This window comes from Gryllotalpicola reticulitermitis (genome assembly GCF_042651345.1).
Lineage (GTDB): Bacteria > Actinomycetota > Actinomycetes > Actinomycetales > Microbacteriaceae > Gryllotalpicola > Gryllotalpicola reticulitermitis.
In genome coordinates, this window is record NZ_JBHSCN010000004.1 from 114,545 (window position 1) to 222,320 (window position 107,776).

107 protein-coding genes (1 of these 107 only partly in view) are annotated in these 107,776 nt (G+C 69.0%); 80 read left to right on the forward strand and 27 right to left on the reverse strand.

The genetic code is table 11. The annotated features are described in order from the left end of the window. Nucleotides 1-481, forward strand: partial view of an FKBP-type peptidyl-prolyl cis-trans isomerase gene (locus ACFOYW_RS06640; protein ID WP_390228018.1) — the final stretch only. The gene continues 590 nt to the left of window position 1, outside the view; the window shows 481 of its 1,071 coding nt (coding positions 591-1,071); its start codon lies off the left edge, out of view; the stop codon is at nt 479-481. Nucleotides 482-513: 32 nt separating this feature from the next. Continuing rightward, on the forward strand, nt 514-1,602 hold the full coding sequence (locus ACFOYW_RS06645) for a 1-deoxy-D-xylulose-5-phosphate reductoisomerase (protein ID WP_390228019.1): 1,089 nt from the start codon (nt 514-516) through the stop codon (nt 1,600-1,602). A 6-nt stretch (nt 1,603-1,608) separates the two neighbouring features. On the opposite strand, the gene ACFOYW_RS06650 is transcribed toward ACFOYW_RS06645, so the two are convergent. Both ACFOYW_RS06650 and ACFOYW_RS06655 read right to left on the reverse strand, forming a co-directional pair. Further along, nucleotides 1,609-2,541: an NAD-dependent epimerase/dehydratase family protein gene (locus ACFOYW_RS06650; protein WP_390228020.1), complete on the reverse strand. Its 933-nt coding sequence runs from the start codon at nt 2,539-2,541 to the stop codon at nt 1,609-1,611. Between the two features lie 83 nt (nt 2,542-2,624). Beyond that, entirely contained in the window at nt 2,625-3,554 is a 930-nt protein-coding gene (locus tag ACFOYW_RS06655) for a DsbA family protein (protein WP_390228022.1), read from the reverse strand. 102 nt (nt 3,555-3,656) lie between these two features. Here ACFOYW_RS06655 and ACFOYW_RS06660 point away from each other — a divergent pair, with 102 nt between their 5' ends. From ACFOYW_RS06660 to ACFOYW_RS06670, 3 genes are all read left to right on the forward strand, one after another. Further along, a complete protein-coding gene (locus ACFOYW_RS06660) occupies nt 3,657-4,958 on the forward strand; it encodes a M50 family metallopeptidase (protein ID WP_390228023.1) in 1,302 nt (433 codons plus the stop codon). A 155-nt stretch (nt 4,959-5,113) separates the two neighbouring features. Continuing rightward, nucleotides 5,114-6,250 (forward strand): flavodoxin-dependent (E)-4-hydroxy-3-methylbut-2-enyl-diphosphate synthase, encoded by a 1,137-nt coding sequence (gene ispG / locus ACFOYW_RS06665; RefSeq protein ID WP_390228143.1) that lies wholly within the window; start codon nt 5,114-5,116, stop codon nt 6,248-6,250. Nucleotides 6,251-6,360: 110 nt separating this feature from the next. After that, entirely contained in the window at nt 6,361-9,270 is a 2,910-nt protein-coding gene (locus tag ACFOYW_RS06670) for a DUF3616 domain-containing protein (protein ID WP_390228024.1), read from the forward strand. Between the two features lie 21 nt (nt 9,271-9,291). Here the strand turns inward: ACFOYW_RS06670 and ACFOYW_RS06675 are convergent, their stop codons facing one another. Further along, nucleotides 9,292-9,582, reverse strand: coding sequence for a type II toxin-antitoxin system death-on-curing family toxin (locus ACFOYW_RS06675; RefSeq protein WP_390228025.1), 291 nt, complete (start codon nt 9,580-9,582; stop codon nt 9,292-9,294). On the opposite strand from ACFOYW_RS06675, the gene ACFOYW_RS06680 reads away from it, so the two are divergent. Further along, the gene (locus tag ACFOYW_RS06680) at nt 9,538-9,687 is read left to right on the forward strand and encodes a hypothetical protein (protein WP_390228147.1); all 150 of its coding nucleotides are present in this window, start codon (nt 9,538-9,540) and stop codon (nt 9,685-9,687) included. The two genes, ACFOYW_RS06675 and ACFOYW_RS06680, sit on opposite strands and share 45 nt — an antisense overlap. 190 nt (nt 9,688-9,877) lie before the next feature. On the opposite strand, the gene rhuM is transcribed toward ACFOYW_RS06680, so the two are convergent. Further along, complete coding sequence (gene rhuM / locus ACFOYW_RS06685) at nt 9,878-10,234, reverse strand: RhuM family protein (RefSeq protein WP_390228026.1); 357 nt, start codon at nt 10,232-10,234, stop codon at nt 9,878-9,880. 69 nt (nt 10,235-10,303) lie between these two features. Between rhuM and ACFOYW_RS06690 the strand changes: the two genes are divergently transcribed. The 6 genes from ACFOYW_RS06690 to rbfA all read left to right on the forward strand — a co-directional run bounded on the left by ACFOYW_RS06690 (nt 10,304) and on the right by rbfA (nt 18,048). Beyond that, on the forward strand, nt 10,304-12,079 hold the full coding sequence (locus ACFOYW_RS06690; protein WP_390228027.1) for a proline--tRNA ligase: 1,776 nt from the start codon (nt 10,304-10,306) through the stop codon (nt 12,077-12,079). 48 nt (nt 12,080-12,127) lie between these two features. Continuing rightward, nucleotides 12,128-13,150 (forward strand): LLM class flavin-dependent oxidoreductase, encoded by a 1,023-nt coding sequence (locus ACFOYW_RS06695; RefSeq protein ID WP_390228028.1) that lies wholly within the window; start codon nt 12,128-12,130, stop codon nt 13,148-13,150. 95 nt (nt 13,151-13,245) lie between these two features. Further along, nucleotides 13,246-14,313 (forward strand): transcription termination factor NusA, encoded by a 1,068-nt coding sequence (gene nusA / locus ACFOYW_RS06700; RefSeq protein WP_390228029.1) that lies wholly within the window; start codon nt 13,246-13,248, stop codon nt 14,311-14,313. Between the two features lie 55 nt (nt 14,314-14,368). Continuing rightward, complete coding sequence (locus ACFOYW_RS06705; protein WP_390228030.1) at nt 14,369-14,626, forward strand: YlxR family protein; 258 nt, start codon at nt 14,369-14,371, stop codon at nt 14,624-14,626. Between the two features lie 105 nt (nt 14,627-14,731). Beyond that, nucleotides 14,732-17,500, forward strand: a complete 2,769-nt coding sequence (infB, locus tag ACFOYW_RS06710) for a translation initiation factor IF-2 (RefSeq protein WP_390228031.1) — start codon at nt 14,732-14,734, stop codon at nt 17,498-17,500. Nucleotides 17,501-17,595: 95 nt separating this feature from the next. Beyond that, nucleotides 17,596-18,048: a 30S ribosome-binding factor RbfA gene (gene rbfA, locus ACFOYW_RS06715; RefSeq protein WP_390228032.1), complete on the forward strand. Its 453-nt coding sequence runs from the start codon at nt 17,596-17,598 to the stop codon at nt 18,046-18,048. A gap of 180 nt (nt 18,049-18,228) precedes the next feature. Here the strand turns inward: rbfA and ACFOYW_RS06720 are convergent, their stop codons facing one another. The 3 genes from ACFOYW_RS06720 to ACFOYW_RS06730 all read right to left on the reverse strand — a co-directional run bounded on the left by ACFOYW_RS06720 (nt 18,229) and on the right by ACFOYW_RS06730 (nt 20,855). After that, complete coding sequence (locus tag ACFOYW_RS06720) at nt 18,229-19,179, reverse strand: DnaJ domain-containing protein (RefSeq protein ID WP_390228034.1); 951 nt, start codon at nt 19,177-19,179, stop codon at nt 18,229-18,231. A gap of 65 nt (nt 19,180-19,244) precedes the next feature. Next, nucleotides 19,245-19,832: a GNAT family N-acetyltransferase gene (locus ACFOYW_RS06725; protein ID WP_390228035.1), complete on the reverse strand. Its 588-nt coding sequence runs from the start codon at nt 19,830-19,832 to the stop codon at nt 19,245-19,247. 135 nt (nt 19,833-19,967) lie between these two features. Next, a complete protein-coding gene (locus tag ACFOYW_RS06730) occupies nt 19,968-20,855 on the reverse strand; it encodes an A/G-specific adenine glycosylase (protein WP_390228036.1) in 888 nt (295 codons plus the stop codon). Nucleotides 20,856-20,924: 69 nt separating this feature from the next. Here ACFOYW_RS06730 and ACFOYW_RS06735 point away from each other — a divergent pair, with 69 nt between their 5' ends. After that, entirely contained in the window at nt 20,925-21,494 is a 570-nt protein-coding gene (locus ACFOYW_RS06735) for a hypothetical protein (RefSeq protein ID WP_390228037.1), read from the forward strand. A gap of 49 nt (nt 21,495-21,543) precedes the next feature. On the opposite strand, the gene ACFOYW_RS06740 is transcribed toward ACFOYW_RS06735, so the two are convergent. Both ACFOYW_RS06740 and ACFOYW_RS06745 read right to left on the reverse strand, forming a co-directional pair. Next, nucleotides 21,544-22,539 carry a ketopantoate reductase family protein gene (locus tag ACFOYW_RS06740; RefSeq protein ID WP_390228038.1) on the reverse strand — a complete coding sequence of 332 codons (996 nt, stop codon included), beginning with the start codon at nt 22,537-22,539 and terminating at the stop codon, nt 21,544-21,546. 113 nt (nt 22,540-22,652) lie between these two features. Next, complete coding sequence (locus ACFOYW_RS06745) at nt 22,653-24,050, reverse strand: DHA2 family efflux MFS transporter permease subunit (RefSeq protein ID WP_390228039.1); 1,398 nt, start codon at nt 24,048-24,050, stop codon at nt 22,653-22,655. Between the two features lie 115 nt (nt 24,051-24,165). Between ACFOYW_RS06745 and ACFOYW_RS06750 the strand changes: the two genes are divergently transcribed. The 5 genes from ACFOYW_RS06750 to ACFOYW_RS06770 are packed head-to-tail and all read left to right on the forward strand — an operon-like array spanning nt 24,166 to nt 27,499. Continuing rightward, the gene (locus ACFOYW_RS06750) at nt 24,166-24,777 is read left to right on the forward strand and encodes a TetR/AcrR family transcriptional regulator (RefSeq protein ID WP_390228040.1); all 612 of its coding nucleotides are present in this window, start codon (nt 24,166-24,168) and stop codon (nt 24,775-24,777) included. Next, on the forward strand, nt 24,774-25,706 hold the full coding sequence (gene truB / locus ACFOYW_RS06755) for a tRNA pseudouridine(55) synthase TruB (RefSeq protein ID WP_390228041.1): 933 nt from the start codon (nt 24,774-24,776) through the stop codon (nt 25,704-25,706). Before ACFOYW_RS06750 ends, truB begins: the two co-directional genes overlap by 4 nt. Next, nucleotides 25,703-26,071, forward strand: coding sequence for a hypothetical protein (locus ACFOYW_RS06760; RefSeq protein ID WP_390228042.1), 369 nt, complete (start codon nt 25,703-25,705; stop codon nt 26,069-26,071). The genes truB and ACFOYW_RS06760 overlap by 4 nt, the downstream gene beginning before the upstream one ends. A 13-nt stretch (nt 26,072-26,084) precedes the next feature. Then, a complete protein-coding gene (locus ACFOYW_RS06765) occupies nt 26,085-26,567 on the forward strand; it encodes a hypothetical protein (protein WP_390228043.1) in 483 nt (160 codons plus the stop codon). Beyond that, complete coding sequence (locus ACFOYW_RS06770) at nt 26,564-27,499, forward strand: bifunctional riboflavin kinase/FAD synthetase (RefSeq protein WP_390228044.1); 936 nt, start codon at nt 26,564-26,566, stop codon at nt 27,497-27,499. Before ACFOYW_RS06765 ends, ACFOYW_RS06770 begins: the two co-directional genes overlap by 4 nt. Before the next feature lie 94 nt (nt 27,500-27,593). Here the strand turns inward: ACFOYW_RS06770 and ACFOYW_RS06775 are convergent, their stop codons facing one another. Then, complete coding sequence (locus tag ACFOYW_RS06775) at nt 27,594-28,856, reverse strand: MFS transporter (protein WP_390228045.1); 1,263 nt, start codon at nt 28,854-28,856, stop codon at nt 27,594-27,596. A 138-nt stretch (nt 28,857-28,994) separates the two neighbouring features. Between ACFOYW_RS06775 and ACFOYW_RS06780 the strand changes: the two genes are divergently transcribed. From ACFOYW_RS06780 to ACFOYW_RS06800, 5 genes are all read left to right on the forward strand, one after another. Continuing rightward, complete coding sequence (locus ACFOYW_RS06780) at nt 28,995-29,843, forward strand: LysR family transcriptional regulator (protein ID WP_390228046.1); 849 nt, start codon at nt 28,995-28,997, stop codon at nt 29,841-29,843. Nucleotides 29,844-29,889: 46 nt separating this feature from the next. Next, nucleotides 29,890-30,414, forward strand: coding sequence for a GDSL-type esterase/lipase family protein (locus ACFOYW_RS06785; protein ID WP_390228047.1), 525 nt, complete (start codon nt 29,890-29,892; stop codon nt 30,412-30,414). A gap of 90 nt (nt 30,415-30,504) precedes the next feature. Beyond that, a complete protein-coding gene (locus ACFOYW_RS06790) occupies nt 30,505-30,969 on the forward strand; it encodes a hypothetical protein (protein ID WP_390228048.1) in 465 nt (154 codons plus the stop codon). A gap of 66 nt (nt 30,970-31,035) precedes the next feature. Next, nucleotides 31,036-31,374, forward strand: coding sequence for a hypothetical protein (locus tag ACFOYW_RS06795; RefSeq protein WP_390228049.1), 339 nt, complete (start codon nt 31,036-31,038; stop codon nt 31,372-31,374). A 180-nt stretch (nt 31,375-31,554) separates the two neighbouring features. Then, nucleotides 31,555-33,717 carry a DEAD/DEAH box helicase gene (locus ACFOYW_RS06800; protein ID WP_390228050.1) on the forward strand — a complete coding sequence of 721 codons (2,163 nt, stop codon included), beginning with the start codon at nt 31,555-31,557 and terminating at the stop codon, nt 33,715-33,717. Between the two features lie 7 nt (nt 33,718-33,724). On the opposite strand, the gene ACFOYW_RS06805 is transcribed toward ACFOYW_RS06800, so the two are convergent. Beyond that, nucleotides 33,725-33,970 (reverse strand): hypothetical protein, encoded by a 246-nt coding sequence (locus ACFOYW_RS06805; protein WP_390228051.1) that lies wholly within the window; start codon nt 33,968-33,970, stop codon nt 33,725-33,727. A gap of 79 nt (nt 33,971-34,049) precedes the next feature. Between ACFOYW_RS06805 and ACFOYW_RS06810 the strand changes: the two genes are divergently transcribed. Both ACFOYW_RS06810 and ACFOYW_RS06815 read left to right on the forward strand, forming a co-directional pair. Next, entirely contained in the window at nt 34,050-34,685 is a 636-nt protein-coding gene (locus ACFOYW_RS06810; RefSeq protein ID WP_390228052.1) for a CYTH domain-containing protein, read from the forward strand. Nucleotides 34,686-34,725: 40 nt separating this feature from the next. Then, complete coding sequence (locus ACFOYW_RS06815) at nt 34,726-35,751, forward strand: 6-phosphofructokinase (protein ID WP_390228053.1); 1,026 nt, start codon at nt 34,726-34,728, stop codon at nt 35,749-35,751. Between the two features lie 53 nt (nt 35,752-35,804). Here ACFOYW_RS06815 and ACFOYW_RS06820 read toward each other — a convergent pair whose 3' ends face one another. After that, nucleotides 35,805-37,919 (reverse strand): S9 family peptidase, encoded by a 2,115-nt coding sequence (locus ACFOYW_RS06820; protein WP_390228054.1) that lies wholly within the window; start codon nt 37,917-37,919, stop codon nt 35,805-35,807. A gap of 24 nt (nt 37,920-37,943) precedes the next feature. Between ACFOYW_RS06820 and ACFOYW_RS06825 the strand changes: the two genes are divergently transcribed. From ACFOYW_RS06825 to ACFOYW_RS06840, 4 genes are all read left to right on the forward strand, one after another. Next, nucleotides 37,944-38,906, forward strand: a complete 963-nt coding sequence (locus ACFOYW_RS06825) for an NADP-dependent oxidoreductase (RefSeq protein ID WP_390228055.1) — start codon at nt 37,944-37,946, stop codon at nt 38,904-38,906. A 389-nt stretch (nt 38,907-39,295) separates the two neighbouring features. Next, nucleotides 39,296-40,327, forward strand: coding sequence for a Fic family protein (locus ACFOYW_RS06830; RefSeq protein ID WP_390228056.1), 1,032 nt, complete (start codon nt 39,296-39,298; stop codon nt 40,325-40,327). A gap of 148 nt (nt 40,328-40,475) precedes the next feature. After that, nucleotides 40,476-40,892: a hypothetical protein gene (locus ACFOYW_RS06835; protein WP_390228057.1), complete on the forward strand. Its 417-nt coding sequence runs from the start codon at nt 40,476-40,478 to the stop codon at nt 40,890-40,892. A 79-nt stretch (nt 40,893-40,971) separates the two neighbouring features. Then, nucleotides 40,972-41,871 (forward strand): alpha/beta hydrolase, encoded by a 900-nt coding sequence (locus tag ACFOYW_RS06840; protein WP_390228058.1) that lies wholly within the window; start codon nt 40,972-40,974, stop codon nt 41,869-41,871. Here the strand turns inward: ACFOYW_RS06840 and ACFOYW_RS06845 are convergent. Beyond that, nucleotides 41,840-43,753 (reverse strand): amino acid permease, encoded by a 1,914-nt coding sequence (locus ACFOYW_RS06845; RefSeq protein WP_390228144.1) that lies wholly within the window; start codon nt 43,751-43,753, stop codon nt 41,840-41,842. The genes ACFOYW_RS06840 and ACFOYW_RS06845 overlap by 32 nt on opposite strands. A 122-nt stretch (nt 43,754-43,875) precedes the next feature. On the opposite strand from ACFOYW_RS06845, the gene ACFOYW_RS06850 reads away from it, so the two are divergent. The 3 genes from ACFOYW_RS06850 to ACFOYW_RS06860 are packed head-to-tail and all read left to right on the forward strand — an operon-like array spanning nt 43,876 to nt 48,147. After that, nucleotides 43,876-45,291, forward strand: a complete 1,416-nt coding sequence (locus tag ACFOYW_RS06850) for a serine hydrolase domain-containing protein (protein WP_390228059.1) — start codon at nt 43,876-43,878, stop codon at nt 45,289-45,291. Nucleotides 45,292-45,308: 17 nt separating this feature from the next. Further along, the gene (locus ACFOYW_RS06855; RefSeq protein WP_390228060.1) at nt 45,309-46,730 is read left to right on the forward strand and encodes an aldehyde dehydrogenase family protein; all 1,422 of its coding nucleotides are present in this window, start codon (nt 45,309-45,311) and stop codon (nt 46,728-46,730) included. A 22-nt stretch (nt 46,731-46,752) separates the two neighbouring features. Further along, complete coding sequence (locus ACFOYW_RS06860) at nt 46,753-48,147, forward strand: aspartate ammonia-lyase (RefSeq protein WP_390228062.1); 1,395 nt, start codon at nt 46,753-46,755, stop codon at nt 48,145-48,147. 68 nt (nt 48,148-48,215) lie between these two features. Here ACFOYW_RS06860 and ACFOYW_RS06865 read toward each other — a convergent pair whose 3' ends face one another. Further along, complete coding sequence (locus ACFOYW_RS06865; protein ID WP_390228064.1) at nt 48,216-48,563, reverse strand: hypothetical protein; 348 nt, start codon at nt 48,561-48,563, stop codon at nt 48,216-48,218. A 693-nt stretch (nt 48,564-49,256) separates the two neighbouring features. Here ACFOYW_RS06865 and ACFOYW_RS06870 point away from each other — a divergent pair. Together ACFOYW_RS06870 and ACFOYW_RS06875 are read left to right on the forward strand one after the other, a co-directional pair. Continuing rightward, entirely contained in the window at nt 49,257-50,153 is an 897-nt protein-coding gene (locus ACFOYW_RS06870; RefSeq protein ID WP_390228065.1) for an alpha/beta fold hydrolase, read from the forward strand. Next, a complete protein-coding gene (locus tag ACFOYW_RS06875) occupies nt 50,150-51,037 on the forward strand; it encodes an alpha/beta fold hydrolase (RefSeq protein ID WP_390228066.1) in 888 nt (295 codons plus the stop codon). The genes ACFOYW_RS06870 and ACFOYW_RS06875 overlap by 4 nt, the downstream gene beginning before the upstream one ends. Here the strand turns inward: ACFOYW_RS06875 and ACFOYW_RS06880 are convergent. Further along, nucleotides 51,017-51,778: a glycosyltransferase family 2 protein gene (locus tag ACFOYW_RS06880; RefSeq protein WP_390228067.1), complete on the reverse strand. Its 762-nt coding sequence runs from the start codon at nt 51,776-51,778 to the stop codon at nt 51,017-51,019. The genes ACFOYW_RS06875 and ACFOYW_RS06880 overlap by 21 nt on opposite strands. Nucleotides 51,779-51,866: 88 nt before the next feature. Between ACFOYW_RS06880 and ACFOYW_RS06885 the strand changes: the two genes are divergently transcribed. Both ACFOYW_RS06885 and ACFOYW_RS06890 read left to right on the forward strand, forming a co-directional pair. Further along, complete coding sequence (locus ACFOYW_RS06885) at nt 51,867-53,069, forward strand: PrsW family intramembrane metalloprotease (protein WP_390228069.1); 1,203 nt, start codon at nt 51,867-51,869, stop codon at nt 53,067-53,069. 202 nt (nt 53,070-53,271) lie between these two features. Beyond that, on the forward strand, nt 53,272-53,646 hold the full coding sequence (locus ACFOYW_RS06890; RefSeq protein ID WP_390228070.1) for an FKBP-type peptidyl-prolyl cis-trans isomerase: 375 nt from the start codon (nt 53,272-53,274) through the stop codon (nt 53,644-53,646). Between the two features lie 48 nt (nt 53,647-53,694). On the opposite strand, the gene ACFOYW_RS06895 is transcribed toward ACFOYW_RS06890, so the two are convergent. Together ACFOYW_RS06895 and ACFOYW_RS06900 are read right to left on the reverse strand one after the other, a co-directional pair. Next, complete coding sequence (locus tag ACFOYW_RS06895) at nt 53,695-55,044, reverse strand: MFS transporter (protein WP_390228071.1); 1,350 nt, start codon at nt 55,042-55,044, stop codon at nt 53,695-53,697. Between the two features lie 9 nt (nt 55,045-55,053). Next, on the reverse strand, nt 55,054-57,042 hold the full coding sequence (locus ACFOYW_RS06900; protein ID WP_390228072.1) for an acyltransferase family protein: 1,989 nt from the start codon (nt 57,040-57,042) through the stop codon (nt 55,054-55,056). A 182-nt stretch (nt 57,043-57,224) separates the two neighbouring features. On the opposite strand from ACFOYW_RS06900, the gene rpsO reads away from it, so the two are divergent. The 8 genes from rpsO (at nt 57,225) to ACFOYW_RS06940 (ending at nt 65,407) form a co-directional block, all read left to right on the forward strand. Continuing rightward, nucleotides 57,225-57,494, forward strand: coding sequence for a 30S ribosomal protein S15 (gene rpsO, locus ACFOYW_RS06905; RefSeq protein ID WP_390228073.1), 270 nt, complete (start codon nt 57,225-57,227; stop codon nt 57,492-57,494). A gap of 166 nt (nt 57,495-57,660) precedes the next feature. After that, entirely contained in the window at nt 57,661-58,248 is a 588-nt protein-coding gene (locus tag ACFOYW_RS06910) for a hypothetical protein (RefSeq protein WP_390228075.1), read from the forward strand. Continuing rightward, complete coding sequence (locus ACFOYW_RS06915; protein WP_390228076.1) at nt 58,248-58,763, forward strand: VanZ family protein; 516 nt, start codon at nt 58,248-58,250, stop codon at nt 58,761-58,763. The genes ACFOYW_RS06910 and ACFOYW_RS06915 overlap by 1 nt, the downstream gene beginning before the upstream one ends. Beyond that, a complete protein-coding gene (locus ACFOYW_RS06920) occupies nt 58,756-59,535 on the forward strand; it encodes a fructosamine kinase family protein (protein WP_390228078.1) in 780 nt (259 codons plus the stop codon). The genes ACFOYW_RS06915 and ACFOYW_RS06920 overlap by 8 nt, the downstream gene beginning before the upstream one ends. A gap of 225 nt (nt 59,536-59,760) precedes the next feature. Continuing rightward, nucleotides 59,761-62,013 carry a polyribonucleotide nucleotidyltransferase gene (locus ACFOYW_RS06925; RefSeq protein ID WP_390228079.1) on the forward strand — a complete coding sequence of 751 codons (2,253 nt, stop codon included), beginning with the start codon at nt 59,761-59,763 and terminating at the stop codon, nt 62,011-62,013. Nucleotides 62,014-62,263: 250 nt separating this feature from the next. Continuing rightward, nucleotides 62,264-63,376, forward strand: a complete 1,113-nt coding sequence (locus ACFOYW_RS06930) for an aldo/keto reductase (protein ID WP_390228080.1) — start codon at nt 62,264-62,266, stop codon at nt 63,374-63,376. A 73-nt stretch (nt 63,377-63,449) separates the two neighbouring features. Further along, the gene (locus ACFOYW_RS06935; protein WP_390228081.1) at nt 63,450-64,808 is read left to right on the forward strand and encodes a M16 family metallopeptidase; all 1,359 of its coding nucleotides are present in this window, start codon (nt 63,450-63,452) and stop codon (nt 64,806-64,808) included. Further along, entirely contained in the window at nt 64,805-65,407 is a 603-nt protein-coding gene (locus ACFOYW_RS06940; RefSeq protein WP_390228082.1) for a histidine phosphatase family protein, read from the forward strand. Before ACFOYW_RS06935 ends, ACFOYW_RS06940 begins: the two co-directional genes overlap by 4 nt. Before the next feature lie 18 nt (nt 65,408-65,425). Here the strand turns inward: ACFOYW_RS06940 and ACFOYW_RS06945 are convergent, their stop codons facing one another. Continuing rightward, a complete protein-coding gene (locus ACFOYW_RS06945) occupies nt 65,426-65,914 on the reverse strand; it encodes a GNAT family N-acetyltransferase (RefSeq protein ID WP_390228083.1) in 489 nt (162 codons plus the stop codon). Nucleotides 65,915-65,974: 60 nt separating this feature from the next. Between ACFOYW_RS06945 and dapB the strand changes: the two genes are divergently transcribed. Genes dapB through ACFOYW_RS06960 form a run of 3 tightly spaced genes read left to right on the forward strand, consistent with a single transcriptional unit; the run spans nt 65,975 to nt 67,733 of the window. Beyond that, nucleotides 65,975-66,733, forward strand: a complete 759-nt coding sequence (dapB, locus tag ACFOYW_RS06950; protein ID WP_390228084.1) for a 4-hydroxy-tetrahydrodipicolinate reductase — start codon at nt 65,975-65,977, stop codon at nt 66,731-66,733. A gap of 13 nt (nt 66,734-66,746) precedes the next feature. After that, nucleotides 66,747-67,187 carry a tetratricopeptide repeat protein gene (locus ACFOYW_RS06955; RefSeq protein ID WP_390228085.1) on the forward strand — a complete coding sequence of 147 codons (441 nt, stop codon included), beginning with the start codon at nt 66,747-66,749 and terminating at the stop codon, nt 67,185-67,187. A 9-nt stretch (nt 67,188-67,196) separates the two neighbouring features. After that, entirely contained in the window at nt 67,197-67,733 is a 537-nt protein-coding gene (locus ACFOYW_RS06960) for an adenine phosphoribosyltransferase (RefSeq protein WP_390228086.1), read from the forward strand. Nucleotides 67,734-67,736: 3 nt separating this feature from the next. On the opposite strand, the gene ACFOYW_RS06965 is transcribed toward ACFOYW_RS06960, so the two are convergent. The 3 genes from ACFOYW_RS06965 to ACFOYW_RS06975 form a co-directional block, all read right to left on the reverse strand. Then, nucleotides 67,737-68,165, reverse strand: a complete 429-nt coding sequence (locus tag ACFOYW_RS06965; RefSeq protein ID WP_390228087.1) for an OsmC family peroxiredoxin — start codon at nt 68,163-68,165, stop codon at nt 67,737-67,739. A 70-nt stretch (nt 68,166-68,235) separates the two neighbouring features. Then, nucleotides 68,236-68,739 (reverse strand): DUF4395 domain-containing protein, encoded by a 504-nt coding sequence (locus ACFOYW_RS06970; RefSeq protein WP_390228088.1) that lies wholly within the window; start codon nt 68,737-68,739, stop codon nt 68,236-68,238. After that, the gene (locus tag ACFOYW_RS06975) at nt 68,726-69,178 is read right to left on the reverse strand and encodes a TlpA family protein disulfide reductase (protein WP_390228089.1); all 453 of its coding nucleotides are present in this window, start codon (nt 69,176-69,178) and stop codon (nt 68,726-68,728) included. The genes ACFOYW_RS06970 and ACFOYW_RS06975 overlap by 14 nt, the downstream gene beginning before the upstream one ends. A 98-nt stretch (nt 69,179-69,276) precedes the next feature. Between ACFOYW_RS06975 and dapA the strand changes: the two genes are divergently transcribed. The 12 genes from dapA to dapF all read left to right on the forward strand — a co-directional run bounded on the left by dapA (nt 69,277) and on the right by dapF (nt 82,298). Next, nucleotides 69,277-70,251 carry a 4-hydroxy-tetrahydrodipicolinate synthase gene (dapA, locus tag ACFOYW_RS06980; protein ID WP_390228145.1) on the forward strand — a complete coding sequence of 325 codons (975 nt, stop codon included), beginning with the start codon at nt 69,277-69,279 and terminating at the stop codon, nt 70,249-70,251. A gap of 58 nt (nt 70,252-70,309) precedes the next feature. Then, the gene (locus ACFOYW_RS06985) at nt 70,310-71,986 is read left to right on the forward strand and encodes a ribonuclease J (protein ID WP_390228090.1); all 1,677 of its coding nucleotides are present in this window, start codon (nt 70,310-70,312) and stop codon (nt 71,984-71,986) included. 64 nt (nt 71,987-72,050) lie between these two features. Further along, nucleotides 72,051-74,912 (forward strand): FtsK/SpoIIIE family DNA translocase, encoded by a 2,862-nt coding sequence (locus ACFOYW_RS06990; protein WP_390228091.1) that lies wholly within the window; start codon nt 72,051-72,053, stop codon nt 74,910-74,912. A gap of 34 nt (nt 74,913-74,946) precedes the next feature. Next, complete coding sequence (pgsA, locus tag ACFOYW_RS06995) at nt 74,947-75,543, forward strand: CDP-diacylglycerol--glycerol-3-phosphate 3-phosphatidyltransferase (protein ID WP_390228092.1); 597 nt, start codon at nt 74,947-74,949, stop codon at nt 75,541-75,543. After that, nucleotides 75,536-76,048 (forward strand): CinA family protein, encoded by a 513-nt coding sequence (locus ACFOYW_RS07000; RefSeq protein WP_390228093.1) that lies wholly within the window; start codon nt 75,536-75,538, stop codon nt 76,046-76,048. Before pgsA ends, ACFOYW_RS07000 begins: the two co-directional genes overlap by 8 nt. 134 nt (nt 76,049-76,182) lie before the next feature. Beyond that, nucleotides 76,183-76,497 carry a helix-turn-helix domain-containing protein gene (locus ACFOYW_RS07005; protein ID WP_390228094.1) on the forward strand — a complete coding sequence of 105 codons (315 nt, stop codon included), beginning with the start codon at nt 76,183-76,185 and terminating at the stop codon, nt 76,495-76,497. Between the two features lie 98 nt (nt 76,498-76,595). Next, nucleotides 76,596-76,823: a DUF3046 domain-containing protein gene (locus tag ACFOYW_RS07010; RefSeq protein WP_390228096.1), complete on the forward strand. Its 228-nt coding sequence runs from the start codon at nt 76,596-76,598 to the stop codon at nt 76,821-76,823. A gap of 201 nt (nt 76,824-77,024) precedes the next feature. Further along, nucleotides 77,025-78,092: a recombinase RecA gene (gene recA, locus ACFOYW_RS07015; protein ID WP_390228097.1), complete on the forward strand. Its 1,068-nt coding sequence runs from the start codon at nt 77,025-77,027 to the stop codon at nt 78,090-78,092. Between the two features lie 12 nt (nt 78,093-78,104). Continuing rightward, nucleotides 78,105-78,830, forward strand: a complete 726-nt coding sequence (locus tag ACFOYW_RS07020; protein WP_390228098.1) for a regulatory protein RecX — start codon at nt 78,105-78,107, stop codon at nt 78,828-78,830. Between the two features lie 32 nt (nt 78,831-78,862). Then, nucleotides 78,863-80,485, forward strand: a complete 1,623-nt coding sequence (gene miaB / locus ACFOYW_RS07025) for a tRNA (N6-isopentenyl adenosine(37)-C2)-methylthiotransferase MiaB (protein ID WP_390228099.1) — start codon at nt 78,863-78,865, stop codon at nt 80,483-80,485. A gap of 2 nt (nt 80,486-80,487) precedes the next feature. Then, on the forward strand, nt 80,488-81,474 hold the full coding sequence (miaA, locus tag ACFOYW_RS07030; protein ID WP_390228100.1) for a tRNA (adenosine(37)-N6)-dimethylallyltransferase MiaA: 987 nt from the start codon (nt 80,488-80,490) through the stop codon (nt 81,472-81,474). After that, a complete protein-coding gene (gene dapF, locus ACFOYW_RS07035; RefSeq protein ID WP_390228101.1) occupies nt 81,417-82,298 on the forward strand; it encodes a diaminopimelate epimerase in 882 nt (293 codons plus the stop codon). The genes miaA and dapF overlap by 58 nt, the downstream gene beginning before the upstream one ends. On the opposite strand, the gene ACFOYW_RS07040 is transcribed toward dapF, so the two are convergent. Further along, complete coding sequence (locus ACFOYW_RS07040; protein ID WP_390228102.1) at nt 82,299-82,931, reverse strand: class I SAM-dependent methyltransferase; 633 nt, start codon at nt 82,929-82,931, stop codon at nt 82,299-82,301. It abuts the gene before it with no gap. 93 nt (nt 82,932-83,024) lie between these two features. On the opposite strand from ACFOYW_RS07040, the gene hflX reads away from it, so the two are divergent. Continuing rightward, nucleotides 83,025-84,581 (forward strand): GTPase HflX, encoded by a 1,557-nt coding sequence (gene hflX / locus ACFOYW_RS07045; protein WP_390228103.1) that lies wholly within the window; start codon nt 83,025-83,027, stop codon nt 84,579-84,581. A gap of 16 nt (nt 84,582-84,597) precedes the next feature. Here the strand turns inward: hflX and lexA are convergent, their stop codons facing one another. Further along, entirely contained in the window at nt 84,598-85,278 is a 681-nt protein-coding gene (gene lexA, locus ACFOYW_RS07050; RefSeq protein ID WP_390228104.1) for a transcriptional repressor LexA, read from the reverse strand. A 226-nt stretch (nt 85,279-85,504) separates the two neighbouring features. On the opposite strand from lexA, the gene ACFOYW_RS07055 reads away from it, so the two are divergent. Genes ACFOYW_RS07055 through ACFOYW_RS07080 form a run of 6 tightly spaced genes read left to right on the forward strand, consistent with a single transcriptional unit; the run spans nt 85,505 to nt 89,851 of the window. Beyond that, nucleotides 85,505-85,861, forward strand: a complete 357-nt coding sequence (locus tag ACFOYW_RS07055; protein ID WP_390228105.1) for a LysM peptidoglycan-binding domain-containing protein — start codon at nt 85,505-85,507, stop codon at nt 85,859-85,861. Nucleotides 85,862-85,904: 43 nt separating this feature from the next. Further along, nucleotides 85,905-87,029 (forward strand): histidinol-phosphate transaminase, encoded by a 1,125-nt coding sequence (locus tag ACFOYW_RS07060; protein WP_390228107.1) that lies wholly within the window; start codon nt 85,905-85,907, stop codon nt 87,027-87,029. Between the two features lie 5 nt (nt 87,030-87,034). Continuing rightward, nucleotides 87,035-87,643: an imidazoleglycerol-phosphate dehydratase HisB gene (gene hisB, locus ACFOYW_RS07065; RefSeq protein WP_390228108.1), complete on the forward strand. Its 609-nt coding sequence runs from the start codon at nt 87,035-87,037 to the stop codon at nt 87,641-87,643. Further along, nucleotides 87,640-88,290 (forward strand): imidazole glycerol phosphate synthase subunit HisH, encoded by a 651-nt coding sequence (gene hisH / locus ACFOYW_RS07070; protein WP_390228110.1) that lies wholly within the window; start codon nt 87,640-87,642, stop codon nt 88,288-88,290. Before hisB ends, hisH begins: the two co-directional genes overlap by 4 nt. Before the next feature lie 48 nt (nt 88,291-88,338). Further along, nucleotides 88,339-89,085: a bifunctional 1-(5-phosphoribosyl)-5-((5-phosphoribosylamino)methylideneamino)imidazole-4-carboxamide isomerase/phosphoribosylanthranilate isomerase PriA gene (priA, locus tag ACFOYW_RS07075; RefSeq protein ID WP_390228111.1), complete on the forward strand. Its 747-nt coding sequence runs from the start codon at nt 88,339-88,341 to the stop codon at nt 89,083-89,085. Beyond that, nucleotides 89,069-89,851 carry an SseB family protein gene (locus tag ACFOYW_RS07080; RefSeq protein WP_390228112.1) on the forward strand — a complete coding sequence of 261 codons (783 nt, stop codon included), beginning with the start codon at nt 89,069-89,071 and terminating at the stop codon, nt 89,849-89,851. The genes priA and ACFOYW_RS07080 overlap by 17 nt, the downstream gene beginning before the upstream one ends. 6 nt (nt 89,852-89,857) lie before the next feature. On the opposite strand, the gene ACFOYW_RS07085 is transcribed toward ACFOYW_RS07080, so the two are convergent. Continuing rightward, entirely contained in the window at nt 89,858-90,580 is a 723-nt protein-coding gene (locus ACFOYW_RS07085; RefSeq protein ID WP_390228113.1) for a hypothetical protein, read from the reverse strand. Nucleotides 90,581-90,648: 68 nt separating this feature from the next. Next, nucleotides 90,649-90,981 (reverse strand): DUF1844 domain-containing protein, encoded by a 333-nt coding sequence (locus ACFOYW_RS07090; RefSeq protein ID WP_390228115.1) that lies wholly within the window; start codon nt 90,979-90,981, stop codon nt 90,649-90,651. 302 nt (nt 90,982-91,283) lie between these two features. Between ACFOYW_RS07090 and infC the strand changes: the two genes are divergently transcribed. The 13 genes from infC (at nt 91,284) to ACFOYW_RS07155 (ending at nt 104,871) form a co-directional block, all read left to right on the forward strand. Next, on the forward strand, nt 91,284-91,949 hold the full coding sequence (infC, locus tag ACFOYW_RS07095; protein ID WP_390228116.1) for a translation initiation factor IF-3: 666 nt from the start codon (nt 91,284-91,286) through the stop codon (nt 91,947-91,949). A 4-nt stretch (nt 91,950-91,953) separates the two neighbouring features. Further along, nucleotides 91,954-92,148, forward strand: coding sequence for a 50S ribosomal protein L35 (rpmI, locus tag ACFOYW_RS07100; RefSeq protein ID WP_390228117.1), 195 nt, complete (start codon nt 91,954-91,956; stop codon nt 92,146-92,148). Between the two features lie 30 nt (nt 92,149-92,178). Then, complete coding sequence (gene rplT / locus ACFOYW_RS07105) at nt 92,179-92,562, forward strand: 50S ribosomal protein L20 (protein WP_390228118.1); 384 nt, start codon at nt 92,179-92,181, stop codon at nt 92,560-92,562. Nucleotides 92,563-92,683: 121 nt separating this feature from the next. Continuing rightward, nucleotides 92,684-93,484 (forward strand): TrmH family RNA methyltransferase, encoded by an 801-nt coding sequence (locus ACFOYW_RS07110; protein ID WP_390228119.1) that lies wholly within the window; start codon nt 92,684-92,686, stop codon nt 93,482-93,484. A gap of 109 nt (nt 93,485-93,593) precedes the next feature. Continuing rightward, nucleotides 93,594-94,634: a phenylalanine--tRNA ligase subunit alpha gene (gene pheS / locus ACFOYW_RS07115; RefSeq protein ID WP_390228121.1), complete on the forward strand. Its 1,041-nt coding sequence runs from the start codon at nt 93,594-93,596 to the stop codon at nt 94,632-94,634. Beyond that, nucleotides 94,634-97,147 (forward strand): phenylalanine--tRNA ligase subunit beta, encoded by a 2,514-nt coding sequence (pheT, locus tag ACFOYW_RS07120; protein WP_390228122.1) that lies wholly within the window; start codon nt 94,634-94,636, stop codon nt 97,145-97,147. Before pheS ends, pheT begins: the two co-directional genes overlap by 1 nt. A gap of 207 nt (nt 97,148-97,354) precedes the next feature. Beyond that, a complete protein-coding gene (gene argC / locus ACFOYW_RS07125; protein WP_390228123.1) occupies nt 97,355-98,395 on the forward strand; it encodes an N-acetyl-gamma-glutamyl-phosphate reductase in 1,041 nt (346 codons plus the stop codon). Next, nucleotides 98,392-99,552 carry a bifunctional glutamate N-acetyltransferase/amino-acid acetyltransferase ArgJ gene (argJ, locus tag ACFOYW_RS07130; RefSeq protein WP_390228125.1) on the forward strand — a complete coding sequence of 387 codons (1,161 nt, stop codon included), beginning with the start codon at nt 98,392-98,394 and terminating at the stop codon, nt 99,550-99,552. Before argC ends, argJ begins: the two co-directional genes overlap by 4 nt. 3 nt (nt 99,553-99,555) lie before the next feature. Then, nucleotides 99,556-100,485, forward strand: a complete 930-nt coding sequence (gene argB, locus ACFOYW_RS07135; RefSeq protein WP_390228127.1) for an acetylglutamate kinase — start codon at nt 99,556-99,558, stop codon at nt 100,483-100,485. Continuing rightward, on the forward strand, nt 100,482-101,732 hold the full coding sequence (locus ACFOYW_RS07140) for an acetylornithine transaminase (RefSeq protein ID WP_390228128.1): 1,251 nt from the start codon (nt 100,482-100,484) through the stop codon (nt 101,730-101,732). Before argB ends, ACFOYW_RS07140 begins: the two co-directional genes overlap by 4 nt. Continuing rightward, the gene (argF, locus tag ACFOYW_RS07145; RefSeq protein WP_390228130.1) at nt 101,729-102,682 is read left to right on the forward strand and encodes an ornithine carbamoyltransferase; all 954 of its coding nucleotides are present in this window, start codon (nt 101,729-101,731) and stop codon (nt 102,680-102,682) included. The genes ACFOYW_RS07140 and argF overlap by 4 nt, the downstream gene beginning before the upstream one ends. After that, on the forward strand, nt 102,675-104,120 hold the full coding sequence (gene argH / locus ACFOYW_RS07150) for an argininosuccinate lyase (protein ID WP_390228131.1): 1,446 nt from the start codon (nt 102,675-102,677) through the stop codon (nt 104,118-104,120). Before argF ends, argH begins: the two co-directional genes overlap by 8 nt. Nucleotides 104,121-104,214: 94 nt before the next feature. Then, nucleotides 104,215-104,871: a DNA-3-methyladenine glycosylase gene (locus ACFOYW_RS07155; protein WP_390228132.1), complete on the forward strand. Its 657-nt coding sequence runs from the start codon at nt 104,215-104,217 to the stop codon at nt 104,869-104,871. Here the strand turns inward: ACFOYW_RS07155 and ACFOYW_RS07160 are convergent. Together ACFOYW_RS07160 and ACFOYW_RS07165 are read right to left on the reverse strand one after the other, a co-directional pair. Beyond that, nucleotides 104,819-105,388: a hypothetical protein gene (locus tag ACFOYW_RS07160; protein WP_390228134.1), complete on the reverse strand. Its 570-nt coding sequence runs from the start codon at nt 105,386-105,388 to the stop codon at nt 104,819-104,821. The two genes, ACFOYW_RS07155 and ACFOYW_RS07160, sit on opposite strands and share 53 nt — an antisense overlap. Nucleotides 105,389-105,391: 3 nt before the next feature. Further along, on the reverse strand, nt 105,392-106,015 hold the full coding sequence (locus tag ACFOYW_RS07165; protein WP_390228135.1) for a DNA-binding protein: 624 nt from the start codon (nt 106,013-106,015) through the stop codon (nt 105,392-105,394). 119 nt (nt 106,016-106,134) lie between these two features. Between ACFOYW_RS07165 and tyrS the strand changes: the two genes are divergently transcribed. Further along, complete coding sequence (tyrS, locus tag ACFOYW_RS07170; RefSeq protein ID WP_390228136.1) at nt 106,135-107,439, forward strand: tyrosine--tRNA ligase; 1,305 nt, start codon at nt 106,135-106,137, stop codon at nt 107,437-107,439. Nucleotides 107,440-107,776: the final 337 nt, after the last annotated feature.

Consider the following 107,776-nt stretch of genomic DNA (forward strand, 5'->3'; position numbering starts at 1 on the left):
CGTCGTGCCGCAGAAGGCCGACGGAGCTGCGCAGCCCGCGCAGTCCGGCTTCCCCGCCGTGAAGCTCGCGAAGAACGGTCAGCCGACGGTCACGATCGACAAGTCCGCGACGCCGCCGACCTCCACGAAGATCGAGGTGCTGAAGAAGGGCACCGGCGCGACCGTCAAGTCGGGCGACACGGTCACGGTGCAGTACCAGGGCACCGAGTGGAAGAGCGGGAAGATCTTCGACCAGTCGTGGGGTTCGTCCCACGGGGGCACATTCCCCTCGACGCCGAGTTCGTTCGCGACGACCAGCGTTGTGAAGGGCTTCGGTGACGCGCTGGTCGGCCAGAAGGTCGGCTCGCAGGTCGAGGTCGTCATTCCGCCGGCCGACGGCTACGGCAGCAACCCGCCGACCGGCCAGACCACGATCACGAAGACCTCCACCCTCGTCTTCGTCATCGACATCCTCTACACGGCAGCCACGCCCGCAAGCTGAACGGATCGCGGTTGAGCGATACCGTGGGGACCGTGCGGCGCGTTGTCATTCTGGGGTCCACCGGGTCGATCGGCACGCAGGCGCTCGACGTCGTGCGGGCGAACCGTGAGCGATTCGAGGTGGTGGGGCTCGCCGCGGGCACCGATGCTGTGGGGCTCGCCGCGCAGGCGGCCGAGTTCTCCGTCAGCCACACCGCTCTGGGCGCAGACGAAGCCGAGGCACTCGTGCGCGAGGTCGAGGCCGACGTCGTGCTCAACGGCATCACCGGCTCCGTCGGGCTCGGCCCGACCCTCGCCGCACTCGAAGCCGGCCGCACGCTCGCGCTCGCGAACAAGGAGAGCCTGATCGTCGGCGGCGAGCTCGTCACGGGGCGTGCGCGCGCCGGGCAGCTGGTGCCCGTCGACTCGGAGCATTCCGCGCTCGCTCAGGCGCTCCGCAGTGGCACGCACCAGGAGGTCAGGCGTCTCGTCGTCACGGCCTCGGGCGGTCCGTTCCGAGGGCGCAGCCGTGCCTCGCTCGCGAATGTCGCGCCGGCCGAGGCGCTCGCGCACCCCACGTGGGACATGGGCCTCATGGTCACGACCAACTCGGCGACGCTCGTCAACAAGGGGCTCGAGGTCATCGAGGCGCATCTGCTCTTCGACATCCCGTTCGAGGCGATCGAGGTGACGGTGCACCCCCAGTCCGTCGTCCACTCGATGGTCGAGTTCGTCGACGGCTCGACGATCGCGCAGGCGAGCCCGCCCGACATGCGGCTTCCGATCTCGCTCGGCCTCGACTGGCCGCGTCGCGTCGCGGGTGTCGGCGCGCCGATCGACTGGACGCGGTCTCACGCGTGGACGTTCGAGCCGCTCGACGACGCCGCCTTCCCCGCCGTCGGGCTCGCGAAGCGCGTCGGTGAGGCCGGAGGCACCTATCCGGCGGTGTTCAACGCGGCGAACGAGCAGGCGGTGTACGCGTTCCACGACCGGCTGATCGGATTCCTCGACATCGTCGACGTCGTGCAGCGGGTCGTCGACGCACACGAGCCCGACGGTGCGCTCACTCGCGAGTCCCTCGCGGAGGCCGAGCGCTGGGCGCGCGCCACCGCGGACCAGCTCATCGCCGCAGCTCCGCGCTGACGGGCATCAGCGCAGGTAGCTCTCGGCGGTCGTGCGCAGAGCGTCGCCCCAGTCGGTGGCGTGCACGCCCAGCATCCGCTCCGTCTCGCTCGCGTCGACGATGAACGGATGCCTGAACTGCCAGCTCTCCTCCGCGATGCCCCGGAACTGCGGCCGTACGAGTCCGGCGGCCTGGAGCGCCCATTGCGGCATGGTGCGGGTGCGCCCGTGCGAGCCGAACCACTCGTTGAGCGTCGCGGCGATCTCGTCCCGCGAGTGCGGTCGGCCGGAAGGCACGTGCCACACGTGGCCCCATGGTCCCTGCCAGTCGGCTGCTGCGATGAGGGTGGCCGCGATGTCGTCCACATAGCTCCAGCTGTGGGGGACGGCCGGATCGCCGACGATGTACGCCGTGCGCGACTTGAGCACGGGCACGAAGAATCGCTCGCCGAGGTGTGACTCGATGGCGACACCCGGTCCGAAGAAGTCGGAGGCCCTCACCTCGGCGGCCCGCAGCTCGCCGGCATCCGTCGCCGCCTTGAGCGCCGCCCAGCCTTCGTGCCGCACCCGGCCCTTCCCGGTCGCCGGGTGCTCAGGCGACTCCTCCGTCATCGGCCCGCCCAGGGGCCCGTACGGGTACAGATTGCCGGTGACCACGAGCCGGGCACGCGTGTCGCGCGCGGCCGCGATCGCGGCGCGGAACACGGGTGGCCACGCTCGCTCCCACTCCTCGGTCGTGTACGAACGCGGCCCTGTGCAGATGAAGATCGTCTGCGCGCCGTCGACGGCCGCGGTGAGTTCCGCCGCGTCGGCCGCGTCGGCGGTGACAGGGTGTGCACCCGGCAGTTCGGCGCCGCTGCGGGTGGCGAGTCGCACGTGGTCGCCGCGCTCGACAAGGCGTTCGGCGACGCGGCGCCCCACCGCGCCCGCGCCGACCACGAGTTGTGTCTCGCCGGCCACCCGAAGAGGCTAGTCCGACGCGCCCGCGCCGGGCCAGGCCTTGCGGCCCGCCCGGCGCGGTGCCATGCGAAAGCGGCGGACGATCAGCCCGCGGGTGTCGCGGTCGGGCTCGGCGTGCTGCTCGAGCTGCCCGGCGTCCAGCCCTTCACCGTCGACTGCACGAACGACAGGAATGCCGACGGGTCGGTGAGGCTCTGGCTGCCGTCTGCGTTGTACTGCTGGCCGTTGACGATGATCGTGGGCGTTCCGGTCACCTTGGCGATGCTCGAGTTCGGAACCGGCGTCTTGCCGCTCATCGCCCGGCTGGTCGACTGCTGCACCCAGCCCTTGAACCGCTCCTGTTTGACGCACGAGCTGATCGTCGAGCTGCTCACTCCGCCCTGCTTGATGGTGCTGATGATCTGCGCATCGGTCTTGCCGTTGGTGTTCTCCGCCGGCTGGTTCTTGTAGAAGGCCTGGTTCACGGCCCAGAAGTCCTGGGGGCTGTACTCGGCGACGCAGGCGATGGCGCTCGCGGCACGACTCGAGTACCGGTTGCCGAGCGAGGACGAGTCGAGGAACGAGATCGGGTGGATCTCGACCGTCGCCGTGCCCGCGTTCAGCCACTGTGCGATCTGCGCGTCGTTGGCCGTCTCGAACTCATTGCAGATCGGGCACTGCAGATCTTCGTAGAGCGTGATGTGCGCCTTGCCGTCGTCGGACTGCTTCGTGGGCGTCGGCTTGCCGCCGTTCGGCACGCCGCCGGTCGCCACGTACTGCGTCGTGCTGGTCAGCAGGATGCCGTCACTGAGCATGTTCTTCGGCCCCGCCGTTGAGGTCGGGCGCGCCACTTGCACGATCACGATCGCGACGACGGCGAGGATGACGACGATGCCGAGGCCGATTCCGCCCTGCGTGAACATACGGCGGCGGCGGGCCTTCTTCTTGGCCTCTTCCCGCATGACGCGGGCTTTTTCGCGAGCGGCGTTCTGCCGCTCCTTCTTACTCGGGCGATCGGCGGCGGTGTTCGTCACGCAGGCAAGCCTAAGTGAGCGACGGATGCGTATGCCGCTGTCCGGGTACCAGACATAGCCGTCTTGCGGCATCTTCAAAGGCTCCCCATCTACGTTGCTCTGGTGGAGTCCGTGCTGCTGTTCTTGTTCGGCATCGCCGTGATCCTTGTGGGAATCGGCGTCTCGATCGGCTTGCACGAGCTCGGCCACCTCACCGCGGCCAAGGCCTTCGGCGTCAAGGTGACGCAGTACATGATCGGCTTCGGCAACACGCTGTGGAGCCGCAAGAAGGGCGAGACCGAGTACGGCATCAAGTCGCTGCCCATCGGCGGCTACATCGCGATGACCGGCATGTTCCCCCCGCGAGCCGACGGCAAGCCGGCGCGGCGCGGCCGGCTCGCCGAGCTGATCGACAGCGCGCGTCAGTCGAGCGCCGAGACGGTTCAGCCGGGGGAGGAGCATCGGGCGTTCTACGCCGCAGCACCCTGGAAGCGCATGATCATCATGTTCGCCGGGCCGTTCGCGAACCTCGTGATCGCGATCGTCGTGATCGGCATCATCACGGTCGGCGTGGGTGTGCCCTCGAGCATCCCCGTCGTGGACGCGGTCTCGCAGTGCCTCAAGCCCGCGACCAGCACCTCGACCAGCTGCAGCTCCGCCGACCCGGTGGCGCCCGCAGCCCTCGCCGGCCTCCGGGCAGGTGACCACATCATCAGCATCGACGGCCACCGCGTCGGCGACGACTTCCAGAAGGCATCCGATCTCATCGGCGCCGCCGCCGGTCGCAAGATCTCGGTCGTCGTCGAGCGCGACGGCCACGATGTGACGCTGGCGATGACGCCCGTGAAGTCGAGCAAGGTCGTCTACGACGCCGCAGGGCACCAGAAGGTCGTCGAGGCCGGCGTCGTCGGCTTCTCGTTCGCAGACGGCTACGTGCGTCAGCCGATCGGGTCGGTGCCGGGCGCCGTCGGCACGCAGCTCGCGGCGACCACCGGCGTGTTCCTCAACCTCCCCAACCGCATGGTGCAGGTGTGGAACGCGGCGTTCGGATCGCAGCAGCGCGACGCCAACGGGCCCGTCGGCCTGATCGGCGTCGGGCGCCTCGCGGGCGACGTCGCGAGCAACACGTCGACGCCGTTCGTCGCGCGTCTCGAGTGGCTGCTCTCCATCATCGCGGCGCTCAACATCTCGCTGTTCGTCTTCAACATGGTGCCGCTGCTGCCGCTCGACGGCGGCCACATCCTCGGCGCACTCTGGGAACAGGGCAAGCGCTGGTGGTTCGCCGTGTTCCGACGCGGCCGCAGCCCCAAGCACGTCGACATGGCGCGGCTCATGCCGCTCACCTTCGGCGTCGTCTCCGTGCTCATCGCCATGGAGCTGCTGCTCGCCTACGCCGACCTCGTGAAGCCCATTTCCGCGGGCTGAACGCGGCCGCGCTACAGGTACGGGCCTCCGTGCCACCTGTGCCTGTGGCGCCGTCCCGCTGGTGTAGCGCACGCGCCCGTTCGAGCCGAGCGCATACCCAGCGTTCGTGCACCGCGCTACTTAGACTTGCACCCGTGGCAGCAATCAATCTGGGCATGCCCGCGGCGCCCGAAGTCCTCGCCCCTCGTCGCAAGTCCCGTCAGATCAAAGTCGGCAAGGTGCTCGTGGGCGGTGACGCACCCGTCAGCGTGCAGTCGATGACCACGACGCCCACGACCAACATCAACGCGACGCTCCAGCAGATTGCCGAGCTCACGGCGTCCGGGTGCGACATCGTGCGCGTCGCGGTGCCGAGCCGCGATGACGCAGAGGCGCTGCCGATCATCGCGAAGAAGAGTCAGATCCCGGTGATCGCCGACATCCACTTCCAGCCGAACTACGTCTTCGCCGCCATCGACGCGGGCTGCGCCGCCGTGCGCGTGAACCCTGGCAACATCCGCAAATTCGACGACCAGGTCAGTGAGATTGCGCGTCGCGCGGCCGCCGCGGGCGTCTCACTGCGCATCGGCGTGAACGCCGGCTCGCTCGAGCCGAGCATTCTGCAGAAGTACGGCAAGGCGACGCCTGAAGCGCTCGTCGAGTCGGCGGTGTGGGAAGCATCGCTCTTCGAAGAGCACGACTTCCACGACTTCAAGATCTCGGTCAAGCACAACGACCCGGTCGTGATGGTGAAGGCTTACCGCCTGCTCGCCGAGCGCGGCGACTGGCCGCTGCACCTCGGCGTGACGGAGGCCGGCCCCGCGTTCCAGGGCACGATCAAGTCGGCGACCGCCTTCGGCATCCTCCTGTCCGAGGGCATCGGCGACACGATCCGCGTCTCGCTCTCCGCGCCGCCGGTCGAAGAGGTGAAGGTGGGCCTGCAGATCCTGCGCTCGCTGAACCTGCGCGAGCGCAAGCTCGAGATCGTCTCGTGCCCGTCGTGCGGCCGCGCCCAGGTCGACGTCTACTCGCTCGCGGACAACGTGACCGAGGGTCTCAAGAACGTGACCGTGCCCCTGCGCGTCGCCGTCATGGGCTGCGTCGTGAACGGCCCGGGCGAGGCCCGCGAGGCCGATCTGGGCGTCGCGTCCGGCAACGGCAAGGGTCAGATCTTCGTCAAGGGCGAGGTCGTCAAGACGGTGCCCGAGTCCGAGATCGTCGAGACTCTCATCGCCGAGGCCAACCGCATCGCCGCTGAGATGGGCTCGGACGCCCCGCTCGGCGAGGCATCGGTCACCGTCGGCGGCCACTGAGCGCGCGCCGGTTCACCGGCGCGTAGGCATTCGTTCACCTTCGCGGACGCTTGGCCCAATAGCGTCTCGTTCGGCCGTGCCCGACGGCCTGTTGAGCGAAGGATCTGGCGATGGCTGCCGACAGCGTGACGACCCCCGATACTCCTGCGCACGGTGTGCGGCGTCACCGACGCGGCCTGCGGCGCACCGGCGTCGTCGGCCTGGCGCTCGGTGCGCTCGCCGCGGCCGCGCTGACGGCAACGGCGGCGGCGCCGGCGCACGCGGCGACCGCGTTCACCCCCGGTGACGTGGTCGTCTACCGGGTCGGCGACGGGTCGACTTCCCTCAGCGGCACGACGTCGCCCGTCTACCTCGATGAGTACTCGCCGACCGGCACGCTCGTGCAGTCGATTCCGATGCCGACGACGGATGCCGGGACCGAGCATGCCCTGACCGCGAGCGGCTCGGCGACCTCGGAGGGACTGCTGACGCTCTCCGGCGACGGCCAGCACCTCGTCGTGCCCGGCTACGACGCACCGGTCGGCACGAAGAAGATCTCAGGCACCGCGGCCGCGACGACGCCGCGCACCGTGGGCATCGTCGGCGCAGACGGCCAGGCGGACACCACGACGGCGCTCACGGACTGGGCCGACGGCAACAACCCCCGCTCGGCGACGAGCGAGGACGGCCAGGAGGTCTGGGTCGGCGGTGCTGCCGGCGGCGTGCGCTACGCACCGCTCGGCGCGAGCACGTCGACGCAGCTGAGCTCGTCGACCTATAAGAACGTGCGCTCGGTCTCGGTCGTCGACGGGCAGTTGTACACCTCGGCCGACCCGACGAAGGCGAGCCTCACGATCGCCACGGTCGGCTCGGGGCTGCCCACGTCTGGAACGCAGGACGTCGAGAACCTCCCCTTCAACTCGGGCACCCCGGTGCCCGGCGACCCGTACGGCTACGCGTTGCTGACCCTCGGCACCGGAACGACCCCCGATACCCTGTACGAGGCGGACCCGACGGCGGGCGCCATCGTCAAATACATCAAGGGCGCAGACGGCACCTGGACCCAGAAGGGCGAAGTGCTCGTGCCCGACTTCGTCGAAGGTCTCACCGCGAACGATGACAACGGCGTCGTGACCCTGTTCGTGTCGGCCTCGGGTGCCGATGGCAACGGCACGCAGGGCGCGCTCTACACGATCACCGATGACTCGGGCTTCAACCAGATGGACGGAACGGCGAAGCAGATCGCCGCCGTGCCCGCAAGCGCGAACGAGGCCTTCCGCGGTGTCGCCTTCGCGCCGGGCACTGTGATCGGAAGCGGCGGCGGCGCGGCCCCTGGCGTCGCGCCCGCGATCTCGGCGACCCAGTCGGCACTGCCCGCTGCGCTCGGCCAGACCGACAACGCGACGTTCCCGTTCTCGGTCGGTGACCCCGACTTCCAGGCATCCGATCTCACCGTCACTGCGACGAGCGGGGACCAGGCGATCGCCGCAGACGCCGGCATCGCGATCTCCGGGACCGGCGCGAGCCGCACGCTCAGTGTCACGCCCGCCGGCACGGTCGGCCGCACGGTGATCACGATCACGGCGACGGACCCCAACGGCGGCAAGACGAGCTTCGGGCTCGAGTACGGCGTCTCGGCGAACCTGACCGGCCAGCTCGGGCCCGACGCGTCTCAGCTGCACTACTACAGCGGCGCCGCGAACGCCTCGGGTGCGATCGACGTGGGCGACGGCTACGCGGTCGTCGCCGATGACGAGAGCAACGTGCTTCGGCTGTACAACCTGAACAGCGACGGCCCCGCGGTGAAGTCATTCGACTTCACGAGCCAGCTGCCGTTCGGCACGAGCGAGGTCGACCTCGAGTCGGCGGCGCGCGAGGGCGACGTCATCTACTGGGAAGGGTCGATGAGCAACAAGGACGACGGAACGCTCGCGCCTGAGCGGAGCACCGTCTTCGCCACGCGCGTCACGGGCACCGGCGCCTCGACGCAGCTGACCTATCTCGGTGCGTACACCGGGCTGCAGGCCGACCTCGTCGCATGGGATCAGGCGAACGGCTCGGGACTCGGCAAGGGTGCGCTCGGCTTCGCCGCGGGCACCGCCTCGGGGGAGAGCGGGCATGACTCGTCGGCGCTCAACGTCGAGGGCGTCGAGTTCGCCGGCCCGAACAGTGCCACCGCCTACCTCGCGTTCCGTGCGCCGCTCGAGCCCTCGGCCGAGCCGGGCAAGGCCATGCTCGTCCCGGTGACGAACTACGCTCAGCTCGCGCTCGGGAAGGCGACCAAGGCGACCTTCGGCAAGCCGATCTTCTTCGACCTGGGCGGTCTCGGCATCCGTGACATCCGTTCGAACGGCAACGGCACGTTCCTGATCGCCGCCGGTACGGCCGACGGGTCGAACACCGAGTTCGCGCTGTACACGTGGGACGGGGTGGCCGGCCACGCCCCCGTCAAGTCTCCGACCGTGCTGCCGACACTGCCGGCCGACGGTACCGGTGCCTGGGAGACGATCGTGTCCGTGCCCGCCTCGCTGAGCGACGGCTCGTCGATCCGGATGCTTCAGGACGACGGCGACGCCGACTTCTACGCCGACGGCCTCACCTCGAAGACGAACGAGTTGACCGACCTGCAGAAGAGCCTCGGCGTGGCGATCACTTACCACGCTCCCGTCGCTACCTCCACGAGCGTCGTGACGACGTCGACCCGCTCGGGGCTCGAACAGCTCCTGTCGCTGCCGCAGGCGGTCGTCGCGACGATCGCGCCGAAGCAGTCGCTCGCGGGCCACGCGCCGGGCGGCGCAGCGACCATCGCGGTGAAGAACAGCGCAGGTGCGACGGTCTACTCGACGACGGCTCCCCTCATCGACCTGCTGGGCCGCGGTGACACCGCCTTCGCGGTTCCGGCGCGCGATCTCGCCACGGCCGGCACCTACACGATCACCGTGAGCTATGCAGGCGATGCGTGGTTCGCCCCGAGTTCCGCCTCGGCGACGTTGAAGGTCATGTCGCCTGCTCTCTCGCCGAAGCAGCCGGTGCACCTCTGACGCATGTAGCGCGCGCCCTGGTCAGCGTTGAGTGGCATCTCGGACGTTGATCAGGTTCCGGATCAGGTGGATGACGGTCTCCTTCTCACTCGGCTGGCTGTTCGCGACCATGAGAGTCAGTGCGGTGAGCATGTTCGTCGCTACAAGAGGACTTCCGTCGGTATTCGTGAGAGCCCCATTGCGATCGAGGTAGTACGTGAACAAAGCCGCTGCGCTTCGTTTGTTGCCGTCCGAGAAGGGATGATCCTTCGTCACGAAGTAGAGCAGATGAACTGCCTTTTCCTGTACACCGGGATAGAGGTCTTGCCCCATGTATGTCTGTTCGATCGACTCGAAGACCCCACGGAAGACGTCGCCTCGCTCTCGGCCGAGGAGTTCGTCTCGCGGGAACGCCAGGGCCAGTTGGTCTACGACTGAACGGGCATGCATCAACTGGTTCGGGCAGTTCGTCTCGGTCGTACTCGTCTAGGAGTCTCAACCCGGGTGCATAGTGGTGCAGGAGCCGGGCGACCCCCGACACGATCTCGTCGGCGGATCTCTCGAGTATGCCGGCGGCCATGCTGAGGTCGCGGAGCCGGGATTCGTTAGAGGCAACGCCGTCGATCAGCTAGCGCTTCAACACGTCACTTGCCCATCGGCGGAATCGCACCCCTTCTGCCGACTTCACTCGGTAACCGACCGAAATCACGGTGTCGAGATTGAAATGCTCGATCTCTCGCTCCACGCGGCGGCCGCCTTCTCCCTGAACTCGTGCAAATTTTGCACGAGTTGGAAGACCATCAAGCTCCTCGCGCTCTGCGTTGGCGACGTGCCTGGAGATGACGGAGCGTTCTCGGCCGAACAGGGTCGACATCTGCTCCTGGGTCAGCCACGCCGTCTCAGCGTCGGTTGTGACCTCAAGACTTACCGAGCCGTCGGCGGACTCATACAGTGCGATCTCGGGTGACCGCTCGGCGGATTCCATGCCTGCGACCGTAACGGTCGCGGGCTTTGGCGTGTCAAGCTTCAATCTGGATTGTGGAAAACTTGCCTCGTGCCCACACGCCTCTCGAACTACTTCCTGCGCACGCTGCGTGAAGATCCCTCCGACGCCGAGGTGACGAGCCACCGGCTGCTCGTGCGCGCCGGCTACATCCGCAGGCAGGCGCCGGGAATCTTCGCGTGGCTGCCGCTGGGTTTGCGCGTGAAGGGCAAGATCGAGCAGATCATCCGTGAAGAGATGGCCGCGGCGGGCGCGCACGAGGTGCACTTCCCGGCGCTGCTGCCGCGCGAGCCGTACGAGGCGAGCGGCCGGTGGGAGAAGTACGGCGAGAACATCTTCCGGCTGAAGGACCGCAAGGACGCGGATTACCTTCTGGCGCCGACGCACGAGGAGATGTTCACGCTGCTCGTCAAAGACCTGTACTCGTCGTACAAGGACCTGCCGCTCGCGATCTACCAGATCCAGGACAAGTACCGCGACGAGGCGCGACCGCGCGCCGGGCTGCTGCGCGGTCGCGAGTTCACGATGAAGGACGCGTACACCTTCGACTACACGGATGCTGGGCTCGACGCTTCCTACGACAGGCAGCGGGCCGCCTACGAGCGCATCTTCGAACGCCTCGGCCTCTCGTACGTCATCGTCCAGGCCGACAACGGCCTGATGGGCGGTGCCCGCAGCGAGGAGTTCCTGCACCCGACCCCGGTCGGCGAGGACACCTTCGTACAGTCGCCGGGCGGCTACGCGGCCAACGTCGAGGCGTTCACGACCCTGGCACCGCCCACGCGGTCGTACGAGAACCTGACGCCGCAGGCCATCGTCGACACTCCGAACACCCCGACCATCGACACGCTCGTCGCGATCGCGAACGAGAAGCATCCCCGCCCCGACGGCCGCGCGTGGACGGCGGCCGACACGCTCAAGAACGTGGTGCTAGCACTGCTCCACCCCGAGGGCGGTCGCGAGATCGTCGTCGTCGGGCTGCCCGGCGACCGCGAGGTCGACCTCAAGCGCGCCGAGGTCGCCTTCGCGCCGGCCGAGGTCGAGGCGGCGACCGATGAGGACTTCAAGCGCAACCCGGGCCTTGTGAAGGGCTATATCGGGCCGTGGTCGCCCGAGGGTGCTGTGCTCGGCGAGGACTCCGCCACAGGCATCCGCTATCTCGTCGACCCTCGGGTCGCCGATGGCTCGGGCTGGGTGACCGGTGCGAACGTCGAGGGCAAGCACGTACTGGGCCTCGTGGCGGGCCGCGACTTCACGCCCGACGGCACGGTCGAGGCGGCCGAGGTCCGTGCCGGTGACGATGCACCCGACGGCTCGGGCCCCGTCACGCTCGAGCGCGGCATGGAGATCGGCCATGTCTTCCAGCTCGGCAAGTTCTTCGCCGAGACGCTCGGCCTGAAGGTGCTCGACGAGAACGGGAAGCTCGTCACCGTCACGATGGGCTCGTACGGCATCGGCGTCACGCGCATCCTCGCCATCATCGCCGAGGAGAACAACGACGAGAAGGGCCTGGTCTGGCCGGAATCCGTCGCGCCGTTCGACGTGCACATGGTGGCGACCGGTCGCGACGACACCGCGTTCAACCTCGCTGAGAGCATCATCGTGGCGCTCGAGAGCACCGGTCTCGACGTGCTCTACGACGACCGGCCGAAGGTGAGCCCCGGTGTGAAGTTCGGCGACGCCGAGCTCATCGGCGTGCCGCACGTGCTCGTCGTGGGCCGCGGCGCTGCCGATGACGAGGTCGAGCTGTGGGACCGGCGCACGGGGGAGCGCGAGACCCTGTCCCGCACCGACGCGATCGCACGTCTCGTCATGGGGCGCGCGTAGGAACAGCGCGGGTGCGGCGCGGGTTGGATGAGGCGTGAGGGCAGCGATATGAAGAACATCGGATTCCTGAGCTTCGGCCACTGGACCCCGTCGCCGCACTCGCGCGTGCAGACGGCATCCGACGCCCTGCTGCAGTCGGTCGAGCTCGCGGTCGCCGCCGAAGAGATCGGTGCCGACGGCGCCTACTTCCGCGTGCACCATTTCGCGCGCCAGCTCGCGTCGCCGTTCCCGCTGCTGGCGGCCGCGGGCGCGCGCACCTCGAAGATCGAGCTCGGCACGGCCGTGATCGACATGCGCTACGAGAACCCGCTCTACATGGCGGAGGACGCGGGTGCCGCCGACCTGATCGCGGGCGGCCGGCTTCAGCTCGGCATCTCGCGCGGCTCGCCCGAGCAGGTGGTCGACGGATTCCGCTACTTCGGCTACGAGCCGCCGGAGGGATCGACGGATGCCGACATGGCGCGGCACCACGCCGAGGTGTTCCTCAAGGTGCTCGAGGGCGGCGGATTCGCCGAGCCGAACCCGAACCCGATGTTCTCGAACCCGCCCGGGCTGCTCGCGCTCGAGCCGTATTCGGAAGGGTTGCGCGAGCGGATCTGGTGGGGCGCCGGGTCCAACGCGACCGCGAAATGGGCCGCCGGTCTCGGCGTCAACCTGCAGAGCTCGACCCTCAAGGACGACGAAGACGGCCGGCCCTTCCACGTGCAGCAGGCCGATCAGATCAGGCTGTATCGCGAAGAGTGGGCGCAGCACGACTGGGGACGCGAGCCGCGCGTCTCGGTCAGCCGCAGCATCTTCGCTCTCGTCTCAGACGAAGACCGTGCCTATTTCGGCACCGGGCGCGACGAAGAGGACCAGATCGGCTACATCGATCAGAACACCCGTGCCATCTTCGGCCGGAGCTACGCCGGGGAGCCCGACAAGCTCATCGAGCAGCTCGCGGAGGACGAGGCGATCGCGGCGGCCGACACGTTGCTGCTGACGGTCCCGAACCAGCTGGGGGTCGACTACAACGCCCACGTGATCGACTCGATCCTGCGCCATGTCGCGCCTGCCCTCGGCTGGCGCTGAAGGCCTGAGGCTCGGCTAAGATGATCGTTTAGCCCGCAGCGCGGCGGGTCGAAGGAACTGAATACCGGAAAGTCAATATAGAGGAGGCCGGAGACGTGGACATCGACCTCAGCGTCCTGCGTTTGATGGAGCGCGAGAAGGAAATTCCCTTCGACGAGCTCGTGCACATCATCGAGCAGGCGATTCTGACCGCGTACCTGAAGCACACGGGGCAGCCTGACCACCGTCACGGCGCCCCGGCGACGAGCGGCGTGCCGGCAGCGGCGGGTGCGCCCGGCGCTCCCGCGGCGACGCACCCCGCACCCGAGACCAAGGCGCCCGCGGCGCGCGTCCATCTCGATCGTAAGACCGGCCATGTCACCGTCTACGTGCCGGAACTCGATGACGAGGGCAACGTCGTCGGCGAGGCCGAGGACAGCCCGAGCGATTTCGGCCGCATCGCGGCGTTCGCGGCGAAGCAGGTCATCAACCAGCGCCTGCGCGACCTCGCCGACGAGTCGGTGCTCGGCGAGTTCAAGGGCCGCGAGGGCGACATCGTCGCCGGTGTCATCCAGCAGGGCCCGAACCCTCGCATGGTGCACGTCGACCTCGGCTCGATCGAGGCGATTCTTCCCCCGGAAGAGCAGGTGCCGGGCGAGGAGTACACCCACGGTTCGCGCATCCGCGTCTACGTCACGTCGGTGGCGAAGGGGCTGAAGGGCCCGCAGATCACCGTGAGCCGCACGCATCCGGCGCTCGTGCGCAAGCTGTTCGCGCTCGAGGTGCCCGAGATCGCCAGCGGCCTCGTCGAGATCGTGTCGCTCGCCCGCGAAGCCGGCCATCGCACGAAGATCGCGGTCCGCGCGACCGAGCCCGGCATCAACGCGAAGGGCGCGTGCATCGGCGAGATGGGTTCGCGCGTGCGCTCCGTCACCGCCGAGCTGAACAGCGAGAAGATCGACATCGTCGACTATTCGCCCGACCTCGCGGCTTTCGTGGCGTCCGCGCTCAGCCCGGCCAAGGTGACCAAGGCCTACGTCGTCGACGAGAACCTGAAGGCGGTGCGCGCACTCGTGCCCGACTACCAGCTCTCGCTCGCGATCGGCAAAGAGGGCCAGAACGCGCGTCTCGCGGCGAAGCTGACCGGCGCGAAGATCGACATTCAGCCCGATTCGGCCGAGTAGGGACGTGCCCCGGGAATACCCCCGGGCACAGAACCGCTTAAGACAGGGGTCTAGAATGGAACCCGTCAGGACGTGCATCGGGTGCCGTTCTCGCGCTCCGAGATCCTCACTTTTGAGGGTCGTCGCCCATGATTCCGCAGTCGTGGCGGACGAGTCCGCCACTATGCCGGGTCGGGGTGCGTGGCTTCACCCGAGCATCGAATGCATGAACAAGGCGCTGCAGCGCAAAGCCTTCGGGCGCGCGTTGCGCGTATCAGGCGCTCTCGACACCGTCGAGTTCGCGCGCCGACTAGAGAACAGGCTGAACGGCTAATGGACAACTAATGAGCGGCTCGAAATGAGACCCGTCCACCACTAACGCCTGCCCTGAACCGAGGGCGGGCCTCGGAACAGGAGAACTGTGGCTGCCAAACCACGCGTGAGTGAGATCGCCAAGAAGCTCGGCATCGAGAGCAAAGCAGCGGTCGAAATCCTCAACGACGAGTTGAAAGAGTTCGTCAAGACTCCCTCGTCGACCATCGAACCCCCCGCCGTGCGCAAGCTGACGGCGTACGTGGGCGATCACCCCGAACTTGTGACCAAGGCGGATGCTGCAAGGCCCGTCGCGCAGGCATCCTCGTCAGCCGCGAAGCCCGGCCCGGCGAAGCCCGCCGCGCCGCGTCCGGCACCTGCTGCTTCGACGCCCGCTGCCGCTGCCCCGGCCCCGCGCGCCGAGAAGTCGGCTGCGGCTCCCGCACCGGTGTCGCAGCCTGCTGCCCAGCAACCCGCACAGGAGCAGGCGGCCGCCAAGTCGCAGCCGCCGCGCCCCGGCGGCTCCGCTCCGGCCCCCGGCCCGCGCCCCGAGGCACCCCGCCCGCAGGGCGGCCCGCGCCCGGGCAACAACCCCTTCGCGTCGCAGCAGGGCATGGGCCAGCGCCCGGCCGGCACGCCGCGCCCGGGCAACAACCCCTTCGCGTCGCAGCAGGGCATGGGCCAGCGCCCGACGCCGGGTAACATCCCGCGTCCGCAGGCTCCCCGTCCTGGTGCTCCGCGCCCGGGTGCTCCGCGACCCGGCGCACCCCGTCCCGGCGGCGCTCGCCCGGGCCAGGGCTTCCAGCGCCCGGGTGCCGGCGGCGGCCAGAGCCGTCCCGGTGCGGGTGGCTTCCAGCGCCCCGGCGGCACGGGCGGCGGCTTCCAGCGTCCCGGTGGTGGCGGCGGCTTCGGCGGCCCGCGCCCGGGTGGTGGCGGCGGTCGCGGTCGTGGCCCCGGCGGCGGTACCGCGGGTGCCTTCGGTCGCGGTGGCGGCAAGAGCCGCGCCCGCAAGTCGAAGCGGACGAAGCGGCAAGAATTCGAGATGCGGGAAGCGCCGTCGCTCGGCGGCGTCAGCGTTCCCCGCGGTGACGGTTCGACGATCGTCCGGCTGCGCCGTGGTGCATCGATCTCCGACTTCGCCGACAAGATCGACGCGAGCCCGGGCAACCTGGTGACGGTGCTGTTCCACCTCGGTGAGATGGCGACGGCGACCGAGTCGCTCGACGAGGCCACCTTCCAGGTGCTCGGCGAAGAGCTGGGTTACAAGATCCAGATCGTGTCCCCGGAAGACGAGGACAAGGAGCTGCTCGAAGGCTTCGACATCGACCTTGAGCAGGAGCTCGAGGACGAGAGCGACGAGGACCTGCAGGTCCGCCCGCCGGTGGTCACCGTCATGGGCCACGTCGACCACGGTAAGACGCGACTGCTCGACGCCATCCGTAACGCGAACGTCGTTGCGGGTGAGGCCGGCGGCATCACGCAGCACATCGGTGCGTACCAGGTCTGGACCGAGCACGAGGGCAACGAGCGCGCCATCACCTTCATCGACACCCCGGGTCACGAGGCGTTCACCGCAATGCGTGCCCGTGGTGCGCAGGTGACCGACATCGCGATCCTCGTGGTCGCCGCCGACGACGGCATCATGCCGCAGACGATTGAGGCGTTGAACCACGCCCAGGCGGCGAACGTGCCGATCGTGGTCGCGGTCAACAAGATCGACAAGCCCGATGCCAACCCGGCCAAGGTGCGCCAGCAGCTGACCGAGTTCGGTCTCGTTGCCGAGGAGTACGGCGGCGACACGATGTTCGTCGACGTCTCCGCGCGCGAGAACATCGGCATCGACACGCTGCTCGACGCGGTGCTGCTCACCGCCGATGCGGGCCTCGACCTGCGCGCCAACCCCGATAAGGACGCGCGCGGCGTCGCGATCGAAGCCAAGCTCGACAAGGGCCGCGGTGCGGTTGCGACCGTGCTCATCCAGTCGGGCACGCTGAACGTCGGCGATTCGATCGTGGCAGGCACGGCGTACGGCCGCGTCCGCGCGATGCTCGATGAGAACGGCGACGCGGTCGCGGAGGCGCTGCCGAGCCGGCCGGTCCAGGTGCAGGGTCTGTCGTCCGTGCCTCGCGCCGGTGACACCTTCATCGTGACCGAGGACGACCGCACCGCACGCCAGATCGCCGAGAAGCGCGAGGCCGCTGAGCGCAACGCCCAGCTCGCCCGTGCCCGCAAGCGCATCAGCCTCGAGGACTTCACCCGCGCTCTCGAAGAGGGCAAGGTCGAGTCGCTCAACCTCATCATCAAGGGTGACGTCTCCGGTGCCGTCGAGGCCCTGGAGGAGTCGCTGCTCAAGATCGAGGTCGACGACAGCGTCCAGCTGCGCATCCTTCACCGCGGTGTCGGTGCGATCACGGAATCCGATGTCGATCTCGCGACGATCGACAACGCGATCATCGTGGGCTTCAATGTCCGGCCCGACGTCAAGGCGCGCGAGCGTGCTGCACGCGAGGGTGTCGACATCCGCTTCTACTCGGTCATCTACAACGCGATCGACGACATCGAGCAGTCCCTCAAGGGCATGCTCAAGCCGGAGTTCGAAGAGGTGCAGTCGGGTCTCGCCGAGATCCGCGAGGTGTTCCGCTCGTCCAAGTGGGGCAACATCGCGGGTGTCTACGTCCGAAGCGGCACGATCACGCGCAACGCCAAGGCGCGCGTCATCCGCGACGGCGTCGTGCTCGCCGATGGCCTTGCCATCGAGTCGCTGCGCCGCTTCAAGGACGACGTCACTGAGGTGCGCACCGACTTCGAAGCCGGTATCGGCCTCGGCCGCTTCAACGACATCCAGATCGGCGACGAGATCGAGACGATCGAGATGCGCGAGAAGCCGCGCGCGTAGCGCACCGAGAGCGGGGGCCAGTTCTGGCCCCCGCGTTTCTCGCGCCGAGCCCGTCTCGGGCCCGGCGTCGGAACTCAGGAATAGAGGAATCCGTTATGGCCGATCCAGAACGCGCCAGGAAGCTGGCCGACCGCATCAAGGTGGTTGTCGCGAAGCGCCTCGAGAAGGGGCTGCGCGACCCGCGCCTTGGTTTTGTGACGATTACGGATGTCCGGGTCACCGGTGATCTGCAGCACGCGAGCGTCTTCTACACGGTGTACGGCACCGAGGAAGAACGCGCGGGCTCGGCGGCCGCCCTCAAAGCGGCGACCGGCATGCTGCGCACTGAGGTGGGTCGCAACATCTCTGTGCGACTGACGCCGACGCTCGAGTTCATCGCGGACGCGATCCCCGAGAACGCGAAGCACATCGACGAACTGCTGCGCGCGGCGGCCGAGCGCGACGCCGACGTGGCCGCGCTCGCGCAGAGCGCGCAGTACGCCGGCGAGGCGGACCCGTACGTCAAGCCACGCGAAGACGAAGACGGGGACCTCGAAGACGTCGACTGACCCGATCGGATGCCTTACCTGAAGCGCCCCGGAAGCTACGGCTCCCGGGGCGCTTCAGCGTTCAGCATCCGATCAGGGACAACTCGCCTCACTGCGTCGCGCTACAGCTACGGCTTCGCGCGCCTGCGACAGCTGTTGCGCGAACCCGGAGGTGTAGCGCGGCCTGAGCAGCGAAGACGGTCAAATGAAGGTGACGCCCTGCTGCAGGCGAGTGCGGACCTCGAAGAGGTCGACGCCCGCGGCGCGCGGCACCCCCGGAACGCCGTCGCGCAGCAGGTGCGCGAGTACCGAGCGACGAACAGCCAGCAGGGCGATGCCGCGGTGTTTGCCGATCTCTTCGACGGGGTCCTCGAGCGCGTCGTCGGGCAGCACGATGAGTGCGCCGGCGAACCGCACGCCGAGCGCTCGCCCGAGCTTGCGGGCGCGATCCGCGAGGTCATGAGCGGGGCGCCCGTCGAGCTGAATGCCCGGTGCTGCGGGCAAGAGCTCGCCCCGCTTGACCGCCACGGGGCCGCCATAGTCTTCCGACTGCAGCGCGAACAGCCCGGTCGGCCCGAGCACGAGGTGATCGATCTTGCCGCCGTCATAGGCGAAGACGTCGTGCCAGACGGTGTAGCCGATACCGAGTTCGGCCGTCGCACGGGCCGTCGCCTCTTCGGCGAGGGCATCGGCGAGCGCGTGTCTGATCTCGTAGGGCGCGCTGTGCACGAGTTGCGGGTCGTACGGGTCGTCGAGCGGCGCGCCGAGCCCGACCCATTCGCGCATCATCGCGAGGTAGCGTTCACGCCGCCAGCCGCCCGGGTGGCCATAGGCGCGGGACTTCGGCCGGGTGTCCCGGGGCGTGCTGCTGCCGGAGCGGTCTGCGGTGAATCCGCTTGCAGTGCCGCTCGGCTCGTAGCCGGCGCCAGACGAAGCGGAGCCGCGGCGGCGGTCGAACACCGCGCGCGCCTCGGGCGTGCCGACGCGCTCCCACGCTTCCTGCACGGCGCGGAACTCGTCGGCCGAGCCGCCGGTGTCGGGGTGCGTCTCGCGCAGCCGGCGGCGGTAGGCGCGCTTCAGCTCCTCGACGTCTGCCGTCGCATCGACACCGAGCACGTCGTACGGCGACGCGGACAGCGGGGACTCAGGCACGTTGCCAGGTTACCGGCGCCACCAATGCGCGGGCTTCGCGCTGACTGACCGGAAGCTGCGTGGCTTCAGCCGCCGAACGTCTTCCGCATCACCAGCCGCGGCCGGCCTGCGCTCGTCGCGCCGGTCGTGCCGACGAGTTCGAAGCCCTCGGCCGCGAACGTCGACGCGATGCCCACGAACAACATGGTGCCGCTGAGCCGGTCGCCGGCCGGATCGACGGGGTAGCCCTCGATGGCCGGTGCCCCATGCTCGCACGCATACGTGCTCGCACCGCGCAGCAGCTCGCGTGTCAGGCCCTTCCGTCGGAAGCCGGGGCGCACGACGAAGCAGAGCACGCTCCACACTGGGACGTCGTCGACGGCGAGGATCGTTCGCGAGCGTTGCAGCCGCCCGATCGACTCACGCGGCCCGAAGTTCACCCACCCGGCCACCTCGCCGTCGACGTAGGCGAGCATGCCGGGCGCAATGGGCTCCTGGGTGAGTCGCTGCATGCGCTCGCGACGCTGCGGCTCAGCGCTGAGCAGGTGCGCCTCATGCGAATCGAGCCGGCATGACAGGCACCAGCAGCTCGGCGTGCCGGGTCGTGACGGGGCGAGCATGCGGGCGACATCGTCGAACCGCTCGGCCGTCGCCGGCAGCACCTCGATGTTCATGCGCTCAAGCTACGCGCGACCACCCACCTTGCGCTGCCCGGATCCTCAGTGCGCGCCCCGGGACCGGATGGCGAGCGGCGGATCCGGGCAGCGCACGCCGGCGCACGCCGACGCCAGCCGACGGGTGCATCGCCGTCAGGGGAGCGTGTAGCCCCCATCGGCGGCGACCGCGAGACCGTCGGCGAGGAGGCCGTCCAGCGCTCGGGTGAGCTGTGCCGCATCGGGCCAGAGGCCGGCGAGCTCGGCATCCGTCACTGGGATGTGAGCCGCACGCAGCTCGCGCATGATGAGTCCGCGCACCTGCCGGTCGCTGCCCTCGTACTTCTTCTGCGCCGCGCGACGCGGGCCGTCGTAGGCCGGATAGCCGGCCGCACGCCACGCGCAGACCGCGGCGATGGGGCACTCGTCGCAGCGCGGAGCACGCGCCGTGCAGACGACCGCGCCCAGTTCCATCGCGGCGGCGTTGAAGACGCGGGCCTCGGTCGCGTCAGCGGGCAGCTGGGCCGACATGGCCGCGAGGTCCCGCGCCGCCGCTGGCGGAGCGGGCTCGGCGCGGCCGTCGATGGCCCGCGCCAGCACCCGCCGCACATTGGTGTCGACGACAGGAACCCGAATGCCGTAGGCGAACGCTGCCACGGCGCGGGCGGTGTACGGCCCGATGCCGGGCAGCGCCAGCAGCTCATCGACGTCGGCGGGCACGACACCGCCGTGCTGCTCGGCGATGGTGACGGCACACGCGTGCAGCCACAGCGCCCGTCGCGGGTAGCCGAGCCGGTTCCATGCGCGCACCGCCTCGCCCGATGGCACCGCCGCGAGGGACGCGGGCGTCGGCCAGCGCTCGAGCCACGCCTGCCACTGGGGCAGCACTCGCGCGACCGGCGTCTGCTGCAGCATGAATTCCGAGACCACGATGCCCCAGGGGGAGCACCCTGGCTCGCGCCACGGCAACGGGCGCGCCGACTTCCGGAACCACGCATTCACGGCACCGGCGACCGGCGCGGGTGCAGTGGCGATCTCGGGCACCGTTCGAGCCTAGAAGATCGAGCGCGCGCGGTCGCTCGAGGGAAGGCGGAGGCGGCGTAGGCTCAGGACATGCAGCTGGTCACCACGCCCCGCATCGAGCTGTTGCGCGAACTGCGCGCCGAGTTCCTCTCGAACTACCCGCGCGGCAGGCGCGTCATCGGTGTCGACGGATTCGTCGGCGCCGGCACTGCCGCCGTGGCCGACGACCTGGCCGCCGTGTTCGATGAGACCGAAATTCCGGCCTTCCGCGCGTCGATGCGCGACTTCCTGAAGCCGGCCGCCGCGCGCGGCACGGGTGGTGAGGCTTACGACGAGACGACGTTCCGTCGGGTACTGCTCGACCCGTGGCGGCTCGCCGGGAGCGCCGGCTTCCAGACATCCGCTTTCGACGCCGATCGCGACCGGCCCGCGCTCTCCGAATGGAAGACCGCGCCAGCCGATGCCGTGCTGATCGTCGACGGCGCGTACCTCCTCGGCGGCCTGAAGGGCATCTGGCACTATCTGCTCTACGTCGACGCGCAGCAGGCCGAGCCCGACGACGAGTACCTGACTCGCGCGACGCCGTTCTTCTCGGCGACGGCCGTCATCGACACGACCGTCCCCGAAGCTCCGAAGCGGGTTCTCAGCGACTCCTGCTGACCCCAACCACAACGGACTCGTCGCGCCCGGACGCCCCGCCGCGCAGCAGTCAGTCCGTTCTCGATGCGCCGGCGCTCGAAGCCACCACGCGCGCGAGGGTCTCGGGCGAGAAGAACCGGCCGGTGCATTCGACCTCGTGGACGGCATCCGTGATCGCTGCGTTGAACGGCGCCGTCAGACCGACGTGCGCTGACTCGGCGACGACCGCGCCGCTCAGGTAGTCGATCTCGGTCGGCTGGCCGCGCGTGATGCTCTGCAGAGTCGACCCGAGGTTGGGCACCGCGCCCATGCGTCGCGCCATCAACCGCGGCAGGAAGGCGCCGAGTGCGAGCGGCGCGCGGGCGACGAAGCGCACCAGTGCATGGTTCAGCCCCTGGATCGAGTCGAAGCGGATGCCCTGCGCGAGCCCGGCCCGCGCTGCCTCGCGGATGAGCCCGGTCACGATCCGCCGCAGCTGCGGATCGGCCACCGTCTGCTGCACGGAGAGCCCCGTCGCGGCAGGCGTGCCGTTGACCATGTTGATGACGAGCTTCGTCCACTGCGCACCGCGGAAGTTCTCGGTCGCGCGCGCCGGCATCACCGAGGCGAGCAACGCCGTCGCTTCGTGTGAGCGGTCGACGACGGTCGTACCGGTCGCGGTGATGGTGACGCGGCCGGGCTCGACGTTCTGCGCCGCGTAGAGGGCGAGCGCCCCGAATGCGGGCGAGTCGGGCAGGACGCGACGCACGGTCTCGAGGCCCTCGAGGCCGTTCTGCACGACGACGGGCGGCACGTTCGCGAGGTGGCCGGCGTTCGCCGCGAGTGCGGATGCCGCGTCCTGCGCCTTCGTGGCGAGGAACGCGAGGTCGGGGGAGCGGGTCAGGCGATCGGATGTCTGAACCGCAGCCGTGTGCTCACCCCACCTGCCGTCGAGCCGCAGCCCGCGCTCGCGGATCGCCGCCAGCGTCGCACCCCGCGCCGTGACCTCGACGTCGTGTCCGGCACGGTTGAGCAGCGCCGCGATCGTGCCGCCGATTGCTCCGGCTCCGATCACCCCGATGCGCATACGCGCCAGGGTACCTGCCGCGTTGCTCACGCCCCCCCCGCGCTACAGCTGCGGCACGGCGCGCCAGCCGTAGCTGTAGCGCCGTGCCGCAGGTGCAGCGCAGCAGGACCGGGCTAGACACGCCCGGCGAGCTCGCGGCGCCGCCCAGGCAGCCCGAGAGCGACGAAGGTCGCGACGGCGAGCACCGCAGCACCGACGAAGACCGCCTTCTGAGCGGCGTCGACGTAGCCCGTCGGCGTGAGCTGGCCGCCGGCACCCGTGAACACCGCGGTGAGCACCGCGATGCCGAGCGCTGTGCCGATCTCGCGCAGCGTGGCGTTCGCGCCGGATGCCTTGGCGTGGTCGGGGTCGGGCATGTCCATGAGCACGGCCGTTGCCACTGGCGCGAAGATCAGCCCCATGCCGATGCCGGCGAGGACGAACGGCGGCACGAGGTGCGAGTACGGCACCGTGGGCGACATGACCCAGGCGAGCCACCCGATGGCGATCGCCGAGAGTCCGAGCCCGACCGAGACGGGCATCCGCGGCCCGAAGCGCGGGGTGAGCAGGAACCCGGTCAGGGGCGACACGATCAGCGGCAGCAGTGTCCACGGCATCGTCATCTCGCCCGCGACCAGGGGGTTCTTGCCCTGCACGACCTGCAGGAACTGGATCAGGATGAAGATCGAGCCGAAGATGCCGAAGCTGAAGATCACGCTGACCGCGTTCGCGATGGTGAAGCTCGGGAAGCGGAAGAGGCGCAGCGGCAGCATGGGTGCCGCGGTGCGCGATTCCCAGACGACGAACGCCACGAGGAGCACGCCGCCGCCGATCAGCGAGGTGAGCACCTCGGCGCTCGACCAGCCTGCGTCGTTCCCGCGCACGATTCCGTAGACGATGCCGAATACGCCGATGCCCGCGAGCACGAGGCCCATGAGGTCGCCGCGCACTCGCGCGCCGAAGCTGTTCGGCAGCGCCCAGAGCACGAGCGGCACGGCGATGATGCCGACGGGCACATTGATCCAGAAGATGCCCTGCCACGCCCAGCCCTGGGTCACGGCGCCGCCGATGAGCGGGCCGAGCGCGACGCCGAGTCCGGAGACGCCACCCCAGATGCCGATCGCTGCGGGGCGTGCCTTCGCGCTCACGGATCCGGCGAGCATCGTGAGCGAGAGCGGCATCAACGCGGCGGCGCCGATCCCTTGGAAGACGCGTGCGGTGATCAGCTGCCAGGGCTCGCTGCTCAGGGCGGAGAAGGCGGACGCGACCGTGAACAGCGCGATGCCGATCACGAAGAAGGTGCGCCGGCCGAAGCGGTCGCCGAGCGCCGCCGCGGTCAGGATGAAGCTCGCGAACGCGAGGGCGTAGGCGTTGATGACCCATTCGAGCTCGTCGATGTTCGCGGAGAGGTCGCGGGCGATCACCGGCAGGGCGTTGGTCACGACGAGGTTGTCGAGGGTGCCCATGAACATGGGCAGGGACGCCGCGGCGATGACGAGCCACAGCGGACGGCTGCGCGGACGTGATGCCACAGAACCAGTCTGAGCGGCATCCGTCGCAACGGGAACAGACACGGTGTCCTCCAGTTGTGGTAATTGGATGATTACAAGACGCAACGGTAAGTTATCGACTGATAACATGTCAAGCGTGAGTGAGACGAAAGCCGAGCGGATTCCGGCAGCAGAGCGCCGCGAGCAGATCCTCGACGCCGCGGCGCGGGTGTTCGGGGAGCGCGGCTACGCCGGCGCGACGACCGATCAGGTCGCGCAGGTCGCCGGCATCAGCCAGCCCTACGTCGTGCGCATGTTCGGCAGCAAGGAGAAGCTGTTCAACGAGGTGCTCGACAGGGCCGGCCAGCGGCTCGAGACCCAGTTCCGCGCGGCGGTCGCCGAAGCGGAGCAGCAGGGCCTCAGCGGCAAAGCGCGCAACGAGTTCCTCGGCCTGGCCTATCTCGACCTCGTGGAAGAGGGCGGCATCGTGCTGCCGCTGATGCAGGCGTTCCTGCTCGGCCATGACCCGGCGATCGGGTCGAACGCGCGCGACGGCTTCATTCGCATGTACCGCGTGCTGCGCGACGATGCGGGGCTCGGCGCCGAGGGCGCGAACGACTTCCTGGCCCGTGGCATGCTCATCAACACGCTGCTGACCATGCGCATGGCCGACCTCTACGACGCGAACACCGACGCCCGCGAGCTCATCGACGATGCGTGTGGCAGCAAGGCGACCATCATGCTCGACGCGACCAAGGCCGGCCTGTGACGGGTGCCGCCGAACGGACCGGTCCGAACGGCATCCTCCTCGTCGACAAGCCGCAGGGCCTCACGAGCCACGACGTCGTCGCGCGTGTCCGCCGTGCCGCGAACACGCGGAAGGTCGGGCACGCCGGCACCCTCGACCCCATGGCGACGGGCCTGCTGATCGTCGGTCTCGGCGCGGCGACGCGGCTGCTCACCCATGTGGTCGGCACCGACAAGGTCTACGAGGCGACGATCCGCCTCGGCGAGGCGACCGTGACCGACGACGCGGAGGGCGAGATCACCGAGACCGCCACGCCCGGCGCGGTCGATGCGATCACCGACGAGGCGGTGGCGACGGGCATCCGCTCGCTCACGGGCCCCATCGAGCAGGTGCCGAGCACGGTCAGCGCGATCAAGGTCGACGGCAAGCGCGCGTACGCGCGGGCGCGGGCGGGCGAGGCGGTCGAGCTCGCGGCACGGCCGGTCACGATCCACTCGTTCGACATCGACGCGACAAGACGGATGCCGGGTCGCATCGACCTCGACGTGCGCGTCTCCTGCTCCTCGGGCACGTACATTCGCGCGCTCGCCCGCGATCTGGGTGCGGCGCTCGGCGTCGGCGGGCACCTCACGGCGCTGCGGCGCACCTCCGTGGGCCCTTTCGCGGTGTCGCACGCGACCTCTCTCGACAGGCTGGTCGACGGTGAGATCCCTGTGGCGGACGTACTGGTCGCCCCGGCGGACGCCGCGGGCCGGCTGGTGCCGCGCATCGAGCTCGACGGGCAGCAGGCGATCGACCTCGGGCACGGCAAGAAGCTTCAGGTCGAGGCGCCGGCGGCGCAGGGCATCCGCGCCGCCATCGCCCCAGACGGGCGCCTCGTCGCCCTTGTCACGATTTCCGCGACCGGCGTCGTGCGCGTCGAGACCGGCTTCCCGCAGGAGACCCGATGATCGAGTGGCTCACGTTCACCCAGGTCGCGATCGCGCTGGCCGCGGGCGTGCTCTGCCTCGTGCTCGGCCTCGCGCGCCGTACGCCAGGGGACCTCACCATGGGCGCGACGGCGCTCGTCGCACTCCTCCTCATCGCGCAGCTCGTCGTGTCGGCGGTTGCGCCGTCGGCGGGCAATCACCCGCGGGGGAGCCTGCTCGAGTACTGGATGTACCAGATCGCCATCGTGCTGGTGCCCCTCATCGCGATGGCCTGGGCGCTGATCGACCGCACGCGGTGGAGCGTCGTGGTGCTGGGAGTCGCAGGCCTGGCGGTCTCGGTGATGCTCGTCAGGATGTGGACCATCTGGACCAACCACGCAATCTAGACTTGTGACCGCGATGTCCGAGTCGAAGTCCGTCACCGAGAGGCTCTCGGCCGCGATGCCGCGACTCGTCGGCACCGGCACGCTGACCGTGCTCATCGCCGTCTACCTCGTCCTGGTCATGGCGGCAGCGGGTCGTAGCGCGTTCCAGATCATCGACCACTTCTCCAAGGCGCCCGTCGCGATCTCGATCTCGGGGGCCTCCGCCCTCGTCTACATGCTCGCCACGGCGGCCCTCATCATCCATCGCGGCGTCTGGTACCGCATCGCGTGGGGCACGGTCACGATCGAGTTCGCGGGTGTCATCGTGGTCGGCGTGATCACGACATTCTTCCCCAACGCCCTCGGCCCCGATTCGGGCAACGCGTTCGGCGACACCGCAACGGTGTGGACCGTCTTCGGTCAGGGGTACTGGTTCGTGCCGCTCGTGCTGCCGCTGGCCGGCATGTGGTGGCTGCGAACGCATCCGGCGGGCATCCGCGGAAAGGCGCAGAAGTGAGGGTGTTCCACTCCGAGGCGGAGGTCGACGCCGGCTTCGGACCGAGCGCGGTGACGATCGGGAAATTCGACGGCGTGCACTCCGGGCACCGCGCGGTGATCGCACGACTCGTGACGGACGCGCAGGCCGCAGGGCTCGTCTCGACGGTCGTCACGTTCGATCGCAATCCGCTCGCCGTGATCGCGCCCGAGCACTGCCCGGACCCGCTGGTGAGCCTCGATCAGAAGCTGCGCCTGCTGGCTGAGACGGGTGTCGACGCGACGCTCGTGGTGCACTTCGACGAGGCGTTCGCCGCCATTCCGGCTGAGCGCTTCGTCACCGAGTACCTCGTCAAGGCGCTCCACGCTCAGCGTGTCTATGTGGGCAGCGACTTCCGCTTCGGCTCGGGCAACTCGGGTGACGTCGCGCTCCTCGCGCGGCTCGGCCACGAGCACGGATTCACGGTCGAGCTGATCGACGACGTCGTGGGGGTAGCGGGGGAGAGGGTGTCGTCGACGCGGATTCGTCAGCTCCTCGCGGAGGGCGACATCGCCGACGCGACTCGTCTGCTCGCGCATGAGCCCGCGGTGCGCGGACTCGTCGTGCACGGGGCCAAGCGCGGCCGCGAACTCGGGTTTCCGACGGCAAATCTCTCGCCGGAGTCCGAGGGGTTGATTCCTGCCGACGGCATCTATGCCGGCTGGCTCGAGGACCATGGCACGAGGCATCCGGCCGCGATCTCCGTCGGCAACAACCCGACCTTCGAGGGCGTCCCGCAGAAGCAGGTCGAAGCGCATGTGATCGATGAGACGATCGATCTCTACGATCACGAGGTCGAGCTGACGTTCGTGGCGCGGATCCGCGGCATGGTCGCGTTCGACGGCATCGAGGCCCTCACCCGGCAGATCGCCGATGACGTGCGCGTCGCGCGAGAGCTGCTGCTCGCCGAGTAGGCCGACTGCGTCGGATGGAGACGGATGCGTCGCGCGGATGTCCGTTCGGCGCAGCTGCGTCCGTTCAGCGGTTCGGCACGGCGCCGCGGTGCGATCAGACGCGGCGGGGGTGCAGCGCGCCGCGGACCACTGACGACACGGTCTGGCCGCGGCGCTTGATGAGCACGAGGCCGGCGACGAGCGCCGTCGCGAGCGGCACTGCGCCCGAGATCGTCATGCCGACGTGCGGCCCGTATGCGTCGACGATGCTTCCCATCACGGGACCGCCGATCGACTGACCGCCGAGCTGGATCAGCACGAACACGCCCATGACCCGCCCGCGGATCGCGATGTTCGTCGACATCTGCACGAGCGAGTTGGAGGCGATGAAGTACAGCAGCTGCGCGAGCCCGGCGCCGACGAGCAGAACCCCGAAGACGGCGAGCTGCGGCGCGAGTCCGGCGAGGGCCTGGACGATGCCCAGAGCTATCGCGCCGCCGATGACCGTGCGCAGGCTGATGGAGACGCGCCGGGTGGAGAGCAGTGCGCCGCTCAACGCGCCGAGCGCCACCAGCGCGTTGAAGATGCCGTAGCCGGTCGAGCCGACGCGGTAGACGTGGTCCGCGAACGCCGTGAGCAGCACGGGCATCGTGTAGATGAACAGCGCGACCGAGGTGAGCACGATGAGCGTGAAGAGGATCTCGTCCTTCCGCGCCGCGTAGGCGAGGCCTTCGCGCAGCTGGCCCTTGTGTCGCGGAGCGGGCGGCGCGGGCAGAAGCTTCGAGCCGTCCATGCGGCTGAGTGCGAAGACCGTGCCGAGACAGGCGATGGCGTTGACGCCGAACGACCAGCCCCCGCCGATCGCCGACAACAGCACACCGCCGAGCGCAGGTCCGATGAGCGCACCCAGCTGGAAGGTCGACGAGTTCAGGCTGAGCGCATTCCGCAGCAGGGTGGGCCCGACCACCTCGGAGACGAACGACTGCCTTGCCGGGTTGTCGACGAGGGTCGCGAAGCCGCCGACGAGCGCGATGCACCAGATCATCCAGACGTGGATCGCGCCGGTGATGATGAGCACCGCCATGGTCGCTGCGAGCAGCGCCATCACGGACTGTGTGAGTTGCAGGATGCGCCGTTTCGGGTACCTGTCGGCGATGACTCCGCCGTACAGGCCGAAGACCAGCATCGGCGCGAACTGCAGTGCGACCGTGATGCCCACGTCGGCGACATTCCCCGACAGCTGCAGCACGATCCAGTCCTGCGCGATGCGCTGCATGCCCTGCGCCGTGGTCGAGACGATCTGGCCGGTCGCGTAGAGCCGGTAGTTCGGAACCTTGAGGGAGGCGAACATGTCGCGCCAGCGCGGGCGCGCACTCATGACCAGCAGTGGTTCAGTGGGAGGATTAGCGGCGCTCACAACACAGTCAACGGTAGTCGCAACGATTCGATAGTTGTTTAGAATGGTCGCAATAACTCGCATTGCGTTCCGCAATGCTGCGAGAAGAAGGCCGGCACCATGTTCGATCCGTCGCTGCTGCGCAGCTTCCTTGCCGTTGCGGAGACCGGAAGCTTCACGCGGGCAGCGCAGCGGCTGCAGCTCGCGCAGCCGACGATCAGCCAGCACGTGCGGCGGCTCGAGGGTCAGGCCGGCCGGGTCCTGGTCGACCGCGACACGCGTCAGGTGCGCCTGACCGACAACGGCGAGGCCATGGCCGGCTTCGCACGCAGCATCCTCGCCGCCCACGCGGCGGCCGACAGCTACTTCAGCGGAACAGCCATGCGCGGCCGATTGCGGTTCGGGGTGGCCGACGACTTCACCATGACGCAGCTGCCGCGCATCCTGCGCGACTTCCGTGCGCTCCACCCGCAGCTGAACCTCGAGCTCACAGTGGGGCAGTCCGGCGCCCTGCATCGCCGGCTGACCGGCGGTCAACTCGACCTCATCTTCATCAAGCAGGCGCCCGGCGGGGCGGAGGGCACGAAAGTCAGCACCGATCAGATGGTGTGGATGGGCCTCGACGGCATCCAGCTGGGGCCCGGTGAGCCCGTGCCGCTGGTCTCGTACCAAGACCCGTCGATGAGTAGGCGCATGGCCATCGATGCCCTCGAGAGCGTCGGGCGCACGTGGCGCATCACCTGCAACACGCGCGAGGTGAACGGCGTTCTCTCGGCAGTGCGCGCCGGCCTCGGGGTCGCGGTTTTCCCGCGCACGCTGATCCCCGGTGACCTCGTGAAGGTGAGCACCCGGCTCGGACTCCCCGAGGTCGGCGACGTCGACTTCACGTTGATCGCGAACCCGCATTCCGCAACGGACCCCGTCGATGCACTGAGCAGTGCCATCATGGGCCGCACGCTCGTGCGTTGAGCGGCATCGATCGGCTAGCTTTGGATACGCGATGGAGGCCCAGAACATGACCGAATCCGCCGTCACGGCATTCGTCGGCGACAGCTTGACCGAGCAGGGCGACTGGCAGTCGGTGCTGCCCGGTCAGCACGTGCTCAACTTCGGCGTCGGCGGCAACACGAGCGACGATCTTCTCGATCGCCTCGACGAGGTCGTCGCCGCAGGCCCCGCGACCGTGGTGCTCGAGATCGGCACGAATGATTTCGCGTGGCGCCTGCCCGTCGAGCAGGTCGTGGAGAACATCGAGCACGTGCTCGCCGAGCTGCGCGCGAAGCTTCCCGATTCGCGGATCGTGGTGCAGAGCATCCTGCCGCGCCAGCACGACTACGCGCACATCGTGAGGAGCGTGAACGACCAGATCGCGGCGCTCACCCCGCCGGTGGGCGGCGAGTATGTGGATGTCTGGCCGACGCTCGCCGACGACGAGGGCGGCCTGCGCCCCGAGTTCACCGTCGACGGGCTGCACCTCACCGAAGCCGGCTACGCCGCGTGGTACGGGCTGCTGCGCGAGGTCCTCGGCCGCGCCGACTAACCGCTCGCAGGCGGCAAGCCCCCCACACTGGGGAATCCGTGCGCCAGTCGTCTCCTCTACCGTCGTCTTGGGGTTGAGGAGATTCGATTTATGGCATCACGAAAGAGGCACGCCGCCATGCTGAAGAACCTCGACCCGTTGCTCACGGGTCCCCTGTTGTCCGTCCTGGATGCGATGGAGCCCGGGCAATGGCTGACCTTGACGGCGGGGCCGATCGCCACGCCGACACCCAATGAGGGCCACACCGTCGTCGACCTCGCCGACACGTCGACCGAGGCCGCGACCCAGGCGCTCCTGAGCGTCCTGCCGCTCGACACCACGGGGGTGCCGATCGTCTACCTCGACGACGCGGCCCACGCGGAGGAGCTGCCGGACGTGGTCTTCGCCGTGTGCGGCATCGCTGCCGACGCGGAGTTGCGTCGCGTTCCGATGTCGCGCCTCGACGAGCGCGACTTCGGCATGCTCGCCGCCCACGCCGCCGTCACGATCCGCTCGAACCGCGACGGAGACCCCGCCGCGTTCCTGCTCCGCAAGGGCGACTCCGTCGCCGCGTGACCCGGCTCGACCCGTGGCGTGACTCCTCGGTCTCCGTGAAGTCCGCGCCACTAGGCTGATGGCGCCATGCCACGCCCTACCAACGCCCCGCAGCCCGTTCGCCTCGCACTCGTACCCGGATTCCTCGGTGCGATCGTGTTGATGGCGGGCCTCGCGCTCGTGGGCACCAAGACGTACCACGTGTGGATCGACTATCCCGTTGCGATCCTCGCGGCCATCACCGGCTGGTTTGCGATCCAGGCCAGGCAGTGGTGGCTAGTGGTGGTCCTCGCCGCAGTGCTCGTCGTCTGGAACCCCGTGTTCCCGCTGCCCCTCGCGGGGGTGGTCGTCAGCGGCTTGAGCATCCTCGCCGCCGCCACCTTCATCGCCGCAGGCGTCCTGATCAAGGTGACCCCGCCGGCGTGACGCGCCGTGGCGCGCATTCTGTGCGCCATGAGGACTAAGATTGTGGAGCGTCGGGTTTCCGATCCGCCGCGGCCCGAGTCGCTTCTGCGATTCGTTCGTGCCGCGGGCAGGAACCCCGCACCACATCGGCCCGTTTCGGGGTGAATCCGAACAGGGCCTGCAGATCGTCCGTGGAGGCACATGTCCCAGACCGGTGAACGCGTCGCGCAGCGACGCACCGGGCGCCGTCATCAGAACAACGACGGCCTCATCCCTGTTCTCGCGCGCCGCGTGCGCGAGGTCGAAGCCAAGGCGCAGGGCGGCAAGAAGCTCGGCCCGACCAACCGCACCAAGTTCCAGGTGATCGCGCTGCTCATGCGCGAGGAGCGCGCCCGGGCGAAGTCCGACCCCGAACTGGCTGAGGCGCAGCGCGCCGAGCAGCTGAAGCGCCTCGACGGCATCGCGCAGATCCTCGCCAAGACGGCGGCGCGCGACACGAGCCTGATTCAGCTTCTCGAGACGGATGCTCCGCCGTCGGCAGCGGCCCAGACCATGCGCCGCGATTGGCTGCTCGAGGCCGGCGCCGAGATGAGCCCCGACGACCTGATCATCACGGTCGACCAGCCGAAGGTGCTAGACAACAAGCCGGTGCTCTCCGCCGAGCTCGCCGAGAAGCAGGTCGTGCCGCAGTCGGTGAAGGCGCGTCAGCTCTCGAATCCGTTCCTCGCTCCCGACTTCACCCGCTATGCCGCCGAGGCCGCGCCGTCGCCGCGCCGCCGTCTCGACTCGTGGGATGTGCTCGGGCCGCTCTTCAAGTCGTTCGAGCAGGGCGCAGGCGGTCGCATCGCCAGCATGGAGCTGCCGCCCGCACCGAAGATCGACCGGTATGCGCCGCATGGCATGGAGCTCATGCACCACCAGGCCCAGTTCGTCGAGTCGGCGCGCCTCGGCCACCGCAGCTACCTGCTCGCCGATGAGCCGGGCCTCGGCAAGACCGCGCAGTCGCTGCTCGCCGCCTCGGTCGCCGATGCCTACCCGCTCCTCGCGGTGGTGCCCAATGTCGTGAAGATGAATTGGGTTCGCGAGGTCGAGCGGTGGACGCCGCATCGTCGAGCGACCGTCATCCACGGTGACGGCGCAGGGCTCGACGCGTTCGCCGACATCGTCGTCGTGAACTACGAGGTCCTCGACCGCCACCTCGCGTGGATCGCGCAGATGGGCTTCCGCGGCATGGTCGTCGATGAGGCGCACTTCATCAAGAACCTGCACTCGCAGCGCTCGCAGCACGTGCTCGCGCTGGCAGACACGATCCGCAAGACGGCGCCGGGCGGCGAGCCGCTGCTCATCGCGCTCACCGGTACGCCGCTGATCAACGACATCGATGACTTCCGCGCGATCTGGCAGTTCCTCGGCTGGATCAAGGGCGACAAGCCGAGCCCCGAGCTGATGGACCGTCTCGAGGCGACCGGCCTCACGCCGGCCGATCACGAGTTCTACCCCGAGGCGCGCGAGGCGGTCATCGACCTGGGCATCGTGCGGCGCCGCAAGATCGACGTGGCCGCCGACCTGCCGTCGCGTCGCGTCGTCGACATGCCCGTCGAGCTCGACGACGAGCTAGGCCGCTCGATCAAGGCGGCCGAGCGCGAGCTGTCGTCCCGTCTCGTGGCGCGGTTCGAGCGTGCGCTCGCGGCCGGCGTCGGCGAGAGCTTCGAGGGCGATACGGATGCCCGGCGCGAGCACCTCATCCACGTGGTCGCACACGCCGAGCTCGAAGAGTCGAAGAGTGCGAAGTCCGGCGACAACGTGTTCACCATGGTCCGCAAGATCGGCCAGGCGAAGGCCGGTCTCGCCGCCGACTATGCCGCACAGCTCGCCCGCTCGACCGGCAAGGTCGTGTTCTTCGCGAAGCACATCGACGTCATGGACCAGGCAGAGGCGCTCTTCGCGGCCCGCGAGCTGAAGTCGGTGTCGATCCGGGGCGACCAGAACGCGATCGAGCGGCAGCGTTCGATCGACGCGTTCCAGAACGACCCGGAGGTGTCGGTCGTCGTCTGCTCGCTCACCGCGGCGGGCGTCGGCATCAACCTTCAGGTCTCGTCCAACGTCGTGCTCGCCGAACTGTCCTGGACATCGGCGGAGCAGACTCAGGCCATCGACCGCGTGCACCGCATCGGTCAGGAGGAGCCGGTCACCGCGTGGCGCATCGTGGCCGCGCAGACGATCGACTCGAAGATCGCCGAGCTCATTGACGCGAAGCAGGGCCTCGCCCTGCGTGCGCTCGACGGGATCGAGGTCGAGCCGGGCTCCGAGACCTCCGTTCAGCTCGACGCGCTGGTCGGCCTGCTGCGCGATGCGCTGAGCTGACGCCCGACTACTCGTCGTCTAAGTCGTCGAAGTCTTCGTCGTCTTCGTCGTACTCGTCGTCGGTGTCGTAACCGGTCGGGCGCTCGTCGTCGGGGAATTCGTCGTCCTCGTCGGTCGCGTCGTAGTCGTCGTCGATCTCGAGATCGTCCTCGTCGAGCACGTTGGGGTCGGGTTCGTAGTCCTCGACGTCGTCCGGTGCTTCGTCCTCAAGGTCGTCGTCGTCGTCGAAGTCATCTGTGCGACTGCCGCTCATGGGGTCAGGCTACGCCGGGCTCTTGGGCAGTTGAAGACCCGATTCGAGATCGCTCAGGGGCATGCCGCAGACTGGTCGCATGGCTGCGGGCGAGGTCGAGATCGAGCGGAAATACGACGTCTCCGAGTCGGCTGAACTGCCGTCGCTGGTGGGTGCAGGGCGTGTCGCATCAGCTGACGAGGCGGACGCGTTCGACCTTGACGCGAGTTACTACGACACCGCTGACCTCGCTCTCGGCGAGCGTCGCATCGCGGTGCGCAGGCGCCTCGGCGGCCACGACGCCGGCTGGCATATCAAGTGGGCCCCGGGCGCAGAGGGGCGCGTCGAGCAGCAGTTCGCTCTCGGCGACGACGATGAGGTGCCCGCCGAGGTGCGCGCCGCGATCGCCGACTACGTGGGAGCCGCGCCGCTGGCGCCGATCGCCCGCATCCGAAACCATCGCATTGCCACGGTCTTGCGTGATGCAGCGGGGGAGGCGCTCATCGAGCTCGCCGATGACCATGTGCACACCACGGATCTGCGCCCGGGCGAGGGTCACGGAACCGAACGGCGCTGGCAGGAGTGGGAGGTCGAACTGCTGCCGGCGGGGGCTGTGGGCGAGGCATCCGATCGCGCGGCTCTGCTCGACGCCGTCGAGGAACGACTGTTCGCAGCGGGCGCCACTCCGCCGTCATCAGGGTCCAAGCTCGCTCGTGCTCTAGGTCTCGCCCGCTAGGCCGTCAACGATCGATAGTCTCCATTCAGAAGGAGCTGCCATGCGAATCGGAATTCTGACCTCCGGCGGAGACTGCCCCGGGCTCAACGCCGTCATCAGGGGTGCCGTGCTCAAGGGTGACCGGGTCTACGGGCACGAGTTCGTCGGCTTCCGGTGGGGTTGGAAGGGCGTCGTCGAGGGCGACCTGATGGAGCTGCCGAGGCATCGCGTGCGCGGCCTCTCGAAAGAGGGCGGCACGATCCTCGGCTCGAGCCGCACCAACCCGTACGAGGCGGGCGGCGGCCCCGAGAACATCCAGAAGGTGCTCGACAAGAACGGCATCGACGCCATCATCGCGATCGGCGGCGAGGGCACGCTGACGGCCGCGCGCCGCCTCAGCGACGACGGCCTCAAGATCGTCGGCGTGCCGAAGACGATCGACAACGACATTGCGGCGACCGATTACTCCTTCGGCTTCGACACCGCTGTCGGCATTGCGACCGAGGCCATCGACCGGCTGCGCACCACCGCCGAATCGCACGCCCGCTGCATGGTCGTCGAGGTGATGGGTCGCTACGTCGGCTGGATCGCCCTGCACTCGGGCATGGCCGGCGGAGCGCACGCGATTCTCATCCCCGAGGTGCCCGCCTCGATCGAGCAGGTCTGCGAGTGGGTGGAATCGGTGCGCGACCGCGGCCGCGCGCCGGTGGTCGTGGTCAGCGAGGGCTTCCACTTCCCGACGATGGAAGGCGCCCATTCGCACAAGGGCCTCGACCCGTTCGGTCGTCCGCTGCTCGGTGGTATCGCCGACCTCATCGCGCCGATGATCGAAGAGCGCACCGGCATCGAGTCCCGGGCGACCGTCATCGGCCACATCCAGCGCGGCGGAGCGCCGAGCGCCTTCGACCGGGTGCTCGCGACGCGCCTCGGCATCGCGTCCGTCGACGCGGTTCAGGCCGGCAAATGGGGCACCATGGTGGCGCTGCGCGGAACGGATGTCGTCGACGTCAGCATCACCGAGGCGACCCGTGACTTGAACGCCGTTCCGCGCCGCCGCTGGGACGAGGCCGCGCTGCTGTTCGGCTGAGCTGACGGCGCGCGGCGCCGAACTCGTCGCCTGCTCGTAGAGCGCGTGCGCTTCTACGCTTTTCCGAGCCGGTCGAGGAGCCACGCCAGCTCCCAGGCGCGTTCGCGCCATGCGTTGTAGCGGCCCGAGACGCCGCCGTGACCCGCGACCATCTCGATCTTGAGCAGGGCGTCGGCACCGAGCGCACGCAGCCGCGCGACCCACTTGGCGGGCTCGACATAGAGCACACGCGTGTCGTTGAGGCTCGTCACCGCGAGGATCGGCGGGTAGGCGGCATCCGTTCTCAGGTTCTCGTACGGCGAGTACGACTGCATGTACGCATAGACGGATGCGTCGTGCAGGGGGTCGCCCCACTCGTCCCACTCGATGACCGTGAGCGGCAGCGACGGGTCGAGGATCGAGGTCAGGGCGTCGACGAACGGCACGTCGGCGAGGATGCCCGCGAAGAGCTGCGGCGCGAGGTTCGCGACCGCGCCCATCAGCAGCCCGCCGGCGCTGCCGCCCTCGGCGACCAGCCGGGCCGGCGTCGTCCACCCGGTGTCGATGAGGTGCTGCGCGCACTCGACGAAATCGGTGAAGGTGTTCTTCTTGGTGAGCTTCTTGCCGTCTTCGTACCAGTACCTGCCGAGCTCGCCACCACCGCGCACGTGCGCCACGGCGAACACAACACCGCGGTCGAGCAGCGAGAGCCGCGCGATGGAGAAGGAGGGGTCGATGCTGTGCTCGTACGAGCCGTAGCCGTACAGCTCGAGCGGAGCCGGTGTGCCCGGCGTCACCAGGTCGCGTCGGTAGACGAGCGAGATCGGCACGCACGTGCCGTCGGCCGCCGTCGCCCATTCGCGCCGCTGCTCGTAGCGCGCGGGGTCGTAGCCGCCGAGCACGGGCTGCTGCTTGAGCAGGCGCAGCTCGCCGGTGCCGGGCACGTAGTCGTAGATCGTCGACGGTGTCACCATCGAGCCGTAGCCGAGGCGGATCGTCGGCTGCTCCCACTCGGGGTTCCCCGCCGACTGCACCGTGTAGAGCGGCTCGTCGAATGGCACCTCGGTGAGCTCGCCGTACCCGCCGGCGTCGATCGGCAGGATGCCGAGGCGGGTGAGCCCCTCGCGGCGGTACTCGACCACCAGCCGGGCGGCGAAGGCGTCGACGCCCTCGAGTCTGACGGCCGCGTCATGCGCGATGAGCACGCGCCGCTCGGCGGAAGGGTCCGCGGCCGGCACGTCGACCAGCTCGAAGTTGAGGGCGCCGTCGTTGTGCACGATGAGCAGCCGGTCCTCGCCCGCGACGACGGCGTGTTCGACCGAGTATTCGACGCCCTCGCGACGGGGCCACACGATGCGAGGCGCCCCGGTCGGGTCATCCGTGTCGATCAGCCACGACTCGCTCGTCACGGACGAGCCGGCCGCCACCTCGATGAAGCGACGGCTGCGGCTCATGCCGGCGCCGACCCAGAAACGCTCGTCGGGCTCGTGGAAGACCTGCACATCGGCGGATGCCGGCGTGCCGACCTCGTGCCGCCATACGGTGTCAGGGCGCCACGCGTCGTCGACCGTCGTGTAGAAGACGAAGCGTGCGTCGGGAGTGAAGAATGCGCCCGACGACGTGTTCGGCACCTCGTCGTCGAGGTCCTCGCCTGTCGCCAGGTCGCGGATGCGCAGGGTGTAGCGCTCATCGCCCTCGACATCGGTCGCGTAGGCGAGCAGCCGCCCATCGGCCGACACATCGAAGCTGCCCAGCGCGAAGAAGTCGTGGCCGTCCGCCTCGACGTTCGAGTCGAACAGCACCTGCTCACCGGGCAACGCCGGTGTGTCCGCGTCGACCTCGGCCGGCCGCGGCGGCGTCCAGTCGTCGGGGCCGGCGATCGGTGCCCGGCACTGGACGCCGTACTGCTTTCCCTCGAACGATCGCCCGTAGTACCACCAGTCGCCCTCACGTGTCGGCACGCTCAGGTCGGTCTCAAGGGTGCGCGACTTGATCTCCTCGAAGATCGCTTCGCGCAGCGGCAGCAGGTGCGCATTCCGCGCCTCGGCGTATTCGTTCTCGGCGGTCAGGTGCGCGATCACCTCGGGGTCGTCTTTGGCGCGCAGCCACTCGTATTCGTCGACGACGGTGTCGCCGTGGAAGGTGCGCTCGAACGGGATCGTCTTGGGCCTCGGGGCGGACTCGGTCACTCTGTCCACGTTAGCGTTGCGGTCATGGGACGCTTCGCGAGATTCGACAGTTTCGGCGCGACGGCCGACGTTCTGCGCATCGTCGATGACGAGCCTCCGCACCCGGGTCCTGGCGAGGTTCGCGTGCGCGTGCGCGCCAACGGCCTGAATCCGGTCGACTACAAGATCATCAACTCCGGGAAGAGTGCCGCGAACTACGGCCTGACCGACCCGCATGGCACCGGGGTCGGGTTCGACCTCGCGGGCGATGTCGACGAGGTGGGCAGGGGCGTCACGCGCTTCGCCGTCGGCGACGCGGTCCTCGGCGGCCGGCGGCACGGCGCGATCGCGGACTTCGCGATCGTCCGGGTTGAGGGGGAGGGCGGCGCGGCCGCGAGCGACGTCGAGCGCGACGGCGTTCTCATCGCCAAGCCCGACACGCTCGACTACGACACGGCCGGGGCGCTCGCCGTGGCGGGGCGCACGGCGATCGCCGCCGTCGACCGCGTGGGCGCCGGCCCCGGTGACACGGTGTTCGTGAGCGCTGCTGCCGGTGGAGTGGGCGTGATCGCGAGCCAGCTCGCCGTGCTGCGCGGTGCGACGGTCATCGGAACGGCGAGCCGGGGCAATCACGAGTTCCTGCGCGAGCTGGGCGTCATCCCGATCGCCTATGGCGATGAGCTGGCGCAGCGCCTGTCGGATGCTGCGCCGCACGGCCTCACCGCCGCGCTCGACTGCCACGGGCCCGAGTCCGTCGACGCCGCACTCGACCTCGGCGTCCCGCTCGACCGGCTCAACACCATCGCCGCGCGCGGCCACCGCGGCGCGCAGGGCGTCGGCAATCCACAGGCGACGATGCAACAGTTCGCCGAGATCGTGCGCCTTGTCGCGGACGGCCGCATCGCGGTGCCGATCCAGGCGATCTACCCGATCGAGCGACTCGTCGACGCGTACGCGCGACTCGAGGCGGGCCACGTGCGCGGCAAGCTCATCGTCGTGACCGAGTAGCGCGATCCGCTGACGGCCGCCGACGGCCGCCGCGCACAACTCGGAATAAGATGGCATAAGTCCGGTTTGAGATTCATAACCCGGAATAATGGGTTCACTATTCCGGGTTAGCGAGGAGCTTCATGTACGACGAGTCGAAGCACCCACGCGGCGGGGACGCCCGGAACCCCGGGCGTTGGCCGGGCAATCCCCCATCGGACCCCCGCCCTGGCGCTCAAGGCCTCGAGCCCGAGCCCGACTGGCCTCCTCATGACTCCGAGGTTGCGCCATGGCGCAACCGAAGCGGTCGCGGAAGTCGGGCCGACCGCACGCTCACCGAAGTGACCGCTTCGATCCCGCCCTTGATTGCCGGGGAGGATTACTATCCGAGCGCGGCGGCTGCAACGTCGATGGAAGCCGCCGCGGCCGCGGTCGCAGGGCTTGAGGCCGACGCAGGGCCCGGTTCGGGAGCGATCTCGTCGTTCTTGATCCGGACCGAGTCGATCTCGTCGTCCAAGATCGAGCACGTGGAGGCCAGTACCGACGACTTCGCTCGAGCGATCGCCGGAATCAGAGCGAATGAGAGCGCAACCTCGATGGTCGCGGCTTCGCGCGCGGTCGGCAAGATGATCAACGACGCCGGAAAAGCCGGCCTGATCACACTGGACTCCATGCTGGCAGCGCACCACACGCTGATGAAGGACGATCCTCATGACCAGGCGTTCGCCGGCAAGGTTCGTGATCAGCAGAACTGGATCTTGGGCAGCGACTACTCGCCGATCGGGGCCGTACATGTTCCCCCGGTACCAGAACGAGTGGGCGAGCTGCTCGAGGATCTCATCGAGTTCAGCAACCGCGACGACATCCCAGCTATCGCTCAAGCAGCCATCGCGCACGCGCAGTTCGAGTCGATCCACCCCTTCACGGACGGCAACGGGCGCATCGGACGCGCCCTCATCGGCGCGATCCTGCGCCGGCGCGGACTGACGGTCACAACCACGCCTCCGATCGCGTCCGCCCTCGTAGCGAAGCAGCAGGACTACTTCGACATGGTGAACCGGTATCGCGACGGATACCTCGACCCGTTCATCCAAAGCATGGCCCGATCCACGCAGATCGCCAGCCAGGAAGCACGCGTCTCGGTCACGCGAATCCGCGAGCTGCCCACCGAATGGGCAGAGACGGTGAGGCCGCGATCAGGAAGTGCGGCACACACGCTGCTGTCGGTTCTGCTCGACCACCCGGTTATCAGCGCCCAGGAAGCCGAAGACCTCGGGCACGCAGCGACTTCGAGTACCTACGCGGCACTCGACCGGCTGGAAGAAGCCGGGGTCGTCCATCAGATCACGAACCGACAGCGCAACAGGGTCTGGGCAGTCAGCGCGATCACCAGCGAACTCGACGACCTCACCGCGCGGATCGCGCGCCGTGCGCGGGAATAGCTGGACGCTCGGGCGACAGCCCCGGCCGCCCCTCCAAACCAGCATTTCCTGGCGACCTGACGTAGGTCTCGCCGAGATCCATTCCGCTCTCAGGCCGCGTGGAGCAGACGTCCCGGCAACGCGCTGACTCGGGGGTCATAATTGCCGGATGATCGCGAGTGAGGTTGCTCGGCAGCTGCGTGACGCCGGGCTCGTCTGGCATCCTGCCGCAGGGGACTTCTTCCGTCTCGACGGCTCAGAATTCAGCGGTGATGAGACCTTCACGATCTCCGACATGACCGTCGAATCACACGAGTTCGACACGGGAACGATCCTCGGTTTCAACGGCACGACGGAGTGGGCACTCGACTCGGTGGCGCTCGAGCAGGCGCTCTGGGTGCCGCGCGAGGACCAGTTGCGTACTCTGCTCGGTGAGGCGTTCGTCTCGCTGCAGGCAGCCCCCGACGACCGGTGGCGCGTCACGATTCGGCAGGAAGGCGAACCGCATGAATTCGAGGCCCACGATGCCGAGTCGGCCTATGCCGCAGCTCTCCTGGCAGCGATCGATGTCTCGGCGCGCCGGTAGCCGAGCGGCCCCGTTCCCCGTTGGCCCGTGGCTGTGGACAGCCATGATGCTTCCGTTCGCGCCCCTCCAGTCTCGCCGCATGAATGCGGATCCGCTGACGACGGTCGAGTACCTGCGCGACGTCGACTACGTCGGCGACCGCCACCCGGGCCACCGCCTCGACGTGCTCACCCCGCGTGCGGCGACCGCCGCGACCGCGGCGCGCCTTCCCGTCTACGTCTACTTCCACGGCGGCGGGTGGACGGCCGGTGACAAGTCGGCGCTCACCAAGTACTGCGCTGTGCAGGCGGACACGGGAATCGTGGTCGTCAACGTGAACTATCGTCGGGCCGGACTCGCCAGCGGCGGCTTCGGCATGCGGCACATGCTGCATGACGCGAACGACGCATTGCGCTGGGTCCTGGCGCACATCGCCGAGTACGGCGGCGACCCCGAGACGATCGTGCTCGGCGGCGACTCGGCCGGCGCCCAGATCGCCGCGCTGCTCGGGGCGACGACCACGCGACCGGAACTCGCCGACCACTTCGGCCTGCGCCCGGCGATCACACGCGACGAGATCGGTGGCCTCGTGCTGCACTGCGGTGCGGTCGACTTCTCCGTTCTCTTCGAGCCGGGCTTCATCATGAGCCACGATTTCGCACGGATGCTTCTGCCGGGCTTCCGGCGGCACCGCATGAAGCCGGCGTCGCTCCAGCGGGCGTCCCGCTGGCTCAGCCCGATCGAATGGCTCGACGGCAACTACCCGCCGGTGCTCGTCACGACGAGCGAGCGCGACATCTTCTATCGCGCGAACGTGAACTTCGTCGAGGCCGCGAGGCACTCGGGCGTCCCCGTGGAATTCCTCAGCTACGGCTGGAGCTCGCGCACCGAGCACACCTGGCAGCAGGACCCGAAGCACCCCGAATCCGCCGAGGTGTACGAGCACCTGCAGAACTTCATCGCCCAGGTCAGCTCACGTGTACGATCGGCCGGCGCTTAGGGTTCTTCTCCGCCTCGCGCAGCACCTCGCGCGTGACGGGGGCGATCTCTCCCGTGCCGTCGAGCAGGAAGCGCGCCATGTTCGACACGGGGTTTCCCTCGTTCCACTGGAAGTAGACGCTCGGCACGATGCCGGTCAGGTCGCGGATCTCGAGCAGAACCGCGGCGATGGCGTTCGGCACCGAGATGCTCTCGAGCTGCAGCACCCGGAATCCGTGCTTCTCCACGCCGCGCACAACGAGGTCCTCGACGAAGTCGGAGGAATCCTCGCGCGTGCGCGGCTTCGGCAGGACTTCGAGGAAGAGCAGCCGGCTCGCCTGCGGAATATGGCTGAAGTGGCGTTCCGACTTGCTCTTGTCGCTGTACTCCTGCCGCGTGTCCGGGCCCGGCTCGTGAGCCACGATCCGGATGACGCCGGACTCGTCCTCGGCGTCCTCTTCGAGCCAGGCGTGCGCTCGCTCGTCGAAGGTCACCGACGTGGCACGCAGCTCGAACGACCGGCGCGCGCGTGAGACGAGCGAGATGATCAGGATCGCGAGGATGAACAGCGTGGCGATGCGCACGCCGTCCGGCCGCTCGATCACGTTCACGACGGTCGAGTAGAGGAACGCGACCGTCACGAAGCCGAACGCCCAGATGCGCTTGCGCTGGCGACGCCGGAACGCGGAGATGGTGACCGCGAGCGCCGCCGAGCACATCAGCACCAGCACCCCGGTGGCGTACGCGCCGCCCTGCGCGTCGACGTTCGCGCGGAAGACGATGGTGATCAGGAATCCGATCAGGGCGAACACGACGACGAGCGGCCGCACCGCGCTCGCCCACTGCGGCGCCATGCCGTAGCGCGGCAGATACCGTGGCACGAGGTTGAGGAGCCCGGCCATCGCCGAGGCGCCCGCGAACCACAGGATGCAGATCGTCGACACGTCGTAGAGCGTGCCGAATGCCGACCCGAGGTATTCATGGGCGAGAAAAGCGAGCGCGCGCCCGTTCGCCGGGCCGCCCGCCTGGAAGTCCTTCTGGGGGATCAGCAGGGTCGTGGCGATGCTCGACGTGATGAGGAATGCGCTCATGATCGCCGCCGCCGTGCCGAGCAGTCGCTTCGTGCCCTTGATGCGTCCCATGGGCAGCCGCGGCTTGTCGTGCGCGTTGCCCCTGATCTGCGGCATGACCGCGACGCCGGTCTCGAAACCTGACATGCCGAGCGCGAGCTTCGGGAAGACGAGCAACGAGATGCCGATGATCTCGGCCCAGTTCCCGTTGGTGCGGAACATCGCCGTCCACCAGTCGTGCACGACCACGGGGTGCATTCCGATGTGGAGGAACGCGACGACGATGACGACCGCGTTGAGGGCGAGGTAGACGGCGACGAGCACGACGGCGATGCCGATCGCCTCGCGGAACCCGCGCAGGAACACAACGGCGAGCAGCGCGAGCAGGAACAGGGTGATGCCGATCTGCCAGCCGCTTCCCGACATCCACGACGGAGTGAGCGGATTCTCGATCGCGTGCGCCGTGGCGTCCGCCGCCGACAGCGTCATAGTGATCATGAAGTCGGTCGCCGCGAAGCCGAGCAGCACGAGAACGAACAGCTTGCCCCACCAGTAGGGCAGCAGTCGCTCGAGCATCGCGATGGAGCCGGAGCCGCGGAAGCTCTCGCGAGCGACCCGCCGATAGACGGGCAGCGCGCAGCACAGCGTCAGCAGCACGAGGACGATGGTCGCGAACGGCGCGATGAGGCCGGCGGCGAGCGCCGCGATGGCGGGCTGATACCCGAGCGTCGAGAAGTAGTCAACGCCGGTGAGGCACATGACGCGCCACCACGCGACCGGCTTCTCGACGTCGCGCGCGTGCGGGCCGACCTGGGTGCCGCGGATGTCCGTCATGCCGCGCAGGAACCAGTTGCGCAGCGTCGCGTTCGAGGACGTGCTCGTCTCGGTCACGTCCCGAATCCTAGGGGAGCGGGGGACCGGCGGCGGACGGTTGCGCGCGGGGTAGTGTCGGATCCATGGCGATGGAGCGTACGAGCCCGAGTTCTGTTGGTATCGATCCCGCCGCGATCGCGAAGTTCGTCGAGGATCTCGACGCCGGACATCACGGCGTGCACGGACTGGTCATCGCGCGGCACGGCCGGGTCGCGGCCGAGGGATGGTGGCACCCGTATTCGCCCGACGAGCCGCACATGATGTTCTCGGTCAGCAAGGCGTTCACGTCGATGGCGGTCGGCCTCGCGATCGACGAAGGGCTGCTCGGCCTCGACGAGCCGACCCACGCCGTCTTCCCCGAGCATCGCGAGGTTCCGGGCCAGACGATCCGCCACCTGCTCACCATGACCAGCGGTCACCCGGAAGACCTCTGGAGCACGCTGCAGGCACTGCCCGAGCGCGACTGGGTCGAGCTGTTCTTCGAGTCGCCCGCGCCGTACGAGCCGGGCACGCACTTCGTCTACAGCACCGCGAGCAGCTATGTCCTCGCCGCAGCTGTCACGCGCCGCGCCGGTGTGAGCGTCACGGAATACCTCACCTCGCGGCTTTTCGGGCCGCTCGGGTGGGCGACGCCTCACTGGGAGCGAGACGCCCGCGGCATCGAGTTCGGCGGCACGGGGCTCAAGCTCACGACACGACAGCTTGCGCAGTTCGGCCAGCTGCTCCTGCAACGCGGTGAGTGGGAGGGACGTCAGCTGGTTCCGGCGGCGTGGATCGACCAGGCGAGCGCTCATCAGACGCGCAACATCTGGTTCGACAGTCACGAGTCGGCGATCGGCTACGGATTCCAGCTCTGGCGTTCCAGCCACGGGTTCCGCGCCGACGGCATGTGCGGGCAGTTCGCAGTGGTGATTCCCGAGCTCGAGCTCGTCGTCGCGACGACCTCCGGCTCCTCTGACGCCAATCGCATCCTCGAGACGATCTGGCGGCGGCTGCTGCCGGGTGTCGAAGAGGGTCACGCAGCCCCCGCCGCGGCGGACGGGGATGCGCTCGAGCTGACCGGGCTGAGTGTGCCCGACCCCGATCTGATTGCGGCGGATGCCTCAGCCGAGGCCGCTCTCGGCGGTCGCGCCTACCGGCTGCCTCGAAACGCGCTCGGCATCGAGCAGCTCACGGTGACCTTCACGGATGACGCGGCCGAGGTCGAGCTCGCGGGCCCTGGCGAAGCGACGTCGCGCTTCACGGCCGGCCGTACGCAGTGGATTCCCGGCACGACGCCGCTGACGCCGCTCGAGACGCTGAAGGACGTTCCTCACGGCGCCTGGGCCGGCTGGGTCGACGGCACGCTGGAAATCCACCGCCAGCTGGTCGGCACGCCGTTCCGCTGGGTGTGGCGGATCACGCCGGACACCCCGGAGGGACCGCTGCTGAGCGGCCACTTCCGGCCTGACCTGGGTCTGCCGTCGCGCATCGACATGATATTGACTGCTGGTCAATAGAGCCTAGGCTGACGCGCATGAGCATCGCGACATCGTCGGGAAGCGCCCTGGACCAGGCATCCGCCGCAGAGATCGTGGCCGGACTGCGCGCCGCGTTCGACGAGGGTCGCACCAAACCGCTCACCTGGCGACTCGCGCAGCTGAAAGCGCTGCGCGCGCTGCTCACCGAGAACGGTCCCGCGCTCGAGAAGGCACTGTGGGACGACCTGCGCAAGGCGCCGGCCGAGGCGCAGTACTCCGAGATCGGCTTCACCGTCGCCGAGCTCGACGACGTGCGCGCCCACCTGCGACGCTGGCTGCGGCCGCAGCGAGTGGCCGTGCCGCCGGCGCTTCTGCCGGCGAGCGCCAAGGCCGTTCTCGAGCCGCTCGGCGTCGCCCTCATCATCGCGCCGTGGAACTACCCGGTGCAGCTGACCCTCGGGCCGCTCATCGGCGCGCTCGCGGCGGGCAACTCCGTGCTGCTCAAACCGAGCGAGCTGGCCCCCGCTACGGCCGAGGTGCTCGGGCGACTCATCCCGCGGTACCTCGACCGCCGAGCCGTTGCGGTCGTGCAGGGCGGCGTGCCCGAGACCACGGCGGTGCTCGCCGAGCGCTTCGACCACATCTTCTACACGGGCAACGGCACCGTCGGTCGCATCGTGCTCGAGGCGGCGGCCAAGCACCTCACGCCCGTGACGCTCGAGCTCGGCGGCAAGTCGCCCACCTACGTCGACGACACTGTCGATATCGACGCCGCTGCGGCTCGCATCGCCTGGGGGCGGTTCCTCAACGCCGGGCAGACCTGCATCGCGCCGGACTATGTGCTCGCCACCGCCGCCGTGCAGGCGAAGCTGGGGCCGGCGCTCGAGCGCGCCGTCACCCGCTACTTCGGCGCCGACCCCAAGCGGAGCCCCGACTACGGGCGCATCGTCAACCCGAAGCAGTTCGACCGGCTGGCCGGTCTGCTCGGCGCGGGCAGGCTCGTGACCGGAGGCGAGTCGGACCCGTCCGACCGCTACCTCGCCCCGACCGTGCTCGCCGACGTCCCGCGGGACGCGCCCGTGATGCAGCAGGAGATCTTCGGGCCGATCCTGCCCATGGTGACGGTGGCCGACGCGAGCGATGCGATCCGGCACATCAACTCGGGCGACAAGCCGCTCGCACTCTACGTCTTCACGAACGATTCGCGCGCGCGACGGCGCTTCACGACCGAGACCTCGTCCGGCGCCCTTGGCTTCGGCATTCCGCTCGCGCACATCAGTGTGCATGGCCTGCCCTTCGGCGGAGTCGGGCCGAGCGGAATGGGTGCCTATCACGGCCGACGCTCTGTCGAGGCGTTCAGTCACGAGAAGGCGGTGCTGACCAAGCCGCTCGCGCCCGACACCATCCGGCTCGTCACACCGCCGTACACGCCCGCGCGTGAGAACCTGATCCGCAGGGTGCTCGGCAAGATCAGCTGAGCCGAGGCCGAGGGGAGCGCACGTGCGCATCGAGTCCGACTCGCTGGGGGAGCGCCAGATCCCCGACGACGCGTACTGGGGTGTGCACACCTCGCGCGCGATCGAGAACTTCCCGATCGCGGCCAGGCCGATCTCGATCTACCCCGAGCTGATTCGTGCGCTCGCCTCGGTGAAACAGGCCGCCGCGCGCGCCAACCGCGAGCTGGGGGTGCTCGCGCCCGACAAGGCCGAGCTCATCGATGCGGCCTGCGCCGAGATCATCGACGGGGCATTGCACGAGCAGTTCGTGGTCGGGGTGATCCAAGGCGGGGCGGGCACCTCGACCAACATGAACGCGAATGAGGTGATCGCGAACCGGGCCCTCGAACTCGGCGGTCACAAGAGGGGCGAGTACCAGTACCTCGGGCCGCTGGACGACGTGAATCGCAGCCAGTCGACGAATGACGTGTACCCGACGGCGATCAAGATCGCGATGATGTTCTCACTGTCGAGCATGCTCGATGAATTGCGGATGCTTCGCGATGCGTTCGCGGCGAAGGGTCGCGATTTCGCGCACATCGTGAAGATCGGCCGCACCCAGCTGCAGGATGCCGTGCCCCTCACCCTCGGCCAGGAGTTCCACGGGTGGGCGACGACCGTCACCGAAGATATCCAGCGCATCACCGAGACGCTCCCGTTGCTGTCCGAGATCAACCTCGGCGCGACGGCCATCGGCACCGGCATCAACGCCGAGCGCGGCTATGCGGCATCCGTTCGCACGCATCTGTCCGAGATCACGGGTCTGCCGCTCGTCACCGCCGGGGACCTCATCGAGGCGACCAGCGATACGGGCGTCTTCATGACGTTCTCGTCGGCGCTCAAGCGCGCCGCGGTCAAGCTGTCGAAGATCTGCAACGACCTGCGGCTGCTGTCGTCGGGGCCGCAGGCCGGTCTCGGCGAGATCATGCTGCCGGCACGGCAGGCCGGGTCGAGCATCATGCCGGGGAAGGTCAACCCGGTGATCCCCGAGGCCGTCAATCAGGTCGCCTTCTCGGTCGTCGGCGCCGATGTCACCGTCACGATGGCGGTCGAGGCTGGTCAGCTGCAGCTGAACGCGTTCGAGCCGGTCGTGGCGCACTCGCTGCTGCAGTCGATCACCTGGATGCGTCAGGCGTTCTACACGCTGCGAGTCAACTGCGTGGAGGGCATCACCGCGAACGAGAAGCGGCTCGCGGCGATGGTCGGCTCGAGCGTGAGCGTCGTGACGGCCCTGACACCGTTCATCGGCTACAAGGCGGCGGCCGGACTGTCGCACACGGCGCTGCTGACGGGCCGCAGCATCGCGGACCTCGTGGTCGAGGCCGGTCTGATGCCCCGCGACCAGGTCGAATACGAGCTGTCTCCGGAACGCCTGTCGGAGGGCGTCGCGGACGCATAGCCGGCGCCGCGCGCATGTCGCAGTGCACAGCACCGTGTCTGCACAGCCTGCGCTGTTGAGTTATTCACTCAGTGGTGGCCGGTCGGCAGCCGGGCCGCGATGTCAGGCGGCAGCTGAGGGACCGACGCCCCAGCTGCGATCGCCGTCCACCTGATGCCATATCGATCCTGCTCGACGGCTGCCGCACCCAATGGCTCATCGAGATCGACTGCAACGTCGGCGACGTAACTCTCCAGGGTGCCGCCCGCCGCGCCTTCGCCGAATTCGAGGCGCCGGCCCAGAAGTACCGCCGGCTCGATGAGCCGCTGGTAGACCAGATATCCGGTCGTTTCACTGTCGTACCACGCCCCGACAATCTCCACGTCCGCGGCCCAGTAGCGCTCGATTCTCTCGACGATCTCCCGAATCAGCTCCATTCAGCGCTCCGCAGCATTCAGGTGAGCGGAGGAGAGGGGCGTCGCGGTGCCATCACCGTGCTTTGATCGCCGTCGGCAGTGGCTCGTATGAGAATCGCAATTCCGCATCGCCGGCTCTAAGCGCTTCCGAGAGACTGACGATTTCGTCCGACATCAGGATCCTTGATTGTTGGGCCAACTCGCTGGTCGCGGGGGCGTCTCCGAACCCAAGTGGCTGGCCCGCTGTGAGCAAAGGCAAGTCTGGTACAGGCACCGCGTATGGATTAGTGACGCCGGGGTTCGTAATCGAGTGCGCGACCCAGTTCGGGCATCTGATCTCGCCACCTTGGTAGCAATACATCGTGAGCAGGCCTGCTTTGAAGCGAAGGGTGCCCCATCTGTCGCCGACAGGGGCATTGCATCGTAAGTGCTCGCAGGCATGGTCGTCTCACTTTCTGCACGGAGCCCGCCCCGTACGCGAGCTCGGGTGCCTTCGAGCCTGGTGGGTGCTGCGGAGCGTGAGTCACGAAACAGCGAACTTGAGTACTCAGGCGCCAATACACGGGTGCCGATCGGCTGCCGACTAGGGAAGGCGGACGAGGAGTCCAGGGAGGTTGTGCGCCGAAGGGAATCTCGTGCGGGTGCAGCGCGTTTTCACCTGCTGACGGCGGTGCCGACAATGTCCGTTTTGGGGGAGAGCGCAGAATGTCAGGTATGGAGACGGTCGTCGACCCCCGCACCCGTGCGGTCGGACTCGATGCGGGAATCCGCCCGATCGACTGGTCGCGACCGGACCCCGACGCTGTGCCGTTCCGTTTCGAGGCGCCGAGCGGAGTGCTCGCTGGCTGGTCCCTCGGCGATCCGAGCAGCCCTCGCGTCGTGCTCCTGCCCGGCGCGACCGGCTCGAAAGAGGACTTCGTGCTGCTCGCGCCGCCGCTCGCGCGCGCCGGCTACTACGTGCAGAGCTACGACCTCGCCGGTCAGTTCGAATCCGCAGCGGCCGGTCCGTCGCGCACGACGGGCAAGTGGGACTATCCGCTCTACGTCGCCGACCTGCTTGCGTTCCTCGAGTCAGGCGCGCCGGCGCACGTGCTCGGGTACTCGTTCGCAGGCGTCGTGGCTCAGCTCGTTCTGGCGGCTCGCCCCGGCCTGTTCCTCAGCCTCACCCTGCTCACCTCGCCGCCGCTGACCGGCAACGTGTTCCGGGGCGTCAAGATCGTCGGCCCGTTTGCGCGGTTCTTGAGCGCGCACGTGGGCGCCGGCCTCATGATCTGGGGCATTCAGACGAACAAGAACGGCGTCGACGATCAGCGGCTCGCGTTCGTGCGGGACCGCCTGACGGTCACGCGCCGCGAGAGCGTCGACGACATCATCGAGCTCATGATGGCGACGCCCGACGTGACCGCCGCGGTCGCGACCTCCGGCGTGCCCCTGCTCATCGCCACCGGCGAGCACGACCTCTGGCCGGTTCGGATGCACGCCGAGTACGCCGATAGGATCGGTGCCGAACTGGCCGTCTACCGCACCGGGCACAGCCCGTGCGAAACGACCCCGAACCAACTCGCACTCGACATGATCACGACTTTTCAACGCGCAGAACAGCCCGCATGAGCATTCCGGACACCGCAGAGCATGCCATAGGACTTGACGAGGCACTGCCCCAGATCGACTGGGCCGTCGCCCCCGAGGGCACGCGCGAGTACCGGTTCGAGGCCCCGAGCGGCTCGCTCGCCGCGTGGGATCTGGGCGATCCTGACGGTGAGCGCGTCGTGCTCGTGCCCGGTGCGACCGGCTCCAAAGAGGACTTCGCGTATCTCGCGCCGATCCTCGCGGGGCAGGGTTACTTCGTGCAGAGCTACGACCTGCCGGGCCAGTACCAGTCGGCCGACGCCGGGCCCGCGGGTGACGAGGGGTGGACGTACGAGCTCTTCATCAACGACATGGTCGCGTTCCTCGAGGCGGGAAAGCCCGCGCATCTGCTCGGCTTCTCGTTCGCCGGAATCGTCGCCCAGTTCGTGACCGTGCAGCGGCCCGAGCTGGTGCGCAGCCTGACGCTGCTCGCGACGCCGCCGCTCACCGGCCAGGTGTTCCGTGCCGTGCGCTCGATCGGGTGGCTCACACGACTTCCGATCTACACGAAGCACGTCGGCGGCGCGGTGCTGATCTGGAACGTGCGCACGAACTTCAGCAAGGTGACGCCCGAGCGTCTGCGGTTCGCCAATGCGCGGCTGGCGTACACGCGCCGGATCAGCGTCGACGGCATCGTCGGCCTCATGATGAAGACTCCCGATCTCCGAGCCGAGCTGCGAGCATCCCGCGTGCCCAAGCTCGTCGTCTCGGGCGAACGCGACCTGTGGAGCTCGAAGCTGTACCGCCGCTTCGCGAGCGAGATCGGTGCGACTGCGGCCGTCTACGCGACGGGGCACAGCCCGTGCGAGACGACGCCGCACCAGCTCGCGCTCGACATGGTGCAGCTATTCCACACGGCTGACTAGCGCCTGTTCCTCGCTGATGTGGCGCCGACGCGCGGCTCGCCGCTCCCACGGCGATGCCTCGGGCCAGTGCTCCGCGAAGGTGTGGTAAGCCCAGGCGAGGCGTCGTCCGAGGCCGCTCCAGCTCTCGAGCGGCCGCGACGACACCGCGACGCGAAGGGTCGGGTCGTAGCGCACCACCACGTCGAGCGGCAGGTGCAGGCTGAGGTCGAGATCGTCGTGGATGTGCGGGTCGTCGCGATGCACGAGGCTGCGAACGGATGCCCACACCTCGCGTCTCATCGCGAAGTTGGAACCGAAGATCGGTGAGCCGCCGAGCCACGGGCCGACAATGTGGAAGTACGCCGGAATGTACAGGTGCTCGCCGATCCAGTTCGCCCACGGCTTCTGCCCGTAGAAGGCGCCGGGGCCGGTCAGCACGCCGATCGCCGGCGACGCGTCGAATTCGGCGACGATGCGGCTCGCCCAGTCGGCCGGGGGGCGTGAGTCGGCGTCGATGCGGGCGATGAGATCGGATGCCGCTGCGTCGTAGCCCGTCGCCGACGCTGACATGATGCCGCGCACCGGCTGGTACAGCACCTGTGCGCCGCCGGCCTGCGCGACCGCGGCGGTGTCGTCTGTGCTGCCGTTGTCGACGACGATGATCTCGTCGATCGGCCGGCTCTGCGCGGCGAGCGCGCGGAGGGAGTGGCGCAGCATTTCTGCATCGTCGAGAGCGGGGATGACGACCGTGAGCGTGGTCACCGGGCGGGCCCTCCTTCTTGCCTCTTCAATGGTATGCGCGCAATACCATCGGGGTATCGATCACGACCTGGAAGGTGTCTGAAGAGACATGAGCGCGGGCGGGGGCAGCGGCCCCGTGCACACCGGCGATCCGTTCGCGCCGCCGGTCTCGACCACGGGCGCGATCCAGACGGTCCTGCCGCACCCGGCGCAGCGTAGGCGGCCGAGTGTCGGCACCGTCGCGGTGATCGTCGTCGGGATCGGCGTGTGCGCCATGGCGGTGATCGAGGTGATCGCGTACCTGGTCGGCGTGCTCGGGGTGCCCGGCGTCGTGCTCAACGGGCTCGTGGCGCTCGTGCCGCTCGTCGCCGTGCTGACGGTGGTGCGCTGGGTCGACCGCTGGGAGCCGGAGCCCTTTGCGCTCCGCGCGTTCGCGTTCCTGTGGGGCGCAGGGGTGTCGATCTTCACCGCGCTCGAAGTGGACGAGACCCTGAACCGCTACGGCCACGACTTCGGCATCAGCCGCAGCCAGTTCTTCTCCGTCACGGTGCAGTCGCCGGTCGTGGAGGAGGTGGCCAAGGGCATCGGCGTGCTGATCGTCTTCATCATCGCTCAGCGCACCTTCGACGGCCCCGTCGACGGCGTCGTCTACGCCGCGACGATCGCGGCGGGCTTCGCGTTCGTCGAGAACATCCAGTACTTCGGGCTCGCGCTGTGGAACGGCGGCGGTGAGGACCTCGTGTATACGTTCTATGTGCGAGGCATCCTCTCGCCGTTCGCTCACCTGACCTTCACGTCGTGCACGGGCATCGCGCTGGGGCTGGCTGCGCGCGGTCCGCGGCGAATCGGCCGGACGATCGGATTCTTCCTCGCCGGCCTCGCTGCGGCGATCCTTCTGCACGCCGGGTTCAACCTCGGCTCGGCGCTCAACGAGAACGGCGCGTTCTTCTTCTATCTGCTGATCGAGCTGCCGATCTTCGCGCTGATGGCGTGGTTCGTCCTGCAGGCCAGGCGCCGCGACGCGCAGCTGACGTATCAGGCGCTCACCCTCTATGCGCGCGCAGGCTGGCTCACAGTGGCCGAGGTGGACATGCTGGGCACGTCTTCCGGGCGCCGGCAGGCGCGGCGGTGGGCGCGGGCGCACGGGCCTCGCGCGCGGCGGGCGGTACGGCGCTTCATCGGCGATGCGACGAAGCTCGCGTACACGCGTCAGCGCATCCAGAGCGATCACGGCCGCGAGCGCGCGCAGCGCGATGAGCGCCAACTGCTGCAGGCCATCACCAGCGACCGCTACGAGGTGCTCCGGGGCTAGATCGGCTCCGGGCGCGGCGAGACTCGCGCGACAAGAAACTCGCCGATGCTGGTGCGGCTAGGCCTGCAACGCGAGCAATCGGCGAGTTCGTGCGTCGATTGTCCCTCGGCGGTCCAGGGCCCGCAAGTGCGGCGTTCGCGCGTGCCTGGAGATCGGCTGGGCGCTTTGCGCGGCCGCCCCCCGAGCCGCTTGGATGGAAGACATGGCAGAAACCAACAAGACCAAGCCCGAGATCGAGGCCCCTGAGGGCGCGGCCCCCAGCGAGCTTGTGATCGAAGACATCGAGGTCGGCGGCGGCACCGAAGCGACGCCGGGTGCGACGGTCGACGTGCACTACGTCGGCGTCGGGTTCGACAGCGGCGAAGAGTTCGACTCGTCGTGGAGTCGCGGCCAATCGATTCAGTTCCCCCTGCGGGGTCTGATCGCCGGCTGGCAGGAAGGCATCCCCGGCATGAAGGTCGGCGGTCGTCGCAAGCTCACGATCCCGCCGCAGCTCGCCTACGGCCCGGCCGGCAGCGGTCACCCCCTCGGCGGCCAGACGCTGATCTTCGTGATCGACCTCTTGGACGTCAAGTAAGAGCGCGAGAGCCCCGGGCGACCGGGGCTCTTCTCGTGCGCGCGGCGATCACGGCACGGGGTGCAGCGCGTCGTACGCGAGGAACGAGCGCTGGCGCCGGATGAGCGCGAAGATCAGCACGACGATGAGTGCACCGCCGAGCACGGGGCCCGCCCAGAGTGCGGCGATCGTGCTCATCAGGCCGATGTACAGGTCGCCGACGCGCGGGCCGGCGGTCACCACGACGACGAAGACGCTCTGAATGCGCCCGCGCATCGCGTCGGGTGCGGATGCTTGCAGAATCGTGCCGCGGAAGATGGCGCTCACGTTGTCGGCGCCGCCCGCGATGAGCAGTGCGGCGGCGGCGAGCAGAAGCGCGGGAAGGTGCACGTGCGCCCAGGCGGAGCCGGCGTTGCCGCGCCCGCGCAGGGCCTGCACCAGCAGCACGATGCCGAATGCGAGGATGGCGAATCCGTACACGGTGATCGCGCGTGCGACGGCGCGCCCCTGCGCGCGCACGTGGCCGAGGGAGCCCGAGAAGACGCTCGAGAGCAGGCCGCCCACGGCGTACGCGGCGGTCAGCACGCCGACGGTGATCGCGCCGCCGCCGAGCAGCACGGCCCCGACCGCGGGGAACAGCACGCGCGGCTGCCCGAAGGTCATGGCGATGATGTCGGCGACGAACGAGGTGCGGATGTTGACGGCGCGGCGCAGAAAGTGCGCCCCCTCGAGGAGTGAGCGCAGGCCTGGGCGCTCGGCGTCACCGTGCGGCCGGATGGGCGGCAGCCACAGTACGGCGAGGAAGGTGCAGGTGAAGGTGACCACGTCGATCGAGAACGTCGGGCCGAAGCCGACGGCGGCGACCAGCACGCCGGCGACGGCCGGCCCGACGGTGATCTGGATGCCCGTCGAGATGCCGTTGAGAGCGGATGCCGCGGGCAGCAGCTCCTTCCGGACCAGCCGCGGCGTCGTCGCTGCATTCGCGGACTGCAGCACGGTGGCCGCGACCGTGTTGACCATCGTGAGCAGGTAGAGCGGCCAGACCGTCTCCGAGTGCAGCCACGCGAGCACGCAGATGCCTGCGGTCGAGAGCCAGGCCCCGAGCGCCCCGACGAGGGCGACCTTGCGCCGGTCGAACACGTCGGCGAGCATGCCGCCGTAGAGGCCGACGACGACCATCGGCCCCAGCGCGAACAGCGCGACGAATGACACGGCGAGCGTCGAGCCGGTGATGTCGTAGATCAGCAGCCCGATGGCGACGATCGTGATCTGGCTGCCGATGCCGGCGATGGCGGTGCCGCCCCAGAGACGCGCGAATGCGGGACTCTCTTTGAGCGGCGCGATGTCTGCCAGAAGCGAGCGGCGAACCGGTGAGCCCTCAGCCGGAGTGACGGGGGCGGAATGGTCCGGGTCGCTCACGCCACAAGATTACGGCAGGTACGGTGCCAGCTTCGCCGACAGAGCAGGCGCCAGCGCGCTCGAGAAACTCGCCGTGAGGTGGTGCGAGTCGCGGTAGATGAGGGTGTTCCCGACGATCGCCGGGCACACCGTGTCAGTGCAGAAGTAGTCGGTCAGGTCGATGAGCTGGGCGCGGGTCTGCTTGGCCGCGTTCTGCGCGGCGGTGCGACCGGGGGAGCTGAGGGCCTTCGACTTCGGCTGGGCGCAGGCCTTCGCATCCGTGAGGTGCTGAGAGAGGCAGTCGACGGGGTTGACCCCGAAGTCGGGGCTGTCCGACATCAGCAGGACACGCGTCTGGCTCGGAATCTGTGAGATCGTGTTCGCGAGCCCGTCTGCCCACTGCTGCTCGGCGTTCTTGCCCTTGGGGAGCTCCTCGTTGTCGTAACTGGCGAGCACGACGACCGCCGGTGGATTCTTCTTCAGCTGTGCGAGCACGTTCGTGCGCCAGGCGTCGCACGACGGGTACGGCTGGCCGTTGCGCACATGGTCGATCAGGGTCGATGCGCATCCGCTCTTCGTCTGGGTGACGAATCGGTCGCCGGCCGACTCGACGGCCTGCTGCAGTCCGGGCGCCCACTGGGCGGCGGCCGAGTCGCCCCACAGCACGACGGTGGGCGCCGTGGACGGCCCGGATGCGCACGGGTGGGGCGTCGACTGCGAGAAGTTGAGCTCGCAGCCGTCGCTGTAGAGGGCCGGGTTGTCGTTCTGCGCCTGAGTGAGCGCCGGCTTCAGGTTGGCCGGGACGAACGAGGTCTCCTGGAGCGGCACCGACGGCGGCGTGGCCGCGACGACCCGCCCAGTGCTCGGCGTCGCATTCGCCGCGCCGACGAGGGCCACGACAGAGACGGCGGCGAGCACGGAGCTGCCGGCGAGCGCGGCGAACAGCGAGCGTCGCGGTCGCGCCTTGGCGAAGAAGCGAGCGTGCCGCACCGGGTTCTCGAGCCAGCGGTACATGATCCACGCGAGCGGGACGGCGAGTACCGCAAGTGCGAGCGTGATGTAGAGCGGCAGCGGATGCTCGTAGCCGACCGCCGCCTGCGGCAGCTGCTCGAGCGGCCAGTGCACGAGGTAGAGCGAATACGAGATCGCACCCAGGAACTGGAAGGGACGGAGCCTCAGCAGCGACACGACCGAGCCTCGTGCCGGCACCTCGCCCGCGGCGATCACGGCTGCGGTCGCGAGCACCGGCAGCAGCGCGGCGGTGCCCGGGAAGGTCGTGTCGGCCGTGAATACGACGCAGCCGACGACGATTCCCGCGACGCCGGCCCAGCCCAGAATTCGAGCCCCCCACGCCGGCAGGAGGCGCCTCACGGTGGGGGCGGCGATGGCCAGCAGGCCGCCGGCCGCCAGCTCCCAGGCGCGCGGCCAGAGCGCGAAGAACGCCCAGGGCTCGTTCGTGCGGGTCAGCCAGATGCCGACGACGAGCGAGACGATCGCGAGGACGCCGAGCACGGCCGCGATGGCGCGCCGGCGTCGGCGCAGCAGCACCCACGCCACGCCGAGGAGCGCCGGCCAGAGCAGGTAGAACTGCTCCTCCACGCCGAGTGACCAGTAGTGCTGGAACACCGAGGGCGTCGTGTTCGCGAGGTAGTCCGTGCCGCGGACGGCGAAGACGTAATTGGGCACGTAGAGCGCCACGGCCGCGGCATCCGTCATCGCCTGCGCGCGCAGCGTGGGCGGTACGAAGAGGAAGACGCCGCCCACCGTGAGCGCCAGAACGGTGAACGAGGCGGGCAGGATGCGGCGCGCGCGGCGCGCGTAGAAGTCGGCGAAGCCGATGCGTCCCGTCTTGCGCAGACGGCGCAGCAATTGCCCTGTGATCAGGAACCCAGATACCACGAAGAACATGTCGACGCCGATGTATCCGCCGGCGACTCCGGGCACGGCCGCGTGGTCGAGAACCACCGCCGTGACAGCGAGTGCGCGTAGGCCCTGAATGTCCTGTCGTATCCCCCGCATATCTTTCAAAGATGGCATAGGCGGCTGGAAGAGTCTTTTGCACGGGCACTACGGGGGATCAACTCGAGGCGCCCTCATCGCTCTGGTAGACTCATGAGGTTGCCGTTTGAACGGCCGCGGAACAAGAGAGCTCAGGCATCCTGCCCCGGGCACCGCGCAGCGATTAGAGAGGGGATCCATCTATGGCACTTGATGCAGAAGCCAAGAAGGCGATCGTCGACGAGTACGCAACCCACCCCGGTGACACCGGATCCCCTGAGGTCCAGGTCGCCATCCTCACCAAGCGGATCAAGGATCTGACCGAGCACCTGAAGGAGCACAAGCACGACCACCACTCGCGCCGTGGGCTCCTGATCCTGGTCGGTCACCGCCGCCGTCTGCTCGGGTATCTGCAGGAGATCGACATCGAGCGCTACCGCTCGCTGATCGAGCGCCTCGGGCTGCGTCGCTAGCACCGAAGGTGCGCCGGCTCTAGCCCGGCGCGTCGCGTCACCGCCAACAGGCTTCGAGAGGCCGTCACCCCACGTGGGTGGCGGCCTCTCTCGTTGCCGCGCGGGGCTTGTTCCCGGACGCGCCCACCTTGGAGAGCACTCAGCAGCACTCGACTAGCGTGTGAAGATGCCGCGTCCTCGTCGAAAGCCGTTCTGGCGTTGGACGCCGCTGCCGTGGCTGGTTCTCGTGGCTCTGATGCTGGTCGCGGGATCGATGCACGATCTGCGCCGCGACGGCCTGTACCTCGCCTTCACCATCCTGACCGTCGTCTTCGTCGTCGCGTTCGCGATCGCGCTGTTCGCCGCCTCGCGACGGCGCGGGCCGAACTTCACGGCGGAGGGCCGCCTGCTGCGGCTCGACGGCCTCGAGCTCGTCGAGGTGCCGGCGGCGGGGCATCCGCTCACCGTCTACGGCGTCGAGAGGCATCAGACCTCGATCGAGGCTGCCCGCGCTCATACGAGCGGTGAGCTGCGCGCGCTGCTCATCTCCGATGCGGGCAGTTGGTGGGGGCTGCGCAGCGACATCGCCGTCTACCTCCTGAGCGGCGTCGGGTTCCACCTGATCGGGCGGCTCGGTGATCAGGCGCAGGTGTCCTGGCAGCATCTCTTCGACGAGTGGCGTGCCGCCGGCCGTTTCCTCGTGGTTCCCGCAGAAGTCGCCGGGACGACGCGCCACCTCACCGTCGATGTGCGTCTTGAGGGGGCCATCGCCTGATGTTCCGCCGCCACCCCGTTCTCGCCCCGCTTACCCTGCTCTACCTTGCGGCGGTCGCGTGGCTGACGCTGGGGCCGCAGCCGCTCGACGACCGCGATCAGGGGCTGCTGCTGGTGGCGATCCGGTTCGCGCGGGCAGTGCTCGTGCCGCGCTGGCCGACTGTGGCGGCCGGGCTCACGTACAACCACATCGAGTTCGCGGCGAACGTCGTCATGTTCGTGCCTCTCGGCGTCTTCCTGCTGTTGCTGCTCGGGCGTCGGCTCTGGTGGCTCGTGGTGCTCATCGGCGTCGCACTGACGTGCGGCATCGAGACCGCGCAGCGCGTCATTCCGGGCCGTGTCTCCGACATCCGCGACATCGAGGCGAACAGTATCGGCACGGTCATCGGCGTGGTGCTCGCCCTCATCATCACCATTCCGGCCTATCGCCGCGAGCGCGACCGCCAGCGCATCCGTGAGCTCGAGGCCGAGCTGATCCGCTATCGCCGCGTGGGCGAGAGCAGTTCGCGTGGCTGACACTCTCGTCAAGCAAGACGCGTCGGCACCGTCCGGATTCTTCGAGGCCGAAGCCGCCGGACTGCGGTGGCTCGGCGAAGCGGCCGCCGTCGGGGGAGCGCGGGTCGTGCGAGTGGTCGCGGTCGAGGCGGGCCGGATCGAATTGGAACGGGTCACCCCGGCGCGGCCGACGGCCGCGGCGGCGCGCGCGTTCGGGGCGGCGCTGGCGCGCACGCACGAGCAGGGGGCGGATGCCTTCGGCGCGCGCCCCGCAGGCTGGGACGGCCCCGGGTTCATCGGCAGCCGGCCGCAGTCGTACGCGCACGAGGCGAGCTGGGGCGCGTTCTACGCTCGTGATCGCGTCCTGCCGTTCGTGGAGATCGCAGAGCGCGCTGGGAGCGTGACCGCGCGCGAGGTCTCAGAAATCCGCCGCGCGTGCGACCTCATCGCGAGCGGAGCGTTCGACGACGACGAGCCGCCTGCACGCCTGCACGGCGACCTCTGGAACGGCAACGTGCTCTGGGACGATGCGGGAGGGGTGCTGATCGATCCGGCCGCGCACGGCGGCCACCGCGAGACCGATCTGGCGATGCTCGCCCTGTTCGGCGCGCCGCACCTCGACGAGATCATCGCGGGCTACGGCGCGCAGCGGCCGCTGCGGGAAGGCTGGCGGGAGCGGATCCCGCTGCATCAGCTGCATCCGCTCGCCGTGCACGCCGCGAGCTACGGCCGCGGCTACGGGGAGGAACTCGCGGCCGCGGCGCGGGCCACGCTGAGCCTTTCCGACCGCTGATCTGCCCTCCTGGTAGGATCGGCGTCTGTAGGGGCAGGCCGACAGGAGCTGGTCCTCGGTGGTGGATTTCGGAAATGCTCGTTCCGCGCTCTTCTACTGGTGGCCAGCACGAGATCGGGTGTCGTACCTCACGTACCGCAGCCCGGCTCAGTCCTGTAACCCTGCTCCTCGCGTATGCCCGCGCCGCAACACGGCGGTGCGGAAACTCAAAGGAGTAAGACCTTAATGGAAGGTCCCGAAATCAAGTTCGCCGAGGCCGTTCTCGACAACGGCAGGTTCGGCACGCGCACGGTCCGCTTCGAGACCGGCCGTCTCGCGCAGCAGGCTCAGGGCGCCGTCGCCGCCTACCTCGACGAAGACACCATGCTGCTGTCCGCGACGAGCGTCAGCAAGCACCCGAAGGACAACTTCGACTTCTTCCCGCTGACGGTCGACGTCGAAGAGCGCTCGTACGCCGCGGGCAAGATCCCCGGCTCGTTCTTCCGCCGCGAGGGCCGCCCCTCGACCGAGGCGATCCTCGTCTGCCGCCTCATCGACCGCCCCCTGCGCCCGTCGTTCGCCGACGGCATCCGCAACGAGGTGCAGATCGTCATCACCGTTCTGTCGATCGCGCCCGACGAGTTCTACGACGCGCTCGCGATCAACGCGGCCTCCGCGTCGACCCAGATCTCGGGTCTGCCGTTCAGCGGCCCGATCGCGGGTGTGCGCCTCGCGCTCATCGGCGACCAGTGGGTCGCCTTCCCGAAGCACTCGCAGCTTGCCGACGCGGTGTTCGACATCGTCGTCGCGGGCCGAGTCGTGAAGGACGCCGCCGGCAACGAGGACGTCGCGATCATGATGGTCGAGGCCGAGGCGACCGAGACCAGCTGGGATCTCATCCAGGCTGGTGCGACCAAGCCCTCCGAGGAGGTCGTCGCGCAGGGCCTCGAGGCCGCGAAGCCGTTCATCAAGCAGCTCGTCGACGCTCAGGCGAAGCTCGCCGCGCAGTCGGCGAAGGAGATCCAGGACTACCCGACCTTCCTGCCCTACACCGACGCGACCTACGCCGCCGTCGAGGAGCTCTCGCTCGCCGAGCTCGGACCGGTGTACCAGATCGCCGACAAGATCGAGCGCCAGGACGCCGATGACGCCCTCAAGGCGCGCGTCAAGGAGGCCATCGTCGCCAAGGTCGAGGCGGGCGAGCTGCCCGAGTCGGCCGTCGGCGAGGTGTCGGCCGCTTATAAGTCGGTCTCGAAGAAGGTCATGCGCGGTCGGGTGCTCTCCGAGGGCATCCGCATCGACGGCCGCGGCCTGCGCGACATCCGCCCGCTCGACGCCGAGGTGCAGGTCATCCCGCGCGTGCACGGCTCGGCGATCTTCCAGCGCGGCGAGACGCAGATCCTCGGCGTCACGACGCTCAACATGCTGAAGATGGAGCAGCAGATCGACTCGCTGTCGCCCATCACGAAGAAGCGCTACCTGCACCACTACAACTTCCCGCCCTACTCGACCGGTGAGACCGGTCGTGTGGGCAGCCCGAAGCGCCGCGAGATCGGCCACGGCTTCCTCGCCGAGCGCGCGCTCGTCCCGGTGCTGCCGTCGCGCGACGAGTTCCCGTACGCGATCCGCCAGGTCTCCGAGGCCCTCGGCTCGAACGGCTCCACCTCGATGGGCTCGGTGTGCGCCTCGACGCTGTCGCTGCTCAACGCAGGCGTGCCCCTCAAGGCGCCGGTCGCCGGCATCGCGATGGGCCTCATCTCCGAGACCGTCGACGGCGAGACCAAGTACGCGGCGCTGACCGACATCCTCGGTGCCGAGGACGCTCTCGGTGACATGGACTTCAAGGTCGCCGGTACCGCCGAGTTCGTCACCGCGATCCAGCTCGACACGAAGCTCGACGGCATCCCGTCGGCGGTGCTCGCGGGCGCCCTGCAGCAGGCTCACGACGCGCGCACCACGATCCTGGGGGTCATCAACCAGGCGATCGACGTGCCCGACGAGATGGCGCCGACCGCGCCGCGCGTCATCAGCGTGCAGATCCCGGTCGACAAGATCGGTGAGCTGATCGGCCCGAAGGGCAAGACGATCAACGCCATCCAGGACGAGACCGGCGCCGAGATCTCCATCGAGGAGGACGGCACCGTCTACATCGGCGCCACCGACGGCCCGAGTGCCGAGGCGGCCCGCGCCCAGGTGAACGCCATCGCCAACCCGACCAACCCCGAGGTGGGCGAGCAGTTCCTCGGCACGGTCGTCAAGATCGCGGCCTTCGGCGCGTTCGTCTCGCTGCTGCCCGGCAAGGACGGTCTGCTGCACATCTCCGAGGTGCGCAAGCTCGCCGGGGGTAAGCGTGTCGAGAACGTCGAAGACGTGCTCGGTGTCGGCCAGAAGATCCTGGTCGAGATCACCAAGATCGACGACCGCGGCAAGCTGTCGCTGGCGCCGGTCGTCGCGGAGGCCGAAGATGCTGCCGCTGAGGAGACCGTCGCCGCCGAGTAATCGCGCAACGAACGGATGCCCGTCTCACTCTGTGGGGCGGGCATCCGTTTTTTGTCCCCGCGTCCGCCGCGGGGACCGTTCTTGCACGGCGTTCGCGGGCCACGTGTCGGTTGTCTAGCCACGCGTGTCGGAGGAGCCAATTCTTCATAACGGTTGAGCGTTTCGGCCGGGAAGCTGCCGATCTGTGACATAACCTCAGTCCCATAGTCGGGGTGCGAATGGCACCCGCCCGGGGGAAAAAGGGGGCTGGATGAGCGACTATTCGCCAGTGGGGGCACGGGCGCATGTCGGCAGTACGGGCCGTGGTGCGATCGAAGCCGCGGTGAGCGCTGAAGCCGCGCTGTTCGCGGCCGACGACGACGCGGCCACGCGGCCGATCTCGATCATCGCGGAGCGCAAGCTCGGCGAGAGCGGGCTCGCTGTGTTTCCGTTCGGACTGGGTACGGCGCGACTCGCCGCCATCGATGAGGTGGCCGCCGGCCGCATTCTGCACCGCTTCGCCGTGCGCGGCGGCGGCCTTTACGACGTCGGCGACGAAGACGGCTCCGGGCGCAGCCAGCAGGTCGTCGGCGACTGGTTCGCCGCGAATCGGCCGGGGCGGGTATTCACGGCGCTCACCCCGTCACCCGAGCGCGACGGGGGTGCGGCGACGGGTTCGACACGTATCGTGCGTGCCGTCGAGGCGGCCCTGCGTCGATTGCGGCTCGACCACATCGACCTGCTGACACTCGATTTTCGCGACGGGCAGCTGACGCTCGACGAGCAGCTCGGCGCTGTCGCCGAGCTGATCTCGGCGGGCAAGGTGCGCCATCTCGGCGCGAACGCCGCAAGCGGCGACCAGCTCATGGCCGCGCGCGTGCTCTCCGGCGACGGGCTGCCGCGCATCGTCGCGGCGCGGCTCGCGTGGGACATCACCGGGAACTCCGCTCTGCTCGAGGACGTCCGCATGGTGGCGGCGGCGCAGGAGCTTGCGTTGCTGCCGGATGCGACCTCGGCCTCCATCGCGTTGGCGAGCCCGTCGCTGCCGCAGAAGGTGCTGGCGGGCTGGGGCCACACGGCGCGGCTCGGTCAGATCGTGAACGCGCGGGTCGTGCGGCCGGAGCGAGAGCGGGCGACGGATGCTTTCGCGGGGCGCGGCCGCGAGCACCGCATCGGGGTCGCCCTTGACCGTGTCTCGGACGAGCTCGGGCTGCAGCCCGCCACGACTCAGCTGGCGTGGTTGCTCGCCAAGCGCGGCGTCGTCGCGCCGATCGTGCGTATCACGCGGCCGGAGCAGCTGGACGTGCTGATGGACGCCGCGGCCGTGTCCCTGTCGCGCGCACAATTGCGAGAGCTTGACCGCGCTGCCGTCGCTGCGCGCTGAGCCGCGGCGACGGCTGCCCGGTCCGCGCGGCTCGGTGTGCGGGCCCCCGGGCCGAGCCATAGAGTGGCACGTGATGAACGGCGCCGCGACATCCCTTCCGCTCGACATCGCCGAGTTGGCGTTCGCCGCCTCAGGGGACGCACTCGTTCGACGCACGGTCCTGCCGAATGGTGCCAGGGTGCTGAGCGAACGCGTGCCCGGCGTGCGCAGTGCGACGGTGGGGTTCTGGGTCACGGTCGGCTCGCGTGATGAGACCGGTGCCGACGGGGCTCACGCGGCGAGCTACGGCTCGACGCACTTCCTCGAGCACTTGCTGTTCAAAGGCACGACGCGCCGCTCTGCGCTCGACATCGCGGTGTCGTTCGACTCGGTCGGCGGCGAGCACAATGCGGCGACCAGCAAGGAATACACCTGCTACTACGCCAAGGTGCAGGACAAGGATCTGTCGATGGCCGTCGAGGTCATCGGCGACATGTTCACGTCGAGTCTGATCGACGCCGACGAGTTCGACAATGAGCGCCAGGTGATCCTCGAAGAACTCGCCATGGCCGACGACGACCCGGCCGACGTCGCGGGGGAGCGGCTGTACAGCGCCGTGCTCGGCGAGCATCCTCTCGGGCGCCCGATCGGCGGCGACCCGGCAACGATCCGTGCCGCGACGCGGGAGGGGGTCGTGCAGCACTATCGGCAGTCGTACCGACCCGAGAACATCGTGATCGCGGCGGCCGGGGCGGTCGACCACGACCGGCTGGTGGCCGACGCGTCGGCTGCGCTTGCCCGCGGGGACTGGCCGGGCGCGGGCAGCCCCGCGCCACGACGCACGACGACGGCCGCGCCGCAGAGCTATCACTCGTCGGTGGTCACCGTGCGGCGCCCCGTCGAGCAGGTCAACCTCTTCCTCGGCCTGCCCGGGCTCGTCGCGACCGACGAGCGGCGCACGACGCTCGCCGTGCTGAACGCCGTGCTCGGCGGCGGCATGTCGAGCCGCCTCTTCCAGGAGATCCGCGAGCGTCGCGGGCTCGCGTATTCGGTGTACTCGTTCGCGAGCGGATTCTCCGACGCCGGTCTCTTCGGGATCTACGCCGGCTGTGCTCCGCACAAAGCGCCGCAGGTGGCGGCGCTGGCACGCGACGAGCTGGTGCGCATCGCTGATTTCGGCATCACCGGCGAAGAACTGCGTCGCGCGACGGGGCAGCTGTCCGGAGCATCCGCTCTCGCGCTCGAGGACTCCGACGCGCGCATGACGCGCCTCGGCCGCGCCGAGATCAGCATGGGCGAGTTCAGCGATCTCGACGAGAGCCTCCGGCGTCTCGCGCTCGTGACGCAGGCCGACGTTCAAGCCCTCGCGGTGGAACTCGCCGGGCGACCGCTCACCATCGCGGCCGTGGGTGACGTCGACGATGCCGCATTCGCCGGCCTGGGGGTCGGATGACCCACTATCTGTATCTCGTGCGCCACGGCGAGCAGCTCGATGCCGAGCACGGCATGGAAGACGGCCCGCTGTCGCCGCGCGGCATCCGCCAGGTCCGGCTCCTCGCCGACCGGCTCGGCGGGGTGCCGTTCAGCGGGGCGTACCACTCGCCGCTGACCCGGGGTGAGCAGACCGCGCGCGTGCTCGCCGAGCGGCTGCCGGCCGTTCAGCCCGAACCGTCCAACCTGCTGTTCGACTGCATCCCGTCCGGCCCGGAGCCCGGAACGCCGAAGTCGTTCGACGCCTTCTTCCACAGCATCAGCGAGGTGCGCATCGAGGCGGGCCGAGCGCAGATGGAGGACGCCGTGGCCGAGTTCCTCGGCTCGTCGCGCAACGACCGGCACGACCTGCTGATCACGCACAATTTCGTGATCGCGTGGTTCGTGCGCGAGGTGATGGATGCGCCCAGCTGGCGCTGGCTCGGCCTCAACTCGGGAAACGCGGGCTTGACGGTCATCAGGCACCGCCCGGCGAAACGTCCCGAGCTCATCGTGTTCAACGACCTCGGTCACCTGCCGGCCGAGCTGCGCACGGGTCTGCCCGAGGTGCTGCCGTTCTGAGGCCGTCGCACGGCGGCGCTATCGCGTCGTGAGGTCCTTCCGGTACCACGTCGTCGCGTTGCCGTTGTCGTTGTAGGGCGGAATCGACGCGTAGCCGCTCGACGCGTACAGCGCGTTCGCTGCCGTCAGGCTCGCGTTGGTGTCGAGCACGACGGTCTCTGCGCCGAAGTCGCGTGCGCGGCGCTCGAGCTCGGCGAGCAGCGCACGGCCGGCGCCCGCGCCGCGGCCAGCCTCGCGCACCCAGAGGTGCTTCACCTCCCAGATCGAGCGCGGCCGGCCGCCGAGCACCTCGTCGTCGAGGCGCCGGACGGCTCCGCAGCCGTATTCGACGCCGTCCTCGCCCACCGCGAGCACGAACTCGCCGGTCGGGGGCGTGAATGCGCCGGCCGAGGGCAGCGTGGTGACGTAGCCGCGTGCGTGCGGGAAGGTCGCTTCGCGGTAGCTGAAGTACTCGGTGAGCAGCGCCTGGGCGCGGTCGTCGGTCACGGGCACGGATTCGTACGGCACGTCTTCAACATTAGGGTTGGAACGGCGACCGCACCGCCGCCGAACAGAGAGGCAGAGCCCATGACGATCCGCGTTGCAGTGGTCGGCGCGACCGGCAGGCTGGGGTCTGCGGCGACGGCTCTGCTCGAGCGCAGCGACGGCTTCGACGTGGTCGCGCGCCTCGGTTCGTCGAGCGAGCATCACGACATGCTCGGGTCGGCGGAGGCGCCGAGCGACGTGGTCCTCGACGTCACGCTCCCGCACGTCAGCCAGGGCATCGTCGAATACGCGGTGACGCATGGTCGCAATGTCGTGGTCGGCACGTCGGGCTGGTCGTCCGACCGGCTGGCCGGCCTCAACACGCTGCTCGCGCGCCACCCGGAACGCGGAGTGGTGGTCGTGCCCAATTTCGCGCTCGGCAGCGCCCTCGGCACTGCGTTCGCCGCCGCCGCGAGCCGGTTCTTCGATGCGATCGAGATCGTCGAGGCGCATGGCGCGGGCAAGGTGGACTCGCCGTCGGGCACGGCGGTGCGCACCGCCGAGCTGATCCAGCAGGCGCGCGGCGAGCTCGGTCCCGTCTCGGCGCCGCACATCGATCAGCGCGCTCGCGGCCAGCAGGTCGGCAGCGTGCCGATCCACAGCCTGCGGCTGCCGGGCGTGCCGGCCCGGCAGGAAGTGATCTTCGGTGCGGAGGGCGAGACTCTGACCATCTCGCACAGCGTCGTCAATCCGGCTGCCTATTCGGCCGGAATGCTGCTTGCGCTGCGGCGCGCCACCGAATTGACCGGCCTCACCGTCGGGCTCGACGCGCTCATCGATCTCGGCATCGCCGCGGTCTGAGGTCGGGGCCCGCGTGAAGAATCGCTTCGCGGCGCTGCTCATGGCGCTGCTGCTGCTCATCTATATCGCGCTCGCTGGGCAGCGCGCCGTGCTGCTGTTCGAAGCAGGCTCCGTGATCGGGATCGTCGCGGGCTGCGCGCTCATCCTGTTCCCGCTGATCGCCATCTGGGCTCTCGTCCGCGAGCTCATGTTCGGGTGGCAGACCGAGCGGCTAGTGAAGCGGCTCGACTCCGAAGGCGGCCTTCCGGTCGAGCCGGCCGTGACCGGCTCAGGGCGTCCGGTGCGCGCCGCCGCTGACGAGGAGTTCCCCAGGTACAAGGCCGAGGTCGAGGCGGATCCCGACAGCTGGCGCGCCTGGTTCCGGCTCGGCCTCGCCTACGACGCCTCCGGCGACCGGCGGCGCGCTCGCTGGGCGCTGCGCGAGGCCATCAAGCTGTCTCACCAGCACGATTAGGCTTTCCGGGTGCCCCTGAGCCCAGAAGCAGCCCTCGTCGACAGCCTGATCACGACGATCCCCAATTTTCCCGAGCCGGGGATCGACTTCCGCGATCTGACGCCGGTGTTCGCCGACGGCCCTGCGCTCGCGGCCCTCGCGCGCGGCCTGGTTGCACCGTTCGAGGGGCGGTTCGACCACATCGGCGGCCTCGAAGCCCGCGGATTCCTGATCGCGGGCGCCGCTTCCGTGGTGAGCGGCGCCGGGGTGCTCAGCGTGCGCAAGGCGGGCAAGCTTCCTCGCGCGGTGCTCTCTCAGGAATACGCCCTCGAGTACGGCACCGCTGCGCTCGAGGTGCACATCGGCCAGCTGCCGCCGGAGAGCCGGGTGCTGATCGTCGACGACGTGCTCGCGACCGGCGGCACCGCGCTTGCGGCCGCGAACCTGATCGAGCGAGCCGGCTGGCGCGTCGCCGGAATCGCCGTGGCCCTCGAGCTCGGCGGCCTGGGCGGCCGTGCCCGGCTCGAGGGCCGCGGTATCGAGACGTTCTCGCTTCTGACGTACTGAGTACTAGACGAGCGTTGCCTCAAGGGTGATGTTCACGCCGGCAAGCGCCTTGGAGACCGGGCAGCCCTCCTTCGCGGCGGCGGCGATCTTCTGGAACTCCTCATCGGAGATTCCGGGCACCTCGGCGTTGACGAGCAGGTGACTGCCGGTGATGCCGCCCTGTGCGATGTCGAAGCTCACGGCCGCGGTCGCGGCGACGCGGGTCGCCGTGTGGCCGGCGGAGGCGAGTTCGTTGGCGAACGCCATCGCGAAGCAGCCGGCGTGAGCGGCGCCGAGCAGTTCCTCCGGCGTCGAGACGCCGCTCTCGCCTTCGGAGCGAGCCTTCCAGTTGTAGTCGAAGGTCGCGAGCCCTGACGAGTCGAGGGAGATGCTGCCGCTGCCGCTGGCCAGGTCGCCGCTCCAGACGGCGGATGCTTCGCTCGTGAGTGCCATGGGTGCCTCCTAGGTTCGGGGTGGCCGCGTCGTTCGGCGCGACCCGCCCTCAGCCTACGGACGGGGGCACTTACGCGGCAGCCCCGCGGCTGCGGCCGATCACTCCGGCGCGCACGAGCAGCAAGTACATCTGGCACCCCAGGCAATAGCCGAACACCGAGTTGAGGAACGCCGCGATGAAAGCGAACGCGGCCGCGATCACGACGATCACGGGGAACCAGATGCCGAGGATCACGCCGAGGCCGGTGATGATCAGGCCGACGAGCTGCGCGAACGTCGGCGGCGCGGGATTCTCGAGCTCGACGGGCGGCGCGAGCCGCGGGCGCAGGAGCGAGCGGTAGAGCGCGCCGTACGGATGCTTCTGCACGCCGCCCACAGCGCCCCAGACGAACATCAGCGCGATGAGCACGAGCAGGATCCACGCGGCGAGCCGTGAGCCGTTCGAGCTCAGTCCGACGAGGCCGAGAACGAGGTCGACGGCGAGCAGCACCGCGGTGATGCCGGCTGAGAAGCGCGGCCCGCGGGGGTCGATGCCCTGCTGGCCGGGGAGCGGGCGAAGATCAGGCTGCGACATGGTCGTCTCCGTTCAGAACACGTGCAAGGGATGCTTCGAGCTGCGCCGCCTTCGGCGCCCCGCCGATGCGGGCGTGCACCGCGCCGCTGCCGTCGAGCAGCAGCGTCGTGGGCGTCTGCAGCACCTTGAAGCGCTGCGCGAGCTCGGGGGAGCGGGTCAGGTCGATGTCGACGTGGGCGACGCCGTCGGTTCGCGCCGCGATGCCTCCGAGCAGTCGGCGGGTGGCCGGGCAGTATGCGCAGAACTCGGTCGAGAACTGGAGGAGGGTCGCGCGCTCGCCGAACGGCGCCTCAGAGCGGACATCCGCTGGCCGCACGATCTCCGCCGGGTCAGCGGATCGCTCGGCGACCCGGCCGGTGCGACGCTGCCAGATCAGGCCGACGACGGTCGCGACCGCGATCAGGCCGACGACGACGAGTACCGCTGACAGGACGTTCATCTCGGGTGCAACGCTATGCGCCCCACGACATTTCGCATCCGGCTGTGACGCGAGATGACGCGCAGCTCGCGACGGCGGCGACCCGCTACCCTGAAGGCATGTCCGCCGAGAATCCGTTCGGCCAGGTGCTCGTCGCCCTGGTCACGCCCATGACAGCCGATGGCGAGGTCGATTGGGCCGGCGTCGAGAAGCACATCGACGACGTGATCGCTGGCGGCGCCGACGGCATCGTGGCCTCCGGCACGACGGGTGAGACCTCGACGCTGACCGATGCGGAGAAGCTGCGGCTCATCGAGGTCGCGAAAGACGTCTCGGCAGGCAGGGCCAAGATCATCCAGGCGGGCGGTTCGAACGAGACGGCGCATGCGATCGAGCTCTACCGGAAGAGCGAGCGGCTCGGCATCGACGGCATCATGATCGTCACCCCGTACTACAACAAGCCCACGCAGGCGGGTATCCTCACGCACTTCCGGTACATCGCGAACGCGACCGATCTGCCGGTCATCCTCTACGACATCCCGGGCCGCACGGGCGTCCCGATCAAGTACGAGACGCTGCTGAGCGCCGCCAAGCATCCGAACATCGTCGCCGTGAAAGACGCCAAGGGCGATTTCGCCGAGGTGAGTCGCGTGCTCAACAACACCGAGCTGCTGTACTTCTCCGGCGACGACGCCAACGTGTTGCCGCACCTCGCAATCGGCGCGTCGGGCCTGATCGGCGTCACCGCGAACATCACGTCGCGCCCCTACCGCACCATCGTCGACGCCGTGAACCGCGGTGACCTCGCCGCCGCGACCGCACAGCACAAGAAGCTCGAGCCGCTTGTGCGTGCCGTCATGACGCACATTCCCGGCACCGTGTCGGCGAAGTACATCCTGCATGGCCTCGGCCGCATCGGCTCGCCGCGCGTGCGCCTGCCGCTCGTCGGCCCCGAAGACCAGGAAGCCGCCGTCATCGAGGACGAGCTCGGTCTCGTCCGCGACGTCGAGGGCGTCGACTTCAGCAACTTCCGCCCCGACCGCAACGCGGCCGCGAGCGGCGCCCTGCCGAAGGTGGCGGGTGCCACCCGCTGACGCGGGCACTGGCCACGGCATTCGTTTTGATCCACGCTCACAAGCGCTAGAAGGAGATATGGCAGCAGCCGTCTACGCCCCGCCCGCACTCGAATCCGGCACGCTTCGCGTGTTCCCCACCGGCGGCCTCGGCGAGGTCGGGCGCAACATGACGGTGTACGAGATCGACGGGAAGATCCTCATCGTCGACTGCGGAGTGCTCTTCCCGGAGCCCGACCAGCTCGGTGTCGATCTGATCCTGCCCGATTTCGGGCCGATCCGTGACCGCCTCAAAGACGTGATCGGCGTGGTGCTCACGCACGGTCACGAAGACCACATCGGCGCGGTCCCGTACCTGCTGAAACTCCGGCAGGACATTCCGCTGTACGGTTCGGCGCTCACCCTCGCGCTCGTCGAGGCGAAGCTCAAAGAGCACCGCATCAAGCCCATTACGCGGGTCGTGAAAGAGGGCGAGGTCAAGACGCTCGGGCCGTTCACGCTCGAGTTCATCGCCGTCAACCACTCGATCCCCGACGCGCTCGCCGTCGCCATCACGACGTGGGCCGGGGTCGTGCTGCACACGGGCGACTTCAAGATGGACCAGCTTCCGCTCGACGGGCGTCTGACCGACCTGCGCGCCTTCGCGCGGCTCGGCGAGAACGGGGTCGACCTGTTCCTGCCCGACTCGACGAACGCCGACGTTCCGGGCTTCACGCCCATCGAGCGTGAGATCGGGCCGGTGCTCGAGAACATCATCGCGAGGGCGACCAGGCGTGTCGTCGTGGCGAGCTTCTCGAGTCACGTGCACCGCGTGCAGCAGGTGCTCGACGCGGCGGCTCAGAACGGGCGGCGCGTGGCGCTGCTCGGCCGCTCGATGGTGAAGAACATGGGCATCGCCGCCGAGCTCGGCTATCTCAAAGTGCCGGACGGGGTGCTGATCGACTTCAAGAAGGCCGGCGACGTGCCGGACGACAAGATCGTCTACATGTCGACCGGCTCGCAGGGCGAGCCGATGGCCGTGCTCGCGCGCATGGCGAACCTCGAGCACCAGATCGAGCTGGGCCCCGGCGACACCGTGATCCTCGCCTCGAGCCTCATCCCCGGAAACGAGAACTCGGTGTACCGCGTCATCGACGGGCTCACCAAGCTCGGCGCGACCGTGATCCACAAGGGGAACGCGAAGGTGCACGTCTCGGGCCACGCGGCCGCGGGCGAGCTGCTCTACTGCTACAACATCCTCAAGCCGAAGCACGTCATGCCCGTGCACGGCGAGCACCGGCACCTGTTCGCAAGCGCCAGGCTCGCGCAGCAGACGGGGGTTCCGGCGCAGAACACGATCCTCGCCGAGAACGGCACGGTCGTCGATCTGCGCGAGGGCGAGGCGCGGGTCGTCGGCCAGCTCGACATCGGCTACGTGTACGTCGATGGCTCCAGCGTGGGCGAGATCACCGACGCCGACCTCAAAGACCGGCGGATTCTCGGCGAAGAGGGCTTCATCTCGGTGATCGTCGTGGTCGAGGCCGCGAGCGGTCACATCGTCGCGGGTCCCGAGATCCACGCCCGCGGGTTCGCCGAGGACGACGCGGTGTTCAACGACGTCAAGCCGAAGATCGCGGCGGCGCTGCGCGAGGCGGCCGAGAACGGCGTGCGCGACAACCACGCCCTGACCCAGACCGTGCGTCGCACGGTGGGGCGCTGGGTGAACTCGAGCTACCGCCGCCGTCCGATGATCGTGCCCCTGGTCATCGAGGCCTAGGCCCAGCGGCGACTCTCCGCGCCCGCTCCCGGGCGATGTCACAGGCCTCGGATAGCTTCTGATCATGGCCACGAGCACCACGTCGTCTTCGCGCGCCCGCGGTGCGGGCGGCGGTGGCGCGCGCGGTCGGTCTGCAAAGCAGAAGACCGCGCCCACGAAGAAGCTTCCCGCGAATCAGACCGTCGTGATCGAGACGACCGAGCACGCGATGGTCGCAAAGGCGTGGATCGGGCTCGCCCACCTCGTGGGCGGCGCGGCGCGCGCGCTCGGCCCTGAGAACCTCGCGAAGGAAGAGCGTCGCGATGGCCTGCCGTTCTTCCTCGTGGTGCTTGCCGTCGCGGGCGCGATCGACGAGTGGTTCTTCATCAACGCGCCGTGGGCGCAGGCCCTCGACGCGTGGACCTTCGGCGGTCTCGTCGGCCGGGTCGCGTTCGTGCTGCCCGTGGTGCTGCTGATCTTCGCGATCTGGTTGTTCCGCCATCCGTCGTCCGTCCACGACAACACCCGCATCGGCGTCGGACTGATCCTGGCGCTGATCAGCATCTCGGCGATGTGCCACGTCTTCAGCTCGCGTCCCCAACCGGTTGCCGGTATGCCCGTCCTCGCGCAGGCCGGCGGCGTCATCGGGTGGATGGTGGGGGCACCGCTGATCCTGCTGATCACCGCCTACGGCGCCGCAGGGCTCATGATCGTGCTGCTGATGCTCAGCGTGCTGATCATCACGAAGACGCCGCCGACCAAGATCGGGCGCCGTCTCCACGAGCTCTACGCCTACCTGTTCGGCGCGGCCGTGCCGACGGAAGAGGAGCGCGAGGCGGCGAAGGCCGCCAAGGCCGAGCGTGCTGAGAAGAGCGTCCCGGTCGAACTCGACGGCGCGCGCGAGGGTGATGACGGCGACGAGCACGGGGGTCCCGACCGACTGCCGTGGTGGCGGCGTAACAAGAGCGGGCGTGAGGAAGACCCCGATTTCGACGGCGATGCGGGCTCTTTGAGCGCCGTGTTCGGCGAGGCGCCCGAGGCTCCGGTCGCGGGCGGCTTCGCGACGGCTCTCGAGCCCGACCCGGTTCCGGCGGCAGACGGCTTCGACGTCTTCGCCGAGCTCGCCCACGCCGAAGACGCGGTGAAGCGATTCACGGGCGAAGTTCCGGCCGGCCCCGGCCCGGGGCTGCGCAGCGACAACATGACCGAGGTCGTCCCCGTCGACGACAAGGCGCAGCTCGACGGCCTTCCGATCAGCGAGAGCGCGGAGCTGGTTCCGGTCATCGCTGCGCCTGCGCCCGCCAAGCCGTACGTGTTGCCGTCGGCGAGCACGCTGGCGGCCGGGCCGCCGGCGAAGACCCGCTCCGCTGCCAACGATGAGGTCGTCCGGGCGATCACCGAGGTGCTCACGCAGTTCGGTGTCGACGCCAAGGTCACAGGGTTCTCCCGCGGACCGACCGTCACCCAGTACGAGATCGAACTTGGCCCCGGCGTGAAGGTCGAGCGTGTCACCGCGCTCTCGAAGAACCTGTCCTACGCCGTCGCGTCGAACGAAGTGCGCATCCTCTCGCCCATCCCCGGCAAGAGCGCCATCGGCATCGAGATCCCGAACGCCGACCGCGAGACCGTCTCGCTCGGTGACGTGCTGCGCTCGGCCGCGGCGACGAACAGCAGGCACCCCATGACGATCGGCGTCGGCAAAGACGTCGGCGGCGGCTTCGTGGTGGCCAACCTCGCCAAGATGCCTCACTTGCTCGTCGCCGGCTCGACCGGCTCGGGCAAGTCGTCGTTCGTCAACTCGATGATCACGTCGCTGCTCATGCGCGCGAAGCCGTCAGAGGTGCGCATGGTCCTGATCGACCCGAAGCGCGTCGAGCTCACGATCTACGGCGGCGTGCCGCACCTGATCACTCCCATCATCACGAACCCGAAGAAGGCGGCCGAGGCGCTGCAGTGGGTCGTGAAAGAGATGGACATGCGGTACGACGACCTCGCGTCGTTCGGCTTCCGTCATATCGACGACTTCAACAAGGCCGTCGTCAACAACGAGATCGTGCTGCCGCCGGGCAGCGAGCGCAAGCTCAAGCCGTATCCGTATCTGCTGGTCGTGGTCGACGAGCTCGCCGACCTGATGATGGTGGCTCCGCGCGACGTCGAGGACTCGATCGTGCGCATCACCCAGCTCGCGCGTGCATCCGGCATCCACCTCGTCCTCGCGACCCAGCGCCCGTCCGTCGACGTCGTCACGGGCCTGATCAAGGCGAACGTGCCGTCACGCCTCGCCTTCGCGGTCACGTCGGTCACCGACTCGCGGGTCATCCTCGACCAGCCCGGCGCCGACAAGCTGATCGGCCAGGGCGATGCGCTGTTCCTGCCGATGGGCGCAGGCAAGCCGATCCGCGTGCAGGGCGCCTGGGTCAACGAGTCCGAGATTCAGAAGGTCGTCGATCACGTCACGCGTCAGGCGCGACCCGACTACCGGCAAGACGTCGTGCCTGCGGAGCAGAAGAAGCAGATCGACTCCGACATCGGTGACGACCTCGAGCTGCTGCTCGCCGCGGCCGAGCTCGTCGTCTCGACCCAGTTCGGGTCGACGTCGATGCTGCAGCGCAAGCTGCGGGTCGGGTTCGCGAAGGCCGGGCGCCTCATGGACCTGCTCGAGTCGCGCGAGATCGTCGGCCCGTCCGAGGGTTCGAAGGCCCGCGACGTGCTGGTGACGGCGGAGCAGTTGCCGGCCGTGCTGGCGAAGATCCGCGGCGAAGACGCAGCCCCGGCCGCGGCCCCGGCGTCGCCGGCGCCGACTGCTCACGGGTCGAATCCGCCGGCGTCGGCGGCCGACGACGAGGACCGCTACGGCGACGATGTGCTGGCCCGCCAAGAGGGCGGCCTCGAAGAGGTCGACGCGGCCTCCGACGAAGACGCGTGGGGTCTCACCGGGCGCGACTGACTCTCGCGCAGCATCGGCCCCGTAGGCTGATGCTGTGACCGACACCCCGGCTCGGCCGAGCAACTGGAACCTGCCGAACACGATCACCATCGTGCGCATCCTGTTCGCACCGGCCTTCCTGTGGCTGTTGCTCGCGGACGCGGGGCACGACGGCCCGGCGCGCTGGTGGGCCGGTGTGCTCTTCGCCGTCGGCATCGCCACCGACGGCGTCGACGGGTGGCTCGCGCGCCGCAACGGCCAGGTGACCGAGCTCGGAAAACTGCTCGATCCGATCGCGGACAAGATTCTGACGGGCGCCGCGCTCGTCGGTCTGTCGATCGTGGGCGAGCTGTGGTGGTGGGTCACGATCGTGATCCTCGTGCGCGAGATCGGCATCACCGTGTACCGCTTCGTCGTGATCCGTGACGGCGTGATCCCGGCGAGCCGCGGTGGCAAGCTCAAGACCGTCTTCCAGGGCGTTGCGATCACGCTGGCGCTGCTGCCGTTCTGGGTCCCGCTCGGCGACTGGGTGCACTGGGTCAACTGGGTCCTGATGGCGATCGCGCTGGTGCTCACCGTCGTCTCCGGTCTCGACTACGCGTGGAATGCGATCCGGTTGCACCGCGAGAAGGGCGAGCGGGCGGATGTCTGAGGCGGGGGCAGCGGCGTCCGTCTCCGATCCGACGGCCGCACTCATCACTGCGCTGGCCGCACGCGGGCTGACCATCGCCGTCGCCGAGTCGCTCACCGGCGGCGCTCTCGCGGCGGAGCTCACGCGCCCCGCCGGAGCCTCCGCGGTCGTGAACGGCGGCGTCGTCGTCTACGCGACGGCGATCAAGCACAGCGTGGTCGGGGTCGACGCCGAACTGCTCGCCGAGCACGGACCCGTGCATGCCGACGTGGCGCGCCAGCTGGCCGAGCGCGTTCGCGCAGTGCTCGCAGTGGAAGGGCGCGCGGCTGACGTCGGTGTGTCGACGACCGGCGTGGCCGGCCCGGCCGCGCAGGGCGGCCAGCCGGTCGGAACCGTATTCGTCGGTGTCGCATTCGGTACCTCGACCCGGGTTCAGGAGCTGCACCTGGACGGGGGTCGGGCGCAGATCCGGGCGGCTGCGGTCACGGCTGCGGTCGACGGCATCATCGCCGCCGCCGCGGAATAGCGCGTGTTGCAGTCTCGTTAACGATGCCAACAATGAACCAGCGGATTGCAGGGAACGTGAACTACAGTGCATCGCAAGGAGCGCTCGTGAGGGCGGCTTCGGGCCAGGGCAGAGCGACGAAGAAGGGGGCGCCCATGATTCTGGTACGTCAGGAAATCGGCGACGTGCTGCGGGACTTCCGCCTTCAGAAGGGCCGCACGCTGCGTCAGGTCGCGAGCAAGGCGAGTGTTGCGCTCGGCTACCTCAGCGAGGTCGAGCGAGGCCAGAAGGAGGCGTCGAGCGAGATCCTCGCCTCGGTCGCCGAAGCGCTGGACACGCCGATCTCGGTCATCATGCGCGAGGTCGGCGATCGCCTCGCGGTTCTCGAGGGCATTGAGGCCATCGTGCCCGACGCGCTCCCCGACGACTTCGCGGCCCGTCTCGACAGCGAGCTCGTCAGCCAGCGCTGACACTACGACATCGGCGGATGCCTCGGGCAGGAGCCCGGGGCATCCGCTGTTTCGTGCACGGCCTGTGTCCGGAACCGCGCGTCTACGCTGGAGGAACCATGCGTCTCAGTGAGTTCCATCGCGCGATCGAGCAGGAGTTCGGATCGGCCTATGGGGGCCAGCTCGTGCGCGAGCTCGTGCTGATCGAGCTGCGCGGCCGCACGGCGGAGCAGGCGCTCGCGGCCGGGGAGTCGCCGCGCGACGTCTGGTACGCGCTCTGCGAGGCGATGGATGTGCCGGATGCGCGACGCCACGGCGCCGGCCTCGTGAACCCTGAGCGCCGCTGATACGAACTTCGGTGCGCGACACGCCGCGTCGATCTCGAACACGGATTCGACCGCTGCTATCGTCGCTCTTACGATGACTTGGCCAGCACAGGCCGGGCCGTTCCCCTAGTTTCACACCGATCACTGCTCTCGGGCACCCGATGTCGGACCCCACGCGTACTGTCGCAGACGTCACCGCAGCTTCTTTGAAGGGACTTCGAAATGCCTACTCCCGCCGATCGCGAGAAAGCGCTCGAGACCGCGCTCGCCCAGATTGACCGTCAGTTCGGCAAGGGCTCCGTCATGCGGCTCGGCAGCGACGAGCGCGCGCCTGTCGAGGTCGTGCCCACCGGCTCCATCGCTCTCGATGTCGCGCTCGGCATCGGCGGCCTGCCGCGCGGGCGCGTCGTCGAGATCTACGGGCCTGAGTCCTCGGGTAAGACGACACTGACCCTGCACGCCATCGCCAACGCGCAGAGCGCGGGCGGTATCGCGGCCTTCATCGACGCCGAGCACGCTCTCGACCCGGAATACGCGAAGAAGCTCGGGGTCGACATCGACTCACTGCTCGTCTCGCAGCCCGACACGGGCGAGCAGGCGCTCGAGATCGCCGACATGCTCGTGCGTTCCGGTTCCATCGACCTGATCGTCATCGACTCGGTGGCGGCCCTCGTGCCGCGCGCTGAGATCGAGGGCGAAATGGGCGACTCGCACGTCGGCCTGCAGGCGCGACTCATGTCGCAGGCACTGCGCAAGCTCACCGGCGCCCTCAACTCGACGAACACCACGATGATCTTCATCAACCAGCTGCGTGAGAAGGTCGGGGTGTTCTTCGGCAGCCCTGAGACGACCTCCGGCGGCAAGGCACTGAAGTTCTACGCATCGGTGCGCCTCGACATCCGCCGCATCGAGACGCTGAAAGACGGGGCCGACGCAGTCGGCAACCGCACGCGTGTCAAGGTCGTGAAGAACAAGATGGCGCCGCCGTTCAAGCAAGCCGAGTTCGACATCCTCTACGGCATCGGCATTTCGCGCGAGGGCAGCCTGCTCGACTTCGGTGTCGAGCACGGCATCGTGAAGAAGTCGGGGGCGTGGTACACGTACTCGGGCGACCAGCTGGGCCAGGGCAAAGAGAACTCGCGCAACTTCCTCATCGCGCACGCCGACATCGCCAACGAGATCGAGCAGAAGATTCTCGTCAAGCTCGGTGTCGTGAAAGACCCGAACGCTGTGGAAGAGGTTGCTCCTGTCGAGAACGTGGCGACTCTGCCGCAGCGCAAGGGCGCGTAGCGGGGGCACCAGATGGTTGTCCGGTTCTTTCCATCCGACGAGGAGCGCAAGCACCCGCGCGCTGAGGCGGGGCGCGAGCCCGCGGCCACTGGTGCCCGAGAGTCCGGTGGGCTCGCCCCGGTCACCTATCTGCCCGGTGCTTCGCCCAGCGAGCAGGCTCAGGCCGCTCTCGCATCGGTGCGCGATCTGGTTGCAGCGGCCGCAGAAGGCGAAGGCGAAGGCGGGGCGTCAAGGCGCGACTCGAAGGAGCAGCCGTTCGAGCGCGCGCAAGAGAAGGCGGGGAAGCGCGCCGCGAACGTCTCACTCCACCAGCTCGCCCGTCGGGGCATGTCTCGGTGGGAACTCGAGCAGGTGCTGAGGAAGCGTGGCGTCGATGAGTCCGTCGCGGAAGCCGAGCTGACGCGACTCGCGAGCGTCGGCCTGCTCGATGACGCTGCGCTCGCGGTGTCGATGGTCTACGCAGCTCGTGCCCGCAAGGGCCAGGGGCGCCAGGCGATCGAGCGCGAGCTGCGACGACGCCACATCGACGGCGACGCGATCACCGAGGCGCTGGCCGACTTCGACCAGGACGATGAGCGGGAGCGCGCGATCGAGGTCGCGATGAAGCGGGTGACGCAGCTCTCGGGCCTCGACGACCAGACCGCCGAGCGCCGCCTCTACGGCTATCTGATGCGCCGCGGGTACTCGGGCGAGACCGTGTCCGTCGCCGTGGGCGACGCCATGCGCTCGCGGCGCTGACGTTCGCGCGTCGAACGTACAATTGAGCCACCATGAGCACTGTCACCAGCCGTGAACTGCGTCGGCCCAGCGAGGCGCCGACTCTGATTGCCGAGTCCGCCGCGGCCGTCGACGACGCGGGGCGCCGTCGCACCTACGAGGTGCGGACTTACGGCTGCCAGATGAACGTGCACGACTCCGAGCGCCTGTCGGGCTCGCTCGAGGCGGCCGGTTACGTTCCGGCGAACGGCGACGAGGCCGACATCGTCGTGATCAACACGTGTGCCGTGCGCGAGAACGCGGACAACAAGCTGTACGGCAATCTCGGTCACCTGGCATCCGTCAAGCGCCGGCACTCAGGCATGCAGATCGCGGTCGGGGGGTGCCTCGCTCAGAAGGACAAGAGCGTGATCCTCGAGAAGGCGCCGTGGGTCGACGTCGTCTTCGGCACACACAACATGGGTGCGCTCCCGAGCCTGCTGGAACGGGCCCGTCACAACGACGCGGCGCAGATCGAGATCCTCGAGGCTCTTGAGACGTTCCCGTCGACGCTGCCGACGAAGCGCGAGTCGAGCCACAGCGGGTGGGTCTCCATCTCGGTCGGCTGCAACAACACCTGCACCTTCTGCATCGTGCCGTCGCTGCGGGGCAAGGAACGCGATCGGCGTCCGGGCGAGGTGCTGAGCGAGATCCAGTCGCTCGTTGACCAGGGCGCGATCGAGGTGACGCTGCTCGGCCAGAACGTGAACTCCTACGGCGTCGAGTTCGGCGACCGCCAGGCGTTCGGGAAGCTGCTGCGCGCCGCGGGAACGATCGCCGGGCTCGAGCGCATCCGCTTCACCAGCCCGCACCCGGCTGCGTTCACTGACGATGTCATCGACGCGATGGCAGAGACGCCGAGCGTCATGCCGCAGCTCCACATGCCGCTGCAGTCGGGCTCCGACCGCATCCTGCGTGCCATGCGTCGCTCGTACCGCTCCGAGAGGTTCCTCGGCATCCTTGACCGGGTGCGGGCGAAGATCCCGAACGCGGCGATCTCGACCGACATCATCGTCGGCTTCCCCGGCGAGACCGAAGAGGATTTCCAGGACACGCTGCGCGTGGTCGAAGCCGCCCGGTTCGCGTCGGCGTTCACGTTCCAGTACTCGATCCGGCCGGGAACGCCCGCGGCCACCATGGCCGACCAGGTCCCGAAGGAAGTGGTCCAGGAGCGCTACAACCGTCTCGTCGCGCTGCAGGAGCGCATCTCTCTCGAAGAGAACGAGAAGCAGCTCGGTCGCACGGTCGAGGTGCTGGTCTCGACGGGCGAGGGCAAGAAGGACGGCGAGACGCACCGCATGAGCGGTCGGGCCGAAGACAGTCGGCTCGTCCACTTCGAGGTGCCGGCCGGCTCGCCCGTGCCGCGGCCCGGTGACGTGGTCACGGTCCGCATCACGCATGCGGCGCCGTTCCATCTGCTGGCCGATTCCGCCGACGGCGCGCCGCTCGCGATCCGCCCGACTCGCGCGGGCGTCGCGTGGGACCGCGAACAGGCCGATTCGTGCGCCGTGCCGACTGGGCACAGCCACGGGGGTGCCGCGGCCGCGGTCTCTCTCGGCATGCCGTCACTGCGCGCGACGAGCACGTCGCAGGTCGCGACGTCGCCGATCTACGACGCGAACGACGAATTGCGCTGACCGTGACCGACGCGCCGCTCCTCGTCATCATCGGCGCGACCGGCACGGGCAAGTCCGACCTCGCGATTCGCACCGCCGAGCGCCTCGCAGTGCGTGGTGCGACCGCCGAGATCGTCAACGCCGATGCGATGCAGCTGTACCGGGGCATGGACATCGGCACGGCCAAGCTGCCGCCGAGCGAGCGGCGGGGCATCCGTCATCATCTGCTCGATGTGCTCGACGTGACGGAGGAGGCGAGCGTCGCGGCCTACCAGGTGGAGGCTCGCGGTGTCGTCGAGGCGGTGCGCGAGCGTGGCTCGGTGCCGATCCTCGTGGGCGGCTCAGGGTTGTACGTCTCGAGCGTGATCTTCGATTTCCGATTCCCGGGTCGCGATCGCGAGGTGCGTGCGCGGCTCGAGGCCGAGCTCGCGAACTCGGGGGCGCGCGCGCTGTTCGCACGCCTCGAACGACTCGACCCCGCGACGGCGGCGAAGGTCGACCCGGCGAACGGCCGGCGCATCGTTCGCGCGCTGGAGATCCACGAGCTCGCCGAGGCGGGGCACGGTGCGGTTCTGCCTGAGGCGCCGCGGTTGTGGCATCCGTCGCTCATCGTCGGGCTGTCGACACCGCGCGAGCAGCTCGTGCGGCGACTCGATGCGCGGGTCGAGGACATGTGGGCTGCGGGCCTCGTCGCCGAGGTCGACCGGCTTCGGGGAGCAGGGCTCGAGAGCGGCGTCACCGCGTCTCGCGCAATCGGGTATGCGCAGGCGCTCGCGCAGCTGCGCGGCAGCCTGGCGGCGGAAGAGGCGATCGCGCAGACCCAGGCGCTCACGCGCCGATACGCACGTCGGCAGGTCAGCTGGTTCAAGCGCTATGAGCACGTGACCTGGCTCGACACGGAACGCGGCGACGGCGCCGCTCGTGCCACGATCGCCGCCGATAGGCTGGAGGAATGGCGATCACGCTCCGCTTCAGCAAGGGCCACGGCACCGGAAACGACTTCGTACTGATCGCAGATCCGGAGGGACAGCTCGAGCTCACGCCGGAGCGCGTTCGGGCGCTGTGCAACCGTCATTTCGGCATCGGCGCCGACGGCGTGATCAGGGCGGTCCGCTCGGCGAACCTTGCAGACGGGGCGGCGGCGCTCGCGGAAGACCCCGCGGCCGAGTGGTTCATGGACTATTACAACGCCGATGGGTCGGTGGCCGAAATGTGCGGGAACGGGATTCGCGTGTACGCCGAGTTCCTGACGCGAAGCCGACTCGCCCTGCTGCCGCCGGGCGACACGCTGCCGATCGGCACGCGTGCGGGCGTGCGCGACGTGCAGCGCTCAACGCTCGGGTACCAGGTCGATATGGGGCGCTGGCAGTTGGAGGGCGGCGAGCCGCTCGTCAACGCCCGCGAACTGCGCGTCGCGCGGCCCGGCCTCGGCGTCAACGTCGGCAACCCGCACGTCGTCGTCGCGCTGTCGGACGACGCCGAGCTGGACGCGCTCGACCTGAGCTATGTCCCGGTACTCGACCCCGAGCCCGTCGACGGCGCCAACGTCGAGTTCGTGGTGCCGGGCGACCCGCTCGTCAAAGACGGCATCGGGCGCATTCGAATGCGGGTCCACGAGCGCGGGGTCGGTGAGACCCTCTCGTGCGGCACCGGCACTGTGGCGGCCGCGCTTGCGACGCGTCACTGGGCCGGTGAGCGCGCCCCGAGCGACTGGAGGGTCATCGTCGCGGGCGGCGAGGTCACGGTGCGCATGTTCCCCGCGGAGGACGGCGAGCACGTGGCGCTGAACGGCCCTGCAGAGCTCGTCTTCGACGGCGAGCTCACCCTCGCATAGCTAATCGGCGATGGGCTCGCCGCCGTGGCGACGCACGCGGAGCACACGGAACCCCTTGCTCGTCGTCGCCCGGGTGGTTCCGAACTCGGCGGGCAGGGACGCGTCAAGCCAGCGCTGCAGTGAGTCTGAGCCGAGATTCCGCGCGACGACGAGCCACGCATCCGACCCCGGCTCGAGCCGCGGCAGCCACGTCTGCATCAGGTTGTGCAGCTCACTCTTGCCGACGCGGATCGGCGGGTTCGACCAGATCGTCATGAACGAGGCGTCGGCCGGAACATCCTCGGGGCGCACGGCGTTCACATTAGTGAGACCCAACGACTCCGCGTTCCGGCGCACCAGGTCGAGTGCGCGTTCGTTGACGTCGACGGCCCATACCGTTGCGTGCGGCGAGCCGAGAGCAAGAGAGAGCGCGACGGGCCCCCACCCGCAGCCGAGATCGAGCAACTGGCCGCCCGGTGGCGGTGACGGGGTACTGGCCAGCAGCACCGAGGTGCCCACGTCGACGTGATCGGGACTGAAGACACCCGCTGCCGTCGTGACCGTCAGATCTCGGCCCGCGAGCCGCACGCGGATCGGCCTCAGCTTGGGGTCGCTTTCCGGCGACGCGCTGAAATAGTGGTCGCCCGAAGCCATGCCAGCAACGTACAGCACCGCCCCCGTCCACTAAAACACCCAGCGATCACGGCCCACGTGCATCGCAGACGCAAGTAGAGTAAGAGCTCAACGATGACCGAAGATCGCACTACCACCGGCTCAGCCGACACGACCCCTCGCACAGACAGCGACGACGTCGTCGCGCGTGTGCTCGCGAACGCAGACTCTCACGCCGCAGGCTATGCACTGTTCAGCCAGCGAGCGCAGGCGCTGCTCGATGTGACGGATGCGTCGTTCGTCGACACCGACGGCGAGCAGTTCGACCGCGAAGACCGTGCGTCACTGCGACGCGTCGGCGGTCTGTCGACCGAGCTCGATGACGTCACCGAGGTCGAGTACCGGCAGCTGCGGCTCGAGAACGTGGTGCTGATCGGCGTGTACTCCGGCGGTTCGCTCGACGACGCCGAGAACTCGCTGCGCGAGCTCGCGGCGCTTGCCGAGACTGCCGGGGCTGTCGTGCTCGACGGGCTGCTGCAGCGGCGACCGCATCCCGACCCGAGCACGTACCTCGGTCGTGGCAAGGCGCAGGAGCTTGCGAGCATCGTGAGTCATCTCGGCGCCGACACCGTGGTCGCCGACACGGAGTTGGCTCCGAGCCAGCGCCGTGCTCTGGAAGACGTCGTGAAGGTCAAGGTGATCGACCGCACGGCAGTGATCCTCGACATCTTCAGCCAGCACGCCAAGAGCCGCGAGGGCAAGGCGCAGGTCGAGCTCGCGCAGCTCGAGTACCTGCTGCCGCGTCTGCGCGGCTGGGGCGAGTCGATGAGCCGGCAGGCCGGCGGTCAGGTCGGCGGTGCCGGGAACGGCATGGGCAGCCGCGGCCCCGGTGAGACGAAGATCGAGCTCGATCGTCGGCGCATCCATACGCGCATGGCGCGACTGCGCAGGCAGATCAGAGAGATGAAGCCCGCCCGCGAGGCGAAGCGAGCGAATCGACGTCGCAATGAGGTGCCGTCGGTGGCGATCGCCGGCTACACCAACGCGGGGAAGTCGAGTCTGCTCAACCGCATCACGCGCGCGGGCGTGCTCGTCGAGAACGCACTGTTCGCGACCCTCGACGCGACGGTGCGACGTTCCGAGACGGCCGATGGCCGCCCGTACACCCTCGTCGACACGGTGGGCTTCGTGCGCAACCTGCCCCATCAGCTCGTCGAAGCGTTCCGCTCGACGCTCGAGGAGGTGCAGGACGCCGACGTGATCGTTCATGTGGTCGACGCGTCGCACCCCGACCCTGCAGCGCAGCTTCAGACGGTCCGTGACGTCATGGGAGAGGTGGGCGCCCGCGACATTCCGGAGCTCGTCGTCTTCAACAAGTCGGACCTGGTCGACGACGACACGCGACTGGTGCTCAGGGGGCTGGAGCCCGGTGCGGTGTTCGCCAGCGCGCGCAGCGGCGAGGGCGTCGACGAGGTTCTCGCCCGGGTCATGCGCCTGATTCCCGACAGGGCCGTGCGCGTCGAGCTGCTTGTGCCCTACGAGCGCGGAGAGGTGATCGCTGCGCTGCACGAGCGCGGCCGGGTCACTGCGACCGCATACACGGAAGAAGGCACTCGGGTCACCGCCCTGATCGACCCGACGCGGCTCGCGCCGTTCGAGCCCTACCGCCTCGAGGCGGTCGGCCTGTCGTGAGGGCGGCGGCGCGGCCTTAGACCGCGCGCAGCACCGCCACGATCTTGCCGAGCACGACGGCGTTGTCGCCGAGAATCGGCTCGAACGCCGAGTTGCGAGGCAGCAGCCACGTGTGGCCGTCACGTTGGCGGAACACCTTGACCGTCGCTTCGCCGTCGAGCATCGCCGCGACGATGTCGCCGTTGACGGCGTCCTGCTGCTGGCGAACGACCACCCAGTCGCCGTCGCAGATCGCCGCGTCGATCATCGACTCACCCGCGACCTTCAGCATGAACAGATCGCCGTTGCCCACGATGCGACGGGGAAGGGGGAATACCTCTTCCACCTGCTGGTCGGCCGTGATCGGAATGCCCGCAGCAATGCGGCCGACCAGGGGTACGAGCATCGCGTCGCCGACGGGCGCCTTCGCTTCGAAGTCCTCCGTCTGCTCCGTCGGTGCCGGCGGATCGATGAGGATCTCGAGGGCGCGCGGGCGGTTCGGATCGCGCCGCAGATAGCCGGAGAGCTCGAGCTGATTGAGCTGGTGCGTCACGCTGGACAACGAGGCGAGCCCGACCGCGTCGCCGATCTCGCGCATGCTCGGCGGGTAGCCGCGCGCCGCGAGTGACTTCTTGATCACGTCGAGGATCGCCAGCTGCTTGTCGCTGAGGTTCTTGCGCCTCCGGGTGCGGCGCTTGGGTGTGGTGTCTGCGGTCACGTGAATCCCCAATGTCGGTGGTCCCTGGTTGCATCCGTAACCAGTGATCCACAGATTAGCGACAAAGCACGCTTACTAGGCGTTGTGTTCGAGCGAGTCGCGAAAACCGGTGGATAGCTGCGTAATGCGCGAGCACTTGCGCGGGGGAGATATCGAAGATAGGTTCGGTGATGCGCCAAAAATCGAACGCATGTTCCGAATCGAGTGACGAAAGTGAAGGTTTGACATGAGCACCAGCATTGTTCACCTGTCCACGCCGCTCCGCGGCTCGCGACTGCGCATCACGGCGCGTGGCCGTGTGGTCCTCGCCGTGATCGTCGCGGCTCCGCTCGTCGCACTTGCACTGTGGTTCGGCCTCAACTCGGGCGTCGCAGGCGCCGCCGGTCAATCGCAGTCCTCGACCCCAGCGGTAGAGCACGTCACGGTCACTCAGGGCGAGTCCCTCTGGCAGCTCGCAGAGAAGATCGCGCCCCACGATGACCCGCGCGACGTCATCTCGGCGATCGTGGACTTCAACGACCTGCAATCCTCGGTCGTCATGCCGGGGCAGTCGCTTGCGATCCCGCCTCAGTTCAGCCACTAGCCCGTAATTCAGTCGCCGGGCGGTGGCCGCCTACGATTGTTGGGTGACGTCGCTCTCTGACCTCCCCATCCGTGACGATCTCCGCGGGCGTGAGCCGTACGGGGCTCCGCAGAATCATGTGCGGGTCGAGCTCAACGTCAACGAGAACACCCATCCGATTCCCGATGACGTGCAGGCAGACATCATCGCGCGCCTCGGTGCCGCGGTGGCGGGCGCGAACAGGTATCCCGACCGCGAATTCGTCGGCCTGCGCGATGCCCTCGCCGCTTACCTCGGCCACGAGCTGACTCGTGAGAACATCTGGGCGGCCAACGGGTCGAACGAGATCCTTCAGCAACTGCTGCAGGCATTCGGCGGACCCGGCCGCAGGGCGCTCGGCTTCGCGCCCACGTACTCGATGTATCCGCTGCTCTGCACCGGCACCGGAACGGAGTGGGTCGCCGCCGATCGAGACGCTGATTTTGAGATCTCCGCCCGTCATGCAGCCGAGTGGGTCGAGCGGGTGCGGCCCGACATCGTGATCCTCTGCTCTCCGAACAACCCCACCGGCACGCCACTCGCGCTCGATGTCATCGAGGCCGTGTACGACGCTGCGCCAGGCATCGTGATCGTCGACGAGGCCTATGCCGAGTTCTTCCCTTCCGGCGAACCCAGCGCGCTCACGCTGCTGCCCGGTCGGGAGCGACTCGTGGTCTCGCGCACGATGAGCAAGGCGTTCGCCTTTGCGGGCGTGCGGCTGGGCTACCTCGCCGCCGATCCCGCCATCGGTGACGCGCTTCGCCTGGTGCGCCTTCCGTACCACCTGTCGACTCTCACGCAGGCCGCGGCCGAGGCGGCCTTGGCGCACGCCGACGAGATGCTGGCGATGGTCGACGACATCAAGCGCCAGCGCGACCGAATCGTCGACGGACTGCGCGCACTCGGCTATCGCGTGTCCCGCACCTGGAGCAACTTCGTGCTGTTCAGCGGTGTCGACCACCCGCATGAGGTGTTCGACGAGCTGCTCGCCGAGGGCATCATCATTCGGGAGATGGGCATTCCGCACAGCCTGCGGGTCTCCGCCGGCACTGAGCCCGAGACCACCGAGTTCCTCGACGCGATGGCGCGGTATGTGGCGCGTCACGGCAGCCCGCGCGCGGCAGCGGCCGACACCGCGCCGGTAGGCTGACGGGCATGACGGCAGGCCCCCGTACCGCTTCCATCACGCGCGAGACGAGCGAGTCCCGAATCGAGCTGAGTCTCGACCTCGATGGCACCGGCACCAGCGACATCCAGACCTCTGTGCCGTTCTACGACCATCTGCTGACGGCGTTCGCGAAGCACTCGCTGACCGACCTGACGGTCCGGGCCAGCGGCGACACCCACATCGACGTGCACCACACCGTCGAAGACACCGGGATCGTGCTTGGTCAGGCCATCCGGCAGGCTCTGGGCGACAAGAGCGGCATCGCCCGGTTCGGCGACGCGACGGTGCCTCTCGACGACGCGCTCGTGCAGTCAGTGGTGGACATCTCGGGTCGTCCCTACCTGGCGCACACGGGGGAGCCGGCCGGGTTCGAGTTCCACCTGATCGGCGGTCACTTCACCGGCTCGATGGTGCGCCACGTCTTCGAGGCGATCGCCTACAACGCGGCGCTCACGGTGCACGTGCGCGTCCTCGGCGGTCGCGACCCGCACCACATCGCCGAGGCCGAATTCAAGTCGTTCGCTCGCGCGTTCCGGCAGGCGAAGGCGTTCGACGCCGCGGTGAGTGGCGTGCCGTCCACCAAGGGGGCGCTGTGAGCGACGCGGTGCCCCGGCCCACGGTCGTGGTGCTCGACTATGGCAGCGGCAACGTGCATTCGGCGGCCAAGGCCCTCGAGGCGGCAGGGGCCGACGTGGCGGTGACGAAAGACCGTCAGGCCGTGATGGATGCGGATGGCCTGGTCGTTCCGGGAGTCGGTGCGTTCCGTGCCGTGATCGACCAGCTGAAGGCCGTCCGTGGCGACGAGCTGATCGAGCGGCGACTCGCCGGGGGCCGCGCAGTGCTCGGCATCTGCGTCGGCATGCAGGTGCTCTTCGAGCGCGGTGACGAGCACGGTGCCGAGACCGACGGGCTGGGGGAGTGGCCCGGGCCCGTCACGCGACTCGACGCGCCGGTGCTGCCGCACATCGGGTGGAACACGGTCGACGCGGCTTCCGACTCGACGCTCTTCCGCGGTCTCGGGGGTGAGCGCTTCTACTTCGTGCACTCGTACGCCGCGCAGAGCTGGACGCTGGAGACGCAGCGGCCGTTCCACGCTGCCAGCGTGACCTGGGCCGAGCACGGCGGCCGCTTCGTCGCCGCGGTCGAGAACGGCCCGCTGTCGGCGACGCAGTTCCACCCCGAGAAATCCGGCGAGGCAGGCATCCGTCTGCTCGCGAACTGGCTCGACACGCTGTCGCGCTAGCCCGCCCACCGGGCTTTCACCACTCCACACCGCACCACAGGAAGACGCATGACCGATTCGACCTCTCTGCCCCCGCTTGTCCTGCTTCCCGCCGTCGATGTGGCGGGCGGCCAGGCTGTTCGGCTCACGCAGGGCGAGGCGGGCAGTGAGACGAGCTATGGCAGCCCGGTTGATGCGGCGCTCGACTGGGCGCAGCAGGGCGCCGAGTGGATCCACCTGGTCGACCTCGACGCCGCTTTCGGCCGCGGGGACAATCGCGAGGTGCTGCGTGAGGTGCTGCGTGAGGTCCAGGGTGTGAAGATCGAGCTCTCCGGCGGCATTCGCGATGACGCGTCACTCGAGCACGCGCTCGAACTCGGCGCGACCCGCGTGAATCTCGGCACCGCCGCGCTCGAGAATCCCGAGTGGGCCGACGCCGTGATCGGCAGGTTCGGCGAGGCGATCGCAGTCGGCCTCGATGTGCGCGGCACGACTCTCGCCGCGCGCGGGTGGACGCGCGAGGGCGGCGATCTGTGGCAGGTGCTCGAGCGGCTCGAGGCGGCGGGCTGCCGCCGGTATGTGGTCACCGACGTGACCAAGGACGGCACGCTGCGCGGGCCGAACGTCGAACTGCTCACCGAGCTCACGGCGAAGACCGACATGCCGGTCGTCGCGTCCGGCGGCATCTCGAGCCTCGATGACATCGCGGCACTGCGCGAGCTCGTGCCGCGTGGCGTCGAGGGAGCGATCGTCGGCAAGGCGCTCTATGCGGGGCGCTTCACGTTGACCGAGGCGCTCGGTGTCGCTGGGGCCTGACGCGCACCACGGGCATGGCGCCGCCGACTCGGCAGGGCAGCCGTGGGCGGGGCGCAGCTTCACTCCGAATGCGGCGGCGAGCGACGACGGGGCGGCCGATCCGGCGCTTCAGGCCGCGCTGAACGGATTCGTCGCCGGCAGCGTCCTGCCCGAAGACGTCGTCGAGGCGTTCCGCGCGGCCCGGGTCCTCGTACCCCTGCTCGCGCACGCGGGCGAGATCGGCACCGCGCCCGACGGCCATCTCGTCGACAAGACGCAGGAGCTCTCGATCGTCACGGTGGCTGGACCCGACGGCCGCACGGTGCTGCCGGCGTTCACCTCGGTCGAGACGCTCTCGGTGTGGAATCCGCGGGCCCGCCCCGTGCCGGCCGCGGGCCCGCGTGTCGCACTCGCGGCCGTCAGCGAGGAGACGCAGCTCATCGTCATCGACCCGGCGAGCCCGGGCGAGTTCGTGCTGCGCCGCCCCGCGGTGTATGCGCTCGCAAGCGGCGAGCCGTGGATGCCGAGCTACCGCGACCCGGTGGTGCGCGCCGCGTTCGAGGCATCCGTCGCCGCGGAGCCGGCTGTCGCGCGCATCGCCCTCGACAACGGCGACCCGCAGCAGCGTCTTGCCGCCGAGGAGCTCGTCGTATCCCTGGCCCTTCGGCCGGGGCTCAGCCAGCAGGAATTGCAGCCGCTCGTGCAGCGCCTGACGGCGAGGTGGGCGGCGTCGCCGGAGATCGCGGGGGGCGTCGACTCCATGACGCTGCGCCTCGCTCCGGCGTAGCAGCGATCAGTGCGTTGGTGACCACTCCACGCCGGCCAGCGCCGTGCGTGCGAGCGCGTGCTTCAGCTCGTCGGTCGGCTGCTGCACGGCATTCGTGGCGAAGTGGACGTCGAGGTCGCCGGCGGCCAGATTCCAGGTGTACGGCACCGTCACATGCACCGACTCGACCCCGGGAACCGCGGTCGCGACCGAGACCGCCTGCGAGACCGCCGCGACCGTCGAGCGCGCGACCGGCGCATCGAAGGCGTTGCGGTAGTCCACGACGGATTCCGCGTGCCCGTCACCCGTCGGAACGGACAGCTCGAGGTTGACGTGTGCGTTCTGCAACTGCTTGGTCATGCTGTAGACGACGTCCGTCGACTGGGCCGCCGTGGCGTCGGGCGTCATGATCACCGAGATCTCGTAGCTGAAGTCGCCGACGGAGTTCGGCGCACCCTCCGCGGTAGGAGTCGGCTGCGCCGCCGACGGCGGTGCGGTGTCGATGTCGCAGCTCGCGGTGGCGACGCCCGGCATGCCGGTGAGGGCAGCGACGACACGATCGATGGCGGCGACGTCGGTCGGAGCCGGCGTGGGGCCCGCGTCTTGGGTGTCACCGCGGTGCATCGCCGACGTCGACGCCTGCAGGTAGCGGTGCACGGCGACACTGCTCAGCATCAGTCCGCCGGCTATCACGAGAGCGACGGAGCAGATGGTCGCGCCGAGCCACCCGAGCGCCTGTCGTCTCCCCACGTTCCGAGACGCTAATCAACGGGTCTGGACAAAACCTAGACGCAAGTCGGAAGGCGCCTCTGTATCGGCTAGATGACGGAACCCGTCCACTTCTCGCCGGGCCCGGCGCCCGGAGCGTCCGGGATGCTGGAGGCCTCGCGGAAGGCGAGCTGCAGGGTGCGCAGTCCGTCGCGCAGGGGTCGAGCGTGCTGGTCGCCGATGTGCGGAGCCGAGGCCGTCACCAGGCCGGCGAGCGCGTCGATGAGTTTGCGCGCTTCATCGAGGTCGAGGGCTTCGGCGCCCTCTTCGGCAAGGCCGAGCTTCACCGCCGCCGCGCTCATCAGGTGAACCGATACCGTGGTGATCAGTTCCGCTGCCGGAACCTCGCCGATGTCCCGCGTGGCGTCTTCGACGTCGCTCATGCCCCTGCTCTCGTGCTGTGGTTTCCTGGTCGCCCGGAGCGCTGGGCAAGAGCGCTGTGCTAAACTTGCTCACTGGCTCTGGCGCCTCTGTGCGTCAGGACGAAAGTGGAATTTCTTCCCGCCCGCGTTGACCGCTTCAACAGGTTACCGGGTCGATACCCTCCGCCGGCTCGCCGGCAGGCTGGGCAGCGCTCCAGAGCGCTGGGCAGCGAGGAGCGCAAGCTCCGTAGGGGGTGTGCCGAGTGATTGCACGCGTATGTGCGCGGGCGTCGCGGTGAAGGCGGTTCTCCTCTCGTAGCCCTATGGCAGCCGGTTCAACCCGAACAGAGGAGCAACGCATCAGCGATCCCCGTACCAATGACCGTATCCGCGTCCCCGAAGTGCGACTCGTCGGCCCCAGTGGCGAGCAGATCGGCGTCGTGAAGATCGAGGTCGCACTTCGCCTGGCGCAGGAAGCGGATCTCGACCTCGTCGAGGTCGCCCCGAATTCCAAGCCGCCCGTGGTGAAGATCATGGATTACGGCAAGTTCAAGTACGAGGCTGCGCAGAAGGCCAAGGAGGCTCGGCGCAACCAGGCGAACACGATCCTCAAAGAGGTTCGTTTCCGCCTCAAGATCGACAAGCACGATTACGAGACCAAGATGAAGCGGGCCGTCGGCTTCCTCCAGTCGGGGGACAAGGTGAAGGCGATGATCCTCTTCCGCGGTCGTGAGCAGTCCCGCCCCGAGCAGGGCGTGCGTCTGCTTCAGAGATTTGCCGAAGATGTCGCCGAGTTCGGTTCAGTCGAATCGAACCCGACCATCGACGGTCGAAACATGGTCATGGTCATCGGTCCGCTGAAGAACAAGGCGGACGCGAAGGCCGAGGCCAACGCACGCCGCGCATCGGCGAAAGCCGAGGCGCGTGCGCAGAACACGAACAGCGAGCCTGAGGCCGACGCGCCCCAGGCGACCGACGAGAAGGAATAACACGATGCCCAAGCAGAAGTCCCACTCGGGCGCCAAGAAGCGCTTCAAGATCACCGGCAGCGGCAAGGTCATGAAGCAGCAGGCCGGCATGCGCCACAACCTTGAGCTCAAGTCGAGCCGCCGCACGCGTCGTCTCAACGAGGACCAGGTCCTGCCGAACAGCGACGCCAAGATCATCAAGCGCCTGCTGGCCAAGTAAGCGCGATACGACGTAAGGAAGTAAAGAGAAATGGCTAGAGTCAAGCGCGCGGTCAACGCGCATAAGAAGCGTCGTACCGTCCTTGAGCGCGCCGAGGGTTACCGCGGCCAGCGCTCGCGCCTTTACCGCAAGGCGAAGGAGCAGGTCACTCACTCGCTCGTCTACGCGTACCGTGACCGTCACGCTCGCAAGGGCGAGTTCCGCCGCCTGTGGATCCAGCGCATCAACGCCGCTGCCCGCCAGAACGGCCTGACCTACAACCGCCTCATCCAGGGTCTGAACCTGGCCGGCATCGAGGTCGACCGCCGCATCCTCGCCGAGCTCGCCGTGAACGAGCCCGCGACCTTCGCCGGTCTCGTCGAGGCCGCCAAGAAGGCTCTGCCCGCCGACACGTCGGCGCCGAAGGCCGCGTAGTCAGCCCTCAGGAACAGGCCCGGTCACTTCACGGTGACCGGGCCTTTCCCGTCGGTATCGGCCGTGTCGCGGGGCCTCGCCCCGCGAGAGAGAGCCCCCTGGGCTTTGTAGACTTGCCACTGTGCTCGACAACCCACGGTCTCCGCGCGTGCGCAGCGTCGCGAAGCTAGCCAACAAGAGCGCGCGCGCCGAGACCGGCATGTTCCTGCTCGAAGGCCCGCAGGCCGCGAGCGAGGTGCTCAGCTACCGGCCGGAACTGATCATCGAGCTGTACGCGACGCCCACGGCGCTCGAGCGCTACACCGACATCGCGCAGACCGCCGTCGACGCGGGCGTCGACGTCGAGTTCGTGACGGAAGAGGTGCTCGCCGTGATGTCCGACACGGTGACGCCGCAGGGCTTCGTCGGAGTGGTGCACCAGTTCCCGACCTCCGTGAAAGACATCTTCGCGAGCGACGCGAAGCTGATCGCGATTCTGGAAGAGGTGCGCGACCCCGGCAACGCGGGCACCATCGTGCGCGCCGCCGATTCGGCGGGAGCGGATGCCGTGATCTTCACCGGCCGCAGTGTGGACCTCTACAACCCCAAGGTGGTGCGCTCGACGACGGGCTCGCTCTTCCATCTGCCGGTGGCCGTCGGCGCGACGCTCGCCGATGTGGTGTCGCGCGCCCGCGCGGCGGGCATGCAGGTCCTCGCCGCCGACATCAAGGGTGAGGATCTGCTCGTGGCACGCCGGGAGAACCTGCTCGCCGAGCCGACGGCGTGGGTGTTCGGCAACGAGGCGCGCGGCCTCGGCGAGGAGGACCTCGCGATCGTCGACCGGGTGATCACCGTCCCGATCTATGGCTACGCCGAGTCGATGAACCTGGCGACGGCCGCCTCCGTCTGCATGTACGAGAGTGCGTTCGCCCAGCGCAGCTGACTGAGTCGCGGCGCGACGCTATCGCCGAGTCATCGCGCAGCGGCGCCAGCCACACGCGCGGCATCGGGCCGGCATGAGCGACTGACGGCGACCAATAGGATTGATTCCCGTGTCAGACACTCCCGCGCTCTCCCCGGAGTCGGTGGGCGCCGCGGTCGATGCGGCCCTCGCTGCGATCGCCGCTGCTGCCGACTCGGCCGCGCTCAAGGCGGTTCGCCATGAGCACCTCGCCGAGCATTCGCTGCTCGCCCGTCTCAACGCGCAGCTGCGCAGCGTCCCGAACGATCAGAAGGCGGCGTTCGGCAAGCTCGTGGGCGGTGCGCGCGGGCGCGTGAGTCAGGCGTTCGCCGCCAAGGAGGCCGAGATCTCGGCGGCGGAGCAGCGCGCGCAGCTCGAGGCCGAGGCCGTCGACGTGACGGCTCTCGCGGTTCCGGGGCGCGTCGGGTCGAGGCATCCGCTCTCGCTCATTCAGGAGAAGGTGAGCGACATCTTCATCGGCATGGGCTGGGAGGTCGCGGAGGGGCCCGAGCTCGAGAACGAGTGGTTCAACTTCGACGCGCTGAACTTCGACGAGGACCACCCGGCCCGCGCGATGCAGGACACCTTCTTCGTCGAGCCGCTCGGAAGCCACCTCGTGATGCGAACGCACACGAGCCCGGTGCAGGTGCGGTCGCTCCTCGACCGCGAACTGCCGATCTACATCGTGGCGCCGGGGCGCGCCTATCGCACCGACGAGGTCGATGCGACCCACGTTCCCGCGTTCAGCCAGCTCGAGGGGCTCGCGGTCGACAAGGGCCTCACCATGGCGCACCTGCGCGGCACGCTCGAGCACTTCGCGCGCATCATGTTCGGCGACGAGGCCAAGATCCGGCTGCGCCCCAACTACTTCCCGTTCACCGAGCCGTCCGCCGAGCTCGACGTCTGGCATCCCGCGGCGAAGGGCGGCCCGCGCTGGATCGAATGGGGTGGCTGCGGCATGGTCAACGCCAACGTGCTGCGCGCCGGTGGAATCGACCCCGAGGTGTACTCCGGCTTCGCCTTCGGCATGGGCCTCGAGCGCACGCTGCAGTTCCGCAGCGAACTGAGTGACATGCGCGACTTCCTCGAGGGCGACATCCGTTTCTCGCAGTCGTTCGGAATGGTGGTCTGATGCGCGTCCCACTCAGCTGGCTAGCCGAATACGTCGATCTGGTCCCCGGCTCGACCCCGGAAGACGTGCACGCCGCGCTCGTCAGGGTCGGACTCGAGGAAGAGGCGCTGCACCGCTTCGACGTGACCGGCCCGGTCGTCGTCGGCCAGGTGCTCGACTTCGCCGAAGAGCCGCAGACGAACGGCAAGACGATCCGGTGGTGCCGGGTCGAGGTGGGCGACGCCAACGGGGGAGTGCGCGGCATCGTCTGCGGCGCGAAGAACTTCGCGCCCGGCGACAAGGTCGTCGTGACCTTGCCGGGTGCCGTGCTGCCCGGGCCGTTCCCGATCGCGGCACGCAAGACGTACGGGCACGTCAGCGACGGCATGATCGCCTCGGGCCGCGAGCTCGGGCTCAACGACGAGCACGAGGGCATCCTCGTCCTGGGGAGGCTCGGTCTCGACCCCGAGGTCGGCTCCGACGCGATCACCCTGCTCGGGCTCGACGACGTGGCCGTCGAGGTCAACGTCACGCCCGACCGCGGCTACGCGTTCTCGATCCGCGGCATCGCCCGGGAGTACGCCCACGCGACGGGTGTCGCCTTCCGCGACCCGGCCGAGCGAGACGATACGGATGCCGTGGCAGACGGCGTGCCGCTGACCATCGCCGACGACGCGCCGGTCCGCGGGCGGCCGGGTGCGTCGGTGTTCGTCGTACGCGCGGTCGAGGGCATCGATGCGGGTCGGCCGACCCCACCGTGGCTCGCCGCCCGGCTCCGGCTCGCGGGCATCCGCTCGATCTCGCTCGCCGTCGACATCACCAACTACGTGATGCTCGAGCTCGGCCAGCCGATCCACGGCTATGACCTCGACAAGCTCGAGGGCGGCATCACGGTTCGGCGTGCGCGGCAGGGCGAGACGCTCGAGACTCTCGACGGCGTGACCCGCAAGCTCGATCCGGAAGACCTGCTGATCACCGATGACGCGGGCGCTGTCGGGCTCGCGGGCGTCATGGGCGGCGCGAAGACGGAGCTGTCGGCCGCGACGACGCGTGTGCTCGTCGAAGCGGCGAACTTCGACCCCGTGTCGATCGCGCGTACCGCTCGCCGCCACAAGCTGCCGTCCGAGGCGTCGCGCCGCTTCGAGCGCGGCGTCGACCCGGCCGTCGCCGAGGCCGCGGCGGCCCGAGTCGTCGAACTGCTCGTCGAGCTCGCCGGCGGCACGGCATCCGACCTCGGCGGTCGCGTTCACAACGAGACGCAGCCGCGGCCGATCAAGCTTCCCGCGGGATTCGTCCCGCGGCTGATCGGCGTCGAGTACGACGATGACGAGATCGAGCGCACGCTTACGGCCATCGGCGGCGACGTCGCCCGAACGGATGCCGGCTTCACGGTCACGCCGCCGAGCTGGCGCCCCGACCTCACCGACCCCGCGACCCTCGCGGAAGAGGTGGCGCGCATCTCCGGCTATGACCGGATCCCGAGTGTCATCCCGGTCGCACCACCGGGGCGCGGACTCACCCGCGAACAGCAGCTGCGCCGCCAGGCGGCGACCGCGCTCGCCGGAAGCGGCCTCACCGAGGTGCTCGCGATGCCGTTCCTCACGGCCGAGCAGAACGACGCGTTCGGCTCGCCGGCGGGTGAGGCTGTGCCCGCCGTGAAGCTCGCGAACGCCCTCGACGCGAAGTCGCCATTCCTGCGCACCTCGCTCTTGCCCGGGCTCATCGACATCGCTCAGCGGAACCTGTCACGCGGCCTCACGGACCTCGCGATCTACGAGTTCGGCCTCGTCTTCCGGCCGGAAGCGGGCGTCCGCTACGGCGTCGGGAGCCTGCCCGTGGGCGACGCCCTCCCCGACGCGGCCACGCTCGCCGCGCTGAATGCGAGCATCCCGCCGCAGCCGCGTTACGCCTCCGGACTGTTCCTCGGCAACGCGTCGCCCAAGCAGCCGGGTCGCGATGCGGTGCCTGCCGGCCTGGGCGACGGGATCGCCGCCGCGCGCACGCTTGCGGCCGCCGTCGGCGCCCGCATCGACGTGCGTCAGGGCTCGCACTCGAGCCTGCACCCGGGGCGCACCGCGGAGGTGTTCGCCCTGACGTCGGACGGCGAGGAATCCGTCGGGTACGTCGGCGAGCTTCTGCCCGCGCTCGCCGCCGAGCTCGATCTGCCCCGCGTCGTCGCCGTGTTCGAGGTCGACCTGGACCGGCTGATCTCGCTCGCGCCCACGCGCCTCGAGGTCGAGCCGATCTCGTCGTACCCGGCGGCGACCCAGGACCTCTCCCTCGTCGTCCCCGCGGAGACCCCCGCCGGCGACGTTCTCGCGGCGGTCGTCGCGGGCGCAGGCGAACTGCTCGAACACGCGCAGCTCGTCGACGACTATCGCGGGCCGGGTGTGCGCGACGGGGCCAAGAGCCTCACCTTCGCGCTGCGATTCCGCGCCGCGGATCGCACGCTGACGGCTTCGGAGGCCAGCGAGGCGAAGCTCTCCGGCGCGGCACTCGCGGCTGAGCGCTTCGGTGCCGCCGTTCGCGAGTAGCACTTCACGCCCTATATGCTGACGACATGACCTCCGTCCGCCGCACCGCAATCGCGCGTCTCCGCGTGCAGCGCGTGCTGCGTCGACGCACCCTGGGCGGCCGAACCTCGGCGGCGCTCGCGTAACCGGTCTCTCCGCCGGTTTCACGCAGGCGTCGCCGTGACACACGACCCGTCGCCGTCCAGTTGAAACCAAGGTGGAACCCACATGACGTACACGGTCGCTGTCGCCGGAGCATCCGGCTACGCGGGCGGGGAGGTTCTGCGGTTGCTCGCAGACCACCCAGAATTCGAAGTCACCACGGTCACCGCGTCCTCGAACGCGGGCCGTCCGCTCGTCGAGCTGCAGCCGCACCTGCGCTCGTACGCCGAGCTCGTCCTGCAGGAGACGACGCCCGAGGTCCTGCGCGGCCACGATGTCGTGTTCCTCGCGCTGCCCCACGGCGCTTCCGGCGCCATCACCGATGAGCTCGACGACGATGTGCTCGTCATCGACTGCGGCGCCGACCACCGCCTGGCCGACGAGGGCGCGTGGGCCACGTTCTACGGCGGCGAGTTCCACGAGCCGTGGGCGTACGGGGTGCCCGAGCTGCCCGCGGCCGGCGGCAAGCTGCGCGACCGCCTTGCCGGCGCGCGGAAGATCGCGGCCCCGGGCTGCAACGCGAGCGCGGTCTCGCTCGCGATCGCGCCGGGCATCGCCGCAGGCATCATCGAGGAAGACATCGTCGCGGTGCTCGCCGTCGGGCCGTCCGGGGCGGGCAAGAATCTCAAGGTCCAGTACCTCGCGAGCGAGCTGCTCGGCTCGGCGAGCCCCTACGGCGTGGGCGGCACTCACCGTCACGTGCCCGAGATCGCGCAGAACCTGGTTCTCGCGGGCGCCGCGGCCCCGCGCATCTCCTTCACTCCCGTGCTCGTGCCGATGGCACGCGGCATCCTCGCCACCGTCACCGCGCCCCTCAAGCCGGGCGTGACGGGCGGCCAGGTGCGTGACGCGTGGGAGAGCGCCTACGCCGCAGAGCGCTTCGTGCAGGTGCTGCCCGCGGGGGCGTGGCCGCGCACGGCCGACGTGCTCGGTGCCAACACGGCCCTGATCGGTGTCACCGTCGACGAGGCTGCGAACCGAGTGGTCGCCGTCCTCGCGCTCGACAACCTCGTCAAGGGCACGGCAGGTGCCGCGATCCAGTCCGCCAACATCGCGCTGGGCCTGCCAGAGGGCACCGCGCTCACCACGAACGGAGTCGCCCCGTGAGCGTCACGGCAGCAGCCGGATTCCTCGCCGCGGGGGTTCCCGCCGGCCTCAAGTCGACCGGCAGGTCCGACATCGCGCTGATCCGCAACACCGGGCCGCTGCAGAACGCCGCGACGGTCTTCACGACGAATCGTTGTCAGGCCAATCCTGTGCTGTGGAGCAAAGAGGTCATCAAGGACGGCACCGTGGCGGCCATCGTGCTGAACTCGGGCGGTGCGAACTGCTACACGGGTGCACAGGGCTTCCAGACGACGCACGCGACAGCCGAGCACGTGGCCGAGCTGCTCGAGATCTCGGCCGGCGACGTTCTCGTCTGCTCGACCGGGCTGATCGGTGAGCAGCTCGATCTCGGCAAGGTGACGGCGGGAGTGACGGATGCCTCGGGCCGGCTCGCCGGAACTGCGGCAGCCGGCCTCGCCGCCGCCGAGGCCATCATGACGACCGACACCGTCGCGAAGCAGGCGGTGCACGCATCGCAGGCGGGCTGGACGATCGGCGGCATGGCGAAGGGCGCCGGCATGCTCGCGCCCGGTCTTGCGACGATGCTCGTCGTCATCACGACGGATGCCGTGCTGACCAGCGCCGAGCTCGATCAGGCGCTCCGGGCCGCGACATCCGTCACCTTCGACCGTCTGGACTCCGACGGCTGCATGTCGACGAACGACACGGTCGCACTCCTCGGCTCGGGTGCGAGCGGAGTGACCCCCGACCTCGGCGAGTTCACCGCGGCGCTCACCGAGGTGAGTCAGAGTCTCGCCGTCCAGCTGCAGGGCGACGCGGAAGGCGCGTCACACGACATCGCGATCCACGTCGAGCAGGCCGTGAGCGAAGCCGACGCCGTCGAGGTGGGCCGCGCGATCGCCCGCAACAGCCTGTTCAAGGCCGCGATCTTCGGCAACGACCCCAACTGGGGGCGGGTACTCGCTGCGGTCGGCACGACGAGCGCCGCGTTCGACCCGTACGACGTCGACGTGTGGTTCAACGGCATCCGTGTCTGCGCCGCGGGAACGCCGGACCAGCCGCGCGACCTCGTCGACCTCACGCCGCGAGCCGTCGACATCCGCGTCGACCTCAAGGCGGGCGGCCACGCCGCCACCATCCTGACCAACGACCTCACGCACGACTACGTGCATGAGAACAGCGCGTATTCGAGCTAGGCCATGGCTGACGAAACTCTCATCACCGTCGACCCGGACGACCTGGACATCGTCGCCGCGCGCGACGCCGCGCTCAAGAAGACCGCGATCCTGATCGAGTCGCTGCCGTGGCTCGGCCGGTTCCACGGCAAGGTCGTGGTCATCAAGTTCGGCGGCAACGCCATGGTGAGCCCGGAACTGCAGCGGACCTTCGCCGAGGACATCGTGTATTTGCGCCGCGCGGGCCTCAAGCCCGTCGTCGTGCACGGCGGCGGCCCGCAGATCTCCGCGATGCTCGACCGCCTCGAGATCGCGAGCGAGTTCCGCGGCGGTTACCGCGTCACGACGCCCGAGGCGATGGAGGTCGTGCGCATGGTGCTCACGGGCAGGATCAGCCGTGACATCGTGCGTTCGATCAACGAGTTCGGCCCGCTCGCGCTCGGCATCTCCGGCGAAGATGCCGGCCTCTTCGCGGCTCGCAAGCGCGAGGCGATCGTCGACGGCGCGCCCGTTGACCTCGGCCAGGTCGGCGACGTCGTCGAGGTGCGGCCCGACGTCGTGCTCGCGCAGCTCGAGGCAGGCCGTGTTCCCGTGGTCTCGTCCGTCGCGCCCGACCTCGATGTGCCGGGGCAGTCGCTGAACGTCAACGCGGATGCTGCGGCCGCGGCTCTCGCCGTCGCACTCGGCGCCGAGAAGCTGGTCCTCATGACCGACGTCGCCGGTCTGTACCGCGACTGGCCCGACCGCTCATCGATGCTCACGAGCATTCCCTCGGCCGCGCTGCGCGCGCTGTTGCCGTCACTCGAGTCGGGCATGATCCCGAAGATGACGGCGTGCCTCGAAGCCGTCGACGGCGGAGTGCCGAAAGCGGCGATCATCGACGGCCGTGTGCCGCACTCGATCCTTCTCGAGATCTTCACCCAGCATGGAATCGGAACGGAGGTCGTGGCGTGAGTTCAATCGACCACGATGACTGGCAGGCACGCTATCGGGCCGACCTCGTGAGCACGTTCGCGACTCCGTCGCTGCTGCTCCACCACGGTCAGGGCGCCTGGGTGTGGGACACCGACGGCAACAAGTACCTCGACTTCGTCGGCGGAATCGCCGTGAACTCGCTCGGGCACGCGCACCCGGTGCTGATCGAGGCGGTGACACGTCAGGTGTCGCTGGCGGCGCACATCTCGAACCTCTTCGCGTCGGAACCGCAGCTCGAGCTGGCCGAGAGGCTGAAGCGCCTGACGGGCGCCGGCGAGGACGGGCGCGCGTTCTTCGCGAATTCGGGAACCGAGGCCAACGAGGCGGCATTCAAGCTGGCGCGGCTCAATCGCGGCGACGATGGGCGCAAGGTGCGCATCGTCTCCCTCGTGAACGGCTTCCACGGTCGCACGATGGGCGCGCTCGCGCTCACCGGCAAGGACTACATGCGTGCGCCGTTCGAACCCATGGTCGCCGGCGTCGAGTACATCCACGCGACGCTCGAGGAGCTCGAGGCGGTGATCGACGACACCGTCGCGGCGATCTTCGTCGAGCCGCTGCAGGGTGAGGCGGGCGTGATCGAGCTGCCCGACGGATTCTTCACCCGGGCGCGCGAGCTCACGCAGCGCCATGGCGCACTGCTGATCGTCGACGAGGTGCAGACCGGAGCCGGTCGCACCGGCGACTGGTTCGGCTTCCAGCACGAGGGCATCGTGCCCGACGCGATCACGCTCGCGAAGGGCATGGCGGGCGGTGTGCCGATCGGTGCACTCATCACCTTCGGTCGCGCCTCGCAGCTGTTCACGCAGGGCCAGCATGGGACGACGTTCGGCGGGAATCCGCTCGCCGCAGCGGCGGCGAACGCCGTGCTCGGCGAGATCGAGGCGAGCGACCTCGTCGGCAACGCGCGGGAGCGCGGCGAGCAACTGAAGGCGGCCATCGCCGGGCTCGACTCGCCGCTGATCAGCGGCACGCGCGGTCGCGGTCTGCTCATCGGCATCGCCCTGACCGAACCGGTGGCCGAGCAGCTCGTCACTGAAGCGCGCGCGCATGGGCTGATCATCAACGCGACCGGAGCGGACAGCATCCGACTCGCCCCGCCGCTTGTGATCGGCGACATCGAGGTCGACGAGTTCCGCACCCGGTTCGCCGCGACCCTCGCCGGCGCCGAGGCCCGCTTCGCGTCCGAGCCCGACGGCGAGCCCAACGGAAAGGTGACCGCGTGATCCGCCACTTCCTGCGCGACGACGACCTGAGCCCCGCCGAGCAGGCCGAGGTCCTGGAGCTCGCGCTCGAGCTCAAGGCCGACCGCTTCGCCCTGGCGCCGCTCACCGGCCCGCAGACCGTCGCTCTGATCATGGACAAGCCGACGCTGCGCACGCAGACCTCGTTCTCGGTCGGCGTCGCCGAGCTCCAGGGCATGCCGTTCCTCGTCGACGGAACGAAAGCCCAGATCGGAACCCGGGAGTCCGTGCCGGACGTCGCGCGCATCATCGGCCGCCAGGTCGCGGCGATCGTATGGCGCACCTACGCTCAGGCCGACCTCGCGACGATGGCCGAGTACGCGGGCGTTCCCGTCGTGAACGCGCTGACGGACGACTTCCATCCGTGCCAGATCCTCGCCGACCTGCTGACCGTCCGCGAGCACAAGGGGCGGCTCTCGGGCCTCACCATGAGCTACGTGGGCGACGGCGCGAACAACATGTCGCACTCGTACCTGCTCGGCGGGGTGACCGCCGGCATGCACGTGCGCGTCGCTACCCCCGCGGGGTATCAGCCGCGCGCCGACATCCTCGCCGATGCCGAGCGCATCGCCGAGAGCACGGGCGGCTCGGTGACGATCGTGACGGACCCGGCTGAGGCCGCCGCAGGCGCCGACGTCGTCGTCACCGACACCTGGGTGTCGATGGGTCAGGAGGACGAGAAGAACGCACGCGTCGAGGCGTTCGCCGGATTCACGGTCGACGCAGCCGTGATGGCGAAGGCGCGTCCGGAGGCGATCTTCCTGCACTGCCTGCCCGCCTACCGGGGCTACGAGGTGACCAGCGAGGTCATCGACGGCCCGCAGTCGGTCGTGTGGGACGAGGCCGAGAACCGGCTGCACGCGCAGAAGGCGGTGCTCGCGTGGCTGCTGCGGGCTCGTGAGAGCGACGCGGACGGGGTGGCGGATGTCTGACGCCGCGGCCCGCGCGGGCGAGGCCGGTGCGCTCTGGGGCGGCCGGTTCACCGGTGGCCCCTCGCCGGAACTCGCACGCCTCAGCAAGTCGACGCACTTCGACTGGCAGCTCGCCGGCTATGACATCGCGGGTTCCCGCGCCCACGCACGTGCGCTGAACCAGGCCGGCTACCTCGACGACGCCGAGCTCGCCGGCATGCTCGACGCGCTGGAGGAGCTCCAGAACCGGGTCGACGCCGGCAGCTTCCTTCCGAGCGCCTCCGATGAAGACGTGCACTCGGCCCTCGAGCGCGGGCTCATCGAGATCGCGGGCGGCGAGCTCGGCGGCAAGCTGCGGGCTGGCCGCAGCCGCAACGACCAGATCGCGACGCTGATCCGCATGCTGCTGCGCGACCATTCAGCCGAGCTCGCGCGCCTCATCGTCGACCTGATCGACGCGCTCGCCGCGCAGGCCGAGGCCAACCCCCATTCGATCATGCCGGGCCGTACCCACTTGCAGCACGCCCAGCCCGTGCTGCTGGCGCATCACCTGCTCGCGCACTGCTGGCCGCTCCTGCGGGATCTCGAGCGCCTCGACGACTGGCGGCGGCGGGCGGATGCGTCGCCCTACGGCTCCGGCGCACTCGCCGGCAACACGCTCGGCCTCGACGCCGCGCTGATCGCCCGGGAGCTCGGTTTCTCGGCCGTTGCGCCCAACTCGATCGATGCGACCGCGGCTCGCGATGTCGTGGCCGAGTTCGCGTTCGTGACGGCGCAGCTCGGAATCGACCTCTCGCGCCTCGCCGAAGAGGTCATCCTCTGGAACACCCGCGAGTTCGGCTTCGTGACCCTGTCCGACTCGTACTCGACCGGTTCGTCGATCATGCCGCAGAAGAAGAATCCTGACATCGCCGAGCTCGCGCGCGGCAAGTCCGGCCGCCTGATCGGCAACCTGACCGGGCTGCTCACCACGCTGAAAGGGCTCCCGCTCGCGTACAACCGCGACCTGCAGGAGGACAAGGAGCCTGTCTTCGACTCGATCGAGACCCTCGAGGTGCTGCTGCCCGCATTCACGGGCATGATCGCGACGCTGCGCTTCGACACCGAGCGCATGCGCGCGCTCGCGCCGGAGGGCTATTCCCTCGCGACCGACGTGGCCGAGTGGCTCGTGAAGCGCCACGTGCCGTTCCGCGACGCGCACGAGATCACCGGCAACCTCGTCTCGTACGCCGAGGCGCGAGGCATCGGCCTCGAGCAGATCGACGACGCCGGGCTTGCGTCGGTCTCGGCCCACCTCACCCCTGAGGTGCGCGAGGTGCTCACGATCGAAGGGTCCGTCGCGAGCCGCGACGGCATCGCCGGCACCGCGCCCGAGCGCGTCGCCGAGCAGCGCGCTCTGCTCGCCGAGCGCGTGCGCCAGGTGACGAGCCGTATCGGGGCGACGCAGGAAGCGCTGTGACGGTGGCGGCTTTCGGCTCTGCGCTGCGCCACACGTGCGGGACGGCGCGGCACCCCCGGGTGTGGCGTGCTCCCGCAGCTGTAGCGCCACGGCAGTGAGCGCGAGCGGGTACTTCGTCCCCGAGCACGACTTCTTCGCTCGCTCGGCGGTCGAGATCGCCCCGCTGCTGCTCGGCGCGCGACTGACCCACGAGACGGATGCCGGGACCGTGGTGCTGCGTCTCACCGAGGTCGAGGCGTACCTCGGCAACGGCAGCGACCCGGGCTCGCACGCCTATCGCGGCCGGACCAGGCGAAACGGGGTGATGTTTGATGAACCGGGTCACGTGTACGTGTACTTCACCTACGGCATGCATGTGTGCGCCAACCTCGTCTGCTCGCCGCCGGGTACCGCCTCGGCTGTGCTGCTGCGCGCGGCCGAGGTGATGGAGGGTCTGCCGCTCGCGCAGGCGAGGCGCGGGGAGGCGCCGCCGCGCGATCTGGCCAGGGGCCCTGCGCGCCTGACCGTCGCCGCAGGCATCCGTCTCGATGAGAACGGCTCGGACGCGCTCGCCACGCCCTTCGGCCTTGAGCTCGCCGCCCGCCCGCCCGCCGGGCTCACCGGGCCGCGCGTCGGCGTTTCCGGTGCCGGCGGGGGAGAGGCCTACCCGTGGCGGTTCTGGATCGCGGGCGATCCGGCGGTCTCGGTGTACCGTGCCGCTACCACGCGAGGTGCGCGACGACTCCGCACACCGCCGCCCAGCCGAGGCTGACGAACGTTCCGATGATGAACCGCTCCTGTGCGTCCGAGGCACCGAGCTCACTGAAGCGGCCGACGCCCTTGATCGCGATCACCACGGCGATCGCCTCGGGGACGCCGGCGAGGATCGACGCCGTGGTCGCGAGGCGCTCGAGCACGCCGATCGTGAGGCCGCCGCGCAGCACCTCGCGACGTTGCTCGGAGTCGGGGGTCGAGACGAGCACACCGCCGGCCTCTCCCTCCACCTGACGAGTCGCGAGCGACAGCACCGTCTTGACGGCCGGCGAGCCGCCGAAAGCCGAGATGGCGATGGCGCCGAGCGCGACGATCGCACCGAGCAGCGCCGGGCCCGCCGGGTGCGGCAGGCCGACCATGATCGCAGCAACCAGCAGGAACGCGGCCGCCGCGATGATCAGCCACCGATCGCCCTTGACGGCGAGCACCGAGAAGACGACACCGCCCGCGACGACGAGGGTGAGAATCGTCCAGAATGTGGCGGCGATCAGGAATGCGGCTGGGTCGGACAGCATCGGCTACGGCTCCTGTCTCGCGGCGAGGTCGGTCTGCTCCAAGAGCCTAGTGAGCGCGGGCAGCGCGGCCGCCTCGGCACGGAGTTGCGCCGCCTTGGCGCGTGCGCTCGCCGCCGCGGCGGAGATGCCGAGACGTTCGGCGGCGTCGGCCTGCGTGAGCCCTTTCTGCAGCAGCTCGTAGAGCTCCCACCCGGCGGCTGAGCGGCGTTCGCGCACGATCAGCAGCAGCGCGAGCAGCGCCTCGGCGTCGTCCGCGCGGTCGCTGCGCCCCTGCGGGTCGCGCTGCCGCTGCACGGCGAGACGGATGCCTGATCCCTTCGCCCTCTCCGCTGCGTCTCGCGCCGCAAAGAACGCCGGCCCGCTCGCTTCGCGGGTCGCCTCAGGCAGCGGGGTGCGCACCGGGCCGATGCCGAGGCCGACGTGGAACTGTCGCCCCCGGGTGAGCTCGAGCACGAGTGCGAGCGCTGTGGCGGGGTCGTCGCTCAGCACCTGCAGCTCGTCGCCTGCCGTGCGGTCGGCCGGGAGGGCGAGGGTGGCGCCGTGTGCGGCGTTGATCCGGTCGCGCTCGGCGGCGACGAGATCGTCGCTCATGCGCGAGTCGATCTGGTCGGCGGTGATCACAAACACGGGTCCCCCTCAAGTCTCAAGGCTTGATCATCACTACATTAAGCCAAATTACTTAACTCAACAACCATCAAGCCTTCTCCCTTAACTATCGAGAGGGCGCCGCTGATACTGTTGACCCCGTGTCCACGCCTGCAATCCTGGCCACGCAACATAACGATCCGTCCTTCGACACCGTCTGGGACGAACTCGTGTGGCGCGGTCTCATCCATGTCTCCACCGATGAGAGCGAGCTGAAGCAGCTCCTCGCAGGCGACCCGATCACCTACTATTGCGGCTTCGACCCGACGGCGCCGAGCCTGCACCTCGGAAACCTCGTGCAGCTTCTGCTGCTGCGACGCATTCAGCTCGCCGGTCACACGCCGCTCGGCCTGGTCGGTGGCTCGACCGGCCTCATCGGCGACCCGCGCCCGAGCGCCGAGCGCACCCTGAACACCAAAGAGACCGTCGCGGAGTGGGTCGGCTACCTCGGGGCACAGGTCTCGCGTTTCCTCAGCTTCGAGGGCGAGAACGCCGCGCGGCTCGTCAACAATCTCGACTGGTTCGGCGGCCTCAGCGCGATCGACTTCCTGCGCGACATCGGCAAGCATTACCGGGTCGGAACGATGCTCAAGAAAGACGCGGTGGCCGCGCGCCTCAACTCCGACGCAGGCATCTCGTACACCGAGTTCAGCTACCAGATCCTGCAGGGCCTCGACTTCCTCGAGCTGTACCGGCAGTACGGGTGCGTGCTGCAGACCGGTGGCAGCGATCAGTGGGGCAACCTGACGAGCGGCACCGACCTGATCCGTCGCGTCGAGGGGGCGGCGGCCCACGCGATCGGCACGCCGCTCATCACCAACACCGACGGCACCAAGTTCGGCAAGAGCGAGGGCAATGCGATCTGGCTCGATGAGAAGCTGACCAGCCCGTACGCGTTCTACCAGTTCTGGCTCAACACCGACGACGGCGACGTGATCCCACGACTCAAGATCTTCACGTTCCTCTCGCGCGCCGAGATCGAACGGCTCGAGCAGGCGGTCGCCGACGAGCCGTTCCGCCGCGAAGCGCAGCGCACGCTCGCGCTCGAGGTGACGTCGCTCGTGCACGGGGCGGATGCCGCGAACGCCGCGATCCTCGCGTCGGGGGCGCTCTTCGGCAACGGCGATCTCGAGGAGCTCGACCTGCCGACCCTGGAGTCCGCTCTGCGCGAGCTTCCGACTGCGACGGCCGCGCCGACGGCGACGGTCGCGCAGCTGCTTGTCGAGACGTCGCTCACCGCGAGCCTCTCCGACGCCCGCCGGGCAGTGGCCCAGGGCGGCGTGTACGTCAACAACCGCAAGATCGACAACGACCAGTCGCCGATCGCGGCCCATCTGATCGGTGGTCGGATGGCCGTGCTGCGTCGCGGAAAGAAGACCCTCGCGGGCGTCTTCCTTGCGGAATGACGGGCGACACGCCCGGGCCGCGGCGCTGATTTGAACGTTGGCGGGCGGGGACGTAAATTACTTACTTGTCACCCCAAAGGTGCGGCTGAGCCGGTCGGCTCGCCCCCTCAAGCGGGACACGATCTCCATCGTCAAGCCTCACCACGTCACTTGCCTGACTGAAGTCGAGCGCCTAAGATGGGTGATTCAGCCCTTGCCCCCGTGCGACGGCCCTATGCGGGTCTAGGCGGGGTGCGTATGGTCTTTGAGAACTCAACAGTGTGCACATTGTCAATGCCAATTTCCTGGTGTCGCATCGTTTGGTGTGGTGTTGGGGTTGTTGGTTTTTGATGTCAGC

Bases quoted from the DNA above. Each gene is read 5' to 3' on its own strand.
- ACFOYW_RS06735 (WP_390228037.1), top strand. From the start codon at position 20,925: ATGCAGCTGGTCACCACGCCCCGCATCGAGCTGTTGCGCGAACTGCGC.
- ACFOYW_RS07010 (WP_390228096.1), top strand. From the start codon at position 76,596: ATGCGTCTCAGTGAGTTCCATCGCGCGATCGAGCAGGAGTTCGGATCG.
- ACFOYW_RS07005 (WP_390228094.1), top strand. From the start codon at position 76,183: ATGATTCTGGTACGTCAGGAAATCGGCGACGTGCTGCGGGACTTCCGC.
- ACFOYW_RS06765 (WP_390228043.1), top strand. From the start codon at position 26,085: ATGTCCGAGTCGAAGTCCGTCACCGAGAGGCTCTCGGCCGCGATGCCG.
- ACFOYW_RS06835 (WP_390228057.1), top strand. From the start codon at position 40,476: ATGATCGCGAGTGAGGTTGCTCGGCAGCTGCGTGACGCCGGGCTCGTC.
- ACFOYW_RS06925 (WP_390228079.1), top strand. From the start codon at position 59,761: ATGGAAGGTCCCGAAATCAAGTTCGCCGAGGCCGTTCTCGACAACGGC.
- ACFOYW_RS06965 (WP_390228087.1), bottom strand. From the start codon at position 68,165: ATGGCACTCACGAGCGAAGCATCCGCCGTCTGGAGCGGCGACCTGGCC.
- rhuM (WP_390228026.1), bottom strand. From the start codon at position 10,234: ATGGAATCCGCCGAGCGGTCACCCGAGATCGCACTGTATGAGTCCGCC.
- dapA (WP_390228145.1), top strand. From the start codon at position 69,277: ATGTCCGCCGAGAATCCGTTCGGCCAGGTGCTCGTCGCCCTGGTCACG.
- miaB (WP_390228099.1), top strand. From the start codon at position 78,863: ATGAGCACTGTCACCAGCCGTGAACTGCGTCGGCCCAGCGAGGCGCCG.
- ACFOYW_RS07040 (WP_390228102.1), bottom strand. From the start codon at position 82,931: ATGGCTTCGGGCGACCACTATTTCAGCGCGTCGCCGGAAAGCGACCCC.
- ACFOYW_RS06910 (WP_390228075.1), top strand. From the start codon at position 57,661: ATGCCGCGTCCTCGTCGAAAGCCGTTCTGGCGTTGGACGCCGCTGCCG.
- ACFOYW_RS06975 (WP_390228089.1), bottom strand. From the start codon at position 69,178: ATGAACGTCCTGTCAGCGGTACTCGTCGTCGTCGGCCTGATCGCGGTC.
- ACFOYW_RS07090 (WP_390228115.1), bottom strand. From the start codon at position 90,981: ATGAGCGACGTCGAAGACGCCACGCGGGACATCGGCGAGGTTCCGGCA.
- ACFOYW_RS06885 (WP_390228069.1), top strand. From the start codon at position 51,867: ATGAGCGCGGGCGGGGGCAGCGGCCCCGTGCACACCGGCGATCCGTTC.
- hflX (WP_390228103.1), top strand. From the start codon at position 83,025: ATGACCGAAGATCGCACTACCACCGGCTCAGCCGACACGACCCCTCGC.
- ACFOYW_RS07055 (WP_390228105.1), top strand. From the start codon at position 85,505: ATGAGCACCAGCATTGTTCACCTGTCCACGCCGCTCCGCGGCTCGCGA.
- pheT (WP_390228122.1), top strand. From the start codon at position 94,634: ATGCGCGTCCCACTCAGCTGGCTAGCCGAATACGTCGATCTGGTCCCC.
- ACFOYW_RS06850 (WP_390228059.1), top strand. From the start codon at position 43,876: ATGGCGATGGAGCGTACGAGCCCGAGTTCTGTTGGTATCGATCCCGCC.
- ACFOYW_RS07000 (WP_390228093.1), top strand. From the start codon at position 75,536: ATGTCTGAGGCGGGGGCAGCGGCGTCCGTCTCCGATCCGACGGCCGCA.
- argH (WP_390228131.1), top strand. From the start codon at position 102,675: ATGTCTGACGCCGCGGCCCGCGCGGGCGAGGCCGGTGCGCTCTGGGGC.
- rpsO (WP_390228073.1), top strand. From the start codon at position 57,225: ATGGCACTTGATGCAGAAGCCAAGAAGGCGATCGTCGACGAGTACGCA.
- infC (WP_390228116.1), top strand. From the start codon at position 91,284: ATGGCAGCCGGTTCAACCCGAACAGAGGAGCAACGCATCAGCGATCCC.
- rbfA (WP_390228032.1), top strand. From the start codon at position 17,596: ATGGCCGATCCAGAACGCGCCAGGAAGCTGGCCGACCGCATCAAGGTG.
- ACFOYW_RS06845 (WP_390228144.1), bottom strand. From the start codon at position 43,753: ATGACGGACATCCGCGGCACCCAGGTCGGCCCGCACGCGCGCGACGTC.
- ACFOYW_RS07020 (WP_390228098.1), top strand. From the start codon at position 78,105: ATGGTTGTCCGGTTCTTTCCATCCGACGAGGAGCGCAAGCACCCGCGC.
- ACFOYW_RS06810 (WP_390228052.1), top strand. From the start codon at position 34,050: ATGGCTGCGGGCGAGGTCGAGATCGAGCGGAAATACGACGTCTCCGAG.
- ACFOYW_RS06675 (WP_390228025.1), bottom strand. From the start codon at position 9,582: ATGGGGCAAGACCTCTATCCCGGTGTACAGGAAAAGGCAGTTCATCTG.
- ispG (WP_390228143.1), top strand. From the start codon at position 5,114: ATGCCCGCGGCGCCCGAAGTCCTCGCCCCTCGTCGCAAGTCCCGTCAG.
- ACFOYW_RS06725 (WP_390228035.1), bottom strand. From the start codon at position 19,832: ATGAACATCGAGGTGCTGCCGGCGACGGCCGAGCGGTTCGACGATGTC.
- ACFOYW_RS06825 (WP_390228055.1), top strand. From the start codon at position 37,944: ATGGGACGCTTCGCGAGATTCGACAGTTTCGGCGCGACGGCCGACGTT.
- ACFOYW_RS06705 (WP_390228030.1), top strand. From the start codon at position 14,369: ATGGAACCCGTCAGGACGTGCATCGGGTGCCGTTCTCGCGCTCCGAGA.
- ACFOYW_RS06740 (WP_390228038.1), bottom strand. From the start codon at position 22,539: ATGCGCATCGGGGTGATCGGAGCCGGAGCAATCGGCGGCACGATCGCG.
- priA (WP_390228111.1), top strand. From the start codon at position 88,339: ATGACCGATTCGACCTCTCTGCCCCCGCTTGTCCTGCTTCCCGCCGTC.
- ACFOYW_RS07160 (WP_390228134.1), bottom strand. From the start codon at position 105,388: ATGCTGTCCGACCCAGCCGCATTCCTGATCGCCGCCACATTCTGGACG.
- ACFOYW_RS06875 (WP_390228066.1), top strand. From the start codon at position 50,150: ATGAGCATTCCGGACACCGCAGAGCATGCCATAGGACTTGACGAGGCA.
- ACFOYW_RS06855 (WP_390228060.1), top strand. From the start codon at position 45,309: ATGAGCATCGCGACATCGTCGGGAAGCGCCCTGGACCAGGCATCCGCC.
- ACFOYW_RS06840 (WP_390228058.1), top strand. From the start codon at position 40,972: ATGAATGCGGATCCGCTGACGACGGTCGAGTACCTGCGCGACGTCGAC.
- ACFOYW_RS06990 (WP_390228091.1), top strand. From the start codon at position 72,051: ATGGCCACGAGCACCACGTCGTCTTCGCGCGCCCGCGGTGCGGGCGGC.
- ACFOYW_RS06670 (WP_390228024.1), top strand. From the start codon at position 6,361: ATGGCTGCCGACAGCGTGACGACCCCCGATACTCCTGCGCACGGTGTG.
- ACFOYW_RS06985 (WP_390228090.1), top strand. From the start codon at position 70,310: ATGGCAGCAGCCGTCTACGCCCCGCCCGCACTCGAATCCGGCACGCTT.
- ACFOYW_RS06790 (WP_390228048.1), top strand. From the start codon at position 30,505: ATGGCATCACGAAAGAGGCACGCCGCCATGCTGAAGAACCTCGACCCG.
- ACFOYW_RS06805 (WP_390228051.1), bottom strand. From the start codon at position 33,970: ATGAGCGGCAGTCGCACAGATGACTTCGACGACGACGACGACCTTGAG.
- ACFOYW_RS06940 (WP_390228082.1), top strand. From the start codon at position 64,805: ATGACCCACTATCTGTATCTCGTGCGCCACGGCGAGCAGCTCGATGCC.
- ACFOYW_RS06865 (WP_390228064.1), bottom strand. From the start codon at position 48,563: ATGGAGCTGATTCGGGAGATCGTCGAGAGAATCGAGCGCTACTGGGCC.
- recA (WP_390228097.1), top strand. From the start codon at position 77,025: ATGCCTACTCCCGCCGATCGCGAGAAAGCGCTCGAGACCGCGCTCGCC.
- hisB (WP_390228108.1), top strand. From the start codon at position 87,035: ATGACGGCAGGCCCCCGTACCGCTTCCATCACGCGCGAGACGAGCGAG.
- ACFOYW_RS06915 (WP_390228076.1), top strand. From the start codon at position 58,248: ATGTTCCGCCGCCACCCCGTTCTCGCCCCGCTTACCCTGCTCTACCTT.
- ACFOYW_RS06890 (WP_390228070.1), top strand. From the start codon at position 53,272: ATGGCAGAAACCAACAAGACCAAGCCCGAGATCGAGGCCCCTGAGGGC.
- dapF (WP_390228101.1), top strand. From the start codon at position 81,417: ATGGCGATCACGCTCCGCTTCAGCAAGGGCCACGGCACCGGAAACGAC.
- ACFOYW_RS06680 (WP_390228147.1), top strand. From the start codon at position 9,538: ATGAACTGCCTTTTCCTGTACACCGGGATAGAGGTCTTGCCCCATGTA.
- ACFOYW_RS06970 (WP_390228088.1), bottom strand. From the start codon at position 68,739: ATGTCGCAGCCTGATCTTCGCCCGCTCCCCGGCCAGCAGGGCATCGAC.
- ACFOYW_RS06775 (WP_390228045.1), bottom strand. From the start codon at position 28,856: ATGAGTGCGCGCCCGCGCTGGCGCGACATGTTCGCCTCCCTCAAGGTT.
- ACFOYW_RS06800 (WP_390228050.1), top strand. From the start codon at position 31,555: ATGTCCCAGACCGGTGAACGCGTCGCGCAGCGACGCACCGGGCGCCGT.
- ACFOYW_RS06695 (WP_390228028.1), top strand. From the start codon at position 12,128: ATGAAGAACATCGGATTCCTGAGCTTCGGCCACTGGACCCCGTCGCCG.
- rpmI (WP_390228117.1), top strand. From the start codon at position 91,954: ATGCCCAAGCAGAAGTCCCACTCGGGCGCCAAGAAGCGCTTCAAGATC.
- dapB (WP_390228084.1), top strand. From the start codon at position 65,975: ATGACGATCCGCGTTGCAGTGGTCGGCGCGACCGGCAGGCTGGGGTCT.
- ACFOYW_RS06930 (WP_390228080.1), top strand. From the start codon at position 62,264: ATGAGCGACTATTCGCCAGTGGGGGCACGGGCGCATGTCGGCAGTACG.
- ACFOYW_RS06780 (WP_390228046.1), top strand. From the start codon at position 28,995: ATGTTCGATCCGTCGCTGCTGCGCAGCTTCCTTGCCGTTGCGGAGACC.
- argC (WP_390228123.1), top strand. From the start codon at position 97,355: ATGACGTACACGGTCGCTGTCGCCGGAGCATCCGGCTACGCGGGCGGG.
- ACFOYW_RS06795 (WP_390228049.1), top strand. From the start codon at position 31,036: ATGCCACGCCCTACCAACGCCCCGCAGCCCGTTCGCCTCGCACTCGTA.
- ACFOYW_RS06900 (WP_390228072.1), bottom strand. From the start codon at position 57,042: ATGCGGGGGATACGACAGGACATTCAGGGCCTACGCGCACTCGCTGTC.
- ACFOYW_RS06830 (WP_390228056.1), top strand. From the start codon at position 39,296: ATGGAAGCCGCCGCGGCCGCGGTCGCAGGGCTTGAGGCCGACGCAGGG.
- ACFOYW_RS06760 (WP_390228042.1), top strand. From the start codon at position 25,703: ATGATCGAGTGGCTCACGTTCACCCAGGTCGCGATCGCGCTGGCCGCG.
- rplT (WP_390228118.1), top strand. From the start codon at position 92,179: ATGGCTAGAGTCAAGCGCGCGGTCAACGCGCATAAGAAGCGTCGTACC.
- ACFOYW_RS06870 (WP_390228065.1), top strand. From the start codon at position 49,257: ATGGAGACGGTCGTCGACCCCCGCACCCGTGCGGTCGGACTCGATGCG.
- argB (WP_390228127.1), top strand. From the start codon at position 99,556: ATGGCTGACGAAACTCTCATCACCGTCGACCCGGACGACCTGGACATC.
- ACFOYW_RS06935 (WP_390228081.1), top strand. From the start codon at position 63,450: ATGAACGGCGCCGCGACATCCCTTCCGCTCGACATCGCCGAGTTGGCG.
- ACFOYW_RS06815 (WP_390228053.1), top strand. From the start codon at position 34,726: ATGCGAATCGGAATTCTGACCTCCGGCGGAGACTGCCCCGGGCTCAAC.
- ACFOYW_RS06785 (WP_390228047.1), top strand. From the start codon at position 29,890: ATGACCGAATCCGCCGTCACGGCATTCGTCGGCGACAGCTTGACCGAG.